This is a genomic window from Streptococcus sp. AM28-20, assembly GCF_003603595.1.
GTDB classification, from domain to species: Bacteria; Bacillota; Bacilli; order Lactobacillales; family Streptococcaceae; genus Streptococcus; species Streptococcus ilei.
On the sequence record NZ_QTNK01000001.1, the window covers coordinates 456,790 to 572,132 of the forward strand.

Genomic DNA, 115,343 nt, shown 5'->3' on the forward strand with positions numbered 1-115,343 from the left:
CCTGCTTCGACATGTAAAAATCCTGGTACAGTTGGAATGCCATAGGTTGAACGGAAGGCTTGTAAAGCCTCTAATTGGCTTGGTTCTTCACTATTGATGAAGTAGATATGAGCTTTTGTTTCAGCTACTACAGTTGCTAATTTAGCAGCGAACTTACGGCAATATGGGCAAGTCTTGCGTCCAATAAAGAAGGTTGCTGTTTCTTTTTTGTCGATGGCTTCTTGCGCACGCGCTACAGTGGTTACTTCGAGATCTTTAATATCTACTAAAAATTGTTCCATGAGATTACCTCGCTTTCTTATAAATCTAGTATGCCATAAAGAAAGAAAAAATGCTTAATTTTGATATGAAAAAAGATGAGATAGATTTATCTCATCTTTTCTCTTGCTTATTTTACAAATGCATTGATTTCAGCTTCGATGTTAGCAATCTTAGCTTGTGACTCTTCGTTGCTTTCACCAACAACTGCAATGTAGAACTTAATTTTTGGTTCAGTACCTGAAGGACGAACAGCAATCCATGAACCGTCAGCAAGTGTGTATTTCAATACATCACTTGGAGGAGTCGTCAAGGCTGTTACAGTACCATCAGCGGCAGTAGATGTTTGTGCTTTGAAGTCTTCAGTGATTGAAACGGCTGTTTCGTTAAACTCTTTTGGACCGTTTTCACGGAATTTAGCCATGATCGCTTTGATTTGCTCAGCACCATCGACACCTGAAAGGGTCACAGAAATAGTCTTCTCAGCATAGTAGCCATACTCTTTGTAGATTTCTTCGATACCGTCTGCAAGAGTCAAACCACGAGAGCGGTAGTAGGCTGCAAGCTCAGCAACAACAAGGACAGCTTGGATGGCATCTTTATCACGTACGAATGGTTTGATTAAGTAACCGAAGCTTTCTTCAAATCCCATCATGTATGTGTGATTGTGTTTTTCTTCGAATTCTTGAATCTTTTCAGCGATAAATTTGAAACCAGTCAAGACGTTAAACATGGTTGCGCCGTAGCTTTCAGCAATCTTAGTTACCAAGTCAGTTGATACGATTGATTTGCAGAGTGCTGCATTTTCAGGAAGGGTCCCAGCGTTTTTGTGGGCTTCCAAGATGTACTTAGCCATGATGGCACCGATTTGGTTACCTGAAAGGTTAAGGTAGCTTCCGTCTTTTTGAAGGACTTCAACACCGACACGGTCAGCATCAGGGTCCGTTGCAACAAGAACATCAGCTCCTACTTGGCGACCAAGTTCTTCAGCTAGAGCAAAGGCTGCTTGGCTTTCTGGGTTTGGAGATTTAACAGTAGAGAAGTCTGGATCTGGAGTTGCTTGAGCTTCAACAACTTGAACAGAATCAAATCCTGCTTGAGCAAGAGCACGACGAGCTAACATTTCACCAGTACCGTGAAGTGGAGTGTAGACAATCTTCATGTCTTTACCGAATTCTTCAATCAAGGCAGGATTGATGTTCACGTCTTTGACTTCTTTGAGGTATTCAGCATCAATCGCTTCACCAATAACTTCGATCAAACCAGAGGCTTTTTCTGCTTCAACATCAGCGACTTCCACAGCAAATGGATTTTCGATCGCACGAATATAGGTTGTCAAAGCATCTGCATCATGTGGAGGCATTTGGCCACCATCTTCACCGTAAACCTTGTATCCATTGAATGGAGCTGGGTTGTGGCTAGCAGTAATCATGATACCAGCAAAACAGTTGAGGTGACGAACCGCGAATGAAAGTTCTGGAGTTGGACGGAGACTTTCAAAAACATAAGATTTAATACCGTGTTTTGCAAGAACTGCTGCTGATTCAAAGGCAAATTCTGGAGAGAAGTGACGGCTATCGTAGGCGATGGCTACACCACGTTCTTTTTCATTTCCACCTTTAGATTCGATCAAACGAGCCAAACCTTCAGTTGCTTGACGAACAACGTAGATATTAATACGGTTAGTCCCAGCACCAATCAATCCGCGCATACCAGCAGTACCGAATTCAAGGTTTGTGTAGAAGGCATCTTCTTTTGTTTTTTCATCCATGTTTTCCAAATCACGACGAAGGTAATCTGGTAGGTCAGCAAAATCAGCCCATTTTTGGAAGTTTTCTTGATAAGTCATGCAAGCGTCTCCTTTTTAATATATAATTAATCGCTTACATTATAGCAAATTTTTTCAGAAAATTCTAGCGATAATTGTAAATCTTTTCAAAAATAAAGAGGGAATATTGGATAGAAAAAAGGCTGGGAAAAAAGTCCTAGCCTCTCAATTATCTTTGGATTGTCGAGCAAGACGCAGTGGTTGAGTGAGCTCTACTACGCTGATTTCATCAGCTTTTATAGCCCTACTCAACTTTGCGGAGGTGGGACGACGAAATCGAATTCTAACGAATGACCGATTTCTGTGCCACTCTCAACCTTTTATTTTAATTTTTCAAGGGCTGGGACAACGGCACTAGTGATCAGAACCGTTGCAATAACTTCGATGAGTGAGTTAGTAGACACAATCAAGGCGAGAAAATCGTTGATTCCACCTTTGAATTGACTACCAAAAAAGAGGTAAATCCCGCTTAAAACAAAAACGGTATTGGTCATAGATCCGACAATGCCGGCTGTTATTAACCCAGTACGATTGCGCATTAATTTATAGATATAGTAAGGTGTTATTCCGATCAAGATACGTGGAACTATTGCAATGAGGAGGGAATAGAAGTTTCCGTTTGGTACAAAGGGACTAAATAGATAGCTTGCTGGGGTTAAAACAAGAGTATTCATCGTTAAACTAAAGAGTCCCATAAGCAATCCTAAAGTAGCCCCGATTCGTGGTCCGTAAATGATAGACGCGATCACAACAGGAATATGAACCAAGGTTGGCTGAATACCTGATGGTACAAAATGTAAGATGAAGGAAGTGGTAAAATGGATGGTAATCATTACCGCGAAAAATATAGCAACGCGTGAAATGGATGAGGATTTTTTCATGAAAGCGACTCCTGTATAGTAGTTAGAATGGTTTCGATGGAAGCTAGAGCTCCAGCCCCTTGATCGCCACAAGCCAGAGTAGCATAGCGAGGTTGAATAATCTGATAGCCGTAGTCTTGTAAGAGTTTTAGATTTCGTTGGGTAGCTGGGTGTTCCAGCATTTTCGTATTCATAGCGGGGGCTAGGATTTTTTTAGTTACTTGAGGCAAGGCTAGAGCTGTGCTCGTCACTATATTATCTGCTAACCCCATGGCAAGTTTGGCAATCGTATTGGCACTAGCCGGTGCTACAAGAAAGAGGTCCGTTTCTTTCCCGATATCGATGTGTTCAATCCGCTGTGGATCCTCTTCAATCATGACATCTAGACCGACTGGATTTTTTGAAAGAACCTGAAGGGTTAGAGGAGTGATAAAAGCTGTAGCTGCAGGTGTCATGAGAACCTTCACCTGATGCCCGAGCTTGGTTAATTGACTGGTGATGTCAGCTGCCTTATATGCAGAAATACTTCCTGTAACAGCTAGTAGAATATTGGCCATAGGTTTATCCTTTGTTTGTAATGTGATGGAAAATTTTTTGAGCAATATCCAATTTCGTTTCGGCTATTTGAACAGCATCTTTAGTAACTAAGTATGCTCGATGCTTCCCGTCTTGAATTTCGCTCAAGTCATTGGCTACAATCATTTCTGCCTGATTTTTTTTGAGGCTAGCACGAGCAACTGATAGCAGTTGATCCTGGGATACATCAACCAGCAGTTTAAATCCAATTAAACGAATGTCTGGATTCCAGGCTTTCACCAAGGAAATCAACTTAGGATTTTTCTTCAAAAAGAGAACTTGGTAATCTTCCTCCGATGAAATCTTCGATTCCTGATTGGTTTGATGGAGAAATTGCTCTAAATTAGGAGCTTCTTTTACAGCCTGAAAACCTGTCATATAGACTGGACTGTAGTCGGAGACAGCCATGGAATGAATAAGGACCTGATGAGTTGGAGTTTCTTTCTCAAGAACTGTTTGAAGTTCAGCGACATCTTTGATGATCACTTTTGTTAAACGAGGGTGTGCATTCGGTTGAACCGCAGTTGAGGTGGTCACCAGAGTCACAGAAAATCCTGCCTCTAAAAATTTTTCGGAAATGATTTTTCCAAGTTGACCAGTGGAATGGTTGGTAATCGAACGAACCTGATCAATTTTTTCACTCGTTCCACCAGAAGTAATCAAAATATTCATAGGCTTATTTTACAAGAATTTTATATTTTAGTAAAGCCAAGAACATGGGTCTTGCGTCTGTTTTTTAGGCGAAACGGAAGTAATGGGAGAGGAATTGGGGACTCATAGTTATTTCGTATAGAGGGCTATAAGAAATTAGAATAAAGGCCGAAAAGGTTCATTTTAAAGGCAAATACCGAACGAACGGGGAAAGTTTGACATTTAAAATATATATCCTTGTGAAATTTCTGTATAATAGGATTATTAAATAGTGAGGAGATTAAGATGAAGACAGATATCGAGATTGCACAAAGTATTGAATTGAAACCAATCACAGATGTGGTAGAAAAATTGGGGATTCATTTCGATGACTTAGAACTCTATGGAAAGTACAAGGCAAAATTAACCTTTGATAAGATTCAAGCCGTTCAGAAGGAAGAACCAGGAAAACTCATCTTGGTGACAGCTATTAACCCAACTCCAGCTGGAGAAGGAAAATCTACTATCACTATTGGATTGGCAGATGCCTTAAATAAGATTGGTAAACAAACCATGATTGCCATCCGCGAACCATCTTTAGGTCCTGTTATGGGTATTAAAGGGGGAGCAGCTGGTGGAGGCTATGCCCAAGTTCTCCCTATGGAGGATATTAATCTTCATTTCACGGGTGACATGCATGCCATTACGACAGCAAACAATGCTCTTTCAGCTTTGATTGATAATCATTTGCATCAAGGAAATGAGCTAGGCATCGACCAACGCCGGATTATCTGGAAGCGGGTAGTGGACTTGAATGACCGTGCTTTGCGGAATGTTTCTATCGGTCTCGGAGGCCCTCTTAATGGGATTCCTCGTGAAGATGGGTTTGATATCACCGTTGCTTCTGAGATTATGGCCATTCTTTGTTTGGCGACAGATATTGAAGACTTGAAACGCCGTTTGGCTAATATTGTCATCGGCTACCGCTATGATCGTAGTCCAGTTTATGTCCGCGATTTAGAAGTAGAAGGGGCTCTTGCTTTAATCCTGAAAGATGCCATCAAGCCAAACTTGGTTCAAACCATCTATGGAACTCCAGCCTTCGTTCATGGTGGACCTTTTGCAAATATTGCCCATGGATGTAACTCTGTTTTGGCTACCTCAACCGCTCTTCGTTTAGCCGATTACGTGGTGACAGAGGCAGGCTTTGGGGCAGATTTAGGAGCTGAAAAGTTCTTAGATATCAAAACACCAAATCTCCCAGCCAGTCCATCTGCTGTAGTGATTGTCGCAACGATTCGAGCTTTGAAGATGAATGGTGGAGTTGCCAAAGATGCTCTTTCTGAGGAAAACGTTGAGGCTGTTCGTTCAGGTTTTTCTAACTTGGAACGCCATGTTGAAAATATGCGCAAATTTGGTGTTCCTGTAGCGGTTGCCATTAATGAATTTGTAACGGATACAGAAGCTGAAATTGCAACTCTTAAAGAACTTTGTGCTTCTATTCAAGTTCCTGTTGAATTGGCTAGCGTTTGGGCTGATGGAGCTGATGGAGGAGTAGCCCTAGCAGAAACCGTGGTGGCGACCCTTGAAACAAGTCCAGCTAGCTACACTCGTCTTTATGATAATGATCTTTCTATTGAAGAGAAAATTACCAAGATTGCTAAGGAAATTTACCGGGCAGACAATGTTGTCTTTGAGAAAAAAGCCAAAACTCAGATTGCTCAGATTGTAAAAAATGGCTGGGACAAGTTGCCCGTTTGTATGGCCAAGACACAATATAGTTTTTCAGATGATCCAAGTCTCCTTGGGGCACCTTCTGGATTTGACATTACTATTCGCGAATTGGTGCCTAAGACTGGTGCAGGCTTCGTCGTTGCTCTAACTGGTGAAGTGATGACCATGCCTGGACTACCAAAACGTCCTGCTGCTTTGAACATGGATGTGGCAGAAGATGGGACAGCCTTGGGCTTATTCTAATAAAAGTATATGAGAGTGGGACAAAAGTCCTAGCCTCTCAATTGTCTTTGGATTGTCGAGCAAGACGCAGTGGTTGAGTGGGCTCTACTACGCTGATTACATCAGCTATTACAGCCCTACTCAACTGTGCGGAGGTGGGACGACGAAATCGAATTCTAACGAATTACCGATTTCTGTCCCACTCTCATTTTTATATTTTCGAGGTATAATAGAGAGATAGAAAGCGAGAAGACTATGTTGAAGATACGACCAGTCACCTTAGCGGATGCTCCTGAACTTGTCAGAATTTATGCCCCTTATGTTAAGAAAATAGCCATCACTTTTGAATATGATGTTCCGACGACGGAGGAATTTGAAGGGCGTATCGAAAAGACCCTTCAACGTTTTCCCTACCTAGTAGCTGAAGAAAATGGTCAAGTACTTGCTTATGCCTATGCTTCAACCTATTATGATCGATCAGCCTATGACTGGGCTGTAGAAGTATCCGTCTACGTGGACGAACATTATCTTGGGCAAGGACTGGGTTCTCGTTTGTATGAGACCTTAGAGACGGAGCTGGAAGCGCGTGGCTATTTACGCTTCTTAGCTTGCATCGCCTTGCCAAATTCAGCTAGTATTGCCCTGCATGAAAAACGAGGCTATGTGAAAGTTGCTCATTTTCCTAAAATTGGCTATAAATTTGACAAGTGGCATGATATCATCTGGATGCAAAAGACAATCGAAGGGCCTGTGAAATCCCTAATGTAATAATGCAGATGAATCGTGGCTTTCCTCTATTTCTCTTAAGCTTTTTGAGAGGAATTCTAAAACGAGCCTCTTGACAGCTCATGCAATGTCGTGGTAGACTAGTTTCATGCGATGAGTCGATTGGCTCTTAGGAGCCTTTTGCGCTGAGGAGGTCTACATTCAATTGTAACGCAGGAGCGGACCTTGAACAGTTGTGTGAACCGACTGTTCTCATCGAAAGATGCCTCGAATCCCTTACCATTTGGTAGGGGATTTTTTTGTAGAAATTCACTGCTATCAAATACATATATTTGTTTGCCTCTTGTGGTTGCTGGTGGTATAATGATGGAAATAGATGTATTCATTTGTGTTTGAAAGGAGATGGTTATAGTGTATGATCAAAACAGTCCAAACAACAAGTGGTCACAAGAAACTTTCCAACGTATCAGTGAACTGGAGAGATTAGAACAATATCAGGCTAAGTTGTTCATCATGAAGGAACAAATGAAGAATAATCTTCATTGGAGAAACGCTACTATGCTTGGTATTATTTTAGCTATACTATCTTTCCCACTTTTTGGATTGCGAGCCTTTGTTATCATTCTTCTTGCAGGGGTGTTCTATTATTTACCAGCCTACCAAAAAAGAAAGTCTTTATTCAGAGGTCAGGTTCGATCCAATGACGAGATTTATATTACAGATTTTCTTTGTCCTATTTTGAAAGAAGTTTTTCCTAAAGCAGAGCTAACTTTGACAGCTAACTACCCTATAAATGTCTTGGATGTCTTTAGTCCGAGATCGACTAAGTTTAATCTCTTTAATCAACTGTCCTTTCATGATGAAAAGAATCTCGTAGTAGCCAATCTCTATGCTTACCACATTGAGACGCGAACCAAGAGAGACTCTAACGGGGAAACTCATACGGTCAACGAAGAAGTTGAAGATTTTTCTGGTCAGATTTTTTCTTTAAAAGCTCCAATCTCATTTCCAGGGCACTTGAGAGTTGTTCCAACCAAGAAATCTTTGTTTTTAAAAAGAGAACTAAAAGGAGACTATCCGGGTGCTGGACCTAATGAAGTCCAAATTGAAACAGAAGATATCCAAAACAATGAAAACTACAATATCTATTGTACTGATGAACTGGCTGCACGAAAATTCTTAAAACCTAAGATCCTAGAATGGTTTGATCAGCAAATTTCTCAGAATGCTATGTGTGTGTATTTAGTACAAGACACACTCTACATTTCCTTATATACTGATCGATACCTTTTCCCAACCCCAAATAGAAAAGACACAATCGAAAGTCTTTCGATTGCTGCAGAGTATCAAAAACTCTGTAGAGAGATTGATCTCATTGATGAATTAACTAATATATTTAAAGGAGAATAACTATGTCAGGTTTAATGATTGCCCTTGTTGTATTTGCTCTTGTCATTTTCTTGTGGTTTATCGGTGAAAGCAACCGTTTGAACCGTTATCAGGTCATGATTGAAGAATCAAAAAGAACGGTCGATATCACTCTGGTGAAACGCTACGAAACCATTTCGGAAATGTTGAATGCTGCTAAGGCTTATGCCAAACATGAGGAGAAAGTCTTTAGCGAATTGGTAGCACTTCGCCAAGGTGCTTCTATTCAAGAATCCAACCAAGTTATTGCCAATCAAAATGATGTTTTGGCACAAATCCGAGCAGTGGGTGAGAATTATCCGGAGCTCTTGTCTTCAAACCAATTCTTGGCCTTACAAAAAGAAATTGCCGACGAAAATGAAGATTTGGCAGCGTCTAAACGAATTGTCAATAGCAATATTAGTCAAATCAACCAAGCCATTGTAACCTTCCCAACATCTGTTGTTGCAGGGATCAAAGGCTTGTCACAAGTTCCATTTTTATTGGAAGACACGCAAGGGAAGAAGGACTTGAGTGATTTGGATTATGAGATCCATTAATTTTTATTAAAAGCTTTCATATCTTTAAAAACGATCCCGGTCTTAGATCGGGATTTTTTTTTAGAAATGAAAATACGCTTTTCATTTACTGGGAAAAATAGTATAATAGATGAAATTCACAAATTTTTAGAAAATTCCGAAAGAGGTTTTATTATGGGATATACAGTTGCTGTTGTCGGTGCGACAGGTGCCGTTGGTGCTCAAATGATCAAGATGTTGGAAGAATCGACACTTCCAATCGATAAAATTCGCTACTTGGCGTCTGCTCGTTCAGCTGGTAAGGTATTGAAATTTAAGGATCTAGACATTACGATTGAAGAAACAACGGAGAACGCTTTTGAAGGCGTAGATATCGCTCTCTTCTCTGCTGGTGGTTCAACTTCTGCAAAATACGCACCATATGCTGTGAAAGCAGGAGCTGTCGTGGTCGACAATACGTCTTACTTCCGTCAAAACCCAGATGTGCCATTGGTTGTTCCAGAGGTGAATGCTCATGCCCTTGATGCCCATAACGGAATCATTGCCTGCCCTAACTGTTCAACGATCCAAATGATGGTAGCTCTTGAGCCTGTTCGTCAGAAATGGGGCTTGGACCGTATCATCGTATCGACTTACCAAGCTGTCTCTGGTGCAGGTATGGGTGCTATTCTTGAAACACAACGTGAACTTCGAGAAGTTTTGAATGATGGAGTGGATCCGCGTGATTTGCATGCGGAAATCTTACCATCAGGTGGCGATAAGAAACATTATCCAATCGCATTTAATGCTCTTCCTCAAATTGACGTCTTCACTGATAATGACTACACATATGAAGAAATGAAGATGACAAACGAAACCAAGAAAATCATGGAAGATGATAGCATTGCAGTTTCGGCAACGTGTGTACGTATTCCGGTCTTGTCAGCTCACTCAGAGTCAGTTTACATTGAGACCAAAGAAGTAGCTCCAATTGAAGAAGTAAAAGCGGCCATTGCGGCCTTCCCAGGCGCAGTACTGGAAGATGATGTTGCTCATCAAGTATACCCACAAGCTATTAATGCTGTTGGTTCTCGTGATACCTTTGTTGGTCGTATCCGTAAGGACTTGGATGCTGAAAAAGGGATCCATATGTGGGTAGTTTCTGATAACCTTCTTAAAGGAGCAGCCTGGAACTCTGTTCAAATCGCAGAAACTCTTCATGAGCGTGGATTGGTGCGCCCAACAGCTGACTTGAAGTTTGAATTGAAATGATTCTATAACTGAATAAATCGTAATGGGGACAGTGACCAACTTTTGGTGCTGTCCCTCTTCCCTATGATTGAATCAAGAAGGAGGATCTATGTCTTATCAAGATTTAAAAGATTGTAAAATGATTACCGCCTTTATCACCCCTTTTCACGAAGATGGCTCGATCAACTTTGAAGCTATTCCTCCTTTGATTGAGCACCTCTTAGCTCACCATACGGACGGAATTCTTTTAGCTGGTACCACGGCCGAAAGTCCGACACTGACACACGATGAAGAATTAGAACTCTTTGCAGCGGTTCAAAAGGTGGTGAACGGACGGGTTCCTTTGATTGCTGGTGTCGGGACCAATGAAACCCGAGATTCTATTGAGTTTGTAAAGGAAGTAGATCAGTTTGGAGGTTTTGCTGCTGGGTTAGCTATCGTCCCTTACTACAACAAACCTTCTCAAGAAGGAATGTATCAGCATTTTAAAGCTATTGCAGACGCTTCTAACTTGCCAATTATTATCTATAACATCCCAGGGCGCGTGGTTGTAGAAATGACACCAGAAACCATGCTCCGTTTGGCCGAACATCCAAATATCATCGGGGTCAAAGAATGTACGACTCTTGCCAATATGGCTTATTTAATTGAGCATAAGCCAGAAGAGTTCCTCATTTATACGGGAGAGGATGGAGATGCTTTCCACGCCATGAACTTAGGGGCAGACGGTGTCATTTCAGTAGCTTCCCATACCAATGGGGATGAAATGCACGAAATGTTCCAAGCGATTGAGCACAATGATATTAAAAAGGCAGCGGCTATTCAGCGCCAATTTATCCCTAAAGTTAATGCTCTCTTTTCTTATCCAAGTCCAGCACCAGTTAAAGCAGTCTTGAACTATATGGGCTTTGAAGCAGGGCCTACTCGTTTACCATTAGTTCCAGCCCCTGCTGAGGAAGCGAAGCGCATCATCAAGGTTGTAGTGGATGGGGATTACCACGCATCGAAAGAAATCATCACGGGAGTTCTTCGTCCGGATTATTGATATTTTAGATTCTTGACAAATCTCCTATTTATTAAGATAATAGAAGTATATTGAAGACCAAGGAGAAAAAGATGGAAGTCATTAAACGTAGTGGTGAAGTAGTAGAATTTGATCCAGATAAAATCTACCAAGCTGTTTTAAAAGCGGCTCAAACAGTCTATGTCTTAACGGATGATCTTCGCCAAAACTTGGCGCAAGTGACCAAGAAAGTTGTGATGGATCTGGAAGAAGCTAAAGTGGAACGTGCGACGATCAGCATGATCCAGTCAATGGTTGAACACCGCTTACTTGGCGCTGGTTATATTACCATTGCTGAACACTATATTTCTTATCGCTTGCAACGTGATTTGGAACGGAGTGGTTATGGAGATCACATCGCTGTTCACTTGCATTTTGAGCAAATTCGCTAAAATAAGAAACGAAGTTACAGATGTAGCTTCGTTTTTGTTTGTAAAAATGGGAAGCAGTTTTATAAAAGAAATACCGTATTTCATGGTATAATAGATAGGATTGAATTTTGAAAGGATTTCATTTCATGGCGATTATTCAATGGTTTCCTGGACATATGTCCAAAGCTAGAAGACAAGTACAGGAAAATTTAAAATTCGTGGATTTTGTAACGGTTCTGGTGGACGCTCGTTTGCCATTATCCAGTCAAAATCCCATGTTAACAAAAATTGTTGGTGACAAGCCTAAGTTGATGATTCTGAATAAGGTAGACTTGGCAGATCCTGTCGCAACAAAAGAATGGCAGGAGTATTTCGAATCTCAAGGAATCAAAACATTGGCTATCAACTCCAAAGAGCAGTCGACAGTCAAAAAAGTAACAGATGCGGCTAAGTCTTTGATGGCAGATAAAATTGCTCGCCAAAAGGAACGAGGGATTCAGATTGAAACGCTTCGAACAATGATTATTGGGATTCCCAACGCTGGGAAATCAACGCTGATGAATCGTTTAGCAGGGAAAAAGATTGCCGTAGTTGGAAATAAACCAGGTGTAACCAAGGGACAACAGTGGTTGAAAACCAATAAGGACCTCGAAATCTTGGATACCCCAGGGATTCTTTGGCCAAAATTTGAAGATGAAGATGTAGCTCTAAAATTAGCTTTAACGGGTGCCATTAAGGACCAGTTATTGCCTATGGATGAGGTGACTATTTTTGGTCTGGAGTATTTTAAATCTCACTATCCAAAAGAGTTGCAAGAACGGTATAAGCAAATGAATTTGGAGCAGGAAGCACCGGAAATCATCATGGAGATGACCCAACGCTTAGGCTTCCGAGATGATTACGATCGCTTTTACAGCTTGTTTGTCAAGGATGTACGAGATGGTCGTTTGGGTCGCTATACCCTTGATCGTGTAGGTGAAGTGGATGCCAACGATTAAAGAAGTCAAAGAGAGTTTGGCAACGATTGATAGGCTGGATCATCCCTTGTTTGAAGAGTTAATTTATGATGCTCGAGCGGGCGTTCAGTCGGCCATCAACAAACGAAAACGCGAACTCCAAAAGCAAGTTGAGGAAGACCTGCGTTTAGAAAAAATGCTCACCTATGAAAAAGAATTATATGCCCAAGGGATTCAGCTCATTGCAGGAGTGGATGAAGTGGGACGAGGCCCTTTGGCTGGGCCTGTCGTCGCTGCAGCTGTTATTTTGCCTAAAAATTGTAAAATTCCAGGTTTAAACGATAGCAAGAAAATTCCTAAATCTAAGCACCAGGCTATTTACCAAGCGGTTTTGGATCAGGCTATTTCGGTTGGTATTGGGGTAAAAGACAATCACGTCATTGATCAGGTAAATATCTATGAAGCGACGAAATTAGCTATGCTAGAGGCTATTCACGAATTGGACCCACAGCCTCAACATCTCTTGATCGATGCCATGAAATTGGATCTTCCTATTTCTCAGACCTCCATCATAAAGGGAGATGCTAATTCCTTGTCTATCGCGGCAGCTTCTATAGTAGCTAAGGTAACACGGGATCGAATGATGGCGGCATATGACCAAGAGTATCCAGGTTATGATTTTGCTCAGAATGCGGGCTATGGGACCACCAAGCATCTTGAAGGATTGGAAAAACAAGGGGTTAGTCCAATCCATCGCCGAAGCTTCGAACCCATTAAGTCCATGACTGATGTTGATTAGGAGGAGAAGAAAATGCTCTTAGCCTTTGATATCGGGGGAACCTTTATTAAATATGCCTTAGTCGATGAAGCCTATCAAGTGAGCGATTCCTCTAAAGTCCCGACACCAGATACTATTGAGGACTTTTGGGAAGCCCTCGAGCGCGTGATTTGCTCGTTCCAGAATCAAATTACAGGGATTGCCATCTCATGTCCAGGTGAAATCAATAGTCGACTTGGTTTTGTCTTTAAAGGTGGCCTAATTCCTTATTTGAGGAATATTCCTTTAGCTTCTCGTTTAAATAAGATGTTTCAAGTTCCTGTGACCGTCCTCAACGACGGAGATGCTGCGGGTTTGGCAGAAGCTCGAATTGGAAACCTCCAAGATTGTTACTGTGGTGCAACCTTTGTATTGGGAACTGGCGTAGGATTAGCCTTGACTTCCAATGGTTCTTTAATTTCTACTTTGCATCTCAAGGATTATCTTCGTTGGCCGAATCCAGAGGAGCCACCAACAACTCCAGAACAAAAACAATTTCAGAGAGAGATTTTGAAGCATGGGATTTCCAGTTTGGTTCAAAATTTAGGCTCAGCTGTCAACTTTGTAGCCCAAGCCAGCCAGCTCTTGCAACTGCCGGAAGAGGATGGCATCCAGGTTTTTGAAGCCCTTCACGCTGGTTATCATGGGGAGTTACAAGACTTATTTATTTCTTATTGTCGGGAAATTGCAATCCTGATCTATAATCTTCAGTCACTTGTTCGGCTTGAAAAAGTGACGATTGGTGGAGGAATTAGTAGCCAAGACCTTCTTTTAGAAGAAATCAACCATCAGTATAAATTGTTGTTTGAGGAAAGTAGTGAGCAACGATTTTCTTTACTAGAGATTCAAGCAGCTCGTTACCACAACTCAAGTAACCTTTTGGGGGCCGTTTGTCATTTTAATATTGTAGAAAATCATTAAAAAGTTCTATTTTTAGAGCTTTTTTTGTTTTCTTTTACGAATATTATAAATAGATAGTAGAAAATGAGGTTTACGAATGAACAAATATGAACTTTATAAATTAAAGGTTTCTGGCCTGTCTAATCTACAGGTTTTTAGCATTGTCAATTACTGGGAAATGAATGGGGAATGGCCTTCTTTAGAATTAATGGCAGAAATTGCAGGATGTCGCAATCAAACACTTTTTATGGAACGATATATTCGGATTGATGACAAGGTCTTGAGGGAAGAGTTCAAGGAGTTTGATTCGATATCCATTATGGATCCAGAATATCCTGAAGAACTTCTTTGGATGCATAATCCACCTGTTTTGTTGTTTTACTTAGGTAACATTGACCTTCTTAAACATCCAAAAATAGCAGTCGTGGGGAGTCGATCCTGCAGCCGCACAGGGATTCAATCTGTCGAAAAAATTATTAACGAGTTAAACAACGAATTGATTGTGGTGAGTGGATTAGCCAAGGGGATAGATGCTGCGGCTCATTATGCGGCTATTCGAAATGGAGGAAAAACAATTGGTGTGATTGGTACTGGGTTAGATGTCTTCTATCCTAGATCCAATAAACAGTTGCAGAAGTACATGAGTGGGAGCCATTTGGTTTTAACAGAATACGGTCCTGGCCAAGGCCCTCAAAAACACCATTTTCCAGAGCGTAATCGGATTATTGCTGGCCTTTCCAGAGCGGTGATTGTGGCAGAAGCGCGGATGCGGTCTGGGAGTCTGATCACCTGTGAGCGTGCCATGGAAGAAGGTCGTGATGTTTTCGCTATTCCAGGTTCTATATTGGATGGTCGTTCTGACGGTTGTCATCACCTCATTCAAGAAGGAGCAAAGCTTGTGACCAGTGGAAGAGATGTCCTAGATGAGTTTGAATTTTAAAATGAGTTTTCCTATAGGAGAACTTCATGGTTGACATCCCGAAAAAAATAGTTTACACTCTATGAGGTTTATTACAAAATAGAGGTAAAAAAGTGGCTACTAAAACAAAAAAGAAAACCACAACAGCTAAAAAGAATTTAGTCATTGTGGAGTCTCCTGCGAAAGCGAAGACAATTGAAAAATATCTTGGTAGAAATTATAAGGTCATGGCCAGTGTGGGGCATATTCGTGACTTGAAAAAATCTACCATGTCCATTGATTTTGATAACAATTATGAACCTGAATACATTAATATTCGCGGAAAAGGTCCTTTGATTAATGAATTGAAAAAAGAGGCTAAAAAGGCCAAACAAGTCTTTCTCGCAAGTGACCCGGACCGTGAAGGAGAAGCTATTTCTTGGCACTTGGCCCATATTCTTCAGTTGGATAAGGAAGATAAGAACCGTGTCGTTTTCAATGAAATTACTAAGGATGCGGTAAAAAATGCCTTTCAAGAACCCCGTAAGATTGATATGGATCTGGTAGATGCTCAACAAGCACGCCGTGTCTTGGACCGGATTGTAGGGTACTCGATTTCACCAATTCTATGGAAAAAGGTGAAAAAGGGACTTTCTGCTGGTCGGGTGCAGTCAGTTGCTCTTAAATTGATCATTGACCGGGAAGAAGAAATCAATGCCTTCCAACCAGAAGAATACTGGACAATTGATGGAACCTTTAAAAAGGGAACCAAGCAGTTTCAAGCCAATTTCTATGGAATGAATGGCAAGAAGATGAAACTTCAAAACCAGGAGGATGTGAAAGCTGTTCTTTCGCATCTCGATGGGAAAGAGTATATCGTTGAAAAAGTTGAGAAAAAGGAACGCAAACGCAATGCGCCCCTTCCTTACACAACTTCTTCTATGCAGATGGATGCGGCCAATAAGATTAACTTCCGTACTCGTAAGACCATGATGGTGGCTCAGCAGTTGTATGAAGGAATCAATATTGGATCAGGTGTTCAAGGTTTGATCACTTATATGCGTACGGACTCGACTCGGATTAGTCCAGTCGCTCAAAATGAAGCAGCTAGCTTTATCGTTGATCGATTTGGAGAGAAGTATTCCAAGCATGGAAGCCGGGTCAAAAATGCTTCTGGTGCCCAAGATGCCCACGAAGCCATTCGTCCTTCTAGTGTTTACAATACGCCTGAGAAAATTGCTAAGTACCTAGACAAGGATCAGCTCAAGCTCTACACCTTGATCTGGAACCGTTTTGTGGCTAGCCAGATGACAGCAGCTGTCTTTGACACTATGAATGTCCGTTTGGGGCAAAATGGGGTCCAATATACAGCGAATGGTAGTCAGGTGAAATTTGACGGTTATTTAGCGATTTACAATGATTCGGATAAGAACAAGATGCTACCGGATATGGAAGAAGGGGATACCGTCACTCAGGTCAATAGCAAACCTGAACAGCACTTTACCCAACCACCAGCCCGTTATTCTGAAGCGACCTTGATTAAGACGTTGGAAGAAAATGGAGTGGGACGTCCTTCAACTTATGCACCAACGATTGAGACCATTCAAAAACGCTATTACGTGAAGCTTGTAGCCAAACGCTTCGAGCCAACCGAGTTAGGGGAAATCGTCAATAAACTGATCGTTGAATTCTTCCCAGATATCGTCAACGTAACCTTTACTGCTGAGATGGAAGGGAAACTAGATGATGTCGAACTTGGGAAAGAGCAGTGGCAAAAGGTTATCGATTCCTTCTACCAACCATTTAAAAAAGAAGTAGCCAAGGCTGAAGAAGAGATGGAGAAAATTCAAATCAAGGATGAGGCGGCTGGTTTTGACTGCGAGGTTTGTGGAAGTCCCATGGTCATCAAATTAGGACGTTATGGTAAGTTCTATGCTTGTAGCAACTTCCCAGATTGTCGCCATACCCAAGCGATTGTCAAAGAAATTGGGGTGGAATGTCCAAACTGTCATCAGGGCCAAATCATCGAGCGTAAAACCAAACGGAACCGTATCTTCTATGGATGCAATCGCTACCCAGAATGTGAATTCACTTCTTGGGACAAGCCAATTGGCCGTGACTGTCCAAAATGTGGTCAGTATTTGGTTGAAAAGAAAGTACGTGGTGGTGGCAAGCAAGTTGTATGTAGCAATGGTGACTACGAAGAAGAAAAAGTGAAATAAGTTTTTAGAATGATTCGATGTCTATTATAACGGCAATTTTATTAAATGTCTGTTATAATAGACATTTTTACTTTTTTTCGTTATAATAGACATAAGGAGGTGGGCTTATGTATCTTGCTTTGATTGCAGATGTCATTGATTCTAAAATGGTTCAAGAACGTTTCAACCTGCAAAAACAGTTAGAAAAAGCGCTTCGAAAGATGAATGAACTATTTGGAGATTATTTGGCATCCTGTTTTACCTTGACCCTGGGCGATGAGTTTCAGGCACTTTTAAAAGTGGATGCTCCAGTTTTTCAAATCATCGATACCCTGCGTTCAGAACTAACCCCGACTCAACTACGTTTTGGTATCGGACTTGGAGAGATTGTAACAGCTATTGATCCCTTGCAAAGTATTGGGGCAGATGGTCCAGCCTATTGGAACGCACGCGCGGCCATCAATCTGGTTCATCAGAAAAATGACTACGGCAATACCCAGATTTATTTTTCAAGCGGGAACGACAGCAAGGACTTATTGGTGAACGCCCTCATTGCTTCAGGAGAAGCCATTCGTTCGGGTTGGCGTGGCAGTCAGGAAGAAATCCTGCTAGATCTTCTTAAGAGATTTGTATACAGTGAGAATTTTAGTCAGCAAGACTTAGCTCAATCACTAGATATCAATCCAAGCGCACTGTCTAAACGCTTAAAGAGTAGTAGTATTCGTGTGTATTTACGGGGGAGAGCAGCTGCCCTTGCTAGTATACAAGCTCTAGCGAAAGGAGAGGCTTATGACCGGATTGTCTAGTATTGTAATGAGTCCATACTTGATTCTTTTGTTGATTTGTCATTTGTTATCGGATTATTATTTTCAAAGTCAAAAGATGGCGGATCGCAAGGATCGTGATAAGAAGGTTCTAGGCCTTCATATTCTCTATGTAGCTCTTCCCCTAATCGTCGTTTCCCTCTGTCACCTGGACCTATGGTGGATTTGCTTGATCATTTTGCTGACTCATGCAGGTATTGATTACAGCAAGCCTTGGGTGCAAAAACAATGGAAATTAACAAACTCATGGGCTTTTGCGCTGGATCAATTCTTGCATGTCGGTATCATCATTATTTTGGTCTTCTTGGGAGTAAAAAATAACACGACCTACCTGTCTGCTGATATCTTAAAGCTGATCTTTTATGTCCTCCTGGTGGGAAAACCGACCAATATAGTCTTTAAAATTCTCTTTGCCAAGTACCAGCCGACGATGGAGGATAAAATGGATACTATCACTGGGGCTGGTTCCATGATTGGTTTTTTAGAGCGGTTGATTATCGGCGCCTGTCTTGTGTATGGACAATTTGCTTCTATCGGCCTAGTCTTTACAGCCAAATCCATCGCTCGCTACAATAAAATTTCGGAGAACCCAGCCTTCGCGGAATATTACTTGATTGGGTCTTTATTCAGTATTCTATCTGCCCTCTTAGCAGCCTGGTTGTGTTTATAAGAAAACAACTAACAGTCGATAGACCAGACAGGAAGGATTAGCCTCCCTGTCTTTTTTATGCCCTTTTTGGTATAATGGACCAAGTATCAATTTAGAAAGATTTGTGGGTGTCAAACAGTCCAGATAGTTGTTTTGATGTGAACTTAGGTTCCACCCAAAGAGGTATTAGTGTCATGTCTCAATCTTATATCAATGTTATCGGTGCGGGCCTTGCTGGCTCGGAAGCAGCTTACCAGATTGCCCAACAGGGAATTCCTGTGAAGCTCTATGAAATGCGTGGAGTCAAATCCACTCCGCAACACAAAACAGACAACTTTGCTGAGCTAGTTTGTTCGAACTCTCTTCGTGGGGATTCGTTAACCAATGCTGTTGGTCTCCTCAAGGAAGAAATGCGTCGTCTTGGTTCTGTCATTCTGGAGGCAGCTGAAGCGACTCGAGTGCCGGCCGGTGGAGCACTCGCTGTGGATCGCGAAGGCTTTGCTAAGCGAGTAACAGAGAAGGTGTCCCAACACCCTCTGATTGAAGTGATTCGCGATGAAATCACGGAATTACCGACGGATGCTATCACAGTGGTCGCAACGGGTCCTCTAACTAGTGATGCTTTGGCTAAAAAGATTCATGAGCTTAACGGAGGGGATGGCTTCTACTTTTACGATGCAGCAGCTCCTATCATCGATGTCAATACAGTTGATATGAGTAAGATTTATCTCAAGTCACGTTATGACAAAGGAGAAGCAGCTTATCTCAACTGTCCAATGACCAAACAAGAGTTTATGGATTTCCATGAGGCTTTGGTCAATGCGGAAGAAGCCCCGCTTAACTCTTTTGAAAAAGAAAAGTATTTCGAAGGTTGTATGCCAATTGAAGTCATGGCTAAACGAGGTATTAAAACCATGCTCTATGGTCCGATGAAGCCAGTTGGACTCGAGTATCCGGATGACTACAAAGGGCCTCGGGATGGGGAGTTCAAGACACCATACGCAGTCGTTCAGTTACGCCAAGACAATGCGGCTGCTAGCCTTTACAATATCGTCGGTTTCCAAACGCATCTCAAATGGGGCGAACAAAAACGGGTCTTCCAAATGATCCCTGGTTTGGAAAATGCGGAATTTGTGAGATATGGAGTCATGCACCGCAATTCTTACATGGACTCTCCAAATCTCCTTGAGCAGACTTACCGTTCTAAGAAACAACCAAACCTCTTCTTTGCAGGTCAAATGACAGGAGTAGAGGGCTATGTTGAATCTGCAGCTTCAGGTTTAGTTGCCGGGATTAATGCGGCACGTCTCTTCAAAGGTGAGGAAGCAGCCGTTTTCCCAGAAACAACAGCCATCGGAAGTTTAGCTCACTATATTACCCATGCCGATAGCAAGCATTTCCAGCCAATGAATGTTAACTTTGGAATTATCAAAGAGCTAGATGGTCCACGCATTCGGGATAAAAAGGAACGTTACGAGAAAATTGCCGAACGTTCTTTACAAGATCTGGCAAGATTTATTGGAAAATAAAGTCAATCAATGAAAAAGTTTGGAGAAATCCATACTTTTTCTTATAAAAATGGTATAATAAATAAAAATTTAGAATATAGAGAGTTTTCTGACAATGAATAAATCCTATTTTTATTTAGAGATGAAGACACACGAGTTGAAAGTGCCTTATACCGGAAAACTCCGTCGTGTGCGAGTCTTATTACCTAAAAATTATGAAACAGATACTGATCGACGCTACCCTGTCGTTTATTTCCATGATGGACAGAATGTCTTCTATAGTAAGGAAGCCTATGTAGGTCACTCTTGGAAGGTCATTCCAGCCATCAAGCGAAATCCAGACATTAGTCGCATGATTGTTGTTGCCATTGATAATGATGGCTTGCAACGGATGAACGAATACTCTGCCTGGAAGTACAAGGAATCCAATATTCCTGGTATGCAATTTGGTGGCAAGGGCGTCGAGTATGGGGAGTTTGTCATGGATGTGGTCAAACCTTTTATCGATCAAGAATATCGCACTCTTGCTGATCGAGAACATACAGCTATGATTGGATCTTCGTTAGGAGGTAACATCACACAATTTTTGGGCCTAGAATACCAAGATCAAATCGGTTGTCTGGGAGTCTTCTCCTCTGCCAACTGGTTGCATCAAGAAGCCTTTGATCGCTATATCGAGCGTAAGAACTTGTATCCGGATCAACGTATATACATCTATGTAGGGACTGAAGAGGCAGATGATACTGATAAAACGTTAATGGCTGGGAATATCAAGCAAGCCTATATCGACTCATCCCTTCGGTACTATCATGATGTTATTCAACAAGGTGTTGCTTTAGAAAATATCGCCATTCGGATTCAATCTGGGGCGATCCACCATGAAGAAGCCTGGGCTGAACATCTACCAGAATGTCTTCGCTTTTTGGCAGAAAAATGGGATTAATAAACTTAAAATAAACATATAAAGAGAAAGAGGGAACTTATGAATATTGAACATTTAAGCCACTGGAGTGGCCAACTTAACCGTGAAATGTATCTGAATCGTTATGGACAAGCGGGGATTCCTATTGTGGTCTTCGCTTCATCTGGTGGAAGCCATAATGAGTACTATGACTTCGGTATGATTGATGCTTGTGCTCAGTTTATCGAAGAAGGGCGTGTTCAATTTTTCACCCTTTCAAGTGTCGATAGTGAGAGCTGGCTTTGTGATTGGAAAAACCCTCACGATCGTGCAGAGATGCATCGTGCCTATGAACGCTATGTTATTGAAGAGGCAATTCCTTTCATCAAGCACAAAACAGGTTGGTTTGACCCAATGATGACAACCGGCTGCTCAATGGGAGCTTACCACGCTCTCAATTTCTTCTTGCAACACCCAGATGTCTTCAACAAAGTCATTGCCTTGAGTGGTATCTATGATGCTCGTTTCTTTGTTGGTGAGTTTGGAGGAGATGAAGCAATTTACCAAAACTCTCCGTCTGACTATATTTGGCATCAAAATGACGGTTGGTTTATCGACCGTTACCGTCAGGCGGAAATTGTCATCTGTACCGGTCTTGGCGCTTGGGAACAGGATGGACTTCCATCCTTCTATAAATTGAAGGAAGCCTTTGATCACAAAAATATCCCTGCTTGGTTTGCAGAGTGGGGGCACGATGTAGCTCATGATTGGGACTGGTGGCGGAAACAAATGCCCTATTTCTTAGGTCAGATGTATTTATAAGTCAAAAGGGAGGAGACGTCTATGAATTATCTTGTTATTTCACCTTATTATCCACAAAATTTCCAGCAATTCACCATTGAGTTGGCCAACAAAGGAATCACTGTATTAGGAATTGGCCAAGAGCCTTACGAGCAGTTAGATGAACCATTGCGCAACAGTTTGACAGAGTATTTCCGTGTAGAAAATATGGAAGACTTGGATGAAGTGAAGCGTGCAGCTGCCTTTCTCTTCTATAAACATGGCCCAATCGATCGCATCGAATCTCACAATGAATACTGGTTGGAATTGGATGCGGCACTTCGTGAGCAATTCAATGTCTTTGGGGCCAAACCAAAAGATTTAAAGAAAACCAAGTTTAAATCAGAAATGAAGAAACTCTTCAAGAAAGCAGGAGTTCCTGTCGTTCCTGGTGCTGTGGTCAAAGCGGAAAAAGATATCGACAAGGCTGTGAAGAAGATTGGTTTGCCATTGATTGCCAAGCCTGATAACGGAGTAGGTGCGGCAGCAACCTTTAAAATTGAAACTCCAGAAGATGTAAATCGTTTCAAAGCTGAATGGGATGGACATACAGAGTATTTCTTTGAAAAATTCGTTACTTCTAGTGAAATCTGTACCTTTGATGGTTTAGTTGATCGAGATGGAAACATTGTCTTTTCAACTACTTTTGACTATGCCTATACACCACTTGACTTGATGCTCTACAAGATGGACAACTCTTATTATGTCCTCAAAGAGATGGATCCAAAATTGCGTCAGTACGGTGAAGCTATTGTCAAAGCTTTTGGTATGAAGGAGCGGTTCTTCCATATTGAGTTTTTCCGTGATGGGGATGACTATATTGCGATTGAGTACAATAACCGACCTGCAGGAGGCTTTACGATTGATGTTTACAATTACGCTCACTCTATCGACTTGTACCGTGGGTATGCAGCTATTGTAGCAGGAGAACCTTTCCCAGCTTCTGAATTTGAACCTCTTTATTGCTTGGCAACTTCACGCCGTGCTAATGCAGCCTATGTCCTTTCAGAGGAAGAAGTCTTGGCTAAATACCAGCACCAATTCCGAGTGAAGAAGATCATGCCTGCAGCTTTTGCGGAGCTTCAAGGGGACTATCTCTACATGTTAACAACTCCAAGTCGTGAGGAATTGGAACAAATGATTCGTGACTTTGGTCAACGAGCTGAATAAAAGCGAGCCGATAGGTCTTTTCCTATCGGTTTTTTTATTCCTAAGTATCAATATTTTCTCAATATATGACTTTGTGAATCTTTTATATAACAGTTGAAAAACTCTATTACACCAATGTTCTATAGAGTTTGATTTGTGAAGATAATTGAGCATTTTTTTTGACAGTGCTTTCAATTTTGGATAAAATGAAAGAGAATGAATAAATGCTAAGAAAGGCGAAATAATGGCAACATTAGATAAAAGTCTCTTATTGGAAATGTTCCGTAAAATGGAAGAAATCCGTCGCATGGACTTAAAAATTGCACAGTTAGTAAAAAAAGGAAAAGTGCCGGGAATGACGCACTTTTCTGTTGGTGAAGAAGCAGCCAACGTTGGAGCAATGCTAGCTTTGAACGAGGACGACCTGCTCACTTCAAACCACCGTGGTCACGGACAAGCGATCGCTAAAGGGATCGACCTGAATGGAATGATGGCTGAAATCCTTGGCAAGTATACTGGTACTTGTAAAGGGAAGGGTGGCTCTATGCATATTGCCGACCTTGATGCCGGTAACCTCGGTGCCAACGGTATCGTCGGTGGCGGTATGGGAATTGCAGTAGGGGCTGCCCTTACTCAACAAATGCATAAAACTGGAAAAATTGTTGTCTGCTTCTTTGGTGATGGCGCAACCAACGAAGGTGTCTTCCACGAAGCGGTCAATATGGCTTCAATCTGGAATCTTCCCGTGATCTTCTACTGTATTAATAATGGTTATGGGATCTCTGCTGACATCAAGAAAATGACCAATGTGGAGCACATCCATGAGCGTAGTGCTGCTTACGGCATTCCTGGAATGTTTATTCCTGATGGAAACAACGTTATTGATGTCTATGAAGGATTCCAAAAAGCTGTTGAACATGTCCGTTCTGGTAAAGGTCCTGTCTTGATCGAAAGTGTCACCTATCGTTGGCTTGGACACTCTTCATCTGACCCTGGTAAATACCGGACTCGTGAAGAAGTCGAAGAGTGGAAGAAGAAAGATCCGATTGAAAACCTTCGCAAGTATCTCCTTGAAAATGAAATTGCGAGCGCAGAAGAATTGGATCAGATTCAAGAAGAAGTGAAAGAAGCAGTTGAAGCTTCAGTGAAATTTGCGGAAGAAAGCCCATTCCCTCCACTTGAATCAGCTTTCGAAGATATTTACGCAGACTAAGGGGGAGTAGAGAATTATGGAAACAAAATTAATGTCTTTCCGCGATACCATTATCCTTGCTATGTCTGAGGAAATGCGTCGCGACGAAAATGTATTGTTGGTGGGGGAAGATGTCGGAGTTTTCGGTGGAGACTTCGGAACTTCCGTAGGAATGCTAGAGGAATTCGGTCCAGAACGTGTTCGTGATTGTCCGATTTCTGAGGCTGCTATCTCAGGTGCAGCAGCTGGAGCAGCCATGACCGGACTTCGTCCAATCGTTGATATGACCTTCATGGATTTCTCGGTGATTGCCATGGATGCTATCGTCAACCAAGCTGCTAAGACTCGCTACATGTTTGGTGGAAAAGGGCAAGTGCCGATGACTGTCCGTTGTGCAGCTGGTAACGGAGTTGGATCTGCAGCTCAACACTCCCAATCTTTGGAATCATGGTTTACCCATATTCCTGGTTTAAAAGTTGTTGCTCCAGGAACTCCAGCTGATATGAAAGGACTTCTCAAGTCTTCTATCCGTGACAACAACCCAGTGATCATTCTTGAATATAAATCAGAATTCAACCAAAAGGGTGAAGTGCCTGTAGATCCTGATTATACCATTCCACTTGGTGTCGGCGAAATCAAACGTGAAGGAACGGATGTCACTGTTGTAACCTACGGAAAAATGCTTCGTCGCGTGATGCAAGCAGCTGAAGAATTGGCTGAAGAAGGCATTTCAGTAGAAGTAGTAGACCCACGAACTTTGGTTCCGCTTGATAAAGAAATCATCATTAACTCTGTCAAGAAAACAGGAAAAGTAGTCCTTGTCAATGACGCCCACAAAACAAGTGGTTATATCGGTGAAATCTCAGCTATTATTTCTGAATCAGAAGCATTTGATTATTTGGATGCACCTATCCGTCGTTGTGCGGGGGAAGATGTACCAATGCCTTACGCGCAAAACCTTGAAAATGCAATGATTCCAACAGTTGAAAGCATCAAAGATGCCATCCGTAAAACCTACAACAAAGAATAATACATAAAATAAATTATGTAACTAGCAATAATTCAGACGAAGAAACTTTGTATCTAATGATGCAAAGTTCTCTGCGTCCTTAATATCTTATAATAGAATAGGAGAGGTCATGGCTGACGATAAGCTAAGAGCGACTCCTGCGGCTAGAAAATTAGCGGATGATCTAGGGATCAACCTCTATGATGTTTCTGGTTCAGGCGCAAACGGTCGTGTCCACAAAGAAGACGTGGAAACATATAAAGACACAAATGTGGTTCGCATTTCACCACTTGCAAAACGAATTGCTTTAGAACACAATATTGCTTGGCAAGAAATTCAAGGAACTGGTCATCGTGGTAAGATCATGAAGAAGGATGTTCTTGCTTTCCTTCCTGAGAATATTGAGAAGGATACCATTAAGTCGCCTGCTCAAATTGAGAAGGTGGAAGAAGTTCCTGATAATGTTACACCTTATGGTGAGATCGAGCGCATTCCGATGACACCAATGCGTAAGGTGATTGCGCAACGGATGGTGGAATCTTACTTGACAGCACCAACCTTTACATTGAACTATGACGTCGATATGTCTCAAATGTTGGCGCTTCGTAAGAAGGTATTGGATCCAATCATGGAAGCAACTGGTAAGAAAGTCACTGTAACAGATTTGCTTTCTCTTGCAGTTGTTAAGACCTTGATGAAACACCCATACATCAATGCGTCATTGACGGAGGATGGCAAAACCATCATCACTCACAACTATGTCAACTTGGCTATGGCGGTTGGGATGGACAATGGCTTGATGACACCGGTTGTCTATAACGCAGAAAAGATGACCTTGTCAGAATTGGTGGTAGCCTTTAAGGATGTTATCGGACGTACTTTGGACGGTAAGTTAGCTCCAAGTGAATTGCAAAATTCAACCTTTACCATCAGTAACTTGGGAATGTTTGGTGTTCAATCATTTGGACCGATTATCAACCAACCAAACTCAGCCATCCTTGGGGTTAGCGCAACTGTTGAAAAACCAGTTGTTGTGAATGGTGAAATCGTCATTCGTCCAATCATGAGCTTGGGATTGACCATTGACCACCGCGTTGTCGATGGTATGGCTGGTGCCAAATTCATGAAAGACTTGAAAGCCTTGATTGAAGACCCGATTTCAATGTTGGTCTAATCAACGAAAGATAATAGAAACAAGAAAAAGAGGGAAATAAAATGGCCTTAGAAGTAATTATGCCAAAAGCCGGCGTAGATATGACCGAAGGACAAATCGTTCAGTGGAATAAAAAAGTCGGCGAATTTGTAAAAGAAGGAGAAGTTCTCCTTGAAATCATGACAGATAAAGTCAGCATGGAATTGGAAGCTGAAGAAGATGGCTACTTGATTGCTATCTTGAAAGGTGACGGCGAGACTGTTCCTGTAACAGAAGTAATCGGATACCTTGGTGAAGAAGGAGAAAACATCCCAACAGCTGGAGCAGCACCAGAAGCGAGTCCAGCGCCAGCCGCAGCAAGTGCTTCAAACGATGACAATAAGAGCGATGATGCTTATGATATCGTAGTAATCGGTGGTGGTCCTGCTGGTTACGTATCAGCTATCAAGGCAGCTCAATTGGGTGGTAAGGTTGCCCTTGTTGAGAAATCTGAACTTGGTGGAACTTGCTTGAACCGCGGATGTATCCCAACTAAGACTTACCTTCACAACGCTGAAATTATCGAAAATATCGGCCATGCTGCAAATCGTGGTATCGTAATTGAAAACCCTAACTTCACTGTTGATATGGACAAGGTTCTTGAAACCAAGAACAAGGTCGTCAATACTTTAGTTGGCGGTGTTGCAGGACTTCTTCGTAGCTATGGTGTTGATGTTCATAAGGGTATCGGTACCATTACGAAAGATAAGAATGTCTTGGTAAATGGTTCTGAATTACTTGAAACTAAGAAAATCATCCTTGCTGGTGGTTCAAAAGTTAGCAAGATTAACGTTCCTGGTATGGAATCATCACTTGTAATGACCAGTGATGATATCTTGGATATGAACGAAGTCCCAGAAAGTCTCGTGATCATCGGTGGTGGGGTTGTCGGTATCGAACTTGGTCAAGCTTTCATGACCTTTGGTTCAAAAGTTACTGTTATTGAAATGATGGACCGCATTGTTCCAGCTATGGATGCGGAAGTATCTAAGAACCTTCGCTTGATCCTTGAACGCAAGGGGATGACCATCTTGACTGATACCAAACTGCAAGAAATCATTGAAGAAGATGGCAAACTCCGTATCAAGGTGGAAGGCAAAGACGATATCATCGCGAACAAGGCTCTTCTTTCAATCGGTCGTGTTCCAGATCTTGAAGGAATCGGTGACGTTGAGTTTGAATTAGACCGTGGTCGGATCAAGGTCAATGAATACATGGAAACATCTGTTCCAGGTATCTATGCGCCAGGTGATATCAATGGTACCAAGATGTTGGCCCACGCTGCTTTCCGTATGGGTGAAGTAGCAGCTGAAAATGCTCTTAAAGGGAACCACGCTGTTGCCAAATTGAACTTGACTCCTGCAGCCATCTACACACTTCCAGAAGTAGCAGCAGTTGGTTTGACAGAAGAACAAGCTCGTGAAAAATACGATGTTCAAATTGGTAAATTCAACTTTGCAGCTAACGGTCGTGCCATTGCGTCAGATGCAGCTCAAGGCTTTGTTAAGGTCATTGCAGACAAGAAATATGGTGAAGTTCTTGGGGTTCACATCATTGGTCCAGCAGCAGCTGAATTGATCAACGAAGCTTCAACCATCATTGAGATGGAAATCACTGTAGAAGAAATGCTCAAGACTATCCATGGTCACCCAACCTTCTCAGAAGTGATGTACGAAGCTTTTGCGGATGTACTTGGATTGGCAGTTCACTCACCTAAGAAGAAATAATATTATTCTTTCAACTAAATTTTCTTAAAGTAGTACGGACGGCAGCGACCTCTTAAGAGTTCCATGCCTAAAAATTGAGCCTTTTGTCTCAATTTTTCCGAGAAATGTAACGATAACTCGTTACATTTCTTTTTACTACTTCAGAAAATTCAAGTACAATTTAACTATTTCTGTCTGGCACTCATCATACTATGAGTAGGATTAATAAAAAGAATTTTTGGAATTACTATGAAATACATTATTAATTATTCAAATGATACTGCTTTTAATATTGCTTTAGAAGAGTATGCCTTTAAGCATCTATTGGATGAGGATCAAATCTTCCTTCTCTGGATTAACAAACCATCAATCATCGTTGGTCGTCACCAAAATACTATCGAAGAAATTAACCGTGACTACGTTCGGGAGCATGGTATTGAAGTCGTTCGCCGGATCAGTGGTGGTGGGGCTGTTTACCATGATTTGAACAACCTTAACTATACCATCATCTCTAAAGAAGATGAAAATAAGGCTTTTGACTTCAAGAGCTTTTCAACTCCGGTCATCAATACCTTGGCTCAGCTTGGAGTTAAGGCTGAATTCACGGGTCGTAACGATTTGGAAATTGACGGTAAGAAATTCTGTGGGAATGCTCAAGCCTACATCAATGGACGGATCATGCACCATGGTTGCCTTCTCTTTGACGTTGATTTGTCTGTCCTTGCCAATGCTCTCAAGGTATCTAAAGACAAGTTTGAGTCTAAAGGGGTTAAATCAGTTCGTGCTCGTGTCACCAATATTATCGACGAGTTGCCAGAAAAAATCACGGTTGAAGAGTTCCGTGACCTGCTTCTGGACTACATGAAGAAAGAATATCCTGAAATGACGGAGTATGTCTTCTCAGATGAAGAATTGGCTGAGATCAACCGTATTAAGGAAACCAAGTTCGGTACCTGGGATTGGAACTATGGGAAGTCCCCTGAATACAATATCCGTCGTGGCACTAAATTCCCTAGCGGTAAGGTTGAAATCTTCGCTAACGTTATTGAATCAAAAATCCAAGACATCAAGATCTATGGAGACTTCTTCGGTATCGAAGACGTAGCAGCAGTAGAAGATGTCCTTCGTGGTGTCAAATACGAACGCGAAGACGTTCTCAAAGCCCTTCAAACTATTAACCTAGGTCGCTACTTCGCAGGAATCACTGCAGAAGAAATTGCTGAGGCTGTGGTGGAATAAAGTAAAAGATATCCATGTTTAATGGATATCTTTTATCTTAAACTTGATATTCAAAAATAATGAGTGTAGAATATAGAGGAAATCTGAAACAAAAAGGGGATCAAATTCAATGATGAAAGTTCCAGTAGAAAATCTTGGTCTATTTGAACAGTTAGATCGTATCGTAGTGGCTTTTTTTAGGAAGGAACAACCTTCTAGACCATATAATTTGAATATCAGTATTACACAGGAACACCTTGACCAGAAAAAGCAAGAGCTAGAACCATTAGGCTATCAAGCTGTCCAACTACCATTAGGAATGGCTTTAGATAATATCATTCAGCAACCTCATTATCAAAACTTAATCATTGGTGGACTTGCTCCCGACGAAATTATAGTCAGCAAAGAAGAATTAATGCCTTTGAAAGATATCGTGGATAGTTTTTGTATTATGTACGCTGCAGCGAATAACAGACTGGAAAATAGTAAGGCTTATGAATTAATGAAAGATAAGACGGTTTATTTTATTGGTAAACTATTTACAGATATTCCAAAAGCTGGTGATGAAATTGCTTATTTAGGAATTGATCGAATAGCGAGCGATGGTACACCATATGAAGCAGTTAAATGCTTTTTAACGAAAGAGAGTGCAGAGAAGTTCAATAGTGAAAAAAGACCTGTCACTCCTGCAAACTTGGCCTATCTAAAATCATTCTGGGGTAAACCAGTTATTATTGAGCCCCATCGTAATTATTGGATCGAATTTTTATAGAAAGAACAAAAGAGCGTAAGATTCTATCAAAGATCTACGCTCTTTTTCTAACACTAAAGATATTACATAATTTATATTATGTATCTCATAAACTATCCAAGGCATTTTTCTGTTCGTCATTAACGATATGGGTATACAAGTCTGTTACTTGTGTGCTGGCATGTCCTAGCTGATGGCTGACCAAAACTTGGGATTTGGTGGCATCATAGAGACGGGTAGCAAGAGTATGTCTTAGTTTGTGGGGGGTCACGCGGACTTTGAAGTCTTCTGAATACTTGGCCACCATCTTTTCAACACTAGAAGCATCAATCCGGTTTGGAACACCTCGATACAAGGTTAAGAAGAGGGCAGTATCAGTCTTTTCTGTCTTATAACGTTTGTCTCGAATAGCGAGATATTGCTCTAAATAGGGTTTAGCAAAGGCAGCAACATTGACAGAGTCTCGTTTTCCACCTTTTCGAGTAACGTCAATCACCATCATCTTAAGGTTGAGATCTCGAAGATCTAGGTTAACTGCTTCAGAGAGACGGACACCAGAGGCAAGAAGAAGTGCGATAATGGCTAAATCTCGCTCTTTATTCTTATTAAAGGAGGATAAGGCGCGATTTGAAAGTGTTTGAGGGTATTCCTGGTCGATATAGTTCAGGAAACCTTCTGTCTCATCACCTAAAAAGAGCTTTTGCTTGATATTTTCAGCCCGAGCAGCTAAGGTTTCTTTCTTTTTCTTGGTTGCAACCTTCTTCATGACATTACGGTAGAAATAAGGTTCCCCTTGCTCGTTTTCAACTTCCTCAGTCAAATACTTATAAAGACTAGAAAGTGCAGAAAGGGTACGGTTAATGGTTGTTTGAGAAACCCCATTTTTCGTCGTATTGGCATTGAGCAGAGGACGTTCACGCAAATACAGAATAAAGGATTCCATGTCTTTCTTGGTCATGTGCTCTAGAACCTCTAAAGGGATATTGGCCATGGTGTCAGCATCTGATATACCAGATTCCAAGACCCAGGTGAAAAATCGATCGTATTCCTTTAGGTATTCGTACAAGGTCGTAAAACTGTACGGTACGGCCAGTTTCGATTGATAGTATTCCAATACATACCAAGGCATGACTTGTTTGAGTTTATCAATACGTTCTAATAAGATCTCACGTTTCATGTTTTTCTCCAAATCTTTCTATACTAGTAGTATAGCATAGCCAGATATATTTTTCAAGAAAATTATAGTTTTTCGGAAAGATGTTATAGGGGATCTAGGACGTAACCAAAAAATTTAGGACGTAACCAAAAAATTTTTTTGAGCTAATCATTGACAATTATGTACTTTATTTAAGTGAACACTGGAAATTTTTAAAGATGTTCATCTATCAATTTAATGATCTTTAGAGTTGTTTTTAGCTTGTTTGATTTTAATATTCTATTACATTTTTAACCTAACAAAATGCTACTGTTTTCTTCTTAAACCTTTGCAAATTGAGCAGCTTATTAATGAGCGCTTTTCATACTTAATTTTTTCATTAATTTTAAGTTTGTATCGATGATTTGAGTTTTCTTTACATATCCACCATACAGTTTGTTGATATTTTTCATTGATTTCAGTGGGATCTGCTAAAAGAATACTATTAAGATAGTCCCATTCGTTCATTAAATGTTTATGAGTTGTTTCTAAGTCGTTAAATCCTTTTAATACCTTATTATTTTGACAATATGGACAAGATTCTTTCATCAGAATTTTTTTCTTATCAGTTTGTTGATATTCTCCTTTACATACTGAGCATTTCCACTTATCTTACCTTATAATTAGCAAAATATCCAAGTGTCCAAGAAATATCCTACAAAATCCAATATAATAGAATGCACTAAAAGTGAACATTTGAGAATAAAAAAGTATCCTTGCCAATTTGGTCTTAAGCTCTCCCTAAAAAATGCAAAAAAACAAACTACTGAAAAAATGTCTTTTCTTTCGAGAAAATTTTAATAAAAAAAGTTAAAAAAGGAATTATTTATTTCGTTTTCCTTTTTTTAAACTCAAAAAAGTGATATAATGTCATAGAAAGATATAGGAGATACAAAATGGTAATTAAATTAAGGGAATTAACAATTGAACATATTAAAAATGTTGACTATGGTAATATAAAGTTCTATGACAAGAACGGTTATATCAATCTCTTGGGAATCTATGGACAGAATGGTTCAGGAAAAACAACAGTGGTTGATGCAATTGACATTGTAAAAACTATTATGGCAGGAGACTCAATCCCTGAAGATAGCTTCGGTATTTTTAACACCAGTGAAGATTATTTACCCAAAATTACAGTAGAAATTGAATCTGAAAATAATCTTCTACTGAAATACGAAGTGGAATTTATTTCAGATGAATCCACAGTGGAACAGAATGTTTATCTTGCAAGTGAAGCAATTTCTTATAAGGAACTTAAACCGAGAGTACAATTCAAAAATCTTTTTGCTTTTACGCCTTTAGATAGAGATGAGCAAGGTGAAATCGTTGGTAGTTTAAAATCACGTTCGAAATTTTTGAGTAAAGATGCTATAGAAGTATTAGCTGAAACTGCTATCAGAACTAAATCCTCTGTCCTTTTTTCTAAAGAATTTAAAAATCGCTTAGAAAAACAACCTGAGAAGGAATTAGAAAAAGAATGCTATAAAATATTAAATGATTTTTGTGATCATATAAGAGTTTATACTCAGCGTTATGCAAATTTAACTGGTATTGGTGCAATGCCAATTAATATCAATTACAAAAATGAAACACATGCTTTCCAAGGTGCTTTACCAGCACTTTTAAAAAAAGGGGGAATGCCAATTCCTCAAAAACACCTTTCAGTCTATAAAGACATAATACGCTACATGAACGAGATAATTCCAGTAATTATTCCAGATTTAGTTTTGGATATGACTGTAGGTGAATTACAAATTGATCAAAATGAAAACAATTATTATAATGTTAACTTTTTTGCCAAACGTAATGATAAAACTTTTTCTCTAATTCATGAATCTGAAGGTGTTAAAAAGATCATTAGTATGATTGGCTTTTTAGTAGAGGTATATAATCATCCTGGAATAATTGCTTTTATTGATGAAATTGACTCGGGAATTTTTGAGTATCTACTAGGAGAATTAATGGAAGTATTCTCGAGAGATGCTAAAGGCCAACTAATATTCACCTCTCACAACCTTAGAATATTGGAGATGCTGCCAACACGTAAAATCCGTTTTTCAACTACAAATAGAAAAAATCGTTATATTACTCTGAAGGGAGTAAAATCAACGAATAATCTCCGTGATCTATATTTGAGATCAATTCAAATCGGGGGGGCAGATGAAGAACTTTACCAAGGAAAAAGTCAATCTAAAATTCGTCGTGCTCTTAGAAAGGCGGGCAAGTATAGTGGCGAATAGTAATCAAGGAAAGGTATTCTTAATTTTTGTTGAAGGTAGTACGGATGCAGACTGTTTAGATATCATTGTTGAAGATTTCAAACAAAAATTAGTTCTATCTGATATTACAATACGTATTCAAAATGGAGATATATTTACTTCAACAGAAAATAAAACAAAAAATGGTCAGACTATTTTAGAAGATCAGATTCAGCTTTATCTAAACTACAGTAAATTATCTCCCGATCAAATCATACACGTTGCTTTTGTTACTGACACAGATGGGATTTACATTAACCAAATAAATTATCTTGTAACGCCTTCAATTGATTCTTGGTGTTATGATTTTTCGAACGGGAAAGTATTATTTAAAGACTCTGATAAGAAAAGAGATATTATTGCTTCTAGACAGACAAAAGCTAAAAAAGTATCTCAAGTCATTAAAAAGCAATCTGAAAGCACTTTGGAAATAAACGGAACACAATTATCTTATTCGGTTTACTTTAATTCGGTTAATCTTGAACATGTATTATTTGAAAAAGTCTTGCCCGACGAAGAAAAAACAGAAGCCATCGATAATTTGTTAGATGAGATTGATGATGATCCAAATAAAATGATTGCAATTTTCGAAAGTAAAGCATTAGGAACTTCTTATATGGATTCTTGGGATCAAATACAAAAACTAGAAGTTAAGATGAAATGTAGCTACACAAATTTACATATACTGTTTAAATTATTAGAGAGTTTCAAAAATATAGAACAAGTGTAAACATCTTGTATTTCAAGTCAAAAAAAGTTTCAGAGTCACTCAAGACTTTGAAACTTTTTAATATCTTTTGCTTATCGATAGAAAATTGATTTATCCATCAAAAGCAGATCAGCTAGTTCATCAACACTTATGTCAAGTACTTTAGCTAAACTTACCACATTCTTGAAGGAGACATACTCAATGTCTTTATTCCATCTTCGAATAGTTTGATGACTCACACCTATCGCTTCACCCAATTCTTTGATTTTGAAACCTTTAGCTTCGTATAAGTCATTTAAGGTGACTAGGTTATCAGTCTCTTTGAATTCTGCATCTAGACTTGTATTGTCTTATGTGCTCATAAAGTTACTCCGTCTATCTTTTTTGATTCATCAATTATAGCATAAACTCATGTGTAGTGCTTTTACAGTCTCGTTAAACTGAGGTCAGCTCTTCAAAATGGTATTTGCTAAAAGTTAGCAATTTTCATCAATAATTCCTGCCCAATAATCAAAATTCTCCTCAAGATAAAGTAACACATTAAATAGTTTTAAAAACTCTTCTTCTGAAATCTCGTCATCCCAACGTCCATGTCCAATCATGTGTCTATTTGGATAGTTAATAGTAAATCGTTGAGTATCTGCAAAAAAGTTATAACACCAATGCAAAAGGCCGTAGTCAAAAACTGTTTTTTCTCCTGGACTTATTTGCTCATCAATTTTTCTTATTGCCCTGTGTCCAACTGCTGTCCTTTTATCTGCATCACTAGATAATGGCTCTGCTAATCTATTAAGTGCACCATCAATAGCTAATGAAGCAAGGGTGTAGGCTGCGTAGTAGTTTTGTTCTGAATAACTCATTGCCATTGACTGGATTAGATGATAAGAAAAACATTGTGATTTCGCCAAATACTCTATGTTAGATGTATCTGCAATAATCTCTTTAAGATTATCTAACCACTCTACCTCAATTTCTTCAGTATCGTCTAACAAAAGCTGATTAACGACTGCTCTGTCTTGGAAGAAGATAACCCAGCCTTTATCAGCAAAACTTTCTACTTTAGCGATTATCCTCTTTCTCTCTTCTTCTGTGTATGGAGTAAGAGCATCTTTTACTACTTCAGATAAATTTGAAAGCTGTCTTCTTAATTCTAAGAGGGAGTCAGTGGCAATACTTTGGGTTAACGTGCTAATGATTTGTGACGTTTTATTTAAACTATTGAATAGTTCCTTATTCTGTTCTGAAAACCGTGTCAAACCTGATTGTTCTATCACACTATCTATTTTCATTGAAAGTTGTGCAATTTCTTTATTTTTCAACACGCTTGTAGCAGCTGCTATTCTTGATAGATTAGCTTGTTCTTCTACTTTAGGATATGTTGCAATAGTTGATAATGCATCCTTTATAATATGTTCAGGTAATTTTTTAATGGGGTCGGCAGGGCTTGCGTTTGCTTCAGTTAAAGATGAAGTGGCTTTTATTGAACCTGTTTTATAATTGATGTCTAAACCATTTTGAGCATTTGGGATAAAGACATTAAATTCATTCATGATAATATCATCATCTTCTACTTCAAACGATTCTTTATTTGGCGTTTTAGCTTCTAAAATAACACCTCTAGGAAGGTATTCAAATTCTTGCTCCGCCCCTTCTTCTGAATTCTTTTTAAAGATAGGCGTAACTCTATATTCAACATCAATTCCTTTTTGTAATGTATTAAGTATAACATTCTCAAAATAGAACATACCACAAGCTTTTTTAGTTTTTTGATTAGTATTAGCTCGATTACACCAATTAGTGATCATAACGAAGTCTTCTCGTTTATAGTAATCAAATTCGTCACAATAATCAATAATTGAATCTGCTATTAAATGTCCTCGATTAAAAATATCCTCACTGGAATACACTGAACAATCAATGTCTATTTGTTTTTTGCCATAGACATTATCAGGTTTAGTGCTCCAGTCTAAATACTTCCCTTTTTTTCCCTTATGAGTCTCGGAAGATTTAGAATTATCTTTGTTTTTATTAAACCGTTTAGACAACAATACCTTTATTGTTTTAATTTCAATATTTTGTTTTTCGTCCAAAATAATTTTATGCTGACAAATACTAGGCCATTTATCATCATCAAACATCTTATTGTTATTCAGAATGTAGAATCCACCATCATCATATAAAGAATTTTCTAGCAAATTCTTCAATTGTGGGTAGTCAAAGTAAGCTTGTTCAATATCTAATTCTGAAGGTTTTAACTCTACTGTGTATTTATCATGGCTGCTCATATGTTGTCCTCCTAAAAGTATAATTTTCCTTTCCTAAATTATAACACGGCTTTTACATGATTTAAGTAGATAAATATAGAACTAAAATGTACATTATTCCAACTTACCTTACCCACTCCATAACCACCAAAATGTACAATTGAACCTACTACCTAACCACCATAAATCACAACTCAAAATGTACATTATTCACCCCTAAAATAATGTACAAAATAAAAATAAAGTACACTTTTTAAATAATGTACTTTATGCTTCTAATTCAGTAGTATCAAGGGTTTAGCTCTAGTTAAGTCAATTGTACATAAACTTTTAGTTTTTATAGGACTGTTTTAGTTTTTTTCTTTCTATACTGTATACCTTTTTTAACAAAACAATCAGCAAATCTCACGGATCTACTGATTGTTTTTCTTCTGTATCTTATTTTTCTACATATCGAAAGGAAATCTTGCTACCACAGAGCCAATTGTATACACGATCATTAACTTGAACATTCATAGCTTCATGGGCATATTCTGGCATGATTAAATGCTCTTTTGGACCTTCTAATCGATTATATATGGCAAACTGTGTCACAGGATAACAGACATCATCATCTAATCCTGTAATCATGTGAACCTGTCCTTTAATGCGATGGGCAAAATTTTTCACATCAATATAGGCTAATGTCTCCATGATTTGGTCTTCCGTTTCATGGAATGGATCATGGAATTTGAAATAACGGAAAAGCTCGTCATAGGCTTCACTGGTGTTTCCAATCTCTAATACACGTCTGAAATCCGATAAGAATGGATAAATGGCTACCGTTTGTTGGATTCGGGGATTCAATCCGGCAGCTACCAGGGCCAAGGCACCACCTTGAGAGGCTCCATAGCTGGCGAGTTTGCTGTTGTCAACTTGAGGAAAGCTAGCTACAATTTCTATTAACTGGTAAAGATCTAAGTAGACATCCTTATAAAATAGCTCATCTGGACCTTCCACAGCTCCGCGGATAATCTGTCCTTTTACAGTATTTCCAAGTGGTGATCGATCTCCGTCTGTTGAATAACCTGATTGACCTCTTACGTCCATAGACACAACTCCATAGCCAGCTACTGTAAAAGCCAGCATGTCTGTCCAATCCCAACAACGGCCCATATAACCATGAAAATGGAAAATAACTGGAATCTTTTGATCTGTTTTTGGGAAAACAACTCGCGCATAAACAAGACCATCTCGTGTCCCTTTAAAGGTTAATTCATAACAAACAACACTTGGAATGCTGAAATCTCGTTCTTCAAGCTTGTATTTAGGCAGTTCAATAATCTTTGCTAGGGCTTGATCCCAAAAGGTATCAAAGTCTGCGGGCACTTCATCCCGTCCCCTGTAATCTTTCATTAATTCTAGTAATTCAGGATCTTTCATAAAACCCTCCTTAGGTATATGTAATCGCTACCAAAAATGTACCATATTTACTTAAGGATTGCAAGAGACAAATAAAAATTACATAACCGAAATTATGTAATTTACTTATAGATTCAAAAATAGACTTAATTGTTTCACTAGATCTGGATTAGTGGGTAAAGCTGAATGATGAGCCTTGCGTCCTTTTAAATTGACTTCTGCATAGGCTTGTTTCTCAAAAATAGATCGTGCTGCTTGTGCACTAGAAAGAGGGACGATACCGTCTGATTTCCCAGCAAAGCTACCGACAAAATTAAGGACCTCTACTTCTTTTTCTAAGCGATGCTTCCGTGTCTGAAAATCGTCATACATTTCTTGATTGAATTGGTATGGACTACCAATAATAACCAGCTTACTTACGGTCAGCTTTTTCTTTTCTAAAAAGCCACTTTCCAATAAACCAGTCAAAACCAGTCCCCCATTGGAGTGCCCGACTGCTTTGAACTCTGTAAAATAATAGTGATCAAGAAGATAGGTTAATGCTATCTTAAGGGATTCGATTTGCTGCTTGATATTGCTGTAGCCATCTCGATTGTTCTCAAAGCCAATCACAATCATTGGATTCGGCTCTTTTGTATTCAGTCTTCCTTCCATCTCTATAGAATCATCTTTATTGACTTTAATTTTTAAGAGACTCTGTTTTTTTCTAGAAAAACGATGGAGCATGCGGATGGTTCCATTGAAACGCTGGATACTAGCTGAACTTCCAGGTACAAAGATGATCGGATTGATTGGTGGTTTCTTCGACCCTTTTGGAAAATAAAAGGGCTTGCTATGCGAAGAGAACAATCTTACAAAGAAACAAATGAGTTGTTGAAATAGTTTTTTTAACATGTTTTCTCTAGTACTTTTTTCTAAAAGAACCCGGAACAATGTCCCAGGCTCTTATTAGAAACGATTATTTCCGTTTTTTCTTATTCTTGCGCATTTGTTTGGCCATCTTGTTCATAGCCCGTTTCATCATGAATTCGCCGGCTTTTCCTTTGAGACCACCACCGAACATTTGGCTCATGTCAGGCATTCCAGCGCCTCCGCCAAGAGCTGATAAGTCAGGCATCCCACCTTGACCCATCATCCCTTCGAGGGCAGACATATCAGGCATTCCACCAGGCATGTTCTTCGGCATGTTATTTGGATTCAGCCCCATTTGTTTCATCATCTTGTTCATATCGCCAGAGAGGACGCCTTGCATCATCTGTTTGGCTTGGTTAAAGTCTTTGATGAATTTGTTGACCTCGACAAAGCTGTTCCCTGAACCAGCAGCAATCCGACGGCGACGGCTAGGGTTCAAAAGATCTGGATTTTCGCGTTCAGCTGGGGTCATAGATGATACAATCGCGCGTTTACGAGCAATTTCTCGTTCGTCGACCTTGAGGTTCTTCATGGCTGGATTGTTGGCCATACCTGGAAGCATCTTGAGCAGATCTTCCATTGGACCCATGTTTTGAACTTGGTCTAACTGATCGATGAAATCATTGAAATCGAAGGTATTTTCCCGCATCTTCTCAGCGAGTTCAAGCGAGCGTTTCTCATCGTATTCTTGAGAAGCCTTCTCGATCAGCGTCAGCATATCCCCCATACCGAGGATCCGACCGGACATGCGGTCTGGGTGGAAGGTTTCGATATCCGTGATTTTTTCACCAGTACCAGTGAATTTGATTGGCTTACCAGTAATCTGACGGACAGAAAGGGCTGCACCACCACGGGTATCCCCATCAATCTTGGTCAAAATCACCCCGGTCACTTCGAGTTGTTCGTTAAACTCACGCGCTACATTGGCCGCTTCTTGACCGATCATGGCATCTACAACCAAGAGGATTTCATTTGGCTCAGCAAGGGCTTTGACATCGCGCAATTCGCCCATGAGTTTCTCATCGATTTGCAGACGACCAGCCGTATCGATCAAGACATAGTCATTGTGGTTAGCTCTTGCTTGCTCTAAACCTTGACGTACGATTTCTACTGCAGGGACTTCTGTTCCCAATGAGAATACAGGGACATTGATCTGTTGACCAAGAGTCTTCAACTGGTCAATGGCAGCTGGACGATAGATATCGGCCGCAATCATCAAAGGACGTGCATTTTCTTCCTTGACCAATTTGTTAGCCAATTTCCCAGCAAAGGTTGTTTTACCAGCCCCTTGAAGACCGACCATCATGATAATGGTTGGGATCTTTGGAGATTTGATAATGTCTGCTGTCTCAGAACCCAAAATGGCTGTCAATTCTTCATCGACAATCTTCACGATTTGTTGGGCAGGGTTCAGGGTTTCAATGACCTCATGCCCTACGGCCCGTTCGCGGACGCGTTTGATAAAGTCTTTTACAACAGGAAGGGCAACGTCGGCCTCTAAGAGGGCTAGACGAATTTCTTTGGTTGCCTCTTGGACATCCGCTTCAGAGATTTTCCCTTTCTTACGAAGATTTTTAAAGACGTTCTGTAAACGTTCGGTTAAACTTTCAAATGCCATATTTTTCTCCTATTTATTCAATTCAGTGGAAATCGTCCGAAATGTTGCAAACACTCTAGTTCTTCGGGTGTGACTTCTTTCATGATTTCATTTGGATATCCCCAACAGCTAAAACCTATTTGCATAGCTTTGGAGATATCATTGGGCGAGATAATCTGTAGTCGAGCAGGAAATACTTCCTCTGCGACTAATAGTTTGCAAGGTATTCCTTGATAAATGACGAGACTGCCCATAATCACTCCCGATTGTCAATGCTTGATAAAATTTCAACCTGCTCTTGTAGAAAAGTATCTTCCGGATAGCGTTCTAAAATCTGATCAAAAATCTGGCTACGTACAATGTAGTCCGAGTACATGTGCAACTTCATCTCGTAATCTTCTAGAATCTTCTCCGTCCGTTTGATATTATCATAAACAGCTTGACGACTGACACCGAACTCTTCCGCAATCTCAGCCAAGCTGTAGTCATCTGCATAATAGAGCTCGATATAATTCATTTGCTTGTCTGTCAAGAGCGCTGCGTAAAACTCAAAGAGCGCATTCATTCGGTTGGTTTTCTCAATTTCCATACCTTTCATTATATCAAAAAAGCCCGCCAAAGACTAGCGGGACTTACCTATTTTGCCTCACAAGAAACAAGGTGGGCAGATTCCAAATGGTTTAAAACAAAACGCTGTTTCCTAGCGAAAGACTCTTTTTTATCTTACGTAATATAAATTATGTAAATCTAATTATTTTCTAGATAAAATTCAAACCGCTCGCCGACATATTGACTTTTTACATACTCAAAAGCGACACCATTATCAAAATAAGAAATCTGAGTCAAACCAAGTATGGCCTGTCCTTTAGGAATTTCCAGATATTCAGCAATTTTTTCTTTGGCCAAGCGAGCGTAAATGGTTTGTTGAGATTTCCCGATGCGATAGCCGTGTTTTTCTAAGGTTTGGAAGAAATGGCTGGTCACTTCCTCTTTTTTAAAGTTCTTGATAAATTTCTCTGGGATGGAGGTAACTTCATAAACGACTGGTACACCATCCGCATAACGAACCCGTTCCATACGTACGATTGTTTCAGTCTTGTCGATACCAAGCTTATCTACTTCTTGAAGGCTTGGAATGGTGCGTTTGTATGATATAACCTGTGTCGAAGGAATCTTTCCTTGGGCCTTCATGATTTCAGTAAAACTGGTTGTCCCCCGCATCTTTTCCTGGACGCGCGTGCTAGCGACAAAGGTCCCACTGCCTACACGACGCTCCAGTACTCCTTCTTCTACCAAGAGAGTGATGGCTTGACGGAGGGTCATCCGACTCACCTGGAACTTTTCTGCCAGGTCTCGTTCGCTTGGTAAGCGTTGTCCAATTTTCCAGATTTTCTGGTCAATTTCGGCTTTAATTTGATCGTGGATTTGTATGTAAGCTGGAATCATATTGCTACTCTTTCTGTGTGTTATAACCTATTGTAGCGCAAATTTATCAAATCTTCAATCCTAGTCAGTCTTGATTGGTAATGAAGGGCCTTTTGTGTTAGAATAGAGGAAAAGAATTTTCTAGAAGAAGGGGAAAAGATGACAAACCTATCAACTGATTTGCATGATGTTGAAAAAATTATCGTGCTTGACTACGGTAGCCAGTACAATCAGCTTATTTCACGTCGTATTCGTGAGATTGGTGTCTTTTCAGAATTGAAGAGCCACAAAATTACGGCAGCTGAAGTGCGTGAAATCAATCCAGTTGGGATCGTTCTTTCAGGCGGACCAAACTCAGTGTATGAAGAGGGATCTTTTGACATTGATCCTGAAATTTTTGAACTTGGAATTCCAATTTTAGGAATCTGCTATGGCATGCAGCTCTTGACTCACAAACTTGGTGGGAAGGTTGTACCTGCAGGTGATGCTGGTAACCGTGAATATGGTCAATCTGAGCTAAACTTAGCTGAATCTTCTGCCCTCTTTGAGGGAACACCTGATAAACAGTTGGTCTTAATGAGCCACGGAGATGCTGTTACAGAAATTCCTGCTGACTTTGTCCGTACTGGTACTTCTGCTGACTGTCCGTATGCTTCGATTGAAAACCCAGACAAGAAAATCTACGGTATCCAATTCCACCCTGAGGTTCGTCACTCTGTTCATGGATATGATATCTTGCGTAACTTTGCCTTGAATATCTGTGGTGCTAAAGGTGACTGGTCGATGGATAACTTCATCGAGATGCAAATCAAACAAATCCGCGAAAAAGTTGGAGACAAACGTGTCCTCCTTGGTCTTTCTGGTGGTGTTGACTCTTCAGTTGTAGGGGTTCTTCTCCAAAAAGCTATCGGTGATCAATTGATCTGTATCTTTGTAGACCATGGTCTTCTTCGTAAAGGGGAAGCTGACCAAGTCATGGATATGCTTGGTGGTAAGTTTGGTTTGAACATTGTCAAAGCAGACGCTGCCAAACGTTTCTTGGACAAGTTGGCAGGTGTATCTGATCCTGAACAAAAACGGAAGATTATCGGTAACGAGTTTGTCTATGTCTTTGATGATGAAGCAAGCAAGCTGAAAGATGTGAAATTCTTAGCACAAGGAACACTCTATACAGACGTCATCGAGTCAGGTACGGATACTGCTCAAACTATCAAGTCTCACCACAACGTGGGTGGTCTTCCAGAAGATATGCAGTTTGAACTCATCGAGCCGCTCAACACTCTTTATAAGGATGAAGTTCGTGCCCTCGGAACAGAACTTGGCATGCCAGACCACATCGTATGGCGCCAACCATTCCCAGGCCCAGGACTTGCGATCCGTGTCATGGGTGAAATTACTGAAGAAAAACTTGAAACAGTCCGTGAATCAGATGCTATCCTTCGTGAAGAAATCGCTAAAGCTGGTCTTGACCGCGACATCTGGCAATACTTCACTGTTAACACTGGCGTTCGTTCAGTAGGTGTTATGGGCGACGGTCGTACTTACGACTACACCATTGCTATCCGTGCTATCACTTCTATCGATGGTATGACAGCTGACTTCGCTAAGATTCCTTGGGAAGTTCTCCAAAAAATCTCCGTTCGTATCGTAAACGAAGTTGACCACGTTAACCGCATCGTCTATGATATTACAAGTAAACCACCTGCAACTGTTGAGTGGGAATAGAATGACTTGACAACATAACGCTTGAAATCATTGATTTCAGCGTTTTTTTTATATAAGTAAGACAACATTTATAATCAAAATGCCCCAAATGAAAAAACCTCTTGTATGAATCTAGCGCTTATGTTATGATAGTTTAAAACTATTCCTTTTGAGTAAGGAATTCATAAAGTTAGGAGAATCAAATGTCTGAAATTACAGTTTCGCGTCAAACTGGCCTTGTAGGTGTATTAATGAAGGTAAATGTTTATATCAATGGAGAATGTGTTGCCAACTTAAGCAAAGACGAAACCGTTACACTACCGCTTCCTGAAGGGCTTGATATGGTTAAGGTCTACGTAGATCAAAGAGGAGCCTTCACACGTTCTAAGGAAGTGATCGTAAAAGCTGGTCAAACTGCTGTTATTAAAGCATCAGCTATGAAAACACTTCTAGGTATTTTCGGAAAAATCTTAGGTATTCCTTATCTCTCAATCGAAGTAACAGATTAAGAGAGTGGGATAGAAATCGGTAATTCGTTAGAATTCGATTTCGTCGTCCCACCTCCGCACAGTTGAGTAGGGCTGTAAAAGCTGATGAAATCAGCTTAGTAGAGCCCACTCAACCACTGCGTCTTGCTCGATAATCCAAAGACAATTGAGAGGCTAGGACTTTTGTCCCAGCCTCTTTTTTGTAATCTTTATTTCTTCTTGATTTGATGACGATGAACATGATAAACAATTAACCCGATTCCTAGGAGTACCAGAACTCCCAGTCCAATCATAGGATATAGAGGAATATTGTTGGTATCTTTCAATAGTGTCTCCGTATCAAGTTTAGTTTCAATCGTGTTAAAGCTATCTCCTGCCTTCTCAATAATATCCTGTTTTAGAGCTTTGAGTGACTTGACTAGTTTTTTATCAGAGCTTAGCTGACTATTCGAAAGCTTGCTAGCAAATTCAACTAATTGTTTGGCTTGTTTATTCGTTATAGCGTCCTCTAGTTGGTAGTTTTTTAGAATCTTTGTAACCAGCTTTTGAAAATCTTTTTTCTCGAGCTTTTTGTCTTGATTGCTTTCTGTTAGCGCTGCGATTTTAAGATCGATGACAGCTACATTGAGTTTATCTTCATGGAAGGCTTTTTTACGGGCACTCTCTTTATAGATCGTTGCAAGCAGGGATAATTCTTCTTGAGCGAGTGTTTTATTTTCATCAGAAATCGTGCTACCATTTTGCTCAAGGGAGTATGCGACTGCTGCAAGTGCGCTTAAACCTGAAGCTTCTGTTGGAGACGCAATCGTGACATCTGCACGTTCTATACCAAGAGTGGTTAGAGCATTTCGGTTCATATCTGCGGTTACTTCTGTTATATTTTGAGGAGTGACAATGTGCACGCTAACTGGTGCTTTTTTGGCTTGTTTCTGTAGTTTAACGGAGGAAGAATGATCTCCATTCTCATCGATCCTAAAACTTGTATAAGCAGAAGGGTTCATGGTTTTCCATTCCTTCTCTTGTTCCTCGTTATACATCAAGAGACTGAGGGTTTGCTCGACTTCGAATTCATTCAATGATGATCCGATGACATAGTCAGGTTGCTTGTATTTTTGATCAATAACTTTCTGAATGCTTGAGTTGGCAAATGCCGTCGAAGAGCTTGCAAGAAGTGCAAACCAGCTAGCGATAAAGATTCCAATAAATTTCCTGACTGGTTTCATACTTTTTCTTAACTCCTTCTAGGATATTAATACGCTATCGGACAATAAAAAGGAAGCAGATTTTATCTCTTTGCCTCCTTTTTAGTTTACCCTTTTTATCTTAAGACTGGCTTACAGCTTCTTTAAAAACAGATGACAGTTTGATCTATAAAAAGAGAGTGGGACATAAATCGGTCATTCGTTAGAATTCGATTTCGTCGTCCCACCTCCGCACAGTTGAGTAGGGCTGTAAAAGCTGATGAAATCAGCGTAGTAGAGCCCACTCAACCACTGCATCTTGCTCGATAATCCAAAGACAATTAAGAGGCTAGGACTTTTGTCCCAGCCTCTTAAAGTGCTGTTTATATTAAAACCAAGAAAATAATTTCATGATGAACTGATTCATTTCAACGAGACGTGAATAATAATAATTCCCCCCATTAACGTAGAGCTCTGAGCCGTGTAAAAATGAGATAGGATGGAGATAAAGATAGGTCTTACCTGTGACATTTCCAAGACTCGGTGCAACCACTTTTTTTGAATATTGACGGGCTAATTCTAGCGTATTTTTTCCGCCATTTTTAGCTACATATTCAATGTAATCCTGTCCGAAATTATAAGCTTGGACAGCGGTCCAGGGATCAACCCCCTTCTCTTTTGCTATTCGCAGATTCTCAGAGAGCGTTTGAATCCCCTGGCGAATACTTTCTTTGTTATTGGTGATAGAATTTGTCTGGCCTGTTGCACTTTCACTGGCCTGCATGACATCATCTTCCTTCCCCTTGGTCTCGGTATAAATCATGGCAAGGATCAGATCTTCATTGGTACCAGTGTCTTCCTCAGCCAGTACTTCACGCACTAAGGTGCGATAAGTCATGACCTGCTTGACATCCCGGTGTATCTGATAGCCCTTGTATATGAAAAAGACGAGCAAGAGGCAAAAGAAAATTTTTATTATTCGTTTCATCATTATTTATTCTGAATGTCCTCTATATTCTTGATGAGGATCGAGTAGGTCCCATTCTCATTTTGGATAAACTCTACCGATTCAGCATCTTCGTAAACATGGTTAGGAACTAAAAGCTCAATCCCGTTTGAAAGGGAGAGTTTTTGGTTCTCAAATTTTTTTAATTGGCGACTGGCATCTATTTCATCAAAGCGAACAGGATCTGGAATGGACTCTTTTACTTGATCGACAAAACTGAGTCGAGCTGTTAAATTGTTATCAAATAAATCATTAGCTAACTTCTCTGGAGATAGCTCATTCTCTTCTTCCAGTTGGTTGAAAATAGCTGATTTGACCTTGGATTGGAACTGAAAATCGTCTTGTTGGAAATTCTCAGCAATCCGTTGGGCCGTTTTTTCTATTTCTTTGATTGATTTTTTAGGTGAAATCTTTGGTTGTGCCTGGAGGAGATTCTCAGAGAAATAGTTCAAGAACGTTCCGTTGTACTTGATCCGTTTTTCAATCAAGTGGTACTTACGGCTTTGAAGATTAATAACCAAGGCTTCGTCGGCACCAGTACCAAAACCAGGCAGATTGTTTTGTGTCAGTTTGATTGGATTGTCCACTTCGCCACCTAAGTGTGTCAAGGTTTCCCGCAATGCAATTCGGAGGAAGGCAAAGTGGTCCACCCCTTCTTTTGAGAATTGAATAAACACCAAATCATTGGTTTTTTGATTCTCAGAGATAACAAATTCTTCCTTCCAGCGGTTCGCAACTACTACTGAAGTTTCTAGCAGATCATCCGAAATCATCTCAAGAAAAGGGTTGTCCTCTTCAAAAATACCGGTCTTGGCCTCATCGGAGTATACCCGTTCAATCTTTTTGCGCAAATATTCCTCAATTTTAGGTGTGATATTGAGGAATTTGTCCGCCAGGTAGAGATCGGTATCATCTGGGCTAAATTGATGAATGATGGCTTTTTTTACATAAATGTCCATAAAATGGTTTAGTCCTCGTAAAGTGGGAAGGCATCTGTCAAGGCTTTGACTTGAGCACGTACTTCTTCTAATGCAGCTGGGTTATCCGCATTTTTCAATGCTTTGATGATCAATTCAGCTACCGTACGGCTTTCTTCTTCTCCAAAACCACGGGCTGTGATAGCTGCTGTCCCAATCCGAATCCCACTGGTCTTAAATGGTGACAGGGTTTCATATGGGATGGAGTTCTTGTTGAGGGTAATGTTGACCTCATCTAGTATGTTTTGAGCCACTTTTCCATTTTCAACGACTTTCGTCACATCGACAAGGAAAAGGTGGTTCTCTGTTCCGCCTGAAATGACACGGAAATCTGGATCTTGCAAGAAGACATCAGCCATAGCCTGGCTGTTTTTAATCACGTTAGCTGCATACTCTTTAAAGGCAGGATCGAGGGCTTCTTTGAAAGCAACAGCTTTGGCTGCAACGACATGCTCTAAAGGTCCACCTTGAATACCAGGGAAGATGGCAGAATTAATCTTTTTAGCCAAGTCTTCATCATTGGTCAGGATCAAGCCACCACGAGGTCCACGAAGGGTCTTGTGAGTGGTCGTGGTCGTGATATGTGCATAAGGAACTGGGCTTGGGTGAAGGCCAGCGGCTACCAAACCAGCAATATGGGCCATATCGACCATGAGTTTGGCTCCTACTGCATCCGCAATCTCACGGAATTTTGAGAAATCAATGATGTGAGAGTAGGCTGAAGCACCTGCTACAATCAACTTTGGCTTCACTTCTTGAGCTTGTTTCAAGATAGCATCAAAATCCAAGAGTTCAGTTTCAGGATCTACACTGTAAGATACAAAGTTGTAGGTTTGACCTGAGAAGCTCACAGAAGCACCGTGAGTCAAATGTCCACCGGCAGCTAGATCCATCCCCATAACCGTATCTCCTGGCTCAATCAAGGCCATATAGGCAGCACAGTTAGCCTGACTACCTGAGTGGGGTTGAACATTGGCAAACTTAGCCCCAAAGATTTCCTTAGCGCGTTCGATGGCGAGGCTTTCGACGATGTCTACGACATCAGTCCCACCGTAGTAACGACGTCCCGGATATCCTTCTGCGTATTTATTGGTCAGGATAGACCCTTGGGCAGCCATAACCGCCTTAGAGACGACGTTTTCAGAAGCAATCAACTCAATGTTATTTTGCTGGCGCTCTTCTTCTTTCGCAATGGCATCCCATAGAGCTGCATCATATGCTTTGTAATCTTCTTTGTCAAAAATCATAGGTCTTCTCCTTAAATAAATTTTATAAAACGTTTTTGTAGCTTGTCACAGGTATAACCGACCTGTTCGTAGAAAGCGTGAGCTTCGGTGCGGTAATCTGCAGAATTCAAGCGAATAAAAGCGTACCCACGTTGATTGGCTTCTACTTCTAAACCTTGAAGCAAGGTTTTACCAATCCCTTTGCCTTGTTGATAGGGCAAAACGGCTAAGGCCAAAATATTAAAACCTGGATCCGAGTAAAGTGACTGGTAAATTTCTGCATGAACATAACCAAGCAGTTGTTGGGTCACGCTATCTTCAAACCCGATGAAAAAATGGTGAGCATCTTTAGTTAGTTTAGCTAGTTGCTGGGCTGTTTTCTCAGTAGAAAAAGAGTAGCCTAATGCTTGCTCGTTAATCTGACACAAAGCTTCCACATCTGTTAATAACAGGTTACGTAACATCTTCTTCCTCCTCGAAAGGAATCTCTGGTACACGCTGAAAAATCTCCGAACGTGTAATGGCCCCCTGACGCAAGATGCGAGCTTTAGGACCCGTGAGGTCAAGAATAGTTGAATCCTGCCCAGTTAGAAAGCTATCATCTTCAAGTCCTAAAACTCCATGGCCAAGTTCCTTAAGAATTTGCTGGCACTGGGTTCCACTAGCTTTCCCTGAGAGATTGGCAGAAGGTCCAATCAAGGGACCTGTTTTACGAATTAATTCCAACGTCTTTGGATGGGCTGGCATGCGAAAGCCAACCGTAGCCATTCCAGAATTGATCCAAGCTGGAACCTTTTCATTAGCCTCAAGGATGATGGTTAAAGGGCCTGGTAAAAAACTTGCGATTAGTTTTGATAGATAGGGTGGTTGATTCTTCGAATAAAATCGAATTCCCTCTTCACTGGAAATATTGAGGTTCATAGCCTTCTCGCGAGGGCGCTGCTTTAGAGCATAGACCTGATCAACCGCTGCTTCATCCAAGGCCTTGGCAAAGAGCCCATAGACAGTTTCAGTCGGTAAGACAACTGCATAACCAGCTTCTAATTCTTTCTCAAATAGATCCATTGTCCACCACCACCATTCTATCCTGTCCAAATTGGTCTTTCAAAACGCGAACTCGTTTGTTGGAAAAAGCCTCTTGAAAGAGTTCCTTTACTTTTTCTCCTTGCTTATAGCCGATTTCTAGATAGATTTTTCCATATGGTGTTAATACACTCGGTGCTTGCTGAGCAATCTTTTCGTAGATGGCATAGCCGTCTCTATCTGCAAAGAGAGCTAAGTGAGGTTCAGAGGCTAATACATTGACTCCGACTTCTTCTACATCATCATGAGAGATATAGGGAGGGTTGGACACAATCAGGTCATAGGGACCTGCTAGCTGATCTAGAACATCTGAAGTTTTGAAATCAAGGATTGCTTCTAACTGCTGGGCATTTTCTTGAGCAAGCTCCAAAGCCTCTTCTGATACATCACTAGCTTGAACCTGCCAGTTAGGTCTAGCGAGCGCTAAGCTGATAGCAATGGCACCACTTCCTGTTCCGATATCCAGAACTCGTAGGGATTCCCGGTCGTTTTCTTCAAGAATGAGTGCAACCAATTCTTCCGTTTCAGGTCTAGGAATCAGCACGCGCTCATCAACTGTAAAAACATGGCCACAAAATTCGGCGCTCCCAATAATATACTGGGCAGGGACGTGAAATTTCAACTGCTCAAAGATGGAATCAAGCAAGGCTTGGTCCTCTGCTTCCACCTCTTTTTGCAAGGCAAGGACAAAGTCTGTAAAGGTCCAGTTTTTTAAAGCACGATATGCGAAGGAGAGGCTTTCTGCTTCCTCTCCGACGGCTATTAATTCTTCTTCATACTGGGCTACTAATTGTCCCAACAACATTATTTGTTCAACTCTTCTAGTTTTTGTGTTTGATCATACAAGACCAAAGCATCGACCACTTCATCTAATTTACCAGATAAGATGGTATCCAATTTTTGAAGGGTCAAGCCAATCCGGTGATCAGTCACACGGTTTTGAGGGAAGTTATAAGTCCGGATCCGCTCTGAACGGTCACCTGTACCAATAGTTGACTTCCGCTCAGCATCCTGCTCATCTTGGGCAATCTGAGCGAAGTGGTCAGCCACACGCGCACGGATGATTTTCATGGCTTTTTCACGGTTCTTCTGTTGCGTCCGTTCTTCCTGCATCTCTACCTTGATGTTGGTAGGCAAGTGGACGATACGGACGGCTGTTGCGACCTTGTTGACATTCTGTCCACCCGCACCAGAGGCGTGATAGATGTCAATCCGAAGGTCTTTTGGATCAATGTCGTACTCAACTTCTTCAATTTCTGGCATGACCAGAACGGTTGCTGTAGAGGTATGGACACGACCTTGGCTTTCCGTCACAGGAACCCGTTGTACCCGGTGGGCACCAGATTCGTACTTGAGTTTTGAATAGACAGATTGACCAGATACCATGGCCACTACTTCTTTGATCCCACCAACGCCATTGTAGGAAGCTTCCATGACTTCAAAGCGCCAACCTTGGCTTTCCGCATATTTTTGGTACATCTGTAAGAGGTCGCCAGCAAACAACTGAGCTTCGTCCCCTCCTGCTGCTCCACGGATTTCCAAGATAATGTTCTTGTCATCGTTTGGATCTTTTGGAAGAAGTAAGATCTTTAGTTTTTCTTCGTACTCTTCCTTTTCAGCCTTGGCATCTTTGAGCTCTTGCTTGGCCATTTCTTCCAAATCTGCATCGCCGCCTGATTCCTTGATCATTTCTTCAGCATCGACGATATTTTGAAGGACTTGTTTGTATTCTCGGTATGCTGTCACCGTGTCACGAGTGGAAGCCTCTTCTTTTGAAAGCTCCATAAAGCGTTTGGTATCAGAGACCACATCTGGGTCACTCAATAACTCTCCTAACTCCTCGTATCGGTCTTCCACAGCTTGTAGTTGATCATAGATATTCATGTTTGCTCCTTAATTCTTGGTTGTTAGATCATAGATTGCTACAATTTCGTCTTCTATGACTTCACCAGTTTCTTTAAATCCATAATGGAGATAGCAAGATCTCGCATGTTCATTTTCTGGTTCATAAGATAACCAAAGACTTGTTGCTTTTCCAGCTGGCTCTGTTCGAACAAAGTCAATGACTGCATCCATAGTCTGTTTAAAATAGCCTAAACCTTGAAATCGTTTATCTATCATAAAACGAAATAACAAGTAGTTCCCCTTACTGATCCCAATTTTCCGGTCATAGGCAATCATAACAAAACCAACTAATACTTCCTTATCATAAACTGCTAAGGGAGCTATAAAATCACCATTTTTATCATATACATAGGCTTCAGCTAAACTAATGGAATTGGATGCAATAAAATTCCTTTGGTTTGGATGAACTTCTAGATTTAAAACGTCAAAATAATTTTCTATTGTAATATATTTTAAACAAATAGACATTTTTATCCTCTCTAAAACGTTCTAGACGCTTTCAGTTGGTATGTCTGGGTTAAAATAATGTTTACGGCAAACCGAGATATAGGTCTCGTGACCACCGATTTGGATCTGCTCTCCATCGTAGACAGGTTTCCCGGCTTGAGTGCGCAAAACCATGGTCGCTTTACGAGAACAGTATTGACAGATGGTCTTGATCTCCTCGATCTTGTCCGCTAGCAACAACAAATGTTCAGAACCCTCAAAGAGTTCATTGCGGAAATCATTTTTGAGGCCAAAAGCCATGACGGGCACATCTAGTTCATCGACGACTCTGGCAAGATCATAGACGTGGTGACGTTTCAAAAACTGAGCTTCATCGATTAAGACACAGTAGGGTTTCTCTTCCAAACTTTGGATATAACCGAAGATATCTGTCTCATCTTCAATTGCGATGGCTTCCCGTTTCATACCAATCCGGCTAGAAACAACTCCAAATCCATCGCGCGTATCGATCGCAGAGGTCATGATGACCACGCTTTTACCTTGCTCTTCATAATTATGGGCCACCTTCAAAATTTCGATGGTCTTACCTGAATTCATCGTCCCATATTTATAATATAATTGTGCCATTTTCCTTCTGATCTCTCTAAAATGTGTTTCATTATATTATAACACGGGCAGTAAATTAGGGCAACTTATAGGAAGACTCTCCATTGTATGGGAAGCTTTCTCAGGAAGATGATTCGGAATCCTATAGAGCCTCACTTCTCTTGTTCAATCACGCAAAAATTTAACTTGGTTGCCACATATTTTTCGTAATTTGAGAATAAAAAAAGCGTCTATCATTTCCCTGACAAAATGACAAACGCATGGTGAGAGACCACTTCTCACAAATTAATTATACCATAATTCCTGAAGCTATGGAAGTAGGTAGTACTAAATATTGGTAAAAAATTTTTATATGGTTATTGAATCCATACTAGTAGCATCTACATAGGCTCCTCCTTTTTATGTAAAATGTGATAAAATAAGGTTAAGATTTATGAAGGAGGTGGTGCAATGCCATTTGTACGTATTGATTTATTTGAAGGACGCACTTTGGAACAAAAGAAAGCTCTAGCCAAGGAAGTAACCGAGGCTGTCGTTCGGAATACAGGTGCTCCCCAATCTGCAGTTCATGTCATTATCAATGATATGCCTGAAGGAACCTATTTCCCTCAAGGTGAAATGCGCACTAAATAAACAAAACAACCAGAAGCGTATTCTGGTTGTTTTTAAGAAATTTGGTATTTCTTTTGAATCTGCCAGAGACGCAGCTGGTAACAAATACCACTAACGACAATGCTAGAAATTAAGCCAATCCAGTAAGCATACGGACCTAGGTTGGTGACATGGTCTAAAAAGATCCCCAATGGAATAGAGACACACCAGTAGCTAAAAACTCCGAGCAAGAAGGGAACGGTGGTGTCCTTGTAACCGCGTAGAATCCCTTGGATCGGTGCTGCGACCGTATCCGCTATTTGAAAAAGTAGGCTATAGGTCATGAAAATAGCTGTCTGGTGGATAAATTCCGGATCAGTGCCATAGAACCCTGCTACTTGATAGCGATAAAAATAGAGGAAGGTAAGGGTAAAGAAGGCAAACCCAAAGGCTGTCCATCGTCCAATCCGGCAATATTGACGAACAACATCGGGACGACCAGCCCCAATCTCGTAGGACACAATAATAGCCATGGTATTGGAGATGCTAGCTGGAAAAGCGTACATGAGAGTTGAAAAATTCATGGCCGACTGGTGACTGGCAATGGTCATAGATGGGAATTTAGCCATGAGCAAGCCCACTAAAGAGAAGATGATGACTTCTGCAAATACAATCCCCCCAATCGGTAAGCCCAGGCGAATCGTCTCTTTCATCTCCTTGAAATTGATAGGTTGAACCTTCCAAAGTTGGTAGATAGCTACTTTAGGGTGTTTAAAAAGGATCAAAAAAGCAATGATGAGGAGGACCCAGTAGGCCAAGGAAGTCCCTAGTCCCGCTCCTGCTCCTCCTAGCTCAGGAAGACCAAAAGCTCCATAAATCAATATGTAGTTAAAACTAGCATTTAAAGGTAATAAGAGCAACATAAGGTACATGGACAAACGAGTAAGGCCCAATGTATCTAGCAAGGAACGGACCACACTAAAGAGTAAGAGAGGCAAAATTCCTAGAGAGAGAAAGGCTAAGTAATGGGTTGCAATCCCCTCTACGACACTTTCTAAACCAATTTTACTTAAGACAATCGGTGCAATCAGCAAGACAAAAGCGATCAAGAGGACAGCCATCATGAAAGAGAGATAGATAAATTGATAAAAATCAGAAGCGATTCTTTTTTTATTCCCCTGCCCTAAATGATGACCAATAATGGGCGTTAAAGCAGATACAATCCCCGTTAAAAAAGTAAAAAAGGGATTCCAAAGACTAGTGGCAGTTGACACTCCGGCTAAGTCCAAGGTATTGTATTGTCCTGTCATGGCTGTATCCACAAAACTAGCAGAATAGTTAGCTAGTTGATAGACCAGTAGAGGAACAAATAGACTGATAAACAAGCGCAAGCGCTCTTTAAAATGATGGGTTAGATACATGGATAATACTCTCTTCTTGTCAAGTTGAAATTTTCTCTTACCACTCTACTATATGTCACCTTAAATGTCAAAATAATTAAAAGAGAGTGGGACAGAAATCGGTAATTCGTTAGAATTCGATTTCGTCGTCCCACCTTCGCACAGTTGAGTAGGGCTGTAAAAGCTGATGAAATCAGCGTAGTAGAGCCCACTCAACCACTGCGTCTTGCTCGACAATCCAAAGACAATTGAGAGGCTAGGACTTTTGTCCCAGCCTCTATTTAGATTATTTTTTGTTGCGGTTCAAGATGGCGTTGAGAATAATTGCCAAGACGCTGGCAACAACAATTCCATTTGCAAAGAACATTTTAAATGCACTTGGAAGGCCGTTAAAGAGGGTACTATTGTTTAACCCTACTCCTGCTGCGATTGATACAGCCGCGATGAGGAAATTGTGCTCATTGTGTTCAAAATCAACACGCGCAAGGATCTGCATCCCTTGAATAGACACAAAACCAAACATAACCAGCATAGCTCCCCCAAGTACTGGACTTGGGATGATTTGCGCCAAAGCTCCAAACTTAGGCAGGAGACCAAGAAGAACGAGGAAACCAGCTGCGTAGTAGATTGGAAGACGGGTCTTGATACCAGACAATTTCACCAAGCCGACGTTTTGTGAGAACCCTGTGTATGGGAAGGTATTGAAGATACCACCGAGAAGGACGGCTAATCCTTCGGCACGGTAGCCATTGCGAAGGCGCGTGCTATCAATTGGATCTTTTGTAATATCTGAAAGAGCAAGATAGACACCAGTCGATTCGACCATAGAAACTGTCGCGATGATACACATCATGACGATTGAAGTGATTTCAAACTTTGGAGCTCCAAAGAAGAAGGGCGTTGGAACGTGAAGGACTGGAGCTTGCTCTACAGGAGTGAAGTCTACCAAGCCCATAGAAGCCGCGATAGCTGTTCCTACAATCAACCCAATCAAAATAGAAATAGATTTGATAAAGCCTGTCGTATAGATATTAACGACGAGAATGATGAGAATGGTAATCACAGCCAAGATCAAACTTTGAACCGTTGGTTCTGCTGCATTGTTTCCCATGTTCCCAATCGCAACTGGAATCAAGGTCAAACCGATTGTGGTAATGACAGATCCTGTCACAATAGATGGGAAGAGGTTGGCGATTTTAGAGAAGAATCCTGAGACCAGAACGACGTAAATCCCTGAAACAATCAAGGCCCCAAACATAGCCCCACTACCATGGCTAGCCCCAATCATGCTAAGAGGTGCCACAGACTGGAAGGCCACCCCGAGGACGACCGGTAGACCAATCCCGAAATGTTTGTTTAACTGCAATTGCAGGAAGGTGGCTACCCCACACATAAAGATATCTGTAGAAATCAGATAGGTTAGTTGCTGGGCATTATAGCCCAAAGCGCCGGCAATCATAATCGGCACTAAAATAGAACCCGAATACATGGCCAATAGGTGCTGCAAGCCTAGAATGGCTGCCTGTGAATGGTTTTCTTGCTTTTGCATTAGATGTCTGCCTCCTTGAATACAACTTGACCATTTTCAAAACGGTCCAAACGAGCTAGGGATACAACTGGGTAGCCGAGTTTTTCTAGCAGTCCACGGCCATCCTGGAAAGATTTCTCGATGACGATACCGACGGCTTCTACACTGGCACCAGCTTGTTCGATGATCTGGATCAAGCCCTTAGCTGCTTGGCCATTTGCTAGAAAGTCATCGATGATCAAGACGCGATCATCTGGTGTTAAAAACTTGCTAGCAATGGAAACCGTACTGGTCACTTGCTTGGTAAAGGAATAGACTTCTGCTGTCAAAATCCCTTCATTCATGGTAATATTCTTGGCTTTTTTAGCAAAGATCATGGGAAGTTCCAAAGCTTCTGCCACATAGAGGGCAGGAGCAATTCCGGAAGCTTCAATGGTCACAACCTTGGTCAGACCAGCATCTTTAAACCGGTCCGCAAAAGCCTTCCCAATTTCTTTCATCAACTGGTAATCCACTTGGTGGGTCAAGAAGGAATCAACCTTGAGGATATTCTCTCCCAAGACATATCCGTCTTTCAATATACGTTCTTCTAATAATTTCATGTTTTCTCCTAAACAGTATGGAACAAAAAATAGAGACTTACCAAGTAAGCCTCTAAAGAATCCAAGTATCCCTGGATCAATCTAAGACTTACTTATTGTTAGGTGTTCCGGCACCTTGTAGAGACCTTGCGCCAATCCGCAAGATAAATAAGTAATTGTAGTTTTAATGAGAGTCACCATTCCAGATAGAATTCTTTACGATGACATAATCGACATGCTTGAGATCAGCAACCTTGCGACCTCCAGCATAGGAAATAGAACTTTGCAAGTCTTGCTCCATCTCTGTCAAGGTATCTTGCAGATGACCTTTGGCTGGTAGGAGGATTTTCTTACCTTCAACATTTTTATAGGCCCCTTTTTGGTACTCGGAAGCAGATCCATAATACTCTTTAAAGGATTCCCCGTCGACTTCAACGGTTTTACCTGGGCTTTCAATGTGTCCTGCAAAAAGCGAGCCAATCATGACCATGCTAGCACCAAAGCGAATGGATTTAGCAATATCTCCGTGCGTCCGAATCCCCCCGTCCGCAATAATCGGCTTGCGAGCTGCTTTTGAACACCAACGAAGGGCTGCTAACTGCCAACCGCCAGTACCAAAGCCAGTCTTCACTTTGGTGATGCAGACCTTACCAGGACCGATCCCGACCTTGGTAGCATCCGCTCCAGCATTTTCCAACTCACGAACGGCCTCTGGTGTTCCGACATTTCCTGCGATGACAAAGGTATCTGGCAACTCCTTCTTGATATGCTGGATCATTTGGATCACACTATCTGAGTGACCGTGAGCGATATCGATGGTGATGTATTCAGGCGCATCGTCCTTGAGTTGAGTCACAAAGTCGTACTCATAGTCTTTTACTCCAACTGAGATAGAAGCAATTAAACCTTGATCGTGCATGCGTTTGATAAAAGGGATTCGACCAGCTTCGTCAAAGCGGTGCATAATGTAAAAATATCCCCCTTTAGCCAGTTGCTCGGCCACATCCTCATCGAGGATAGTCTGCATGTTGGCAGGTACGACTGGCAACTTGAAAGTGTGATTACCAAACTGAACTGACGTGTCAGCTTCTGCACGACTTTTGATAATGCACTTGTTAGGGATTAATTGAATATCTTCGTAATCAAAGATTGGAAATTCGTTTAACATACGGATTGAAATCTCGTTTCTAAATTTTAAATCGTGATGGTTCATCACTACGCCTTCCGACGTTTCCATTCAAGATTATAACAAAGATACGGAGTCGATTCAATTAGAATGCTGATTATCTAAATAATGTTCGGAAATTACTAGACGATTGTTTAGAGGAGTTTCTATATATGAGTTATTTATGAACAAACGCCAATCCAATTGATGATTTCTTTACTGACAAGATTAGGGACTGCTGTATAAAAATCGTGACCGAGATCCTTTAAGAGTACCTTCTTGATAGAGGGATCTAATGTCTCAAGGGCTTGAGCTCTCCAATCGGGCTCATCTTCGTATTTAGGACCGATAAACAAGGCCTTGGTATCCGTTAGTGGAGTTTGAAAAGATCGAATCTCCCTTCTGACTCTCAGCAGGGAAAGAACAGCTTGTGGATCTAGATCCAGTTCATAATGATAGAGGTCAGAATTCCAACGATAACTGGCTTGGATGGCTTTTATAGTCGCTGGCAAAGGATTGTCCGTATCTCCAAGTTCACTTGCAACAGCTTCCTCTAGAGATGAAAATACATGGTGCTTCAGATAGGCGACTGTCTCTTCAAGTTCCTGCTCTAGTGGTAAGATCTGGTCCATGTCAAGATAGCCACCGTCAAGGAGAACCAGGTGGGTCATTTGTGGTATTTTCGATGCTAGGTAGCGAGCCAAATCTCCACCTAGTGAATGGGCTATGATACAAGTATTTTCATTAGTATCCGCATGGGCTTCAAACCAATCTTCTATATCTTTAGGAGATTCCAGGTTCACCTTATAGGGGTCTAGATACGTGATGGGAAATGGAAAACAGTGAGCAAATTCGGTCATATGATTCTCGTTACTACCGAGGCCTCCGATAAAGTAAAACCTCATTCTTTTACCTCGATTTCCTTGATGATTCTGGCCGGATTACCTGCTAAGACTACATTATCCCCAAAGGATTTTGTCACCACTGATCCAGCTCCAACGACGACATTATCGCCTAGGGTAACACCTGGAAGAATGATGGCTCCTCCACCTGCCCAAAAGTTATCTCCAATCGTTATCGGAGCTCCATATTCCTTTCCTGCATTACGTTCATGCGGATCTAGGGGATGGAGAGGCGTGAGAAATTGGCAATTGGGACCGATCATGGCGTTCTTCCCAATCCTGATCGGGCAGACATCCAGCATGGTTAGGTTCCAGTTGGCATAAAAGTTCTCTCCTAAGTGGATATTCACCCCATAATCGCAAGCCAAAAAAGGGTGCAGGGAAAGATTTTCCCCAGTGGACCCGAACCAACTTTTTATGATTTGGCTTCGCTTATCTCCGTCTGCTTCTTGGTTAAAGACAAATTGGTTGGTCCGAGCTTCTTGCGCCAACCTCCTCAATTCTGGATCCATGGGACTGTAGAACTCACCAGCAATCATCTTTTCATATTCAGTTTTCATAGTCATCTCCCGTCTAATAGTAAAAAACCACTCATAGTGAGTGGGCTTGTTTATCTCTTAATGGTACATCAGGTAACCATCGAAGAGCTCAAATATTTTTCCTATCGCTCGGAAAACAAGAGCCGCAACAAGGGCAACCAGCAAGAAGTAAGCTACAGCAAAAATCACACTAATGATCATCATGACACACTCCTTTTTAATGTACTTTTTCCACCCTCCATTATACTCCTGGCCTATTTAAGATTCAAGGAAAACGCTATCACTTTTTGATTTGTTTTCAATTTGTAATTTACAAAAATTTTCAGACTGTTCAAAAATAACAAAAAGCAGGATTCTTGCTCAGATATCGTTTTAACTCTATCCTCCTGCTTTTGCTATTATGGAAAATGAAAGAAGACATCATCGTTCTGTCAGAAAATATCATGAAAGGAAAGCTATTTTTCTTCTTTTTTATCGGTCCTGTCTTTATCCTCTTCTTTTTCAGCGGCACCATTGTTGACGGCCGACTTGAATTCAGATAACATTTTTCCAAGTGAGTGTCCTAACTCTGGCAAACGCTTTGGTCCAAAGATTAAGAGGGCTCCCAGGATAATAATAATCAGACCTGGTGCACCGATATCACGTAAAATTCCCATATTTATCTCCTTTTTTGTATACGGTTATAGATGATGCGACTGATGCCCAGGCTCACTTCATAGAGCAAGATAAGAGGCACAGTCATTGCTAGATCACTGATAAAATCAGCAGGGGTCAGGATGACGGCTAGTACCAGCAATAGAAAGTAGGCTATTCGGCGATAGCGCCTTAACCAGTCTGGTGTTAAGATATGAATCGAGGTCAAAAAGGCTACAAGGACCGGCAATTCAAATAAGACACCCAGAGGAACGGTTGTATGAAAGACGAAGGTCAAATAGTTCTGTGCCGTTAACTGGATAGTAAACTGGCCTTGTCCCAACTTCAAGAGGACCTCTAAGATAGCCGGACTTACCAGATAATAGCCGAAGAATAAGCCTAGTAAGAAACAAATCAAACTGGCTGGCACATAGAGCAGAATAGCTCCTGCTTCCCCCTTTCTCAAAGCTGGCTTTACAAATTGCCAGACTTGAAAGAGGGTGAAGGGCAGGGTGATGGTGAAAGCCATTAAACCTGCCAATTGCAAGTAGATGCTTAAAATATCATTAGGTCCAAGTACTAAGAGTTTTTCCCGAAAGCCAGCTGTCAAGTAGGAATAAAGCTGATCAGAAAACAAGAGGGCTCCACAAAAGACAAGGAAAAAACAAAGGATGCAAGCAATGAAGCGTCGTCTAAACTCGCTTAAATGCTCTACAATCGTGAGCCTTCTATCTTCATTTTTCATGCTGCTTCACCGTCACAATCCCGATAATCAGGACAAATAAAACTTGGCAACCAAGAACTTCCAAGCTCGGGTAGATCCCTGCCCAATCAATGGTTGGGAAATTACTCAAGACATGGTTGGGAAGCATATTGGTTAATTGGAGCGCGTGTAGGCTCACCCCTAGCATCTTAAAGGCCAGAGCATAGATCATCCAAGTCAAGAGGAAGAAAATTTTATGTGGCTTGACCAGATGACTTGCCTTTGTCATAAGAATAGCAAGAATGGCTAAAACTGCAAGAGCTAAGCCGATCCCTAGGAAGAAATCAAAGGAACGAATACGAGGGAGGATCCCTACATAGAAAAGAATGGTCTCAGCTCCCTCTCGGAAGACAGCTAAGAAACTGAGAGCAAACATCGAAATGAAACTTCCAGTTGTAGTCACTGCCTTCATCTGCGTCTCCATGAATTGGTTCCATTTTTGAACAGAGGACTTGCGATGCAGCCAAATCCCAATGACAATCATCATACCTACTGCGATGATCCCTACTGCTCCTTCGATCACTTCACGGTTGGAAGCTGAAGTAACAGCCGGGAATAAGAATTGAAGAGCAACTGCAATGGCGGCACTGGCCAGGATCCCCAGAAGGGCACCTGAATAGACACATTTCAAGCCTTTGATCATTTTAGCTGACTTGAGAACTGTCACCAAAGCCATGACAATCAAGAGCGCTTCGACTCCTTCACGCAAGAGGATCAACATGGCATCAACCGCCGAATAGGAGGCAGTGGTATCAATGGCAGACAAATCACTAATCAGGACTTCCAACTGCTTTTGATACTTGCTTTCATTCCCCTTGACCATAATGACTGGACTTTGGCTTTCCACTCGGGTATAGAGGGCTGGATTGGTCGTGCTGACGTCCCCTTCGATTGTTGGCCAAATGGTAATGAACTCTTTCATCACTTGACTAGCCTGGCTAGTGTCATTGGCTTGGAAGAGACCAAGAGCTTTCTTGAGGAGCTTAATCCCGTCTGAAAGGGTCAGATTGGTGGATGTTTCTTCGATCTTTTCCCCACTGATAAATTGATCCAGCACATTCTTTAGGTCATCGTAAGAAGATTGGATGGAGTCAAAGTTTGTAGGCTCTGTTTCGATCGCACTTCTCAAGAAGGAGATAGCTGTTTCTACCTTTCCGTAATAAGCGGTACTATGATCTCTGACAACTGCTTCATTCCGAGTCCAGGTATTGTTTAAATCAGCGTAGGCCTTACGTGTTGCTTGGAGATCCTTTGCAGAAATCGCCTCTTGAAGCTTCTCAAAGTAAGGTTGTAAGCGAGTTTCTAGCTTCTCTTTTTCAGCATCCAGGTCGACTGGATTTTGCTCTTTTTCAAAGGCTAGCAAGGAAGCGGAAACTGTCACCAATTGTTTTTCTGTGATTTCGCCCTCCAAGTCCAGACTTTTCTGAACTTCCTTTCCTGCCTTAGAATCATGATTGTCTTTCTTCAGAAACTCTTCTTTTATCTCTGCTACTAGCGTGTAAGCCTTCTCTTGATCCTTGTCCCGAACTGCTGTCGTCGCGTCGGTAATTTTGATAAAAAGATCGCTATAAGATTCTGCTTGGACAGGCGATACGATGAAAAAGAGACAGGCTACAAAGACAACTAGAAGTTTATTCAAATAAGTCTTGACCAATGTAGCCTCCTTTCTTCACACCTCCAAAGCAGGCAAAGAGGCCACTGCCAATATGGGTCACGTATTCATTCATCTTATCGACTGCCCCAAGATTGGTTTGGATTTTTACAAAGCTGTCTGGATCCTTTTGGAAGGCAATAAAGAGTAATCCAGCATCAAACTGCCCCGTTTTCGGATCAATCCCATCAGAGTAGGAATAAGAGCGGCGTAAAATGGGTAAATCCACTTCTTTGGCCAAACGGACATGAGAGTCAACTGGTAAGAGGGAGAGATCCACTTCGTCAAATTCGTTTTTCTTTCCAAATGGTGCACCACTTTCTTTATAACGCCCAAAAGTATTTTCTTGCTCCTGCAGGTTGGTGCGGTCCCAGGTCTCTAAGTGCATGATAATCCTGCGAACAGCCATATAAGAGCCGTTTTTCATCCAGTCTTGACTATCAGACCAGACTACCTTATCAAAATCTTTCTCTGTCGTGACATTGGCAGTTCCATCCTTAAAACCAAAGAGGTTTCTCGGTGTTTCCATGCGATCCCCAATAGCAGCAAAGCCTGATTGACTCCACTTCATAGTCACCTTATTGCGTCCTTTACGGATTAGGTTGCGTACGGCATGAAAGGCCACCTGCTCATCATCTGCACAAGCCTGGATAACGATATCACCACCCGTATACTGCTCTCTCAACTGTTCCTTAGGAAAAGCTGGCAAATCTCGGAAGAGTTTAGGACGTTTCTTCTCAAGTCCTAATTTTGTCAAAAAACTAGCCGAAACACCAAAGGTTAAGGTGAGGCGATAAGGATTTAGTCCAACTGTTTCACCTGTATCACTTGGTGGCAAGAGAGCGTTGGATCCATCTTTTTTGACTAAGTCTCCGTTGACCAACTTCTCACTATAGTCCGTCCAATCCTTAAATAATTGGATGATCTCTTCTTTATCTTTTGTATGGAGGTCTAGCACGACAAAATAAATGTTTTTTTGCATGGGGGTTGTAATCCCCGACTGGTGCTTGCCATAAAAACTAATCTCTTCTTGACCGTCCGCGATATTCTTGGAATCTTGCTCCTTATTAGCGAAAAAAGCAGAAGCACCGGATAGACCAAGTGCTAAGCCTGCTCCCCCAATACCTGCTTTTTTCAGAAATTCGCGACGATCCATTTTCTTTTCAAAAAATTTTTCGTCTTTTGTCATTGTTATTTACCGTTTAAAATGATTCCCATTTGAGAGAGAGGTTCCCCCAATTTCGTTACTGCTTCCGCTAGTTCTTTGGTATCCTCTTCTGTTAGATCTGTATATGATTTATAGTTGGATTCATCCGTCATATGTTTGTCTAACAAGTCATTCACAGCCTTGAATTCTGTCTCAAGAGTTTTCACTAGCTTGGCATCCTTCTTCTCAATGAGAGGTTTGAAGAGAGCAAAGATCTTCTCAGCTCCTTCAATATTGGCACGGAAATCGTAGAGATCTGTATGAGAGAAGATTTCTTCTTCACCAGTGATCTTTTGTGTAGCCACTTCATTCAAGAGGTCAACCGCCCCTGTCAACATCATATCTGGCGTTACTTCTACTGTCGCAATCTTAGCTTTCAGCTCTTTGATATCATTGACCAATTGCTCTGCATATTTTTCAGTGCCTTCGGTTGTATTTTGTTCCCAGAGGATGCGTTCGATACGGTGGAAGCCTGACCATCCTTCTTCTGATTTGTTTTCATCGACATAGTCAACCAAACGGAAGTCAATCTTGACATCAGACTCCCCAAAGCTTTCAGCGATTGGTTCAGAGCGTTCATAAGACATCCGAATCAAAGGATAGACCTTCTTAGCTTCTTCTAAATCACCACTTTTGAGGACTCTTTGAAATTCCTCTGTATCTTTTAACAATTGATCGATTTGTCCTTGCACAAACTCCTTATATTCACTTGTCGCCTGGTCCAAGGCTTTTTGGTCCTCTTTTAACAATCTCACTGTCGAAGATGAACTATTTGTAGTTGTGTTTTTTGAAGATGTATTGGCACAGCCTGCTAATAAAGCGACTGATAAGAGTGTTACTGCAAGTTTTTTCATGAGAATTTCTCCTGGATTCGTTTTTTACGTGGTCTATTATAGCAGAGATTTTCTCATTTTTCAACAATTGTCAGAAAACTTTAATAAAATGAATTAAAGAAGTATTTCTTTTACCCGACCGATATCTGTCTCTTTTACTACGAGGTAGATGCTATCTCCTAGATAGAGGCGGGTACTACCATGCACCGTACTGTTTTTTCCATTATGCTGATGAGTTGTGATCAGGAGGTCTCTCGGTAGATCTAAATCTCGAACCTGACGGCCTGCTATTTTCTCCGATACAGGAATTTCAATCAAGGTTAAGACATCTGAACCGCTGGTCACCTCAGGCATCAATTGCTCCAGCATAGCCTCGTAGACAGGGGCCCCTTTTAGCAGATCCATAGTAATGTAAGCTGTCAAAGTCACCAAGCCAATCGGCATCAAGGTTCGTATATCTCCTACCATTTCAGTCACTAAAATCATGGCTGTCAAGGGCGCTTTTGAAATGGCACTGAAATAACCACTCATTCCTAAAATAACAAACAAGGGGAGTTGATTCGAATGTATGAGACCAAACTTCAACAAAACAGCCGCAACCAAGGCTCCTAAAACAGAGCCTAGAGCTAGAATTGGAAGAAAGATGCCACCAGGAAGACCACTACCGTAACTGATCATACTCCAAATAAATCGTATCGCAAAATAGAAAATCAGAGTCTGGATACTAAGAGGGACATGGGCTAAGTTCAAAACCAACTGGTTACCACCGCCTAATAAGTGAGGGAAATAATAACCGATCGGTAGGATCAAAAGAAAGGCAAAGAGTGGATAATAAGGAGCGGTCACCTTGAAACAGCCACCAAGCTTTTGATAAACACGACCAATATTTAAAACAGCAACTTCATAGAAATAACCAGTTAGGCCCAGAAAAATTCCCATCACTAAGAAAATCCAATAACTGGATAAATCGATATGTGGGATGTGGTCTGGCATGTTTAAAACAGGTGTTTGACCGAAAATATTGAGGGAGACAAAGTTTGCGACCAAACTCGCAGCCAAAGTCGATACCCAGAAGACACGAGAAAAATGATGGTAGACTTCTTCTACTACAAAGAGTAGACCAGCGATCGGTGCATTGAAGGCTGCTGCCAAACCTGCTGCGGCACCGCTGGCAATCAAGGCTCTTTCTTCTACTGGACTAAGCGCAAGTTTCTTAGCCAGCCCCTTTCCTCCCATGGCGCCAAGTTGGATACTGGGGCCTTCACGACCCAACATCAAACCACTTGCAATTGCTAAAATCCCTAAAATGTACTTCTGCCAAAGGGTAGTCCACCAGTCTATCTGAAGTAGTCCTTTTAATTCTGCTTCTACTTGAGGAATACCAGATCCTTTAACGTTTTTGTTCTTTTTGATGAGCTGGCTAGCTAGCAAAATAATAAAAAGATACATCAAAAGGATGGTGACCCAATTGATCGGACTTCTTCCAAGATCCTTATACAATCCTTGCACAACATGAAAGAGATACTCAATAAAAAATCGAAAACTCGAGACAATCGCACCGACTACGAGCCCTACTAAAACACCTCTGCTAACCTGAGATAAAATAGATCTTGAGGTCGATTGAAATTCTCTTTGGATTTGCTGACTTTGTTTCATAAATTCACTTAAACTCCAAGATTAATTGCCTTTATTATACTATTTTTCACGGCTCTTGAGTATGAGATAATCAAAAAAACGCCCTAACGAGCGTTTTTTGACTTTATTATTCAGCAGTTAAAGCCGCCATTGTGATGTAGTTGTATGGTTTGTTGAAGTGTGGCAAGAAGAATAAGTCAGTCAGTGCCAACTTATCAATCGTCACGTGTTCTTGAATAGCAAGTGAGAACATATGAATTCCCATTGAGATTGCACTATCACGTGATACCATTTGAGCACCAAGGATTTGACGGTTGTCTTTATTGTAGACAATCTTGATTGCGACTTCATGGTTATCGTGTTTGATAAATTCAGGTTTTTGAAGATCGTTGAATCCTGTTTCGCCAGCATTGAAACCAGCAGCTTTTGCTTTTTCAAGTGTCAAACCAGTCGAAACCATGTGAAGACCGTAGATTGAGATACCATTAGAACCTTGAACACCGATTCCTTCCAATTCATGACCAGTCGCGTTGTAAGCTCCAACAATACCTGAACGAACAGCGTTAGATGCAAGAGCGATGTAACTCATTTCATCACGTGCGTTATCGTAGATAGTCGCACAGTCACCTACAGCGTATACACCAGGAAGTGACGTTTCTTGTTTCTTGTCTACAAGGAAGGCACCGTTGCGGAAGAGTTCGATCTTACCATCAGCAAGAGCTGTGTTAGGACGGAAACCAACAGCAAGAATAACCATATCCACGTCGAATGTTTCTTTGTCAGTTACCAAGCGTTCTACTTTACCATTTCCTTCAACTGCTTGAACAGTTTGTCCAAGAGCCAAACGGATGTTGTGGTCTTCCAAGTTTTTAGCCATAATGTCTGTGAAATCTTTATCGTAGTATCCGTTCAAGACAGTATCCACGATATCAACTAGGACAACGTCTTTTCCAAGACGCTCGAAAGCTTCAGCTAACTCAACACCGATGTACCCGCCACCAACTACGGCAATGCGGTTCAAGTGTTTGCTATTGTCTTTCAATTTTTCAATCACTTCTTCAGCGTTTTGGTACAATTTAACGAACTGAAGATTTTCAAGAGTCGCCTTGAACTCACGGTTACCAGGCACAATTTCAACTCCTTTGATTGGAGGAATGATTGGTGTTGAACCAGTCGCGAAGATTAATTTTTCATACGATTCTTTGTGCTCTTTTCCGTCAACTTCAGCAGTTACAACCTTGTTGTCGTAGTCGATCGAAAGAACTGGTGCGTTCATGTAAACTTTAGCGCCTTTAGCTTCTAATTTTTCTTTATCAGAATAGAACAAGCCTTCAGGACCGTCAATTTGTTCACCAATCCAAAGAGCCATTCCGCATCCAAGAAATGAGATGTTTGAGTTTTGGTCAAAAACAACGATTTCATTTTCGATTCCAAAATTATCCAACATTGTGTTGATACATGCAGTTCCAGCGTGGTTAGCACCCACAACTACGATTTTACTCATAGAAAAAATCCTACCTTTAATTTTATTTACCTTACAATTATAACATGAATATGATATCGTTTCCAATTATTTTGCTTACAATTTGTGATATTTTTTTCAAATCTTTAATCACAAGCCTTGAAAAATGTCAACAAATTTGCTTAAAGGGATTGTGAAAACGATCTCTTTTTGATATACTGTAAGTAAGTGAAAATAGGAAAGGATAGATTTTCAGTGGACCTAAGCAGTCAATCTGAACGCTTGATGGGAACAACGATTACTGTATCGATCCTGCACCCACAAGCAGATAAGCTTCTAACTCGATGCTTTGAGCTTCTCCGGTCTTATGAACACCGTTTCAGTGCCAATGATACAAGTTCTGAACTCATGGAGGTCAATCATCAAGCAGGTATTTCAGCCGTTCAAGTCCATCCAGATCTTTTTGAGCTCATCTCTTTAGGTACCCAGCACAGTCAGGCCCGAAATAGCCATTTAAATATTGCAATTGGTCCTCTTGTTCAGACCTGGCGAATTGGATTTGCAGACGCTAGGCGTCCAGACCAGAAGGAAATTGACCAAGCCTTGTTGAAAATCAACCCTCAAAAAATTCAACTAGATCATAAAAACCACGCTGTCTATCTGACACATCCTGGTATGAAAATTGATCTTGGGGCTTTGGCAAAAGGTTACAGTGCTGACCTCGTTGCTAGATTTTTAAAAAGTCAAGGAATCTCAGATGCTTTAATCGATCTTGGAGGCAATATTCTAACAGTCGGTCAGAATCCGATTAGAAAACAGCCGTGGCGAATTGGGATTCAAAATCCTGTTGAGCCAAGAGGGCACCACCTACTTGCTCTTTCAATCGAGAACAAGTCTATCGTAACCTCAGGAATTTACGAACGTCATCTAGAAGTCGATGGGCAGTCATTTCATCATATATTCGATAGCAAGACAGGCTATCCTGTTGAGACAGACTTAGCCAGCATTACTATAATATCTGACAAATCCGTAGATGGGGAGATTTGGACTACTCGACTGTTTGGGGAATCCCCTGCTTCTATTCTCAACATTGTTGAATCGCTCCCTGGTATCGATACCTTATTGGTTTCGCAATCAGGCAAGATCGCTTTTACAAGCGGGCTTCAATCCTATATATAATGTTACATCAGAAAGGAAATTTTTATGACAAAACTAATTGCGATTGTGGGGACCAACTCCAAACGTTCTACAAACCGTCAACTACTTCAATACATGCAAAAACATTTTGCAAACAAAGCTGATATTGAATTGGTCGAAATCAAAGACATCCCAGTTTTTAACAAACCGGCTGACAAGAATGTACCAGAAGCTATCTTAGAGATTGTTGATAAAATTGAGAAAGCTGATGGTGTCATCATCGGCACTCCTGAATATGATCACTCTATTCCAGCTGTCCTGATGAGCGCTTTAGCTTGGCTCTCTTACGGAGTCTTTCCTTTGTTGAACAAACCAGTTATGATTACTGGTGCTTCATACGGTACTTTAGGATCTTCACGTGCCCAACTGCAACTTCGCCAAATCTTAAACGCTCCAGAAATCAAAGCAACTGTTTTGCCAGATGAATTCTTGCTTTCTCATTCATTGCAAGCCTTCGACCAACATGGAGATTTGGTAGATTTAGAAGTCATTCAAAAATTGGATGCTATCTTCGATGACTTCCGTATTTTTGTAAAGATTACAGACAAATTACGTAATGCTCATGAGTTAATTCGCAAATCTGCTGAAAAATTTAACTGGGAAAACTTGTAGGATAGGAGACGATAAGAATGAAATTTGTTGGAATTTTAGGCTCAAACTATGATCAATCATATAACCGTAAACTCTTGGAGTTCATGCAACGCCAATTTAAGCTCAAATTTGAATTGGAAATTCTTGAAATTGATGAAGTCCCAATGTTTAACCAAGATGAAAAATGGGACGAAAGCTTCCAATTGCGTCTTTTGTATAATAAAATCACTCGTGCAGATGGGGTGATTATTGCAACCCCAGAACACAACCATACCATTTCGGCTGCTCTAAAATCAGTTCTTGAATGGCTTTCTTTCGAGGTTCATCCATTTGAAAATAAACCAGTTATGATCGTCGGTGCCTCTTATTATGATCAAGGAACATCACGTGCTCAGGTTCACCTACGCAAGATTCTTGATGCTCCTGGTGTCAATGCCTACACCCTTCCAGGAAATGAGTTCCTTCTTGGTAAAGCCAAGGAAGCTTTTGATGCAGATGGCAATATCAAGAACGAAGGAACCGTTAAATTCCTTGAAACTTGTTTAGATAACTTTGTTAAATACGTAGGAGTCGTTTCTAAATTGAAAAAACCAAAACCAATTGAACCAGAAGACTTGGATTGCGGAAAACCAATCGCTACTACCATCACTGAGGTTGATCCAGATGATCCAGAATGGGTAGAAAAAGTTGCAGAAATTACAGGAGCTGTATCAGGTGATACTTATGTCAAATTAGACCACGGGATCCTGACTGTTAATCAAATCGATATGTTCTTAAAAGCTATGCCATTTGAATTAACTTATGCAGATGACAACAACCAGTTCCTATACTACAACAATGCCCACCAAGATCCAGATACGATGTTTGCGAAACGCGTGCCACCTCAATCTGGTAGCCGGATGTCAACTGTTCACGGTTCACTTCCGCCAGCACGTATGAAAAACGTTGAATGGGTTATCGGTACTCTTCGTAATGGGAACCAAGAATATGTTCGTACCATTGTTCCAGGATCCCCTGAAGGCGTCATCAATACTCACAACTACCAAGCTATGTACTATCCAGATGGTTCCTATGCTGGTATCAACGAGATCGTCTTCAACTTCCAACCATGGTTGGACTGGTATCTTGAAACAACAGGTCAACGCCTTGTAGGTGGTAGCGGACCATTTGCTCCTGCTGCTGGTCATGGGGATGCAGATGCAACTTCAGGTGCTTCAGATGCTGGTGGACACGGTGACGGAGCTGCTGATGCTACATCTGGTGCAAGCAACTAATAATTGAGAGGCTAGGACAAAAGTCCTAGCCTCTCAATTATTTTTGGATTGTCAAGCAAGACGCAGTGGTTGAGTGGGCTCTACTACGCTGATTTCATCAGCTTTTACAGCCCTACTCAACCATGCGGAGGTGGGACGACGAAATCGAATTCTAATGAATTACCGATTTCTGTCCCACTCTCTCTTTTATTTCAACTCTTTGATAATCTTCTTGGCATCTTCATTTGAAATAGCCCCTAATTGAACATGACCAATCTTTCCTTGGCTATCGATAAAGACTTCAGTAGGGATCGAACGAACTTGGTAATTTATGAAGGCAGAGCCGTCAGGATTGTACAAAACGGGTACTGATTGATAGTCTTGTTGGGCAAACCATTCAACAAACTCTTCTTCTGTTTTTTCACCTTGCATTCCCGGTGCCATAACCGTGAGAATCTCAAAGTCCCGATCCTTTTCTTCAACTAATTTATTGAGTTCAGGCATACTTTGTCGGCAAGGACCACACCAAGTAGCCCAGAATTTTAAGTAAACCTTTTTTCCTTTATAGTCTGAAAGTTTGACCGTATTCCCCTTCATGTCTTTGAGTTCAAAGTCACTCGCTTCTGTTCCTACCAGAGGATGTTTACTAGTAGTCGTGTTTGACGTTGTTTGGTTATTCATATTGTTCATGTTGTTCATACTAGTCTCACTTGATTGCTTCATGGAACAAGCAGTCAGTAAAGCGAGTGAGAGGATTGAAAAACAGGTATATTTAATAAATTTCATGGTAATAAACCTCCATTTGATTTATGAAAAAATAGCAGACAAGCTATTCAATTGTCCCAAGAGCAATAAGATCCCCATAATGATGATGATCAAGCCACCAATCTTCTTTAGCAATAAGAGATGGGGTTTTAGACGATTAAAGTATGGGAGAACAATCCCAGACGCTAAGGCCAAAAGCAAAAACGGAATGGCCATCCCTAATGTATAAATGAAAAGGTAAAGAGCTCCCATCAAGGCATCTTGTCCATTTGATGCTGCTAAGGCAAGTACAGAGCCGAGAACAGGACCGATACATGGCGTCCAGCCAAAGCTAAAACCAAGCCCAAGGAGAAAAGCGGAGAACAACTCATTCTTCTGTTTGTTGGCCCCGAAATCCATTGTCTTCTGCTTCTCTAGGAAGTTGAAATGAAAGACTTCCATCTGATGAAGACCAAGAATAATGATGAGGGCTCCCATCAGGTAACGGAACCAATTGGTGTACATGATTTGACCAAGCAAACCTGCCCCGAAACCAATGAGGAGGAAAATAACAGAAATACCTGCGATAAAACACAAGGTCTTTACAATCCCATGCCAGCGAATCTTTTTCCCAAAAAGCTGGATAGATTTTTCCTGATTGCTTCCTAGCAAGACGCCGATGTATACCGGAAGTAAAGGAAAGACACAGGGAGAGAAAAAGGAGAGAATGCCTGCCAGAAAGACAGTAAAGGAGAAAACGATTTGATTCATAAAACACTCCGTATATTGATATGCTACACCTAGTATAGCATTCAAATCCCTAAATTAAAAATTTCTGCTACGCTTTGATTTCTAAAGGATCATTTAGAAACTAGTTTCAAAACCAAATAAAAACTCCAAAGCACATAACTTTGGAGTTTAATTTTCTACTTATTCTTCTGCTGCATTTTGTTTATTTGGCAAAAAGAGAGAGAGGACAATACCAACTACTGCTGGTAGTAACCATGGAAGGGATTGGGTAGCAAATGGCAAAGTTTTAATGATAGTAGCTAAGCCTGAAAGTTTGAAGGTACTTGCAAGAACATCTGCAATCGCCACCAAGCTAACTGCAAAAATGGTTAGTTGCATCCCTGGTTTTGAAAGGTCGATAAATTTATTTACAATCACAATCAACACAATGGTGATTGTAATTGGATAGAGAATCATCAAAACAGGCAATGAGAAGGTAATAATCGCGTTCAAACCAAGGTTGGCAATCGCAAACCCAATCAAAGTGAAAAGTGTCGCATAAACCTTATATGAAATCTTAGGGAAGGTCTTATGGAAGAATTCTCCTGTTGAAACGATCAAACCAGCTGTTGTTGTGAAACAAGTCACCGTCACCATCCCTGCAAGGAAGATTTGAGCAACTGGACCAAAGATAGCCTTGGTTGCTTCTGAGAGGACATAAACACCCTTATTGGCATCAGATGCCATCACTTCTGCTGGAATTGGGAAGTGATTTCCAAGGTATCCCAAGCCGATATACAAAATACTAAAGCCAATGGCTACAACGATTCCAACAATCCAGATCGTTTTAATGTATTCTTTTTTGCTGGAAAAACCCAGTTGATTGAGGGTAGTTACTGCAATCACACTAAAGGCTACTGAAGCAAGAGCATCCAAGGTGTTATACCCTTCAAGGAAACCTTGACCAAAGGCAGACGCTTGATAAGCTTCTGTTGCAGCTTGTGGCGCATGTCCGCTGTATTTGAGGGCACCAAGGACAACCAATACAACGATCAAGATAGCAAAGACTGGTGTCAAAATCCGACCAATACTATCTAGGATTTTAGAAGGATACAAGGCAATCAAATAAGCTAAAGAGAAATAAATCAAGGTGAAAATAAAGAGGCTCAGTTTACCACTTGATTGTCCCAACAAGGGAGCGATCCCAACCTCGTAGGAAACCGTAGCTGTTCTTGGAATGGCAAAGAATGGACCAATAGACAGATACAAGGCTACAAGATAAACGATGGCAAACCAAGGAGCGATTTTACGTGAAATCTCATGGATATATCCTTTGGGATTAAGTGTCCCAATGATCAAGGTAATAATCGCAATCCCTACTCCTGATAAGACAAATCCAGCAATAGCTGGCCCAAAATGGTTACCCGACTGGGCACCTAGCGCAGGTGGAAAGATCAAATTCCCTGCACCGAAGAAAATACCAAATAACAGCAAACCTGTTAAGGAACCTTTTCGTAACATATGTTCTCCTTTACATTTTTCAATCCTATCTAGTATAACAGCTTTCATGCTTCGGAGCAATCATTTTTACTGAATTTATCTTATTTAACAGAAAGCTTTTCGTATGAACAACAAATTCTTTCTCCTCCTATCAACATAGCCTCTTATTCTCAATTATGATACACGAGAAACAGTTGGTCTAGTGTCCTTGTACTGGAACTGGCATGCTACTTTCTTAGCACTTCTATTTCTGCCTCGGTTCTTTTCACAAGTCATGCGACTAATTGAGTTCATGTTCAACATCTAAACTAAAGAGAGTGGGACAGAAATCGGTTATTCGTTAGAATTCTATTTCGTCGTCCCACCTCCGCACAGTTGAGTAGGGCTGTAAAAGCTGATGAAATCAGCGTAGTAGAGCCCACTCAACCACTGCGTCTTGCTCGACAATCCAAAGACAATTGAGAGGCTGGGACTTTTGTCCCAGCCTCTTTTTTCTAATCTTCACTAAAACGTCTGTATTGAATGCGAAAATCAAAATAATTCTCTTCCTGAAGTTTACGGAAGATATCACGATAGGCTTCCTCATCAAAGCCTTCTCCTCGATAGAGGATTTCAAAACTAAGCCCTTCATATTCAAGAAAGGCATTGGCTGTTTTGAAGCCGTTCCGCAAATAGAAGTCCATTCGAGCCCGTCGTTGTTCTAGATTGTCACATTCTTCATCCAAGCGCTCAACTTCTAACAACATGGTCCGATGGTAAAATTCGATTAATTTTTCAATGATTTCTTGGCCATAGCCGTGACTTCGCAAGTGAGGCATAATGGCAAAGAAGCTGACATAAAAGGCCTTGGCATTTGAAATAGCAAAGGCAAATCCAACAAATTCTTCCTCATTGTAAAAAGCAAAAAAATGAGCATCATCATTGTCTGTATAGCGTAAAAACTCAGATATAGGAATCCGTTCCTCTTCAGGGAAAGCCTCGGTATTCAACCGCTCGACCTTATCCAGATCTGGGAATGTTTCAGTGATTAATTGGCTTGTTAAGCGCATAAAGCCTCCATTTCTGCTACGATTATAGCAAATAAAATAAACATCTTCAAGAAATCCGTCTTCTTTCAAAAGCAAGTATGTAGCTTAAAAAAGGCTGGGACAAAAGTCCTAGCCTCTCAATTATCTTTGGATTGTCGAGCAAGACGCAGTGGTTGTGTGGGCTCTACTACGCTGATTTCATCAGCTTTTACAGCCCTACTCAACTGTGCGGAGGTGGGACGACGAAATCGAATTCTAACGAATTACCGATTTCTGTCCAACTCTCTTTTACGCTATTATTCAGCTTCTTCTTTTTTGGAGAATTGGCTCATGTACAAGTCGTAATAAAATCCTTGTGCAGCCAAGAGGGACTCATGATTTCCTTGTTCGATGATTTGACCCTCTTTAAGAACTAAAATCTTATCTGCTTCTTGGATAGTAGACAAGCGGTGAGCAATGACAAAACTAGTTCGCCCTTTCATCAAGTTCTTCATAGCCTTTTGAATCAAGAGTTCCAGACGCGTATCCACTGAAGAAGTTGCCTCATCTAAAATCAATATCTTTGGATCAGCTAGAAGGGCACGCGCAATGGTCAACAACTGCTTCTGCCCCAAAGAGATATTACTAGACTCCTGGTTCATCTCCATGTTGTAGCCTCCCGGAAGGGTCCGGATAAAGTGGTCAACGTTGGCAGCCTTGGCAGCAGCGACAATCTCTTCATCTGTCGCATCCAAGTTTCCAAAGCGCAGATTCTCTTTAATGGTCCCTTCATAGAGCCAAGCATCCTGAAGAACCATCCCAAACTGCTTACGATAGTCTTGGCGAGATAGGTCACGGATATCATGACCATCCACTGTAATAGCCCCCTTAGTCACATCGTAGAAACGCATGAGGAGGTTGATGAGGGTCGTTTTCCCTGCTCCTGTCGGTCCGACAATAGCCACCATCTCACCAGGATTAACCTCTAGGTTAAAATCACGGATCAGCGGTTTATCTTCCACATATTGGAAGTCCACATGATTAAAGCTAACCTGCCCTGTCAGTTCTTTGTCCAGAGATTCATTTTTACCGAGCACTTCATCTGGTTCATCAAGGACTTGGAAGACCCGGTCTAGTGAAGATTTGGCACTTTGCAAGATGCCAGCTAACTGGCTCAAATTTTGAATAGGCTGATTGATCTGCCAGACATACTGAACAAAAGCCTGCATATTCCCAACTGTAAGACGACCGGCAAGAACTTGAATAGCTCCGATAACGGCCACCAAAAGATATGTCAAATCAGAGATCGCATTAAGAACTGGCATCATCAGTCCAGAAATAAAATTCGCTTTAAATCCAACTTGTTGGAGACGACGAGTAATGTCACGGAATTCTTCTTGCGATGATTCTTCACGTACATAGAGTTTTAAGACGTTAAAGCCACTCAAGTTTTCCTGAACAAAACCATTTAGAGCCCCAAGGACATCTGCCTGCTCTTTAAAATAAGGCTGGGATTTCTTCATAATAAACTGGGCACCGAAGAAGGTGATCGGAATAGAAGCAATCACGATTAACCCCAAAGTGAGGTTAAGATAAAGCACCATAGCAATAACCAAGCTTAAGGTGAAGATCGCATTAACAATTTGAAGGAAAGACTGTTGCAAGGCATTGGAAACCGTTTCGACATCACTAGTAAAGCGACCGAGAAGATCTCCAAATTGGTGCTGATCAAAGTAAGAAACGGGGATACGATTAATTTTTTCGGATAAGTCATTACGCATATCCTCAATCATGCTTTGAACAGCATTGGTCATGAAGTAATTCGAATAATATGAACCGAGTTCATACAAGACTCCACGGAAGAGATAGACAACCATGACCCAGCCGACATAGCCAGCATTAATCTGAGCTCCTGCAACTCCTCTAGCCATATCTGTCAGGTTAGCAGTTAATTCAGTAATGGCGAGTCCTAGAATATAGGGTTCGATGACACTCATGACCACACTCAGAATTTTTAGAAGAGTAGCGAGAATAACGGCAAAGCGATAAGCTTTTAAGTAGCCCCAAAGGCGTACAAAACTGGAACGTTTTTCTTTCATTTTCTCCTCCCTCCTATTCTTCTGTCAATGATTGATTATTCAACTGTGAGCGGGCAATCTCACTGTAGATTTCATTGGTTGCTAGGAGTTCTTCGTGGGTTCCACGACCAACGATTTCTCCATGATCCAAGACAATGATTTGATCCGCATCCATAATGGTCCCAACCCGCTGGGCTACGATTAAAACGGTCGCATCTCCAGTTACTTCTTTTAGACGTTTTCTCAGCGTGGCATCTGTCTTATAATCCAGAGCAGAGAAGGAATCATCAAAGATATAGATATCCGGCTCCTTAACAACTGCACGTGCAATCGATAAACGTTGCTTCTGACCTCCAGAAAGGTTGCTACCACCTTCTGCTAAATGAGTGTCAAACTGCTCCTCCTTACTCTCGATAAATTCCTTGGCTTGGGCTACATCTGCTGCCTTATCTAACTCCTCAATACTCGCATCTTCCTTACCATAACGGAGGTTTTCAGCAATGGTACCTGTAAAGAGCAAGGCCTTCTGTGGGATAAATCCAATCTTATGGCGCAAGGCTTTAACATTAAAATCACGCACATCCACGCCATCGACCAAGATTTTCCCTAAAGTAACATCATAGAATCGAGGAATGAGCTGAACGAGAGAGGATTTCCCAGAACCGGTCGATCCGATAAAGGCGATGGTTTCACCGGGTTTAGCCTTAAAGGAAATATTGTGAAGGACTGGATTCTCTGTTTCACCAGGATAGGCAAAAGTGACGTTATCAAACTCCAGATAACCCTTGGTTTCTGTCTCAGTTACCCCATTTTCATTTGGATCAATGGAAATGGGCATGTCCATAATCTCTTTCAAACGATGACTGGAGACAGCTGTCCGTGGGTACATGGTAAAGAGATTGGCTAGGAAAAGGAATGAAAGCAAGGCATGGAAACTGTATTCGATAAAGGCGACAAGATTCCCAATTTCTAAGCTCCCATCCCCTAGAGGATCCAAGGCAAACCACACAATAGCTACAATCATCGCAATGATGATTTGAACAAAGAGTGGCTCCGTCAAACCGGTCAGTTTAAAAAGTTTATTAGAGTTGTCCGCATAGACTGCATTGGCTTGGCCAAACTTTTCCTCTTGGAATTCCTCACGTGCAAAAGCACGAATGACACGAAGCCCTGTAAGATTCTCTCGTGCATATTGATTGAGCTTATCTAGGGTTTCCTGCTGCTTCTCTGACAAAGGCTTGGTCTTAACAGCTACATACCAAACCACCACGGCCAAAAGAGGCATCGAAATCGCCACAATCCAGGCAAGAGATGGACTCGTTTGTAAAATCAACAGAATACTCGACACCATCATGATGGGAGTAATGACCCCAAGTTTTAACATCTGGTCAGAAAACTGCATTAGGACAAAAGCATCAGACGTCATCCGTGTCACTAAAGAAGAAACGCCAATCTTTTCATACTCATGGTGAGAATATTCCTGAAGCTTCTCATAAAGATCATTCCGCATATCCATAACCATGGTTGTAGTAATCTTCCCAACCGCATAGGCCAGAACGATTCGACCAAGAATTCCGACGATGATCACACCAAACATAACCCAGGCCCAGAAATAAACACGCTCTATATCTCTCGGATTGATTCCCTCATCAATCATACGGGCCAAAACAGTTGGCAAACCGAGATTAACAATCACAAAAAAGATGGCTGCTGTAAAATTCAAGCACAACCATTTTGGATATTTTCTCAAATAAGACCAAATATATCCCATACCTTTCTCCTCCCTATACAATAAAAAAGCACCGTCAAGTACTTTTTAAATGATTCTAGAAAGCTCACACGCCTTCTTCACAGTAACCTCATTATATCAGAACCCTAGGTGGCTAGCAAGGAAAAGAGCTAATGAAAACCATGAAGAAAAAAGAGGATAGCCTCAGCAATCCCCTCTAGATACGATTATTTCTGACGTTTGAATTTTGCATCTTTGAAGAAAGCAAAAACTTCATAATCACTAGATTCTGCTTTTGATACATCCAAAGTTAAAACATCACCATCAATCTTATACTTGACTTTATCTTTACCACCTTCTGCTGATTCAAGAGTTTTAGCATTTTGATCAGCTTTCAGGTCAATTGTTTTCTTTTTGCTTTCACCAAGAGCTTTCATTTCGATAATCATCTTAGCTTTTGTATCTTTAATTTCAATTGTCATTGTCAAATCAAATTGATCAATCACCTGCTCAAGTTGTTCCTCACTAGCCCCTTGCTTTTTAAGGATGCTTTTAATTTGATCCTTCTCAGCTTTATAGACATATTTCCCATTATCGCTAGTTGTAGAACCACAAGCTACAAGGAAAATCGCACCAACTGCCAACAAAGCAGCAAAGACAAGACGTTTAAAGTATTTCATCAGAAATCTCCTTTTTTGTTGATAAGGACTATTCTATCAAAAAAATAGAAGTCTAACAATATAATAAATTAGTAAGAACTCGATAAGAATTGGGAGTAACCGTTGGGAATGCACTGTTCTACAGCGTTTAAGAGCGAAAGTACGCTGAATGATTTAAAGACTTTTTTTACAGTACCATACTTCTTTCGTGAAAAAATAAAGAAGATAGCAATACTATCCTCTTTTGAAACTATAGGCTACTCCTGCTCATTCCCAAACAAACTAACTGAGGCAGAACTGCGTTCCTGTCTTATCCTTAATTTCAAGTTCAACTTTTAACTTTATTCGATTAACGAAAAGACTAGATCCACTATTTGTCCCACCTTCTTTTTCATCCATTTCTAAGGTTTCTTCAGATATAGGATCAAATACAAAGAACTAAATTCGAAATTGTACACAAAAAAACCGAGGTCTAAACCTCGGTTTTCATTTTGATTGGAAACTCTATTATTTAAGAGTAACTGAAGCTCCAGCTTCTTCCAATTTAGCTTTGATTTCTTCAGCTTCAGCTGTAGCAACACCTTCTTTAACAAGTGCAGGTGCTCCATCAACAAGTTCTTTAGCTTCTTTAAGACCAAGACCAGTGATTTCACGCACAACTTTGATAACGCCGACTTTCTTGTCGCCTGCAGATGTCAATTCAACGTCGAATGAATCTTTAGCAGCACCAGCGTCAGCAGCACCAGCTGCAGCAACAGCTACAGGAGCAGCTGCAGTTACACCAAATTCTTCTTCGATAGCTTTTACAAGGTCGTTCAATTCAAGGATTGAAGCTTCTTTAATTTCAGCAATAATGTTTTCAATGTTCAATGCCATTGTTATTTCCTCCAAATAAGTTTTAAATTTTTTATTTATATTTTTTTGTAGCTAGGCTACGCTGCGTAGCTTAAGATTAAGCCGCGTCTTCTTTGTTGTCTGCAACCGCTTTGACTGCAAGAGCAACGTTGCGCACTGGCGCTTGAAGTACAGAAAGGAGCATAGAAAGAAGTCCTTCGCGGTTTGGAAGAGTTGCAAGAGCAAGGATCTCTTCTTTAGATGCGACAGCGCCTTCGATTGCACCACCCTTGATTTCAAGTGCGTCAGCAGTTTTAGAAAAGTCGTTCAAGATTTTCGCTGGTGCGATAACATCTTCATTAGAAAATGCTACAGCAGATGGTCCAACAAAAACTGATGCCAATTCTTCAAGACCAGCTTTTTCAGCTGCACGACGTAAGATTGAGTTTTTAATAACTTTGTACTCAACTTCGCTTCCACGAAGCTCACGACGAAGAACTGTATCTTGGTCAACTGTTAAACCACGAGCGTCTACAACGACGATTGATGCAGCAGCTTTCATTTTCTCAGCTACTACGTCAACTAGTTCCGCTTTTTTAGCAATAATTGCTTCACTCATTAGTGTGTTCACCTCCGTAATTATTTTGCTTGGGGAATTTTTCCAAAAGAAAAACGCGCCCAAACCTAGACACGAAAGTACAATACGCTTCTTTTTACATGATACGTTTTGTCCTCGGTAGGATATTTATGAGTCTAGCTCCCCTACTGTCTTAGGCAGTTTTTTCAAACCGTTATTTAGTGTATCACATAAAAAAAAAGAATGCAAGTGTTTTTGCAAACTTTTTTAAAAAAATATTTAATCTTTATAAATAGTCTTTGTACGATTGAGCCATGCATAGGCCAAGCCCATGAGTACTCCTCCTCCTACCCAGTTACCTACAAAAGTGACAGCGTAATGACGAAGGACATTGAAGAACTCTAAATGAGGCAAATCTTTAGAAATAGAATTAAAGGTAGCCAGTGAGAAAGAAGCAAAGTTTGCCGCAATGTGTTCATTTGTAAGAAATACAAACATATAAATAGCTGACAAAGCCAACAAAACTTTCGCTGTTTCATCTTTAAAGAAAAGGTAGGACAAGATTGCTATGTTAACGAAGATGTTGGCAATAACTCCTTCGAAGAAGACCAATTGATTCGAACGTTGGAGCTTCATCTCTACAACCGAGCCAAGGAAGCCTTTTGGATTTAGGTTTGCAAATGCACTAGTCTGTCCAAAGAGGAAAGCGAGGAACAAAGCACCGACTAGGTTAAAGAACGTACAATAAAGTAAAATTTCTAAAGCTTTTTTCCAATTAATCTTCTTTAAATAAACACCAGCTGTAAGGTACATCATATTGGAAGTCGTTAACTCACTATTTAAGAATAGTAAATAAACCAATCCCCACGCAAAAATAAACGGGAATAAGAAACGACCAGAACCTGGCAAGAAGGTGTTGAGAAGGTCTGCCCCCACAATCCCTACTGCAGTACTCATTGTCAAAAACGCACCCGCAAACATAGATCGAACCGCATAACGAGCTTTAGAAGCTGTATACAATTCTTCCTTCTTCTGACATGCTGCTTCTACCTTAAGAACAAAATTTGATTCTCCCATCTGAATCTCCTTATATATTGGATTTGTGAACTTCTTCATTATATCATAGAATGGAATTCCTGAAAAGGCTTTCAGAAAAATTTAAATAAAAATACTGGGTTCCACAACAAATATAAATAAAACGATTTAAAACGATGAAATAAAAAAACAGACTATGATAGTCTGTTTATAATTCAATTTAATTCATATATTATAAGAAACGATTCGCCCAAGCGATATCCAAGTTCAAGATTTCTTGGGTCGTATATTGTTGGCGATAAGGGTTGTAAACTGTCCCTTCATATCCACCATAAACACTTGGTGAATCATATTGAGTAAGATTGTAAGCTTCAATAATGTGGTTCAATTTTGCATAGTAACTAGTGTCAGTAGCATAAACACCCGTTAAAGCAGCTGTTGCATCCTGATAGCTTGTTGTATTGCTCTTCCAAGCTCCTGCAAAATGACCTTGTTTTAAAACTGCAACGTAGTCTTGTAATGATTCATAGTAGCTAGGGTATGAACGGAAAGCATCATTGATTGTATAGGCATTTCCATTACCATCATCTTCCCAAGTCTGCATCACTGCAGATTGACCTGCATAGCTCCCCTTAATACCAAAAAGGTTATAGTGTGGATACGATGACAAACCAGATTGACCTGATCCACTTTCTAAGATGGCTTGAGCAATCATAACAGATGCATAAAGATCATTTTCTTGACCAAGTTGACGAGCAGATTCACCGATTTGCGAGATGAAAGCTTCTGTTGGATCTGCGTATTGAGAATAAGCCTCATCGTTAGCACCAACATTCCCTACATGCTCACTCATGGCTGCCGCTACTGTTCCTACAGCAACCAGAGCCACTAATGATCCAATCAATTTCGATTTATTTAGTATTTTTTTCAATGTGATAATCTCCTAATGTTTTAATGAATAGTCTTTAAGATGATTATAGCACAGAAAAACCCTAAAATGTTGAGTTAAATATTACATTTTAATTACAATATCGAGATAAATCAAACAAATTAATAACAGTCAAGTAATAATACGATTTATTACGAAAAACTAAAATCAAAAATTGATTCCCAAGCTTCTTCTACTCCAGTTTTATTAACCGATGAAAAGATGATAAAGGTATCTGATTTATCAAAATCCAACTTCTTCTTAATCATGGATTCGTGCTTGTTCCATTTCCCTCTTGGAATTTTATCAGCTTTGGTCGCAACTAAGATAACAGGAATCTCGTAATATTTTAAAAATTCATACATTTGAACATCATCTGCTGAGGGTTCATGACGAAGATCGACCAGGCTGACAACAGCTCTTAAATTCTCTCTAGTTGTCAGATATTCTTCGATCATCTTGCCCCATTTTTCGCGTTCTTTTTTGGAGACACGTGCATAACCATAGCCAGGTACATCGACAAAACGAAGTTTGTCATCGATATTGAAAAAGTTCAACAATTGTGTTTTTCCTGGTTTGCCAGATGTACGGGCCAAATTTTTGCGATTCAGCATGGTATTAATAAAAGAAGACTTGCCGACATTTGATCGACCGGCAAGTGCGACTTCTGGGATATCATCTTGAGGATAATGACTTTTATTAGTAGCGCTCAACAAGATATCTGCATTATGAGTATTTACTTTCATAGAATTTCTTTCTAGGCAGTTTCTAAAATTGGTTTTTCAGTTCCCTTAACAGCTTCTTTAGTGATGCGAACCAGTTTGACGTCTTCTTGACTTGGAACTTCAAACATGACATCCAACATGGTTTCTTCGATGATAGAGCGTAATCCACGAGCACCTGTCTTGCGTTCAATAGCCTTACTTGCAATTTCTTCAAGCGCTTCGTCATCAAATTCTAATTCAACATCATCAAAGGATAAGAGAGCTTGGTATTGTTTCACCAAGGCATTTCTTGGTTCTTTCAAAATACGGACCAGATCTTCAACTGTCAGTTGCTCCAAAGCAGCAAGAACTGGAAGACGACCAATTAACTCAGGAATAATACCGAATTTTTGGATATCTTCTGCAATGATTTCTTGCATATAAGAGCTGGATTCATCAATGGCTTTGTTGTTTTGGCCAAATCCGATAATTTTTTCACCTAGACGTTGCTTAACAATTTCTTCAATCCCATCAAAGGCTCCACCTACGATGAAAAGAATGTTTTTGGTGTCGACTTGGATCATCTCTTGTTGTGGATGCTTGCGTCCTCCTTGAGGTGGCACGCTGGCAACAGTTCCCTCGATGATCTTCAAGAGGGCTTGCTGTACCCCTTCACCAGACACATCACGGGTGATAGAGACATTCTCGCTCTTCTTGGCAATCTTATCGATTTCATCAACATAGATGATGCCTCGCTCTGCACGTTCAATATTGAAGTCAGCTGCTTGCAACAGCTTAAGAAGGATGTTCTCAACGTCTTCTCCGACGTAACCAGCTTCTGTCAAGGCTGTTGCATCGGCGATAGCAAATGGTACGTTTAAGCTCTTAGCAAGCGTTTGAGCCAAGAAAGTTTTTCCGGAGCCTGTAGGACCGACCATCAAAATGTTTGATTTTTGTAGATCTACATCGTTGTCTTCTTCACGATTTTCGTGGAAGTTAATCCGTTTGTAGTGATTGTAGACAGCTACTGCTAGCGCTCGTTTAGCACGATCCTGACCGATGACATAGTGGTTAAGGATATTGAGGAGTTCGATTGGTTTTGGAACTTCTGAAAGGTCTGACAAGACTTCCTCAGCAAGTTCTTCTCGAATGATTTCTTGAGCTAACTCAACACATTCATTACAGATAAAGGCATTGTTCCCAGCGATAATCTTCTGTACTTCGTCTTGGTTTTTCCCGCAGAAGGAACAATAAACCATCATATCGTTTGATTGATTTGTAGGCATTTTCTTCTCCCGATTCTAAAGTCTGTTTGTAATTTATCTAAATAAAGTCATATAAAAGGCGTGAATAGAATTCACAAGATTAGTAAAGGCATTTAACAAGAAGAGCGTAGCTAAGCCATAGCGCTTTTTCCGAAAGGTCTGGGAAGCACATACTAGGCAAATCACGCATAAAACAGCTGTAAAAAAGCCAAAAATACTACGTTCCATGAACTAGTCTTCCTTTCTTTCAAAATGTCTAATGGTAAAGTCGTAAGGGTTTTTTTCATCTTTTTCGATTGTCCGCTCGTCTAGTAAGCGAAACTGATCCCACTGGAAGTCTTCTGGGAAGTAAGTATCACCTTCCAATTCGGCATCGATGACAGTCTGATAGAGCTCCTCTAGATAAGGCTCGAAAAGACGAATGACCTTCTCACCACCGATAATAAAGAGCGACAAATCCTGATCCTTATACCAGTTGAAAACGTCCTCAACTGAGGTTTTTAACAAAACTTTTTCATTCTCTACATCATATTTGTCATCTCTAGAGAGAATGATATTGGTCCGATTTGGGAGGACGCGTTTGTTTAAACCTTCGTAGGTAACTCTTCCCATGAGAATCGCATGGCCTGTAGTCGTTTGTTTAAAGTGCTGCAATTCAGCTGGCAAATGCCAAGGCATCACCTGGTCCTTGCCGATTACCCCATTCTTTGTCTGAGCCCAAATACCAATTACTTTCTTACTCATTTTTACATCCTTTACACTGATACTTCTATTTTATCAAATTTTTCAAGAAAAGACTGTTTCCAACTATTGCTTCCTTGAGCAAAACTTCTTATTTTTTCCGTCAAAAAAACCGCGATTTCTCGCGGTTTTAATGAGGCAAATCCTAGATCTTAGTCTTCTTTTTTGCGTTTAGCAAGTCCAAATAATGAGAGACCTGTCAAAGCGCTAAGAATAGCAAGACCAGTTTTTGAACTTTCCTCTGTACCAGTTTCAGGAAGAACTGCTGTTTCATCAGATGGATTGATGAATTTAGTTTCCTTAGTTTCTGGAACTGGTTTTGGATCTGGTGTTGGAACTGGATCCGGAGTTGGTGCCGGTGTTGGAACCGGTGTTGGAGTTGGTGTAGGAACCGGAGTAGGTGTTGGGGTTGGAGTTGGTGTAGGAACTGGTGTTGGTGTCACCGTCTTCTTGTAGATGTGTTGAGTATTACCGTTCTCATCTACAATTGTCTTCACAAACTCGTAACCTGGAATATCTTTCTTCGGTTGCTCACCATCTTCTGTTGGATAACCAGGAATTGGATTTCCATTTTCATCTACGTGTGAAGTTGTAACTTTCTCGTAGACGTGCTCTGTATCACCGTTTGGTAATTTCTTCGTTTCAACGAAGCGGTAACCTGGAATTTCAGCTTTTGGTTGTTCACCATCAACTGTAGGATATCCTGGGATTTCTTTGCCTTCTTTGTCAACAAACTTAGTCACAGGAAGAACAGTTGGAGTGTAAGTTGCAGAAGCTTTCGTTCCGTTTACGTCTTCACGAACAACTGTCACTGATGGTGCTTCACCAACAAATTCTGGTTCTGGTGTGAAAGTTACTGTACCATCTGGTGCCACAGTGTAAGTACCAACACCTTTAATTGTCTTAGTTGTTGAACCATCTTCAAATGTTGCTGGAACTTCATCATTCATTGGAACATTTGGATTACCAGGAGTAAAGGTTGGTTTTCCTGTTTGGGTTTGTCCCTTGTTACCAATTGAAGTTACTGATTCTGCAGTTGGAGTCACAGGAGTTACTGTTGGTGTGTAGGTTGCAGATGCTTTTGTTCCGTTCTTATCTTCACGAACTACTGTTACTGCTGGTGCAGTTCCGACGAATGATTTCTCAGGTACGAATGTAACTGTTCCGTCTGGAGCTACTGTGTAAGTACCAACACCTTCAACTGTCTTAGTTGTAGAACCATCATCAAATGTTGCTGGAACTTCATCGTTCATAGGCACACGGCTGTCACCTTCTGTGAAGCTTGGTTTACCTGTTTGAGTAGCACCTTGTACATCAGTAGATGTAGCTGGTTCAGCTGTTGGAGTCACAGGAGTTACTGTTGGTGTGTACTTAGCTGTAACTGGAGTACCGTTCTTATCAACACGTTTAACTGTTACGCCTGTACCTGTTCCTGTGAATGATTTTTCTGGCACGAAGGTTACAGTTCCATCTGGAGCTACCGTGTAAGTTCCTTCTCCTGGAATTGTCTTCGTAGTTGAGCCATCTTCAAAGGTTGCTGGCACATCATCATCCATTGGCACACTTGGGTTACCAGGTGTGAAGCTTGGTGTACCTGTTTGGGTTTGACCTTGGATGTCTGTAGATGTTGCAGGTTCAGCTGTTGGAGTCACAGGAGTTACTGTTGGTGTGTAGGTTGCAGTAACTGGAGTACCGTTCTTATCAACACGTTTAACTGTTACACCTGTACCTGTTCCTGTGAATGATTTTTCTGGTACGAAAGTAACTGTTCCATCTGGTGCTACTGTGTAAGTTCCTTCTCCTGGAATTGTCTTCGTAGTTGAACCATCTTCAAAGGTTGCTGGAACTTCATCATCCATTGGGATTGCAGGGTTACCAGGTGTGAAGCTTGGTGTACCTGTTTGTGTTTTACCTTGGATATCTGTAGATGTTGCAGGATCAGCAGTTGGAACAACTGGAGTAATCTTAGGAGTGTAGGTTGTTTCAGCTGGAGTGCCGTTTGCATCCTTGGCTTGAACCTTAACTGGAACGACTTCACCTGAGTATGATTTATCAGTTGGTGTGAAGGTTACAACACCTGTTTCCTTATCAACTGTGAAAGTACCGATTTCTTTACCTTCTGGAGATTTAGCAACGACTGATTCAGCTGGTTGACCATTTTCATCAAGAAGAGTAATAGTATCCTTGTCGATTGGTGCTACTGGATCACCTTCTGTGAAGGTTACAGTTCCTGTTTGTACCACACCTTGAGGAGCTTCTGATTCAGCTGGTGTTGCTTCTGGTGTTACCGGAGTTACAGTTGGTGTGTATTTAGCTGTAACTGGAGTACCGTTCTTATCAACACGTTTAACTGTTACGCCTGTACCTGTTCCTGTGAATGATTTTTCCGGTACGAAAGTTACAGTTCCATCTGGAGCAACAGTGTAAGTTCCTTCTCCTTCAACTGTCTTAGTTGTTGAGCCATCTTCAAAGGTTGCAGGTGTATCATCGTCCATTGGGACGTTTTCATTACCTGGTGTGAAGGTTGGTTTACCAGTTTGGGTTTGACCTTGTTTGTCAGTTGAAGTTGCATCTTCTGCTGTTGGTGTTACAGGAGTTACAGTTGGTGTGTAGGTTGCAGATGCTTTTGTTCCGTTCTTATCTTCGCGGACGACTGTCACGGCTGGTGCAGTTCCTACGAATGATTTTTCTGGTACGAAAGTAACTGTTCCATCTGCTGCTACTGTGTAAGTACCAACGCCTTCAACAGTCTTAGTTGTAGAACCGTCGTCGAATGTTGCTGGAACATCTTCGTTGATTGGTACACGACTGTCACCTGCAGTAAATTCAGGTTTACCTGTTTGTGTAGCACCTTGAATGTCTGTTGTTTCTGCTGGTGTAGCAGTTGGTGTAACAGGAGTTACAGTTGGTGTGTATGTTGCAGAAGCTTTTGTTCCATTCTTATCTTCGCGGACAACTGTCACGGCTGGTGCAGTTCCTACGAAAGATTTTTCTGGAACAAATGTTACTGTTCCGTCTGCGGCTACTGTGAAAGTACCAACGCCTTCAACAGTCTTAGTTGTAGAACCGTCGTCGAATTTTGCTGGAACATCTTCGTTGATTGGTACACGGCTGTCACCTGCAGTAAATTCAGGTTTACCTGTTTGTGTAGCACCTTGAATATCTGTTGTTTCAGCTGGTGTTGCAGTTGGTTTAACCGGAGTTACTGTTGGTGTGTAGGTTGCAGAAGCTTTTGTTCCATTCTTATCTTCGCGGACAACTGTCACGGCTGGTGCAGTTCCTACGAAAGATTTCTCTGGAACAAATGTTACTGTTCCATCTGGGGCTACTGTGTAAGTACCAACTCCTTCAACTGTCTTAGTTGTTGAACCATCATCAAACGTTGCTGGAACATCTTCTTTGATTGGAACGGTCTTTTCAACACCATTAACTTCAACTGTTCCACCCTTGAATTCAGGTTTACCTGTTTGTGTTGCACCTTGAATATCTGTTGTTTCAGCTGGTGTTGCTGTTGGTGTTACTCCTACAACTGTTGGTGTGTATGTCGCAGAAGCTTTTGTTCCGTTCTTATCTTCGCGGACAACTGTCACTGCTGGTGCAGTTCCTACAAAGTTTGGTTCTGGAACGAATGTTACTGTACCATCTGCTGCAACTGTAAATTTACCAACTCCCTCAACTGTCTTAGTTGTTGAGCCGTCGTCAAACGTTGCTGGAACATCTTCGTTGATTGGAACGGTCTTTTCAACACCATTAACTTCAACTGTTCCACCCTTGAATTCAGGTTTACCTGTTTGAGTAGCACCTTGGATGTCTTTTGTTTCTGCTGGTGTTGCTGTTGGTGTTACTCCTACAACAGTTGGTGTGTATGTCGCAGAAGCTTTTGTTCCATTCTTATCTTCACGAACAACTGTAACTGCTGGTGCAGTTCCTACAAAGTTTGGTTCTGGAACGAATGTTACTGTACCGTCTGCTGCTACTGTGAAAGTACCAACGCCTTCAACAGTCTTAGTTGTAGAACCGTCGTCGAATGTTGCTGGAACATCTTCGTTGATTGGAACGGTCTTTTCAACACCATTAACTTCAACTGTACCACCCTTGAATTCAGGTTTACCTGTTTGAGTAGCACCTTGGATGTCTTTTGTTTCTGCTGGTGTTGCTGTTGGTGTTACTCCTACAACTGTTGGTGTGTATGTCGCAGAAGCTTTTGTTCCGTTCTTATCTTCGCGGACAACTGTCACGGCTGGTGCAGTTCCTACGAATGATTTTTCTGGAACAAATGTTACTGTTCCATCTGGGGCTACTGTGAAAGTACCAACGCCTTCAACTGTCTTAGTTGTTGATCCATCGTCAAATGTTGCTGGAACATCTTCGTTGATTGGAACGGTCTTTTCAACACCATTAACTTCAACTGTACCACCCTTGAATTCAGGTTTACCTGTTTGAGTAGCACCTTGGATGTCTTTTGTTTCTGCTGGTGTTGCTGTTGGTGTTACTCCTACAACTGTTGGAGTGTACTTAGCTGTAGCAGTCTTAATGTACTCTTTTTGAACCTTACCATCTTTATTGCGACCAACTGGCGCTGACAAGGTAACTTCCACACCTTTGGCTGTACCAGTAAAGCTTGGTTCTGGAGTGAAGGTTACTTCACCTGTTGTAGGATTAATGGTGTATGTTCCTTCCCCTTCAACTGTTACAGATGGCGCATCAGTAGTAAGACCTGTAGCTGGGTCAACCAACTTAGCAGGGTATTCTGCACTTGGAGTAATCGCAATCTTATCGCCATTTAAGTTAGTAGCAGTTGTGTTAAAGGTTGGTGTTTCTTTTTGAGTTGCACCTTGAATATCAGTCGATGTCTTGTCAACCCCTTCGATTTCAATCGGAGTAACTGTTGGGATGTAAAGACCATCCATGGTATTCAACTGACCATTAATGTTTGGTTCTTTGTCTGGGAATTTTGATGACCAACCCGTATCGTAACCATTGTTATCTACACGACGGATAGAGATACCATCTGCAGTTCCTAGGAAGTTATCTTCTGGGATAAACTCAACATCTACATCTTTACCTTTAGCAGTAATCTTGTACTTACCTTGTCCTTGAACGACGTAGTAACCGTCTGCGTCAAGGGTTGCTCGGTTGCCATCTTTGTCAACGATGTATGGTTCTACTGTCTCGTCGATGACTGCATGAGAGTTAGGTTCATACTTGTGCTCTCCACGCGCTGTAAAGGTTACAGTTGCTGTTTGTTTAGTAGCTTGAGGACCAGAAGTTTCCTTGAATTCCCCTTTAGGTGGGTGGGTGATTTGAGTCTTGAAGTCTTCTACTTCCCCTGAAAAGGCCATACCCGTTGGACTTTCAATCTCAGTAGCTTTCTTAGCAATACGGACACGAGCACCAAGTTCGTTGACGCTAGGATCGACGTAAGTCTTGCTGTTTGCAAAGGTCAACTCAACAGTGCCATCTTGTGTGATTGTAGCGAGATTTGAGCGTTCATCCTCATCGAATTTACCATTTTGGTTAAAGTCTACCCAACCATAGATATGTGCTTCTGAAGCTCCATCCAAATGGGCTTGAACTGACATCTTGTAGTTCCCTGGACGTGTACGGTCCATCTTGATCATCTCATTGGTTGTCCCTTTGAGTTCATCTGGAAGCAATTGGTTAATTCCTTCATCGGCCGTAGTTGCCTTATCATCACCGAACCAGTCAAGAGTCGTATTCTCATCCATATCAGGACTCACGTTACCAAGATACGGTTGATTTACTTTAGCTCCAGTAACACCGTCTACAGTCGCAATGGTATGAACTGCCTTACCATATGACTCAGGAGCATCCCCTTCATCAAGTGGGAAAAATCCCAGCATAGCAGACTGCTTACCACCAGAAGCGATATAAAGACCGATTTCAGAGGCACCACGCGTCATTACAAGTGGGACTCCAACAAGACCTTGAGAAATATTTGGTCCAAATACTCCAGTTCCTAGTCCACCAGTTACTTGATCAGGATTTCCAAAGTACTTCCATGCAATTGGTTTTTTGTCTGGACCAGTTTGAGTAGAATTACGAAGTTGATTCAGGTTGGTTGTGTAGAATGAAATTCCATCAATAGTAGTTTTAGGGGTTTTTCCAAAGAGATTATCTGTATCTTGTGGAATATAAGTTACAGTATTTGGTTTCCCATTTTTCTTCCATTCTCCAAGGTGTTGCCAACCTTCTCCATTGGTCGTGAACATAACAAATTCACCTGGGTTAGCAGACTCCCCATCTGCCATAACGATAGCGGGTTTGACTGTTTTTCCACGGAAGGTTGCAGAGATTTCAAACTGAACCCCGATATTTCCACCATTCAGTGATGAACCCATGGTTGTTTTCTTAGATTTGGTATCGATGTTTTCCTGTTTAATTTCAGTCCAACCATTTTGAGCATCGGCGATAACTTTTGCTTCTTCTCCATTGTTAAAAGCCAACTTAGAAGCATTTGAACTAGATCCACTTACATAACCGTTTTTCGCATCTGGATCATAGGTTGCTTTCTCTTCTGCTGTAGCACCTTGATCTTCCATCCGTTTCTTATAGATCTCAGTCGCTTGGAATGGTTTCAAAGATTTGACTTTGATAGTTACCACATATCCAGGCATAATTTCCTTGGTGTAGGTAGCCCCAACTTGAAGTGCTAATTTCTCTTCTAAGTTCTTAGTTGGTTCAACTTCACTTTTAGGAACTAATGTTGTAGTAGCTCCTGTCCAGTTAGCTACGTCTCCAAAGTCCAACCATGAGATTTGGCTAGTCAAAGATTTTGCATCAAGATCTGTTGTAAAGCCTGGTTTTTCAACTTTTGGAGTTGAAGTTGCGTCTTCAACGTCATCCCCGATCAAGCTTTCGTCATTTGCGTCACCAAGAGCACGACGAGTACGGCCACTTCGCTTACCACCAGATGTTTCTGCAGTCACAGCAGGTTTTTCTGTAGTTGGTGCTTCGACACCTGCAGCCACTTCTTTTTTCTTATCTGTTGCAGTTGCTTCTGTACCCTTGTTGTTAGGGTTTGTTGAAGCTTCTGTTGCTGCAGGAGTTGCTGCTGGTTTTTCTTCAGTCGTAGCTGCAGTTGTTGGTTCAGTAGTTGTTGTTGGTGTTGCACCTGCTGGAGTTACTGGTGCTTCAGCATTGTAAGTAGTAGCTGAAGTTGAAGCTTCACTTGTTGTAGTGGGTGCTTCAGTTGTCGTAGAAGCAGCAGCTTCTGTTGTTGTAGCAGGTTGAGCCCCTTCTTCTGTTGCCTTTGCAACAGTTGCTGGGTTCTCTACGTTTTCTTCGGCTGCTACGCTAGATGCTGTACCAACCATAACGAGTGTTCCTAAAAGGACAGAGCAAACTCCGACATTCAATTTACGAATCGAAAATCTGCTAATGCGATCATTAAATAAATCTTTGCCCATATTTTCCTCCATAATTTTTTACAATTAATAAGCTAATTTATTGGCCTATATTTTAAACCCTATATATTCTATCAGATTAGTTAAAAATATCAAAGTGAAATGACTCAAAAAACTAATCATTTTTAAAATTTTTGATGATATTACTAATCATTAAATTTAAATAATAGGAAGTATGGTTCATTTTTATGAAAAAATTAAACCTTCTTCCTATCTATATAGTGATTTTTTGTTTAAAGCCTAAATAGCCAAATCAAACTTCAATTGAGGTTTGACTGGATCATAATCTTCCAAAACAAAGTCCTCGTCTTTAATCTCAAAGAAATTGGTGCCATCTGGTACATTCAATACCAAACGAGGCTGGCAATCAGATGGCTCGCGCCGAAGTAATTCTTCTGCCTGTTCGAATTGGTTATCATAGATGTGAAGGTTGTTGATAAAGTAAAAGAACTTGCCAACCTTCCAGCCAAAGTGCTTGGCAATCATCATCTGAAGAGCCACATATTGCATGGCATTGATATGGTGCGCTACCAACATGTCATTCGAACGTTGGGTCAAGGTCGCATCCAGATAGATTTCCCCATCGACACGACGAACATCAAACATGGTTTGAAAAGCACAAGGTAAGAGTCCTTCACTCTCCTCAAAGGCTTGGTAGTCCCAGAGAGAAATGATATTGCGACGATTCCAGGGATTGGCTTCTAGCTGTTTGAGAATTTTGTTGATGATGTCGTGCTTTTTAACGACCGCACCATAGCGCTCACCAATTGTTCCCGTATCTCCTACTTCCCAGTCATTCCAGTAATGAACTTGGTACTTGTCGTTTAGGAGTTCCAGACTGTTGGACTGGTCCTGATAAATCCAGAGCATCTCCTTGATAGCCGACTTAATGGCGATAGGACGAAGCGTCGTAATAGGAAACTCGCCTTTGGCTAGATCAAATTCCATAAAAGCCCCAGTAATGTACTTGGAATTGGCAGTTGTACCATCCTTGTACCTAGGCCGAGCCTGCTCAGACCAGACGCCTTCTTCCATAATTCTTCGAATATTTTCTTTAAAAAGGATATCTGCTTTTGTCATTCATTCTCCTTAAATACTTTAATACTTTCATTATAACATAGGATAAATAAAAAGAGTTCTAAATGATTCAATTTAGAACTCTTTTTGTATGATTCTATTGTAGGACAAGTGACGCAGCTCCAATAACTCCTGCATCATTTCCAAGATTAGCAAGCACCAGTTGGGTTGAAGTACGAACTTGTGGGAAAGTATTTTCATCAAAGACTTTTTGAACCCCATCCAAGAGGAATTGACCTGCTGCTGATACACCACCACCGATGACGATGTTTGCTGGGTTCAAAACACTTGCGATGTTGGCACAAGCAATACCCAAGTATTGAGAGAAATGACGGTAGACAATCAAGGCCAAATCATCCCCATCTTTAGCCAAATCAAAGACAGTCTTAGCTGTGACTTCTTCTCCATCGTCAATCAAGCGTTTCAACTCCGCATCTCCTGCATATTCATCTGCATAGCGACGAGTCAAATTGACAATACCAGTTGCTGAAGCTACTGTTTCCAAGCAACCTTTCTTACCACAGGTACAATCAAATGGACGATCGAAGTCTACTGTGATATGGCCAAGTTCACCAGCTACACCACCAGCACCGTGCAAAAGTTTTCCTTCCGCCACGATACCGCCACCAACACCTGTACCAAGTGTCATGAAGACGACGTCTGGTTGATTTTCGCCAGCACCTTTCCAACGTTCACCAAGGGCAGCAACGTTAGCGTCATTGTCGATGAAGAAAGGAATTCCCAAGGCAGACTCAATATCTTTCTTGATTGGCTGAAGAGTCTTCCAGTTAAGGTTGTAGGCCCCGATAACCGTTCCTTCGAAGCGATCAACTGCACCAGGTGACCCCATTCCGATTCCTATGAAATCTTCTGCTGAAAGGTTTAATAGTTCCAAGCGATGTTGAATGGAAGCGATGATATCAGGAACGATGTGGCTTCCTTCGTCGAGGATGTTGGTCTTGATAGACCACTTTTCTTGAATTTCACCTTCTTGCGTCAAAATGGCAAATTTGACAGATGTTCCACCTAAGTCAATACCAATAATTTTTTTGGACATTATACACTCCTTTGTTCCTATTCTCTTGACACTAGTATACCAAAATGTGAAAAGGGTTTCAATCATTTTTCAAGAATTCTCTCAATTTCATTTGCAAAAAATATCCTGTCTGCAAAAACACAGACAGGATTTCTTTACTCTTCGTTATGAAGTTTTAAAAAGAGTCTCAGAGATTGTACGCCAATGACAAAGAAGAATAATCCTAAAATATGTAATAAGAAGATACTAATAGATAAAGGACTGACGATGAGAAACAATCCTGTAAACAGTTGAATAAGCCCCCAAAAAGTAAACTTCTTAGATAATTCTTCAGATCGTTTGGAAAGATAGTGAGCCTTCCGCAAACTTAAGGCAGACTTATATAAGAGCCAAATTCCAAGTGTCATCGGAAAGACAATCGGCAAGGTCTTGTAGCCATAGAGCAAAAGATAGACTGCAAAGACCAGTGAAACCGCACTTTGGAACAAATAGGGATCTGACAAGGTCGCTTGGGTCCGTAGACGGTAGTAACGTGACAAACGCGAAACTGAAATCAAGAAAAAGCCCAGTGAAATCAACCAGCTAAAGGTGGCAATCTTTTCGATTGGATTTACAAAGAGAATAAATCCAATGCCACAAAATAAAAATGATGACAATAATAGACTGTATTTACTAATATGCTGCATTCTGCCTCCTTTAGTTTTCTGCCAACTCACTCAAGTACTCATAACGTTCATACTTGGCTAAGAGTTGCTCATTTTCTTCATCCATCTGACGTTGAAGACTGGCCAACTTCCCGAAGTCAGAACCATTCTCATTCATCTCAGCTTCGATAGTTGCAATCTTGTTTTCAATCGCTTCGATCTCACTCTCAATGGTCGCCCACTCCTGCTTTTCCTGGTAGCTCATCCGTTTCTTTTCTTCCCGGATCTTGATTACCTTTTCTTTTTCTGGCTTACTGCTTTCTGCAACCATTTCTAGCTCAAACTTTTTCTCATCTAGGTAATCCGTATAATTTCCAAAAAATTCGCGGATACCACCATTTTCAAAAGCTAGAATCTTAGATGCAACCTTGTCTAGAAAATAGCGATCATGGCTAACCGTGATGACTGGTCCACCAAAGCCTTGTAGAAAGTTCTCTAACACCGTCAAAGTCGCGATATCCAAATCATTGGTCGGCTCGTCCAAGAGCAAGACATTTGGTTTTTCGATGAGAAGTTTCAAGAGATAGAGGCGTTTTTTCTCACCACCAGAAAGTTTCTCTATCAAGGTACCGTGAGTGGAACGTGGAAAGAGAAATTGCTCCAGCAACTCAGCAATCGACGTAGAGCCTGCGCTAGTCTTGACCTCTTCCGCTACTTCTTGCAGGAAGTTGATCATCCGCTTGCTTTCATCCAAACCTTCGATCTGCTGCGAGAAGTAAGCAATTCTCACCGTTTCTCCAATAACAACCTTCCCAGCAGTCGGTTGGAGTTTCCCAGCAATGAGATTGAGCAGGGTCGATTTCCCAACACCATTATCTCCCACAATTCCAATCCGATCCTTGTTTTGAACCAATAGGTTAAACTGCTGCAGAATAGGGCCCTGGTCATAGGCGAAATCGACATCTTGAAATTCGATGACTTTCTTACCGATCCGACTGGTTTCAAAGGACATTTCCAGATCTGTTTCTGTAGTCTGGTGAGATAGGTCCTTCTTGAGGTCGTGGAAACGATTGATCCGCGCCTGTTGCTTAGTAGCACGCGCCTGCGGTTGCCGACGCATCCAAGTCAATTCCTGCTTATACAGTTGCTGCTTCTTATGAAGAAGAGCCGCATCTCGCTCGTCCTGCTCAGCTTTCAAGCGGACATAATCTTGGTAGTTCCCTTGATATTCAACTAGACCAGCACGGTCCAGTTCAAAAATTCGAGTTGAAATATTGTCCAAGAAATAACGGTCATGGGTGATGAAAAGAACGGTTTTCTTAGAGTTTTTAAGAAAATTGGTCAACCATTCGATGGTATCAATATCCAAATGGTTGGTCGGTTCATCTAACAGGAGCAAATCATGGTCTCCTAGGAGAACCTGAGCTAGCTGGACACGGCGACGTAACCCTCCAGACAAACTACCAACCTTAGCAGATAGATCTTGAATCCCCAGTTTAGTTAAAACTGTTTTGACCTGGCTTTCGATTTCCCATGCATTGAGAGAATCCATCTCTGCCATCACTTTTTCCAGTTTAGCTTGCTGACTCTCATCGTACTGGCTCGTCAACAGTTCATACTGACGAATCAATTGGAGTTCTTTCACATCTTCTGACAGCACTGTATCGAGGACAGTTTTGTTATCATCAAACTGAGGTTCTTGAGTGAGATAGCCAATCTTATAATCATTCTTTGCAGAAAAAGGAGAACGATCTCCGTCATAGCCTGAACGACCCGATAAAACATCTAAGAGAGTTGTTTTCCCTGTCCCATTAACCCCGATTAGTCCAATCCGATCCAGCTCATGAATGATGAAAGAAATATCTTTAAAGACCGTTTTGTCCCCAACGGACTTGGTTAGTTTTTCAACGATAAAATCGCTCATGCTTCCCCCTTCTTAGCTTCAAGATAGTCGCTCAAAAAATCTCCAATCGCTTCTTTGTCATTCTCTAATTCTCCATCTACAATGGCCCATTCAATGGCAGAAATCACTTGTCCTAGAGCTGGACCTGGTTTTAAGCCGTATTCCTTGATCAACATCCCACCATTGACTACAATTTCATGCTTATCATGAATAGCTAGAGCATCATACAATTCCTCAATAACTTGGAAATCTACGGGCAATCCATGAGCCTGACGTAGTTCTTCCGCTGATAAGAGCAGAGACTTATCATAGCGGTAGACGTCCCGACGATTTAAACGAGCCTTTTCTCGTAAGCGGTAAATTTCAACCAACTGCTCCACCTTCTTAGCGAAGTCACGAGATGTTTTCCATTTCTTGAAAAAAGCAGAAACCTTATTCTCATCTAAGGTCAAGAGTAAGGCAGCCCATGCTTGCTCCGAACTCGTAAAGTTATAGTCCATCTTCAGTTGGAAAAGTTTCTCTAGTGACGAACGACTATTCTGTAAGAGAGGAAGATACTGATAGCTATGACTAGCAATCAGACCTTCTAAGCCCTTTCGCCAATAAGGAGCTAAGAGGAGCTTATCTAACTCAATAAAGACACGCTCGACAGAGATCTTTTCTAGCAAGGGGGCGCAATCTGTCATAGCTTTAAAGGTCTCTTCTTCTAGATCAAAGCCAAGACTGGCTTGAAAACGAAATCCACGCATAATCCGAAGAGCATCCTCATTAAAGCGTTCTGTTGCCACTCCAACAGCTCTTAAAATTCGATTGTCCAAATCTTCCATACCATTGAAAAGATCAATGATTTCCCCTTCTTCACTCAAAGCAAAGGCGTTGACAGTAAAATCTCGGCGCTTGAGATCTTCTTCTAGCGAGCGCACAAAACTTACCGAGCTGGGTCTCCGATAATCCACATAGACATCCTCTGTCCGAAAGGTGGTAATTTCATATTCCTGATGGTTCTCTAAAACCAAGACCGTCCCGTGTTCAATCCCGACATCAATGGTCCGCTCGAAAATAGCCTTGGTCTCTTCTGGGTAAGAGGAGGAAGCGATGTCTACATCGTGAATGGGACGACCTAAAATAGCATCTCGCACAGAGCCTCCGACGAAATAAGCTTCATACCCAGCTTTTCGAATCTTTTCTAATATTGGCAAAGCCTCCTGAAATTCAGAAGGCAGTTTTTTTAATCTCATAATAGATGTTCTAAACCATAGACAAGCTCATGACGCTTGACTACTTCTTTTACTCCTAGATTAACCCCTGTCATGAAGGACACCCGATCATAGGAATCGTGGCGTAAGGTCAATCCTTCTCCTTGACTACCGAAAATCACTTCTTGGTGGGCTACCAGACCAGGCAAGCGAACCGAATGGATATGCATCCCTTGGTAGTTGGCACCACGAGCTCCTGGCAGACTTTCTTCTTCGTCCGGCGCACCCTGCCCTTGCGGTTGACGAACCTGACTGATAAGCTCAGCCGTCTTCACAGCAGTCCCGCTCGGAGCGTCCTTCTTTTTATCGTGGTGCAACTCAATGATTTCTACATTTGGAAAGTACTTAGCTGCCTGCGCTGCAAATTGCATGAGCAAGACCGCCCCAATGGCAAAGTTTGGCGCGATGAGCCCTCCAATATTCTTCTCACGAGATAAATCAATCAAGTCAGTGATTTCTTCTGTTGTAAATCCTGTCGTTCCGACAACAGGCGCTAGTCCATGCTCCAAAGCAAAGCGGGTATGCTCATAGGCAACTTTAGGGATGGTGAAGTCAATCCACACATCTGCATCCAGCATCAAAACGCCTTCCTTGTCATGGAAGACTGGAACACCCGCCAACTCATTCTCAGACGCATGGGGATCAATCAAGCCAACTAGTTCAAGCTCAGGATCTTCTAGCACCATGTGATAAGCCGCTTGGCCCATTCTACCTTTAAAACCTGCAATCACTACTTTAATTGGCATGTTTTCTCCTTATATTTTCGGTACAAAACTAATAGCAACGCTATGATTTCCTAAGTGCGTACCAATGACACTGCCAAAGGTTGCAAATGGAATCTCACCAGCAAAACCATCTTGATGAAGAATATCGCGAAGCGTTTCCGCTTTATCCAGTGCATTCCCGTGAATGATAATGATTTGATAGTCTTTATCCGCTGTTCCTTCTTTGACAATCTCAGCTAAACGTTTGATTGCTTTTTTCTCGGTACGAACTTTCTCATACACTTCAATCACACCTTCCTCGTTAAAATAGAGGATCGGCTTAATGCTGAGAAGATTCCCAAGGATCGCAGCTCCATTAGAAAGACGGCCCCCTTTGACCAAATGGTTGAGATCATCTACCATGATGTAGGCAGAAGTCCCATCGATTTGCATCTGGATATTGGCTAGAATTTCATCAAATGACCGACCCTCGCCTGACCATTTGACTGCTTCTTCAGCCATCCACCCAAGTGGGGCACTGGTAATCTTAGAATCTGGGAAAGCGATGGTCATGTTCGGGAACTCATCCTTCAAATACTGGATATTCTGATAGAAACCAGAAATACCTGAAGATAGGAAAATTCCTAAAACATGGGTATAGCCTTTTGATTCTAGTTGCGCCAAGAGTTCTTCTAATTCCGCGATACTAGGTTGACTAGTTTTTGGAAGTTCAGACGAAGATTCCATCTTTTGATAGAACTCTTCTGCTGTCAGGTTTTTACCTTCTACATAAGATACTCCATCAATGACAACTGGAATATCTAGGACAAATAAATTATCGTGTCCTCTTGATTCATCTGAAAGATAGGCAGAAGAATCTGTGATGACTGCTAATTTCATGCATTAAAACTCCAAATTGATTCCTGGTAAATCAAGGGCGATTTCAGTAACTTCATAGGTCAAACGATTCAGCATATTTAAGCAAGGACGAGCTAGTTCTTCCACTTCTTCTTTGCTGAATTCGCTTGGCTCGTTGACTAAACGATTGTGAATGTGGTTGATTTGGGTAATGGTCCCGCTGATGACAAAGCCATCAAAGACAATCATATAGGTCAAAATAACGATTAAAGAGGTTGTCTTTAACTCTGTATCGCGTTGAATCAATTGAAAGTTGACGTCTACTTTTGTCTCGGGAGTACCATTTTCTTTTTCCCATTCAAAGTTACGAGCATCATAATGATACTGGCTGACAAATTCTTTTTCACGTTGAATATCCATACTTGTTCTCCTAAAAATAAGCGTTATGAAAATTATACCATAAATTAAATCAAGATTCTATTGCAGAACCATGACTTTTCACTCTGTTATCTATCAAAAAAACAAGAAAGTAGAGCCCACTCAAGCACTGCGTCTTGCTCGACAATCCAAAGACAATTTAGAGGCTAGAACTTTTGTCCCAGCCTCTTTTATGTATGATTAGTTTTTAGGTTTGCGAAGCAAGCCGAACAAGATACCACTTACGACTGCACCAATCAATACAAACAAGATGTAAAGAAGTGGATTTGAAGTAAGTGCGATAACGAAGATTCCTCCGTGAGGAGCCATCAGTTTCAAACCTGCAAGACCAACAAGGGCACCTGTCAAGGCTGAACCTGCAATGAAACTTGGGATAGCACGAGCTGGGTCAGCTGCACCAAATGGAATGGCACCTTCTGTGATGAAGGAAAGACCCATAACAATGTTTGTCAAACCAGAATCGCGTTCTTCTTGTGTGAATTTATCTTTGAACAAGACGGTTGCCACAAATACTGCCAATGGAGGAACCATACCAGCTGCCATAACGGCTGCCATCACAATAGAACCACCTGAAGCAACAGATTCAGCGAGTGTACCTGTAGCGAAGACATAAGCAGCTTTGTTAACTGGTCCACCCATATCGACAGCCATCATACCGCCAACGAGAAGTCCAAGAAGGACAGCTGAGCTACCTGACAAGCTTGAAAGGAAGTTGTTAAGACCAGTATTGATAGCAGCCATTGGAATATTGATGAGGAACATCAAGAATCCTGTCAAACCAACACCAAGTAATGGCAAGAGAAGGATAGAGCGGATCCCATCGAGTGAGCGTGGAAGACCTGCAAGTGCTTTACGAAGGAAGAGAACGACTCCACCTGCAAGGAAACCACCAACCAAAGCACCAAGGAAGCCAGATGATACGGCTGCTGGTAATTCACCTTTAGCAGCACCGAAAGCGATGTTACCAAAGGCTGACCCTGAGCTAGCAATAGATCCTGCAATAAACCCTGCTACAAAACCAGGTTTTTCAGCGATGGAGAATCCGATGTAACCTGCGAGTACAGGAAGCATAAAGCCAAAGGCTGCACCACCGATTGTTTTAAATTGAGCTGCTAATTCATGGTATGAACCAAGTTGAGACAATTGATCTTGAGGAACTCCAAGAATTTGGTCAATCAAGAAGGCAAGGGCGATCAAGATACCACCACCGATTACGAATGGAAGCATTTGAGAAACCCCACTCATCAAGTGTTTGTAGAAGGCTCCACCCAAGCTCAATTTTTCTTGGCTAGCGCTAGCTTCTGCTGCATTTTCAGCGTGGAAGACATCTGCTTTGCCGTCTAAGATGGTTTGGATCAATTCTTCTGTCTGGCGGATACCGGCTGCGACTGGTTTAGAGATCAATTTTTTGCCATTGAAACGAGCCGTTTCAACTGCTTTATCTGCTGCAATGATCACTCCTTCAGCTTTGGCGATTTCTTCTGCTGTCAAGCGGTTGCCGACACCGGATGCCCCGTTGGTTTCAACACGGACTGTAACACCCATTTCTTCACCTTTTTTGATGAGGGCTTCTTCTGCCATGTAAGTGTGGGCGATACCTGTTGTACATGCTGTAACAGCAACAATCAGTGGTTTGTCAGATGAGGCTGCTTCTTTGCCAGCTTCTGCTTTTTTAGCTTCTTCAGCTGCAGCTTCTTGCTCTTCTGCGTCGAAAACTGCGATCACTTGATCAGGAGTGCTTACTTGGCGAAGTTTGTCTGCAAATCCTGGCTTCATCAAGTACTTAGACAATTCAGCAAGAGCTGCCAAGTGAGTGTCGTTTGCCCCTTCTGGAGCTGCGATCATGAAGAACAAGTCCGTTGGTTGACCATCCAGCGATGCATAGTCAACACCCTTATTTGATTTTGCAAACAAGACCGTTGCTTCTTTTACAGCTTCGTTTTTGCTGTGAGGCATAGCGATCCCTTCACCCAAACCAGTGGAAGTTTGTGCTTCACGGTTCATAATGCCAGCTTTGAAAGTTTCAAAATCTGTCACCACACCATTGTCAACGAGCGATTGGACCATCTCATTGATTACGCCCTCTTTATCTGTTGCCTGAAGATCAAACAACATCACGTTTTTATTTAAAACGTCTTGAATTTTCATAGTTTTTCTACCTCTACTTTTTCATAAGTTTCTTTAATATAGTCCGCTGTCGCCAAATCATCTGAGAAGGTGGTCGCTGTTCCACAAGCCACTCCCCATTTGAAGGCTTCGATGACATCTCCTGTCGTTGCGAGCTTCCCAGTGAAGCCTGCTACCATAGAATCGCCAGCTCCGACTGAATTCTTCACTTGTCCTTTGATTGGTTTTGCGAAGTAAGTGCCGCTAGGACTGACAAGAAGAGCTCCATCACCAGCCATGGAAATAATGACGTTTTGTGCTCCTTTGGCCAAGATTTCTTTGGCGTAGCGTTCAATTTCTGGCAATTCCGTCAAGGTCACGCCAAAAATATCTCCCAACTCATGGTTGTTTGGTTTGACCAATTGGGGATTGAACTCCAAGGAGTCAATCAAGGTCTGCCCTTCAAAGTCACAAACGATTTGCGCGCCTGTTGCACGAGTTGCTGCAATCAATTGTTTGTAAACAGCATTTCCAAGTGAAGATGGGGCAGAGCCTGCAAAGACCACTACATCATCTGCTGATAAGCTCGATAGGATGCTGAGCAGTTCTTGCAACTGACCTTCTGTCACTTCTGGACCATTGCCATTGATCTCTGTCTCCTCATCGGCTTTGATCTTGACATTAATCCGGGTGTCTTGGTCCACGGTCACAAAGTTAGTTGAAATAGCTTCGCTTGTTAGCACGTCTTCGATAAAGCGTCCTGTGAAACCACCGATAAACCCAGTTGCTGTGTTCTCGATATCGAGTCGCTTCAAGACACGACTGACATTGATTCCCTTACCACCGGCGAATTTATCTTCCGAAGCCATCCGATTGACCGCCCCTGTCTCTACATGATCGAGACGGACAATATAGTCAATGGCAGGATTCAGTGTTACTGTATAAATCAAACCTCTATAACCTCCGTTTTCTCTTTTAATTTAGAAAGGATTTCCGTATCCGAAGTATTAGTAATAATGGTTGCTCTCTTAACCGGAGCTACCTTGGCAAAAGACGTCCTCCCAAGTTTCGACGAGTCTAGGAGAATATAAGTATTCTTAGCATTCTCTATAATGGCGCGTTTGACGGCCCCCTCTTCAAGATCCGGTGTGCTGTATGACTCTAGGTCGACGCCATTCATTCCAATAAAAGCTCGATCAAAGCTCAACTGGCCGATTTGATTCAAAGCCATTCCTCCGATGCTAGCGTCAGTCGAAGTCTTGACCATCCCGCCGATGATGACCGTTGGAATGTCTCTCTCTACTAAACTAGCTGCATGGTGGATGGAATTAGTCACAACTGTTACGGTTGGGTTGGCCAATTCATGAACCAGTAATTCATTGGTGGTTCCTGCATCGATAAAGACAACTTCAAAATCTTTGATCAATTCTGCTGCTTTTTTTGCAATGGCAGATTTTTCTTGCACGTTTTTGATTGCTTTATCTTTATTGCTTTCTTCTTCCTGCAAGGAATGAAGACTTTCAGCCCCACCGTGAATTCGTCTCAGTTTATTCTCAGCTTCTAATTCATCCAAATCACGTCGAATCGTTGATTCTGAAGAGTTTAGCTCTTGAACCAAATCTTCAATAGAAACGATTCGCTCTTTGATAACCTTTTCTAAAATGATGTGTTTTCGTTCAGATTTTAACATACAAGCTCCTTTCGGAAACGATTACAAGGACTATTATACTATCTTATCTTTCAAAGTCAAGCATTAAATATCATTTTCTTTCATTTTTTGTCGTTTTTTCTATCAATTTCTTTCACTCTCTCTTTTAATCTCAGTATTTGACCATCCATCATAGCCCTGTGAATCCTTTTAAAAATCTTCAATTTCAACTTTCTTCACGTGAAAAAGAGAGTGGGACAGAAATCGGTCATTCGTTAGAATTCGATTTCGTCGTCCCACCTCCGCACAGTTGAGTAGGGCTGTAAAAGCTGATGAAATCAGCGTCATAGAGCCCACTCAATCACTGCGTCTTGCTCGATAATCCAAAGACAATTAAGAGGCTAGGACTTTTGTCCCAGCCTCTTTTTGTCATCAGAATAATCCTTCTTCCATTGGAAGTAATGATCCATCATGACTATTATTTATAATTGTAAGCCCAATAATAGTATCCATCTCCATTTACAACTGCTGCTACAGCTCCTTCAGTTGCGTTTGGATCTAGTAACAATTCACGCAAGCCACTGTTGAACCATTTTGTTGCCACAGTTGCTGAATCTTCTTCACGGCGAGCTACAAATCCAGTACTATCGTACTGTCTTGAGATTTGATTTGCTTTTGGAAGAGCAAGATTGTTGTAGACATCATCAGACCAAGTCAACTCTTTCAAGCCTTGAGCTTTTCTTAGTTCATTAATTTTGGTAAATGCTTCTTTAGCCTTATCTAAAGAGATATAATTGGTGTCGTCTGTTGCTTCTACACGGAATACGAATTTCACATAACCAAATTCAACATCTTTGTATTCTTTTTCATCTACACCACTCTTCAAATTGGCAATCAAGACATAGTCTTTTGCCCATGGGTTTTCTTTTGATTGTTCAAAGAGTTCAGGGTCTTCGATTTCCCACTCTACTTTGCAATCCCAGCCAGCATTATCAATGAACTTAGGATTCATTTTCTTAATGACATAGTCCTTAAACTCTTCGACGTTTTTAAACGGTAAAGGTTGGCCGGCTTTGACTGTTTCCACCACGTTGGTAGAGTATAGTTTCACGCTTGAGTCGCGATCGCTATAAGCATACTCGTCATCTTTTGCATCTTCGTGGAATTTTGGATCGATGGCAGGGTCAGTTGGATCAGTCATACCTTGAAGTTTCCATTTTCCATCAATCCACTTCCAGTATGCAGAATATCCTGTAGCTTCAGTATCAGATGGTACATAGTAGTAATGAGTTGTCCCATCAAAGTAATAGTTCTTATCACTACGCAAAGCAGCTGATCCTGGCTTACCAGGTGGGTAGACCAACTTAGGAACACGTCCGTTTGGTGCCCAAGGAAGGTGTTCTAATCCTTCTGCTGGTGTTTCAACATATGGTGGAATTTGGTTTTCACTTGGCTGGTCTGTTGTTACTAAACCATCATTACCAGGTACTTCAGGTTGAACCGGCACTTCTGGCTTCGGCTCCGCTGGATTCTCAGGAGTTGGAGTGAATGGATCAAACTCGCCATCCGCCCCTACAAATGGTGGGTTCTCAGGGAAGACCAAGTTCCCTGTATCTTCTGGTGTAGCTGGTTCTGATGGCTCCACAGGTTGATCCGGCTTATCAGTTGGGTTTGGTTCCTCTGGTGTTGGGGTAGGATTTGGAGTAGGTGTTGGAGTATCCGGCGTTACAGGGTTTTCTGTTTCACTAGAATTTTTTACAAATACCCATTTACCATTCTCATAGTAATAGTAATCCCCATTCTCTAATAAATAATAATGGTAACCATTCTCATAAAGGTAATGCGGGTCGTTGGCTAGATTATTTCTAGAGTTATTACGATTGGTCAACGGTTGCCACTGGCCATTACGGTAGATCCGGTAAGTGCCATCATTCATGCGATAGTAGTGATTACCATTCCAGTAGATGTAGTTTTCATCACGTGTGAGATTGTTGTAGCCATAGTAGTTATTCCAATTGTTATAACCATAGTTATAGCCGTAATTTCCATAGTTATAGCCGTAATTTCCATAGTTATAATTGTTGTAACCATAGTAATAATCATAATTATTATACCCATAGTTATAGTTGTAATTATTATATCCATAGTTACTGTAGCTTGGGGTATAGTAGCTATAGGCATAACGACTTGTATTCCAGCTATAGCTTTCAGCTTGAACGTTTGACGCAGCAAAAACTGGAACTGCTACAGCAGAGGCCAAGATAGCCCGAGTTACATATCTATATTTTTTATCCATATCAATAATCTCCATTAGGATAGTATTATAAATAAAAAGGATGAAAATACCTATGCATAAGTTTAATTTGGCTGTTTTTCCAGTTTATATAGGGTTTGAGAGCTCCTGAATGAGATATTCATTTATTTCTAAGGCCTATTTTTAAAATGAACACTTCAGTCAGATTCCCACATATTTTTGCCTAAAAAACTGATAACAACAGCATATTTAGTATCGACACTTTTTCTTCCTTTGTGAGAATTATAACACAGAAAGTTTTGAATAGCAAATAATTTGAGAACCTTCTTATTTTACTCATAGAACTATACTCATTCTTTATACAGCTATTATTTACTTCATTTTTAGCCTTTCAAATGGTATGGTTATAAAGGATAAAATAATAGGATAGTATTATACTATTGTTTTAGAAGAGCAGATTAGGCTTCACGCCTATGTAATTTTTTGCTGTTTCTACAATCATCTAGAATATACAAAAAGAGAGAACGAATTCGCTCTCTCTTTTAAGCAGTTGCTAGATGACATTTTTACAGCTATTGGTCTTTTTTAAACCCAAGTCCTCGGAACCATTTGGATAAGCCTTTTTTACTCTTGTGTTCTGCTCTTCCTGCAACTTCTGGTAAGTCATCTTCGACTTGTAACGGATACTCTGTTTGACTAGAATCAGCTAGAGAAAGTTGAGCCGGATCAATTGCTTCCTCCTCTTCTCCTACTGCAGTTTTTTCTCCATCCTCAATTGACTGAATCTTCTCTATCCGACTCCTGAAATCTCTAGCCTCTTTTTGATAAGCCATAAAGGTTTCAAACTCTGCCTCAAATTGTACTTTTTTCTCCTCGACTTCAGTTTTAGCAGAGGCAACCAAGGCTTGCGCATCTACTAGCAATTCAGATGCATCGGTGAACAGTTTCAGATGCCCTTTGACTTGTGCTAATTGATTTTTTGCAAGTTGAAGTTGTGCCTGTGCTCCTTCAAGCTTAGATGCAGTCTCTCTCGCCGCATTTTGTAAAACTTCTAATTGCTTTTTATCTTCTTCTAATGCTAGAGTGGCATTTTTTAAGGCCTCTTCTTTTGGGATAATCGCTCCTTGTATCCGAGCTCGTGAAACCGCCAGTGAGCTTGCTGCTTCCTTGGCCTCTGTCGACGCAGCCTGCCATTTCTTCATCGCTAAAGCTAGGTTACTTTGAGCACGCGCTAATAGTTGCTCATGACTTGCAAGAGAAGTCTTGACATCGAATAAATGACCAGAAAGGATATTGATGCGGGATTCTTGATTTGTTCTTTCAACTTTTAGACTCTCCAAAGCATTTTTGACAGTCTTTACATCCGCTTTTGTCGTCCTTGCATTGGCAACGTTTCTCACCCACTTTGTCAGTTCTTCACTGGTATAAAGGGGGGATGACTCTTCAAAGAAAGCTACTTGAGATACCTCTAAATCTGGATCATAGGCAACTGAAATGGCCTTATATTGATTCCCCATCATTTGGACATAGTGTCCAATCTTAGCAAATAACTCCGCTCCCACTTTCTTAGAGATTTGGCTAGGATCTAGTTGACTTTCATCTATTGGTAAACCGTATTGATGAGCAATTTGATGATACAGTTCCTTTTCACTATACCAGAAGGCAACAGCCTCCCTAGGCCGATAGCCCCAAGCAATCAATTCATTCTCTTGCCAGTTGGACAGGGCTTGTCCATGGTTTTGATGATAGTGCGTTTGAAGTTGACTAACCGGTAATTGATAAGGAGCGACCAAGAGCTCACCTAAACCTGCCTGGCGACGGTACTGATTAATGGTATCTACAATTTCTAACGCTTTTAGGACGTTATCTAATCTAGTGGCCTTTCCACCTGTCAGCTGGTCCTCTACACGCCCACGATGATAAAGCGACATAACTTCAACAGCACCTTGGTCACCAGCCTTGGCCCACTCCTCTAACAAAGTCTCATAGCTTGTCTCTTGAAGATTGATTGGACTAGCCATGGCCGCTTCACGGACTTTTTCTAACTCTACTAATTTTTGGGAGATTTGATAAGTTAATTTTTCAACTTTTTTCTGTACTCCCGCAATTTCGCTGGAAACTTGCTTTAAGACATAGGGCGCTTTGGATTGAGTTTCTGTCAGATTTAGCACTAAGGTTTGAGCTATTTTTAATTCGTTTTGCGCCTGCTCCTCTTTTAGCTGTGCCTGTGCTAATACTGCCTCATCATTCTGGATGGGTTGTTTGGCTTTTCTTAATTCATTTCCTGCGATATCAACAAGTAACTGCTGGGCAGCAATTTTATTCTCTTGACTCTTTATGGCAGAACGAACTTGACTATCAGCCTCACTTGCTTGGCGTACCTTTTCTTGTTCTAGAGTAACAACTGCCTCAGCAACCGCAATTTCATTTTCAGTTTTGCCAAGGGATGTTTGATTGGATTCTTCAATCATCGTTTCAGTTGTCTCTAGGTTTGCTTCAGCAGCTTCCAGACCTGATTTGGCGACATTGTATTCAGATTGAGCCTGGTTCAGCCGTAACCGTTGGTCTTCGACTCTTTTTTCAGCTTTTTGCAATTGGTCATGTAAGATATTTTTATCCATAAAACTTGAATCCATTTCAGTCACATCCGTCGATTGCTGATCGGCAGGATCGTTCTGGACAATCTCTTCAGCCTGTGCCTTATGGCCGGACAAACCTGAAAAGAGGGTTGTCGCTGCGACACCCGTTGTAAAGACTGATTTTCCTATTTTTTTGCCCATTGCAAACACCACCAACACTTTTTCATATCTGTTATCTCTCCATAAGGATACCACATTTTGTTACCAATAACTAGTAGGATGAGGAAGATTTTTTCTATTAATTTTAGGGCAAAAGAAAAACAGCAAATGCTGTTATTCTTCTTGTTTAATTTGCTCCAACATCTTCTCTTCTTCTGGAGTCAAGTCATAGTTTTCAAGCAGGTCTGGACGACGCTCTAGTGTCTTTTTCAAACTCTGATAGAGACGCCATTGACGGATATTTTCATGATGCCCACTCATGAGGACATCTGGAACTGTCATCCCTCGATATTCATAGGGCCGTGTGTATTGAGGGTATTCTAGAAGGCCGGACGAGAAACTATCATCCTGGTGGCTGGACTCTTTTCCGATCACTTCTGGAATCAAGCGTACTGTCGCATCAATCATGGTCATAGCAGCTAGCTCACCACCGGTTAAGACATAGTCTCCAAGAGAAATCTCATCTGTCACCAGGGACTTGATCCGCTCATCGTAGCCTTCATAGTGGCCACAGATAAAGATCAATTCTTCTTCTTGAGCTAACTCTTCTGCATAACCTTGATCAAAAGTCCGCCCAGCTGGATCTAGTAAGATCACGCGCGGATTCTTTTTCTCAATGGCATCAAAGGCATCGAAGATCGGCTGCGCACGTAAGAGCATGCCTTGCCCGCCACCATAGGGTTCATCATCCACGTGTCGTGCCTTCTCTGCATTTTCGCGGAAATTATGGTAGTTAATCTCAAGGAGTCCCTTTTCACGCGCCTTTCCGACGATGGAGTGCTCCAGGGGTGAAAACATCTCTGGAAAGAGGGTTAAAATATCAATCTTCATCGTCTAACCCTTCCAAGATATCCACATCCACCCGATTTCCTGGGATATCAATATTGAGGACTACTGGTGGGATATAAGGCAAGAGAAGGTCGCGTTTTCCTTTGCGCTTCACCACCCAGACATCATTGGCACCCGGTTGAAGGATCTCCTTAATTTGACCGATGAGTTGGTCATTTTCATAAACATCAAGGCCGATGATCTCGTGGTAATAAAACTCGCCCTCGTCCAAATCGGTCAAGTCTTCTTCGGCAACCTTGAGGCTAAAACCCTTGAACTTTTCGATGGCATTGATATGGTACATATCCTTAAACTTGATGATATCGAAGTTCTTGTGCTTGCGGTGACTGGCAATAGTCACCGTTTGGACAAACTGATCCTTCTCATCAAAGAGAGCCAACTCTGCTCCTTTTTTAAAGCGCTCTTCCGCAAAGTCTGTCACAGACAAGACCCGCATCTCACCCTGCAAACCCTGCGTATTGACGATTTTCCCAACATTAAAATAATTCATTTTATTCTTTACATTCCTCTTTTGATTAATTTATCTCTAAAGTTCTCTAATAAGAGTTGCAATTTTTTCCGATTCTGACCAGTGTAGATAGTGGTGGTTTCCACCTAGAATGAGTTTTGTATTAGAATTCCAATATTCTGAATCTCTGTACTCTTTTTCTCTGTACGCCTGACAAAATATGAAAACAGGAATATTATCTGCTAATGACAAACTATCAAAATCTTCAGCAGTAATATTTACAGATATCTGAAATCCAGGAACTTGCTTTTCCAATTCCAAGCCCTTTTCTTCCATCAATCCCCAAATCAGTCTATCAGTTTCAGGTTCAAATGTTGCTTGAGTTAGTCCCTTAAAATATTTTTCCTGACCACATTCTTCAATCATCCTGATTTGCTCTTCCATTTCTGGATAAGGATTTATTGAAAAATCAGCAAACATTATATTTTTTGTTGTTGGTTCAATTGCTATCAAGGCTTGACACTTAATTGGTTGACTCATTAACTTTAAAGCCAAAATACCACTTAAACTATGAACACAAAGTATATAATCGGAAATTTCCAATCCTTTCAAGATTTCGTATATCGCTTCAACAAGATTATCCAAATTAATTCCTGTTTGACTATGAATCGGACTCCTACCTGTATTCGGAAAATCAATCGCTAGGTAACCTATTGAAGAAGGAAGTTTTTCAAGAATTGGTAGAAAATTTTCATAACTCGGTATCAAACCAGCACCATTTAAACAAACTAGAACTTTATTTCTCTTTTTATAAGTAACAGAGAAACAACCAATCTTTGTAGTTACTTCAAATCGGTTCATATCAAAACAACTCTTTCTAAACAACAATTCACTTAACAACCTTACGTTTTATTTTATCACGTTCATAGGATTTTCTCAAATGGACTTCCCACCCAGAAACTTCTCCAAAACCTTTCCTTGCAACAAAAAAACGGGACAGAGTCCCGCCTTTTATTTTTCGTCAATAACGATTCTTACTTTTTTATCTTCAGTTGGGACAGAGTAGACAATCGTTCTTATCGCAGAAATGGTGCGACCTTTCCGACCGATCACTCGACCAACATCGCTAGGATCAAGGTCAAGGTGGTACTCCAAGAATTCAGGAGTATCTTCGATCTTGATGGTTAAGGCATCCGGTTGTGAAATCAAAGGTTTCACAATTGCAATAATAAGATTTTCAATCGTATCCATACATCAACCTACTTTATGATTATTTTGAGAATTTAGAATCGTGGAATTTCTTCAATACACCTTCTTTTGAAAGGATGTTACGAACTGTATCTGAAGGTTGAGCTCCGTTAGCCAACCATGCAAGAACGCGGTCTTCTTTCAAAGTTACTTGGTTTTCTTCAACAAGTGGATTGTAAGTTCCAACTGTTTCGATGAAGCGTCCATCACGTGGTGAACGTGAATCTGCTACGTTGATACGGTAGTAAGGTTTTTTCTTAGAACCCATACGAGTCAAACGAATTTTAACTGCCATTTTTATAAGTCTCTTTTCTATATTTTAATTTTCGGTGAAATAGACTAGCTATTTAGCACATAATCTATTATAACACATTTTAAGGACCTGTCAAGAAAAAAACTTGACACTATTAAAATTTTTTTTATTCGATCTCAAAGCTATAAGATTCAGCCTTTGGGGAATTAGATTCAATCACATAGTTTCCAGAAGGAAGTCCGGTTACATCCAAGCGCTTCCCTTCAAATTCTTTAGAGAGAGACGTCACTGTGATGGTAAAGGAGAAGCCCTTTATATGGCGGTAGTTAGCATAATCCAAGGTCAGAATCCCTCTAAGATCTGTTTCTCCAGCTTTTTCAGCAGCTAGTAAATCTGTTGCCAATTGATTTTCGAAATCGGGATTTTCGATTGGGAACTGGAGACGAACCTCGCTTACCTCTAAGCCCTGTTTACGAAGCTCTTCTTTTATTTCCTGAGTCAGTTTTTGAAAACCTTGAGATTCTGTAAAGGCTCTTTCAAAAAATGGTGCCACAAGCCAGCTTTTGGAACGGTGGGCTAGTTCTTCTGCCGTGTCATAGTTTTCCCCACTTTCTTCTTTGGATAGGAGACTTGCATAGGGAAAGTCAAACTGAACCGTTTTTCCCTCAACCCTTTCTTGATAGCTATAGGCATATTTAGTCGACATCCCATGGAGTTCAGCTGCTTTAAACCTTATGTCTCCTTTAAATCCCGCTTCCTGATAAAAGCCAGAAATTTGCTCTTGGATTTCTTTTTCTTCTTGATTAGTAAAATAAAAGAGAAAACAAATTAAGAGAGCGACCACTGTGGCGAATGCAAGAAGCAGATAGCGAAGCCATCTTTTGATGGTAACCCTTATTGATTTAAATTTATTCATTCCACCATGATACCAAAAAACTAGCTTAACAGCTAGTTTGAAATAAGTTTTTACTTAAGGATATCCAGTAACGCTTGATAGTCAGCAACGACATATGTCGGTACTGCTGGACTGGTATTTTCTTTGTGATCCGGATTATACCAGACGGTATCAATCCCCGCAGCATTGCCCCCAGCGATATCCGCTGTCAAAGAATCTCCGATCATGAGGGCTTGCTCCTTGGTAAAACCAGGTATCAAGTTACCGATCTTTTCATAAAAGGCTACTTCCGGTTTTTGAGTTCCTAATTGTTCAGAAATAAAGATCTCCTTGAAATAAGGGGTAATGGCTGACTGCTTCAAGCGTCCTTGCTGAATAGCGGTAACGCCGTTGGTAGCACCATAGAGCTGGCAACCCCTTTCTACTAGCTTGGCTAACATGTCTTCCGCTCCAGGGAAGCTCTGTCCCTGTTGGCTAATATAATCCTGGTAGCGCAAAGCCATCTCTTCACCATCTACCTGTCTTCCAAAATGAGCAAAGGCAATCGCGAACCGGCTGTTAATCAAGTCTTTCTTGCTAATTTTCTTTTGTTCCAAATCTTTCCAGAGCCCTTGGTTCATAGGTTTGTAGTAATCCTTAAAGGCTTGAATATCTTGAACCCCCTGATCTTGGAGGAATTGCGTTAAGGCCACTTCCTCCGCTGTATCAAAGTCCAACAAGGTGTGGTCTAGGTCAAATAGTAAAAATGAATATGTCATTACAAACGATCCTTTAATTTTTCTACAAATAAATAGGCTGCTGGGCAAGTGAGAGTATTCTTGATGGTCAAATGATTGATCTGGTAGATCTTCTTGCGGTCTGTATGAGGAAACTCTCGACAAGCTTTAGGCCGAACATCGTAGATCGAACAGAGATTGTCGCCACCCAAGAAAGGGCAAGGCATGGATTTAAAAACCTTATCTCCATCTTCATCGACTTCTAAAAACTCTGCTTCAAAGGCAGGCAACTTCATCTTGAAATACTTGGCAATGCGCGTGATATCCGCTTCTTTAAAATCGGGTCCTAGGGTCTTACAGCAGTTGGCGCAGGCGGTACAATCAATTTCTTGAAAGACTTCATCGTGAATCTCTTGGGCTATTTTATCTAGATTTTTAGGGGGTTTCTTTTTCAGATTCGCCAATACCTTGCGGTGCTCCTTTTGTTTTTGGAGCGCTAACTGATGGTATTTTTCTAAGTCAATTTCTTGAGACATAAACTACTTTCTAATTGCTAAATGGATAAGAGCATTATACCATAGGGGTCGTAAAAAAGGGAATAGGACAGAACTCCGACTAATTAAGAAGAGTTCGTTTTCCCACCCCCGCACAGTTGATTAGGTTATCTTTGGAGCTAAAAAGCGAACAAAGATACCAATCAACCACTGCGTCATGTAGTTATTTCTATTAAACATTAATTACTGAATAGTTTAAGCCAAACTCTCACTTGATTAATCCGTCACGGCACCTGTTCCATCAAGGCTCCAAGTGTTTTCTACATAGGAGGTTAATTGAGCTAATGTTTTTTCATCTCCAAGACAGGCAATGTAATACAACTTCCCATCTATTTGAAAAAACCAGCAAGTAACATATCGACCCGACTCAAGAATCATGTTTAATTGGATGGCTACATTTCCTCCAACTTTGCTAGTAGATCTCCACGATTTTACTACTTTATTTATTTTGTTCAAGTCATTCTCAAATCTTTGAGCCATCACTTCATTAAAATCTTCTTCTTCGGCGACACCCACTCTTTCTCTAGTAGTAGCGTTCAAAATAATCGCATTATCCACGCTTTTATCTGAGTATTGGATATTATTTCCACCTTCTTCATTTGTATATTTTACCCAGTCACTTGGAATATTGACATACCCTTGATCTGCTGATCCAATTCGTTTCGTTTCTGCGAAACTCTTATCATTATCTGATATTTCTTCCCTTACCTTGCTACCTGATTTTGTTGTTTCTTTTGCCACATTCGTGGAACTAGATGGTGCTGATGATTTATTAGACTCTTTCTTTGGACTAGTACAAGCAAAGAGACTGACAACAGACAAAAACGTAACTGACGCCAGTAAGAACTTATTTTTCATCTTTCTCTCCTCTATGATAGATTATATACACTAGTCTAACATCTTATACTCTATTTTAAAAGGACCAGTTTAATTTCTTACCAAAAAAGAACTAATTCAAACTGACGAACTGTTTGAATTAGTCCCTGCTTTCTTAAGGATATACAACCTGAGAGATTCTTTGCTAACCAGGTTGTAAGAAGTTAATTGTTCCAAGAAATAGAGCTTAATGACACGTCCAAATCTTATTCTATCATGTATTGAAAATTGGTGATAATGAAACCAACTTCCTCACGAATGCATTAGGCTTTTGGACCTTTCTCATCCAAACTCCAAGTTTCCTCAATGTAAGGAATGAATTGTGCCAAAGTCTCTTTATCCCCTTCAAAAG

Annotated in this window: 108 protein-coding genes, 1 riboswitch and 1 other annotated feature (2 of these 110 only partly in view); of the genes, 32 read left to right on the plus strand and 76 right to left on the minus strand. The window is 41.0% G+C overall.

Features of this window, described 5'->3' with window-relative positions; translation table 11 throughout:
• The 5 genes from DW738_RS02390 to DW738_RS02415 form a co-directional block, all read right to left on the minus strand.
• On the minus strand, positions 1–281 hold the 5' portion of the coding sequence (locus DW738_RS02390) for a thiol reductase thioredoxin (RefSeq protein WP_023026789.1). The gene continues 67 nt to the left of window position 1, outside the view; 281 of the gene's 348 nt are visible here — the first part of the coding sequence; its start codon is at positions 279–281; the stop codon falls past the left edge of the window.
• A gap of 107 nt (positions 282–388) precedes the next feature.
• The gene (locus DW738_RS02395) at positions 389–2,107 is read right to left on the minus strand and encodes a phospho-sugar mutase (RefSeq protein WP_117744224.1); all 1,719 of its coding nucleotides are present in this window, start codon (positions 2,105–2,107) and stop codon (positions 389–391) included.
• Positions 2,108–2,406: 299 nt separating this feature from the next.
• Positions 2,407–2,967, minus strand: a complete 561-nt coding sequence (locus DW738_RS02405; protein ID WP_123160217.1) for an ECF transporter S component — start codon at positions 2,965–2,967, stop codon at positions 2,407–2,409.
• On the minus strand, positions 2,964–3,503 hold the full coding sequence (gene coaC / locus DW738_RS02410; RefSeq protein ID WP_123160218.1) for a phosphopantothenoylcysteine decarboxylase: 540 nt from the start codon (positions 3,501–3,503) through the stop codon (positions 2,964–2,966). The genes DW738_RS02405 and coaC overlap by 4 nt, the downstream gene beginning before the upstream one ends.
• Before the next feature lie 4 nt (positions 3,504–3,507).
• On the minus strand, positions 3,508–4,194 hold the full coding sequence (locus tag DW738_RS02415; RefSeq protein ID WP_123160219.1) for a phosphopantothenate--cysteine ligase: 687 nt from the start codon (positions 4,192–4,194) through the stop codon (positions 3,508–3,510).
• Between the two features lie 264 nt (positions 4,195–4,458).
• Here DW738_RS02415 and DW738_RS02420 point away from each other — a divergent pair, with 264 nt between their 5' ends.
• From DW738_RS02420 to DW738_RS02540, 24 genes are all read left to right on the plus strand, one after another.
• Positions 4,459–6,129, plus strand: coding sequence for a formate--tetrahydrofolate ligase (locus tag DW738_RS02420; RefSeq protein WP_123160220.1), 1,671 nt, complete (start codon positions 4,459–4,461; stop codon positions 6,127–6,129).
• A gap of 234 nt (positions 6,130–6,363) precedes the next feature.
• Positions 6,364–6,876 carry a GNAT family N-acetyltransferase gene (locus DW738_RS02430; RefSeq protein WP_123160221.1) on the plus strand — a complete coding sequence of 171 codons (513 nt, stop codon included), beginning with the start codon at positions 6,364–6,366 and terminating at the stop codon, positions 6,874–6,876.
• A 360-nt stretch (positions 6,877–7,236) separates the two neighbouring features.
• Entirely contained in the window at positions 7,237–8,244 is a 1,008-nt protein-coding gene (locus DW738_RS02435) for a DUF3137 domain-containing protein (RefSeq protein WP_123160222.1), read from the plus strand.
• Between the two features lie 2 nt (positions 8,245–8,246).
• A complete protein-coding gene (locus DW738_RS02440) occupies positions 8,247–8,801 on the plus strand; it encodes a LemA family protein (protein WP_123160223.1) in 555 nt (184 codons plus the stop codon).
• A 153-nt stretch (positions 8,802–8,954) separates the two neighbouring features.
• Positions 8,955–10,031, plus strand: coding sequence for an aspartate-semialdehyde dehydrogenase (locus tag DW738_RS02445; RefSeq protein ID WP_023026798.1), 1,077 nt, complete (start codon positions 8,955–8,957; stop codon positions 10,029–10,031).
• Positions 10,032–10,119: 88 nt separating this feature from the next.
• Positions 10,120–11,055, plus strand: coding sequence for a 4-hydroxy-tetrahydrodipicolinate synthase (gene dapA / locus DW738_RS02450; protein ID WP_123160224.1), 936 nt, complete (start codon positions 10,120–10,122; stop codon positions 11,053–11,055).
• A gap of 71 nt (positions 11,056–11,126) precedes the next feature.
• Entirely contained in the window at positions 11,127–11,465 is a 339-nt protein-coding gene (locus DW738_RS02455) for an ATP cone domain-containing protein (RefSeq protein ID WP_006597242.1), read from the plus strand.
• A 125-nt stretch (positions 11,466–11,590) separates the two neighbouring features.
• Entirely contained in the window at positions 11,591–12,442 is an 852-nt protein-coding gene (ylqF, locus tag DW738_RS02460) for a ribosome biogenesis GTPase YlqF (RefSeq protein WP_006597240.1), read from the plus strand.
• Positions 12,429–13,199, plus strand: a complete 771-nt coding sequence (locus DW738_RS02465) for a ribonuclease HII (protein ID WP_123160225.1) — start codon at positions 12,429–12,431, stop codon at positions 13,197–13,199. The genes ylqF and DW738_RS02465 overlap by 14 nt, the downstream gene beginning before the upstream one ends.
• 12 nt (positions 13,200–13,211) lie before the next feature.
• Positions 13,212–14,138, plus strand: a complete 927-nt coding sequence (locus DW738_RS02470) for an ROK family protein (RefSeq protein WP_123160226.1) — start codon at positions 13,212–13,214, stop codon at positions 14,136–14,138.
• A gap of 76 nt (positions 14,139–14,214) precedes the next feature.
• A complete protein-coding gene (dprA, locus tag DW738_RS02475) occupies positions 14,215–15,057 on the plus strand; it encodes a DNA-processing protein DprA (RefSeq protein WP_123160227.1) in 843 nt (280 codons plus the stop codon).
• A 92-nt stretch (positions 15,058–15,149) separates the two neighbouring features.
• Entirely contained in the window at positions 15,150–17,237 is a 2,088-nt protein-coding gene (gene topA / locus DW738_RS02480; protein WP_023026804.1) for a type I DNA topoisomerase, read from the plus strand.
• A gap of 107 nt (positions 17,238–17,344) precedes the next feature.
• On the plus strand, positions 17,345–18,022 hold the full coding sequence (locus tag DW738_RS02485) for a SatD family protein (protein WP_123160228.1): 678 nt from the start codon (positions 17,345–17,347) through the stop codon (positions 18,020–18,022).
• Positions 18,006–18,710, plus strand: a complete 705-nt coding sequence (locus tag DW738_RS02490) for a DUF3307 domain-containing protein (RefSeq protein WP_123160229.1) — start codon at positions 18,006–18,008, stop codon at positions 18,708–18,710. The genes DW738_RS02485 and DW738_RS02490 overlap by 17 nt, the downstream gene beginning before the upstream one ends.
• A gap of 173 nt (positions 18,711–18,883) precedes the next feature.
• Positions 18,884–20,218 (plus strand): methylenetetrahydrofolate--tRNA-(uracil(54)-C(5))-methyltransferase (FADH(2)-oxidizing) TrmFO, encoded by a 1,335-nt coding sequence (trmFO, locus tag DW738_RS02495; protein WP_165852119.1) that lies wholly within the window; start codon positions 18,884–18,886, stop codon positions 20,216–20,218.
• A gap of 94 nt (positions 20,219–20,312) precedes the next feature.
• Entirely contained in the window at positions 20,313–21,140 is an 828-nt protein-coding gene (locus DW738_RS02500; RefSeq protein ID WP_023023215.1) for an alpha/beta hydrolase, read from the plus strand.
• Between the two features lie 39 nt (positions 21,141–21,179).
• On the plus strand, positions 21,180–21,920 hold the full coding sequence (locus tag DW738_RS02505; RefSeq protein ID WP_123160230.1) for an alpha/beta hydrolase-fold protein: 741 nt from the start codon (positions 21,180–21,182) through the stop codon (positions 21,918–21,920).
• Between the two features lie 21 nt (positions 21,921–21,941).
• Positions 21,942–23,108 (plus strand): ATP-grasp domain-containing protein, encoded by a 1,167-nt coding sequence (locus tag DW738_RS02510; RefSeq protein ID WP_123160231.1) that lies wholly within the window; start codon positions 21,942–21,944, stop codon positions 23,106–23,108.
• 223 nt (positions 23,109–23,331) lie between these two features.
• The gene (locus DW738_RS02515) at positions 23,332–24,300 is read left to right on the plus strand and encodes a thiamine pyrophosphate-dependent dehydrogenase E1 component subunit alpha (protein ID WP_023026809.1); all 969 of its coding nucleotides are present in this window, start codon (positions 23,332–23,334) and stop codon (positions 24,298–24,300) included.
• Positions 24,301–24,316: 16 nt separating this feature from the next.
• Positions 24,317–25,309, plus strand: a complete 993-nt coding sequence (locus tag DW738_RS02520) for an alpha-ketoacid dehydrogenase subunit beta (protein WP_123160232.1) — start codon at positions 24,317–24,319, stop codon at positions 25,307–25,309.
• 109 nt (positions 25,310–25,418) lie between these two features.
• Complete coding sequence (locus tag DW738_RS02525; RefSeq protein ID WP_023026811.1) at positions 25,419–26,462, plus strand: dihydrolipoamide acetyltransferase; 1,044 nt, start codon at positions 25,419–25,421, stop codon at positions 26,460–26,462.
• A 41-nt stretch (positions 26,463–26,503) separates the two neighbouring features.
• The gene (gene lpdA, locus DW738_RS02530; protein WP_123160233.1) at positions 26,504–28,207 is read left to right on the plus strand and encodes a dihydrolipoyl dehydrogenase; all 1,704 of its coding nucleotides are present in this window, start codon (positions 26,504–26,506) and stop codon (positions 28,205–28,207) included.
• 228 nt (positions 28,208–28,435) lie between these two features.
• A complete protein-coding gene (locus DW738_RS02535) occupies positions 28,436–29,425 on the plus strand; it encodes a lipoate--protein ligase (protein ID WP_070465922.1) in 990 nt (329 codons plus the stop codon).
• A gap of 109 nt (positions 29,426–29,534) precedes the next feature.
• Positions 29,535–30,176 (plus strand): hypothetical protein, encoded by a 642-nt coding sequence (locus DW738_RS02540; RefSeq protein ID WP_123160234.1) that lies wholly within the window; start codon positions 29,535–29,537, stop codon positions 30,174–30,176.
• 85 nt (positions 30,177–30,261) lie between these two features.
• On the opposite strand, the gene xerS is transcribed toward DW738_RS02540, so the two are convergent.
• Entirely contained in the window at positions 30,262–31,332 is a 1,071-nt protein-coding gene (gene xerS, locus DW738_RS02545) for a tyrosine recombinase XerS (protein ID WP_006596365.1), read from the minus strand.
• A gap of 285 nt (positions 31,333–31,617) precedes the next feature.
• Complete coding sequence (locus tag DW738_RS02550) at positions 31,618–31,899, minus strand: zinc-ribbon domain-containing protein (RefSeq protein ID WP_123160235.1); 282 nt, start codon at positions 31,897–31,899, stop codon at positions 31,618–31,620.
• A gap of 347 nt (positions 31,900–32,246) precedes the next feature.
• On the opposite strand from DW738_RS02550, the gene DW738_RS02555 reads away from it, so the two are divergent.
• Both DW738_RS02555 and DW738_RS02560 read left to right on the plus strand, forming a co-directional pair.
• On the plus strand, positions 32,247–33,593 hold the full coding sequence (locus tag DW738_RS02555; protein WP_123160236.1) for an ATP-binding protein: 1,347 nt from the start codon (positions 32,247–32,249) through the stop codon (positions 33,591–33,593).
• Positions 33,583–34,341 (plus strand): hypothetical protein, encoded by a 759-nt coding sequence (locus DW738_RS02560; RefSeq protein WP_123160237.1) that lies wholly within the window; start codon positions 33,583–33,585, stop codon positions 34,339–34,341. The genes DW738_RS02555 and DW738_RS02560 overlap by 11 nt, the downstream gene beginning before the upstream one ends.
• Before the next feature lie 455 nt (positions 34,342–34,796).
• Here DW738_RS02560 and DW738_RS02570 read toward each other — a convergent pair whose 3' ends face one another.
• From DW738_RS02570 to DW738_RS02600, 7 genes are all read right to left on the minus strand, one after another.
• Positions 34,797–36,605, minus strand: a complete 1,809-nt coding sequence (locus tag DW738_RS02570) for a DNA/RNA non-specific endonuclease (protein ID WP_123160239.1) — start codon at positions 36,603–36,605, stop codon at positions 34,797–34,799.
• A 417-nt stretch (positions 36,606–37,022) separates the two neighbouring features.
• Positions 37,023–38,006 (minus strand): acetylxylan esterase, encoded by a 984-nt coding sequence (locus tag DW738_RS02575; RefSeq protein WP_123160240.1) that lies wholly within the window; start codon positions 38,004–38,006, stop codon positions 37,023–37,025.
• 105 nt (positions 38,007–38,111) lie between these two features.
• The gene (locus DW738_RS02580) at positions 38,112–38,879 is read right to left on the minus strand and encodes an alpha/beta hydrolase (RefSeq protein ID WP_123160241.1); all 768 of its coding nucleotides are present in this window, start codon (positions 38,877–38,879) and stop codon (positions 38,112–38,114) included.
• 64 nt (positions 38,880–38,943) lie between these two features.
• Positions 38,944–40,515, minus strand: coding sequence for a signal recognition particle protein (gene ffh, locus DW738_RS02585; protein WP_009731038.1), 1,572 nt, complete (start codon positions 40,513–40,515; stop codon positions 38,944–38,946).
• Positions 40,516–40,532: 17 nt separating this feature from the next.
• Positions 40,533–40,748 carry a hypothetical protein gene (locus tag DW738_RS10375; protein ID WP_023023241.1) on the minus strand — a complete coding sequence of 72 codons (216 nt, stop codon included), beginning with the start codon at positions 40,746–40,748 and terminating at the stop codon, positions 40,533–40,535.
• Positions 40,749–40,750: 2 nt separating this feature from the next.
• Positions 40,751–41,083, minus strand: coding sequence for a putative DNA-binding protein (locus tag DW738_RS02595; protein ID WP_003001435.1), 333 nt, complete (start codon positions 41,081–41,083; stop codon positions 40,751–40,753).
• A gap of 158 nt (positions 41,084–41,241) precedes the next feature.
• Positions 41,242–41,940 (minus strand): GntR family transcriptional regulator, encoded by a 699-nt coding sequence (locus DW738_RS02600; RefSeq protein ID WP_023023243.1) that lies wholly within the window; start codon positions 41,938–41,940, stop codon positions 41,242–41,244.
• Positions 41,941–42,078: 138 nt separating this feature from the next.
• Here DW738_RS02600 and guaA point away from each other — a divergent pair, with 138 nt between their 5' ends.
• Both guaA and DW738_RS02610 read left to right on the plus strand, forming a co-directional pair.
• Positions 42,079–43,644, plus strand: a complete 1,566-nt coding sequence (gene guaA, locus DW738_RS02605; RefSeq protein WP_023023244.1) for a glutamine-hydrolyzing GMP synthase — start codon at positions 42,079–42,081, stop codon at positions 43,642–43,644.
• 182 nt (positions 43,645–43,826) lie between these two features.
• The gene (locus DW738_RS02610; protein ID WP_023026818.1) at positions 43,827–44,132 is read left to right on the plus strand and encodes a hypothetical protein; all 306 of its coding nucleotides are present in this window, start codon (positions 43,827–43,829) and stop codon (positions 44,130–44,132) included.
• Positions 44,133–44,320: 188 nt separating this feature from the next.
• On the opposite strand, the gene DW738_RS02615 is transcribed toward DW738_RS02610, so the two are convergent.
• The 10 genes from DW738_RS02615 to DW738_RS02660 form a co-directional block, all read right to left on the minus strand.
• Complete coding sequence (locus tag DW738_RS02615) at positions 44,321–45,334, minus strand: DUF1002 domain-containing protein (RefSeq protein ID WP_123160242.1); 1,014 nt, start codon at positions 45,332–45,334, stop codon at positions 44,321–44,323.
• A 346-nt stretch (positions 45,335–45,680) separates the two neighbouring features.
• Positions 45,681–46,283, minus strand: a complete 603-nt coding sequence (locus DW738_RS02620; RefSeq protein ID WP_042507458.1) for a lysozyme family protein — start codon at positions 46,281–46,283, stop codon at positions 45,681–45,683.
• Positions 46,283–47,257 carry a nucleoid-associated protein gene (locus DW738_RS02625; protein ID WP_023023264.1) on the minus strand — a complete coding sequence of 325 codons (975 nt, stop codon included), beginning with the start codon at positions 47,255–47,257 and terminating at the stop codon, positions 46,283–46,285. Before DW738_RS02625 ends, DW738_RS02620 begins: the two co-directional genes overlap by 1 nt.
• 8 nt (positions 47,258–47,265) lie before the next feature.
• The gene (gene glyA / locus DW738_RS02630) at positions 47,266–48,522 is read right to left on the minus strand and encodes a serine hydroxymethyltransferase (protein WP_123160243.1); all 1,257 of its coding nucleotides are present in this window, start codon (positions 48,520–48,522) and stop codon (positions 47,266–47,268) included.
• An 11-nt stretch (positions 48,523–48,533) separates the two neighbouring features.
• A complete protein-coding gene (locus DW738_RS02635; protein WP_123160244.1) occupies positions 48,534–48,965 on the minus strand; it encodes a GNAT family N-acetyltransferase in 432 nt (143 codons plus the stop codon).
• Positions 48,955–49,566, minus strand: coding sequence for an L-threonylcarbamoyladenylate synthase (locus DW738_RS02640; RefSeq protein WP_123160245.1), 612 nt, complete (start codon positions 49,564–49,566; stop codon positions 48,955–48,957). Before DW738_RS02640 ends, DW738_RS02635 begins: the two co-directional genes overlap by 11 nt.
• Positions 49,553–50,389 carry a peptide chain release factor N(5)-glutamine methyltransferase gene (gene prmC / locus DW738_RS02645; protein WP_123160246.1) on the minus strand — a complete coding sequence of 279 codons (837 nt, stop codon included), beginning with the start codon at positions 50,387–50,389 and terminating at the stop codon, positions 49,553–49,555. Before prmC ends, DW738_RS02640 begins: the two co-directional genes overlap by 14 nt.
• A complete protein-coding gene (gene prfA, locus DW738_RS02650) occupies positions 50,389–51,468 on the minus strand; it encodes a peptide chain release factor 1 (protein WP_023026823.1) in 1,080 nt (359 codons plus the stop codon). The genes prmC and prfA overlap by 1 nt, the downstream gene beginning before the upstream one ends.
• A gap of 9 nt (positions 51,469–51,477) precedes the next feature.
• Positions 51,478–51,957: a GNAT family N-acetyltransferase gene (locus tag DW738_RS02655; RefSeq protein WP_123160247.1), complete on the minus strand. Its 480-nt coding sequence runs from the start codon at positions 51,955–51,957 to the stop codon at positions 51,478–51,480.
• A gap of 21 nt (positions 51,958–51,978) precedes the next feature.
• On the minus strand, positions 51,979–52,563 hold the full coding sequence (locus DW738_RS02660) for a thymidine kinase (RefSeq protein ID WP_123160248.1): 585 nt from the start codon (positions 52,561–52,563) through the stop codon (positions 51,979–51,981).
• 429 nt (positions 52,564–52,992) lie between these two features.
• Between DW738_RS02660 and DW738_RS02665 the strand changes: the two genes are divergently transcribed.
• Complete coding sequence (locus DW738_RS02665) at positions 52,993–53,175, plus strand: 4-oxalocrotonate tautomerase (RefSeq protein WP_001117401.1); 183 nt, start codon at positions 52,993–52,995, stop codon at positions 53,173–53,175.
• Between the two features lie 32 nt (positions 53,176–53,207).
• On the opposite strand, the gene DW738_RS02670 is transcribed toward DW738_RS02665, so the two are convergent.
• From DW738_RS02670 to DW738_RS02730, 14 genes are all read right to left on the minus strand, one after another.
• Positions 53,208–54,554 (minus strand): MATE family efflux transporter, encoded by a 1,347-nt coding sequence (locus DW738_RS02670; protein WP_123160249.1) that lies wholly within the window; start codon positions 54,552–54,554, stop codon positions 53,208–53,210.
• A gap of 265 nt (positions 54,555–54,819) precedes the next feature.
• Complete coding sequence (locus DW738_RS02675) at positions 54,820–56,082, minus strand: nucleobase:cation symporter-2 family protein (RefSeq protein WP_123160250.1); 1,263 nt, start codon at positions 56,080–56,082, stop codon at positions 54,820–54,822.
• Positions 56,082–56,663: a xanthine phosphoribosyltransferase gene (locus tag DW738_RS02680; protein WP_123160251.1), complete on the minus strand. Its 582-nt coding sequence runs from the start codon at positions 56,661–56,663 to the stop codon at positions 56,082–56,084. The genes DW738_RS02675 and DW738_RS02680 overlap by 1 nt, the downstream gene beginning before the upstream one ends.
• A 75-nt stretch (positions 56,664–56,738) precedes the next feature.
• Positions 56,739–56,834: riboswitch (purine riboswitch) on the minus strand.
• Positions 56,827–57,810, minus strand: coding sequence for a GMP reductase (gene guaC, locus DW738_RS02685; protein ID WP_023023279.1), 984 nt, complete (start codon positions 57,808–57,810; stop codon positions 56,827–56,829). (Overlaps the previous riboswitch by 8 nt.)
• A 179-nt stretch (positions 57,811–57,989) precedes the next feature.
• Positions 57,990–58,667, minus strand: a complete 678-nt coding sequence (locus tag DW738_RS02690) for an alpha/beta hydrolase (RefSeq protein ID WP_243634242.1) — start codon at positions 58,665–58,667, stop codon at positions 57,990–57,992.
• 41 nt (positions 58,668–58,708) lie between these two features.
• Positions 58,709–59,269 (minus strand): sugar O-acetyltransferase, encoded by a 561-nt coding sequence (locus DW738_RS02695; protein WP_123160253.1) that lies wholly within the window; start codon positions 59,267–59,269, stop codon positions 58,709–58,711.
• A gap of 57 nt (positions 59,270–59,326) precedes the next feature.
• Positions 59,327–59,452: a hypothetical protein gene (locus DW738_RS10445; protein ID WP_023023285.1), complete on the minus strand. Its 126-nt coding sequence runs from the start codon at positions 59,450–59,452 to the stop codon at positions 59,327–59,329.
• Positions 59,453–59,703: 251 nt separating this feature from the next.
• The gene (locus tag DW738_RS02700) at positions 59,704–59,904 is read right to left on the minus strand and encodes a twin-arginine translocase TatA/TatE family subunit (RefSeq protein ID WP_123160254.1); all 201 of its coding nucleotides are present in this window, start codon (positions 59,902–59,904) and stop codon (positions 59,704–59,706) included.
• 2 nt (positions 59,905–59,906) lie between these two features.
• Positions 59,907–60,626, minus strand: coding sequence for a twin-arginine translocase subunit TatC (gene tatC / locus DW738_RS02705; RefSeq protein WP_123159178.1), 720 nt, complete (start codon positions 60,624–60,626; stop codon positions 59,907–59,909).
• Positions 60,616–62,298 carry an FTR1 family protein gene (locus DW738_RS02710; protein ID WP_123160255.1) on the minus strand — a complete coding sequence of 561 codons (1,683 nt, stop codon included), beginning with the start codon at positions 62,296–62,298 and terminating at the stop codon, positions 60,616–60,618. Before DW738_RS02710 ends, tatC begins: the two co-directional genes overlap by 11 nt.
• Complete coding sequence (efeB, locus tag DW738_RS02715; RefSeq protein ID WP_123160256.1) at positions 62,276–63,484, minus strand: iron uptake transporter deferrochelatase/peroxidase subunit; 1,209 nt, start codon at positions 63,482–63,484, stop codon at positions 62,276–62,278. The genes DW738_RS02710 and efeB overlap by 23 nt, the downstream gene beginning before the upstream one ends.
• A 2-nt stretch (positions 63,485–63,486) precedes the next feature.
• Entirely contained in the window at positions 63,487–64,356 is an 870-nt protein-coding gene (gene efeO, locus DW738_RS02720; protein ID WP_123160257.1) for an iron uptake system protein EfeO, read from the minus strand.
• Between the two features lie 93 nt (positions 64,357–64,449).
• Positions 64,450–65,991, minus strand: coding sequence for a ClC family H(+)/Cl(-) exchange transporter (locus DW738_RS02725; RefSeq protein WP_123160258.1), 1,542 nt, complete (start codon positions 65,989–65,991; stop codon positions 64,450–64,452).
• Positions 65,992–66,097: 106 nt separating this feature from the next.
• On the minus strand, positions 66,098–67,474 hold the full coding sequence (locus tag DW738_RS02730) for an FAD-dependent oxidoreductase (RefSeq protein ID WP_123160259.1): 1,377 nt from the start codon (positions 67,472–67,474) through the stop codon (positions 66,098–66,100).
• A gap of 213 nt (positions 67,475–67,687) precedes the next feature.
• On the opposite strand from DW738_RS02730, the gene DW738_RS02735 reads away from it, so the two are divergent.
• From DW738_RS02735 to DW738_RS02745, 3 genes are read left to right on the plus strand one after another with little or no spacing between them, the layout of a single operon-like run.
• Complete coding sequence (locus DW738_RS02735; protein ID WP_195213900.1) at positions 67,688–68,611, plus strand: FAD:protein FMN transferase; 924 nt, start codon at positions 67,688–67,690, stop codon at positions 68,609–68,611.
• A gap of 24 nt (positions 68,612–68,635) precedes the next feature.
• Complete coding sequence (locus tag DW738_RS02740) at positions 68,636–69,241, plus strand: NADPH-dependent FMN reductase (RefSeq protein WP_123160261.1); 606 nt, start codon at positions 68,636–68,638, stop codon at positions 69,239–69,241.
• A 17-nt stretch (positions 69,242–69,258) separates the two neighbouring features.
• Entirely contained in the window at positions 69,259–70,494 is a 1,236-nt protein-coding gene (locus DW738_RS02745) for an NAD(P)H-dependent oxidoreductase (protein ID WP_123160262.1), read from the plus strand.
• A 186-nt stretch (positions 70,495–70,680) separates the two neighbouring features.
• Here the strand turns inward: DW738_RS02745 and DW738_RS02755 are convergent, their stop codons facing one another.
• From DW738_RS02755 to DW738_RS02965, 38 genes are all read right to left on the minus strand, one after another.
• Positions 70,681–71,259, minus strand: a complete 579-nt coding sequence (locus DW738_RS02755; RefSeq protein WP_123160263.1) for a TlpA disulfide reductase family protein — start codon at positions 71,257–71,259, stop codon at positions 70,681–70,683.
• A gap of 21 nt (positions 71,260–71,280) precedes the next feature.
• The gene (ccdA2, locus tag DW738_RS02760) at positions 71,281–71,988 is read right to left on the minus strand and encodes a thiol-disulfide oxidoreductase-associated membrane protein CcdA2 (RefSeq protein ID WP_123160264.1); all 708 of its coding nucleotides are present in this window, start codon (positions 71,986–71,988) and stop codon (positions 71,281–71,283) included.
• Positions 71,989–72,147: 159 nt separating this feature from the next.
• On the minus strand, positions 72,148–73,467 hold the full coding sequence (gene brnQ / locus DW738_RS02765) for a branched-chain amino acid transport system II carrier protein (protein ID WP_123160265.1): 1,320 nt from the start codon (positions 73,465–73,467) through the stop codon (positions 72,148–72,150).
• Between the two features lie 473 nt (positions 73,468–73,940).
• Positions 73,941–74,495 (minus strand): GNAT family N-acetyltransferase, encoded by a 555-nt coding sequence (locus DW738_RS02775; RefSeq protein WP_123160266.1) that lies wholly within the window; start codon positions 74,493–74,495, stop codon positions 73,941–73,943.
• A 275-nt stretch (positions 74,496–74,770) separates the two neighbouring features.
• The gene (locus DW738_RS02785; protein WP_123160267.1) at positions 74,771–76,552 is read right to left on the minus strand and encodes an ABC transporter ATP-binding protein; all 1,782 of its coding nucleotides are present in this window, start codon (positions 76,550–76,552) and stop codon (positions 74,771–74,773) included.
• 13 nt (positions 76,553–76,565) lie between these two features.
• On the minus strand, positions 76,566–78,302 hold the full coding sequence (locus DW738_RS02790) for an ABC transporter ATP-binding protein (protein WP_123160268.1): 1,737 nt from the start codon (positions 78,300–78,302) through the stop codon (positions 76,566–76,568).
• A gap of 185 nt (positions 78,303–78,487) precedes the next feature.
• Positions 78,488–78,940 carry a hypothetical protein gene (locus DW738_RS02795; protein WP_023023308.1) on the minus strand — a complete coding sequence of 151 codons (453 nt, stop codon included), beginning with the start codon at positions 78,938–78,940 and terminating at the stop codon, positions 78,488–78,490.
• Positions 78,941–79,426: 486 nt separating this feature from the next.
• Positions 79,427–79,795: a 50S ribosomal protein L7/L12 gene (gene rplL, locus DW738_RS02800; protein WP_001196965.1), complete on the minus strand. Its 369-nt coding sequence runs from the start codon at positions 79,793–79,795 to the stop codon at positions 79,427–79,429.
• Positions 79,796–79,871: 76 nt separating this feature from the next.
• Entirely contained in the window at positions 79,872–80,372 is a 501-nt protein-coding gene (gene rplJ / locus DW738_RS02805) for a 50S ribosomal protein L10 (protein WP_006596316.1), read from the minus strand.
• Positions 80,373–80,410: 38 nt separating this feature from the next.
• Positions 80,411–80,546, minus strand: a sequence feature (ribosomal protein L10 leader region).
• Positions 80,547–80,609: 63 nt separating this feature from the next.
• Positions 80,610–81,407, minus strand: coding sequence for a formate/nitrite transporter family protein (locus tag DW738_RS02815; RefSeq protein ID WP_023023311.1), 798 nt, complete (start codon positions 81,405–81,407; stop codon positions 80,610–80,612).
• Positions 81,408–81,597: 190 nt separating this feature from the next.
• The gene (locus tag DW738_RS02820; RefSeq protein ID WP_243634249.1) at positions 81,598–82,269 is read right to left on the minus strand and encodes a glucosaminidase domain-containing protein; all 672 of its coding nucleotides are present in this window, start codon (positions 82,267–82,269) and stop codon (positions 81,598–81,600) included.
• 176 nt (positions 82,270–82,445) lie between these two features.
• Positions 82,446–83,039 carry a ribosome biogenesis GTP-binding protein YihA/YsxC gene (yihA, locus tag DW738_RS02825; protein WP_123160269.1) on the minus strand — a complete coding sequence of 198 codons (594 nt, stop codon included), beginning with the start codon at positions 83,037–83,039 and terminating at the stop codon, positions 82,446–82,448.
• Positions 83,040–83,050: 11 nt separating this feature from the next.
• Complete coding sequence (gene clpX, locus DW738_RS02830) at positions 83,051–84,283, minus strand: ATP-dependent Clp protease ATP-binding subunit ClpX (protein ID WP_123160270.1); 1,233 nt, start codon at positions 84,281–84,283, stop codon at positions 83,051–83,053.
• A 210-nt stretch (positions 84,284–84,493) separates the two neighbouring features.
• A complete protein-coding gene (locus DW738_RS02840; RefSeq protein ID WP_123159160.1) occupies positions 84,494–85,006 on the minus strand; it encodes a dihydrofolate reductase in 513 nt (170 codons plus the stop codon).
• 149 nt (positions 85,007–85,155) lie between these two features.
• Positions 85,156–92,433, minus strand: coding sequence for a CshA/CshB family fibrillar adhesin-related protein (locus tag DW738_RS02845; RefSeq protein ID WP_123160271.1), 7,278 nt, complete (start codon positions 92,431–92,433; stop codon positions 85,156–85,158).
• Positions 92,434–92,670: 237 nt separating this feature from the next.
• The gene (locus tag DW738_RS02850) at positions 92,671–93,510 is read right to left on the minus strand and encodes a thymidylate synthase (RefSeq protein WP_123160272.1); all 840 of its coding nucleotides are present in this window, start codon (positions 93,508–93,510) and stop codon (positions 92,671–92,673) included.
• Positions 93,511–93,604: 94 nt separating this feature from the next.
• On the minus strand, positions 93,605–94,564 hold the full coding sequence (locus DW738_RS02855; RefSeq protein WP_117744290.1) for an ROK family glucokinase: 960 nt from the start codon (positions 94,562–94,564) through the stop codon (positions 93,605–93,607).
• Positions 94,565–94,698: 134 nt separating this feature from the next.
• On the minus strand, positions 94,699–95,229 hold the full coding sequence (locus DW738_RS02860; protein ID WP_123160273.1) for a DUF308 domain-containing protein: 531 nt from the start codon (positions 95,227–95,229) through the stop codon (positions 94,699–94,701).
• Positions 95,230–95,239: 10 nt separating this feature from the next.
• A complete protein-coding gene (locus tag DW738_RS02865) occupies positions 95,240–97,111 on the minus strand; it encodes an ABC-F family ATP-binding cassette domain-containing protein (RefSeq protein ID WP_123160274.1) in 1,872 nt (623 codons plus the stop codon).
• Complete coding sequence (locus tag DW738_RS02870) at positions 97,108–98,328, minus strand: CCA tRNA nucleotidyltransferase (RefSeq protein ID WP_123160275.1); 1,221 nt, start codon at positions 98,326–98,328, stop codon at positions 97,108–97,110. The genes DW738_RS02865 and DW738_RS02870 overlap by 4 nt, the downstream gene beginning before the upstream one ends.
• On the minus strand, positions 98,325–99,092 hold the full coding sequence (gene dapB / locus DW738_RS02875) for a 4-hydroxy-tetrahydrodipicolinate reductase (RefSeq protein ID WP_023026855.1): 768 nt from the start codon (positions 99,090–99,092) through the stop codon (positions 98,325–98,327). The genes DW738_RS02870 and dapB overlap by 4 nt, the downstream gene beginning before the upstream one ends.
• Positions 99,093–99,101: 9 nt before the next feature.
• Positions 99,102–99,950, minus strand: a complete 849-nt coding sequence (locus DW738_RS02880) for a DegV family protein (RefSeq protein ID WP_123160276.1) — start codon at positions 99,948–99,950, stop codon at positions 99,102–99,104.
• 3 nt (positions 99,951–99,953) lie between these two features.
• Positions 99,954–100,328, minus strand: a complete 375-nt coding sequence (locus tag DW738_RS02885; RefSeq protein ID WP_048788860.1) for a DUF1149 family protein — start codon at positions 100,326–100,328, stop codon at positions 99,954–99,956.
• Between the two features lie 198 nt (positions 100,329–100,526).
• A complete protein-coding gene (locus tag DW738_RS02890; RefSeq protein WP_123160277.1) occupies positions 100,527–102,494 on the minus strand; it encodes a fructose-specific PTS transporter subunit EIIC in 1,968 nt (655 codons plus the stop codon).
• Positions 102,491–103,402, minus strand: coding sequence for a 1-phosphofructokinase (gene pfkB / locus DW738_RS02895; protein WP_123160278.1), 912 nt, complete (start codon positions 103,400–103,402; stop codon positions 102,491–102,493). The genes DW738_RS02890 and pfkB overlap by 4 nt, the downstream gene beginning before the upstream one ends.
• Positions 103,399–104,142, minus strand: coding sequence for a DeoR/GlpR family DNA-binding transcription regulator (locus DW738_RS02900; protein WP_123160279.1), 744 nt, complete (start codon positions 104,140–104,142; stop codon positions 103,399–103,401). Before DW738_RS02900 ends, pfkB begins: the two co-directional genes overlap by 4 nt.
• 436 nt (positions 104,143–104,578) lie before the next feature.
• Complete coding sequence (locus DW738_RS02910; RefSeq protein ID WP_123160280.1) at positions 104,579–106,396, minus strand: CAP domain-containing protein; 1,818 nt, start codon at positions 106,394–106,396, stop codon at positions 104,579–104,581.
• Positions 106,397–106,926: 530 nt separating this feature from the next.
• Positions 106,927–109,134, minus strand: a complete 2,208-nt coding sequence (locus DW738_RS02915) for a CAP domain-containing protein (protein WP_123159455.1) — start codon at positions 109,132–109,134, stop codon at positions 106,927–106,929.
• A 132-nt stretch (positions 109,135–109,266) separates the two neighbouring features.
• On the minus strand, positions 109,267–109,983 hold the full coding sequence (gene trmD / locus DW738_RS02920; protein WP_023026860.1) for a tRNA (guanosine(37)-N1)-methyltransferase TrmD: 717 nt from the start codon (positions 109,981–109,983) through the stop codon (positions 109,267–109,269).
• Positions 109,973–110,491 (minus strand): ribosome maturation factor RimM, encoded by a 519-nt coding sequence (rimM, locus tag DW738_RS02925; protein ID WP_023023341.1) that lies wholly within the window; start codon positions 110,489–110,491, stop codon positions 109,973–109,975. The genes trmD and rimM overlap by 11 nt, the downstream gene beginning before the upstream one ends.
• Before the next feature lie 36 nt (positions 110,492–110,527).
• Positions 110,528–111,310 carry an alpha/beta hydrolase gene (locus DW738_RS02930; protein ID WP_123160281.1) on the minus strand — a complete coding sequence of 261 codons (783 nt, stop codon included), beginning with the start codon at positions 111,308–111,310 and terminating at the stop codon, positions 110,528–110,530.
• A 150-nt stretch (positions 111,311–111,460) separates the two neighbouring features.
• Positions 111,461–111,700 carry an RNA-binding protein KphA gene (gene kphA / locus DW738_RS02935; RefSeq protein WP_003001620.1) on the minus strand — a complete coding sequence of 80 codons (240 nt, stop codon included), beginning with the start codon at positions 111,698–111,700 and terminating at the stop codon, positions 111,461–111,463.
• A 19-nt stretch (positions 111,701–111,719) separates the two neighbouring features.
• Positions 111,720–111,992, minus strand: a complete 273-nt coding sequence (rpsP, locus tag DW738_RS02940; protein WP_123159150.1) for a 30S ribosomal protein S16 — start codon at positions 111,990–111,992, stop codon at positions 111,720–111,722.
• A 124-nt stretch (positions 111,993–112,116) separates the two neighbouring features.
• Entirely contained in the window at positions 112,117–112,866 is a 750-nt protein-coding gene (locus tag DW738_RS02945; RefSeq protein WP_123159149.1) for a hypothetical protein, read from the minus strand.
• Between the two features lie 50 nt (positions 112,867–112,916).
• Positions 112,917–113,603 carry a YjjG family noncanonical pyrimidine nucleotidase gene (locus DW738_RS02950; protein ID WP_123160282.1) on the minus strand — a complete coding sequence of 229 codons (687 nt, stop codon included), beginning with the start codon at positions 113,601–113,603 and terminating at the stop codon, positions 112,917–112,919.
• On the minus strand, positions 113,603–114,097 hold the full coding sequence (locus tag DW738_RS02955) for a YkgJ family cysteine cluster protein (RefSeq protein ID WP_023023349.1): 495 nt from the start codon (positions 114,095–114,097) through the stop codon (positions 113,603–113,605). Before DW738_RS02955 ends, DW738_RS02950 begins: the two co-directional genes overlap by 1 nt.
• Before the next feature lie 234 nt (positions 114,098–114,331).
• Complete coding sequence (locus DW738_RS02960; RefSeq protein ID WP_023023351.1) at positions 114,332–114,973, minus strand: hypothetical protein; 642 nt, start codon at positions 114,971–114,973, stop codon at positions 114,332–114,334.
• 281 nt (positions 114,974–115,254) lie between these two features.
• Positions 115,255–115,343, minus strand: the 3' portion of a protein-coding gene (locus DW738_RS02965; protein WP_123160283.1) for a hypothetical protein. The gene runs 571 nt beyond the window's last position; only the last 89 of its 660 coding nucleotides appear in the window; its start codon lies off the right edge, out of view — the gene reads right to left on this strand; the stop codon is at positions 115,255–115,257.

Coding starts and splice junctions, on each gene's coding strand:
- DW738_RS02395 (WP_117744224.1), bottom strand. CDS start 2,107: ATGACTTATCAAGAAAACTTCCAAAAATGGGCTGATTTTGCTGACCTA.
- DW738_RS02405 (WP_123160217.1), bottom strand. CDS start 2,967: ATGAAAAAATCCTCATCCATTTCACGCGTTGCTATATTTTTCGCGGTA.
- coaC (WP_123160218.1), bottom strand. CDS start 3,503: ATGGCCAATATTCTACTAGCTGTTACAGGAAGTATTTCTGCATATAAG.
- DW738_RS02415 (WP_123160219.1), bottom strand. CDS start 4,194: ATGAATATTTTGATTACTTCTGGTGGAACGAGTGAAAAAATTGATCAG.
- DW738_RS02420 (WP_123160220.1), top strand. CDS start 4,459: ATGAAGACAGATATCGAGATTGCACAAAGTATTGAATTGAAACCAATC.
- DW738_RS02430 (WP_123160221.1), top strand. CDS start 6,364: ATGTTGAAGATACGACCAGTCACCTTAGCGGATGCTCCTGAACTTGTC.
- DW738_RS02435 (WP_123160222.1), top strand. CDS start 7,237: ATGGTTATAGTGTATGATCAAAACAGTCCAAACAACAAGTGGTCACAA.
- DW738_RS02440 (WP_123160223.1), top strand. CDS start 8,247: ATGTCAGGTTTAATGATTGCCCTTGTTGTATTTGCTCTTGTCATTTTC.
- DW738_RS02445 (WP_023026798.1), top strand. CDS start 8,955: ATGGGATATACAGTTGCTGTTGTCGGTGCGACAGGTGCCGTTGGTGCT.
- dapA (WP_123160224.1), top strand. CDS start 10,120: ATGTCTTATCAAGATTTAAAAGATTGTAAAATGATTACCGCCTTTATC.
- DW738_RS02455 (WP_006597242.1), top strand. CDS start 11,127: ATGGAAGTCATTAAACGTAGTGGTGAAGTAGTAGAATTTGATCCAGAT.
- ylqF (WP_006597240.1), top strand. CDS start 11,591: ATGGCGATTATTCAATGGTTTCCTGGACATATGTCCAAAGCTAGAAGA.
- DW738_RS02465 (WP_123160225.1), top strand. CDS start 12,429: ATGCCAACGATTAAAGAAGTCAAAGAGAGTTTGGCAACGATTGATAGG.
- DW738_RS02470 (WP_123160226.1), top strand. CDS start 13,212: ATGCTCTTAGCCTTTGATATCGGGGGAACCTTTATTAAATATGCCTTA.
- dprA (WP_123160227.1), top strand. CDS start 14,215: ATGAACAAATATGAACTTTATAAATTAAAGGTTTCTGGCCTGTCTAAT.
- DW738_RS02485 (WP_123160228.1), top strand. CDS start 17,345: ATGTATCTTGCTTTGATTGCAGATGTCATTGATTCTAAAATGGTTCAA.
- DW738_RS02490 (WP_123160229.1), top strand. CDS start 18,006: ATGACCGGATTGTCTAGTATTGTAATGAGTCCATACTTGATTCTTTTG.
- trmFO (WP_165852119.1), top strand. CDS start 18,884: ATGTCTCAATCTTATATCAATGTTATCGGTGCGGGCCTTGCTGGCTCG.
- DW738_RS02500 (WP_023023215.1), top strand. CDS start 20,313: ATGAATAAATCCTATTTTTATTTAGAGATGAAGACACACGAGTTGAAA.
- DW738_RS02505 (WP_123160230.1), top strand. CDS start 21,180: ATGAATATTGAACATTTAAGCCACTGGAGTGGCCAACTTAACCGTGAA.
- DW738_RS02510 (WP_123160231.1), top strand. CDS start 21,942: ATGAATTATCTTGTTATTTCACCTTATTATCCACAAAATTTCCAGCAA.
- DW738_RS02515 (WP_023026809.1), top strand. CDS start 23,332: ATGGCAACATTAGATAAAAGTCTCTTATTGGAAATGTTCCGTAAAATG.
- DW738_RS02520 (WP_123160232.1), top strand. CDS start 24,317: ATGGAAACAAAATTAATGTCTTTCCGCGATACCATTATCCTTGCTATG.
- DW738_RS02525 (WP_023026811.1), top strand. CDS start 25,419: ATGGCTGACGATAAGCTAAGAGCGACTCCTGCGGCTAGAAAATTAGCG.
- lpdA (WP_123160233.1), top strand. CDS start 26,504: ATGGCCTTAGAAGTAATTATGCCAAAAGCCGGCGTAGATATGACCGAA.
- DW738_RS02535 (WP_070465922.1), top strand. CDS start 28,436: ATGAAATACATTATTAATTATTCAAATGATACTGCTTTTAATATTGCT.
- DW738_RS02540 (WP_123160234.1), top strand. CDS start 29,535: ATGATGAAAGTTCCAGTAGAAAATCTTGGTCTATTTGAACAGTTAGAT.
- xerS (WP_006596365.1), bottom strand. CDS start 31,332: ATGAAACGTGAGATCTTATTAGAACGTATTGATAAACTCAAACAAGTC.
- DW738_RS02550 (WP_123160235.1), bottom strand. CDS start 31,899: ATGAAAGAATCTTGTCCATATTGTCAAAATAATAAGGTATTAAAAGGA.
- DW738_RS02555 (WP_123160236.1), top strand. CDS start 32,247: ATGGTAATTAAATTAAGGGAATTAACAATTGAACATATTAAAAATGTT.
- DW738_RS02570 (WP_123160239.1), bottom strand. CDS start 36,605: ATGAGCAGCCATGATAAATACACAGTAGAGTTAAAACCTTCAGAATTA.
- DW738_RS02575 (WP_123160240.1), bottom strand. CDS start 38,006: ATGAAAGATCCTGAATTACTAGAATTAATGAAAGATTACAGGGGACGG.
- DW738_RS02580 (WP_123160241.1), bottom strand. CDS start 38,879: ATGTTAAAAAAACTATTTCAACAACTCATTTGTTTCTTTGTAAGATTG.
- ffh (WP_009731038.1), bottom strand. CDS start 40,515: ATGGCATTTGAAAGTTTAACCGAACGTTTACAGAACGTCTTTAAAAAT.
- DW738_RS10375 (WP_023023241.1), bottom strand. CDS start 40,748: ATGGGCAGTCTCGTCATTTATCAAGGAATACCTTGCAAACTATTAGTC.
- DW738_RS02595 (WP_003001435.1), bottom strand. CDS start 41,083: ATGGAAATTGAGAAAACCAACCGAATGAATGCGCTCTTTGAGTTTTAC.
- DW738_RS02600 (WP_023023243.1), bottom strand. CDS start 41,940: ATGATTCCAGCTTACATACAAATCCACGATCAAATTAAAGCCGAAATT.
- guaA (WP_023023244.1), top strand. CDS start 42,079: ATGACAAACCTATCAACTGATTTGCATGATGTTGAAAAAATTATCGTG.
- DW738_RS02610 (WP_023026818.1), top strand. CDS start 43,827: ATGTCTGAAATTACAGTTTCGCGTCAAACTGGCCTTGTAGGTGTATTA.
- DW738_RS02615 (WP_123160242.1), bottom strand. CDS start 45,334: ATGAAACCAGTCAGGAAATTTATTGGAATCTTTATCGCTAGCTGGTTT.
- DW738_RS02620 (WP_042507458.1), bottom strand. CDS start 46,283: ATGATGAAACGAATAATAAAAATTTTCTTTTGCCTCTTGCTCGTCTTT.
- DW738_RS02625 (WP_023023264.1), bottom strand. CDS start 47,257: ATGGACATTTATGTAAAAAAAGCCATCATTCATCAATTTAGCCCAGAT.
- glyA (WP_123160243.1), bottom strand. CDS start 48,522: ATGATTTTTGACAAAGAAGATTACAAAGCATATGATGCAGCTCTATGG.
- DW738_RS02635 (WP_123160244.1), bottom strand. CDS start 48,965: ATGTTACGTAACCTGTTATTAACAGATGTGGAAGCTTTGTGTCAGATT.
- DW738_RS02640 (WP_123160245.1), bottom strand. CDS start 49,566: ATGGATCTATTTGAGAAAGAATTAGAAGCTGGTTATGCAGTTGTCTTA.
- prmC (WP_123160246.1), bottom strand. CDS start 50,389: ATGTTGTTGGGACAATTAGTAGCCCAGTATGAAGAAGAATTAATAGCC.
- prfA (WP_023026823.1), bottom strand. CDS start 51,468: ATGAATATCTATGATCAACTACAAGCTGTGGAAGACCGATACGAGGAG.
- DW738_RS02655 (WP_123160247.1), bottom strand. CDS start 51,957: ATGTCTATTTGTTTAAAATATATTACAATAGAAAATTATTTTGACGTT.
- DW738_RS02660 (WP_123160248.1), bottom strand. CDS start 52,563: ATGGCACAATTATATTATAAATATGGGACGATGAATTCAGGTAAGACC.
- DW738_RS02665 (WP_001117401.1), top strand. CDS start 52,993: ATGCCATTTGTACGTATTGATTTATTTGAAGGACGCACTTTGGAACAA.
- DW738_RS02670 (WP_123160249.1), bottom strand. CDS start 54,554: ATGTATCTAACCCATCATTTTAAAGAGCGCTTGCGCTTGTTTATCAGT.
- DW738_RS02675 (WP_123160250.1), bottom strand. CDS start 56,082: ATGCAAAAGCAAGAAAACCATTCACAGGCAGCCATTCTAGGCTTGCAG.
- DW738_RS02680 (WP_123160251.1), bottom strand. CDS start 56,663: ATGAAATTATTAGAAGAACGTATATTGAAAGACGGATATGTCTTGGGA.
- guaC (WP_023023279.1), bottom strand. CDS start 57,810: ATGTTAAACGAATTTCCAATCTTTGATTACGAAGATATTCAATTAATC.
- DW738_RS02690 (WP_243634242.1), bottom strand. CDS start 58,667: ATGACCGAATTTGCTCACTGTTTTCCATTTCCCATCACGTATCTAGAC.
- DW738_RS02695 (WP_123160253.1), bottom strand. CDS start 59,269: ATGAAAACTGAATATGAAAAGATGATTGCTGGTGAGTTCTACAGTCCC.
- DW738_RS10445 (WP_023023285.1), bottom strand. CDS start 59,452: ATGATGATCATTAGTGTGATTTTTGCTGTAGCTTACTTCTTGCTGGTT.
- DW738_RS02700 (WP_123160254.1), bottom strand. CDS start 59,904: ATGGGAATTTTACGTGATATCGGTGCACCAGGTCTGATTATTATTATC.
- tatC (WP_123159178.1), bottom strand. CDS start 60,626: ATGAAAAATGAAGATAGAAGGCTCACGATTGTAGAGCATTTAAGCGAG.
- efeB (WP_123160256.1), bottom strand. CDS start 63,484: ATGACAAAAGACGAAAAATTTTTTGAAAAGAAAATGGATCGTCGCGAA.
- efeO (WP_123160257.1), bottom strand. CDS start 64,356: ATGAAAAAACTTGCAGTAACACTCTTATCAGTCGCTTTATTAGCAGGC.
- DW738_RS02725 (WP_123160258.1), bottom strand. CDS start 65,991: ATGAAACAAAGTCAGCAAATCCAAAGAGAATTTCAATCGACCTCAAGA.
- DW738_RS02730 (WP_123160259.1), bottom strand. CDS start 67,474: ATGAGTAAAATCGTAGTTGTGGGTGCTAACCACGCTGGAACTGCATGT.
- DW738_RS02740 (WP_123160261.1), top strand. CDS start 68,636: ATGACAAAACTAATTGCGATTGTGGGGACCAACTCCAAACGTTCTACA.
- DW738_RS02745 (WP_123160262.1), top strand. CDS start 69,259: ATGAAATTTGTTGGAATTTTAGGCTCAAACTATGATCAATCATATAAC.
- DW738_RS02755 (WP_123160263.1), bottom strand. CDS start 71,259: ATGAAATTTATTAAATATACCTGTTTTTCAATCCTCTCACTCGCTTTA.
- ccdA2 (WP_123160264.1), bottom strand. CDS start 71,988: ATGAATCAAATCGTTTTCTCCTTTACTGTCTTTCTGGCAGGCATTCTC.
- brnQ (WP_123160265.1), bottom strand. CDS start 73,467: ATGTTACGAAAAGGTTCCTTAACAGGTTTGCTGTTATTTGGTATTTTC.
- DW738_RS02775 (WP_123160266.1), bottom strand. CDS start 74,495: ATGCGCTTAACAAGCCAATTAATCACTGAAACATTCCCAGATCTGGAT.
- DW738_RS02785 (WP_123160267.1), bottom strand. CDS start 76,552: ATGAAAGAAAAACGTTCCAGTTTTGTACGCCTTTGGGGCTACTTAAAA.
- DW738_RS02790 (WP_123160268.1), bottom strand. CDS start 78,302: ATGGGATATATTTGGTCTTATTTGAGAAAATATCCAAAATGGTTGTGC.
- DW738_RS02795 (WP_023023308.1), bottom strand. CDS start 78,940: ATGAAATACTTTAAACGTCTTGTCTTTGCTGCTTTGTTGGCAGTTGGT.
- rplL (WP_001196965.1), bottom strand. CDS start 79,795: ATGGCATTGAACATTGAAAACATTATTGCTGAAATTAAAGAAGCTTCA.
- rplJ (WP_006596316.1), bottom strand. CDS start 80,372: ATGAGTGAAGCAATTATTGCTAAAAAAGCGGAACTAGTTGACGTAGTA.
- DW738_RS02815 (WP_023023311.1), bottom strand. CDS start 81,407: ATGGGAGAATCAAATTTTGTTCTTAAGGTAGAAGCAGCATGTCAGAAG.
- yihA (WP_123160269.1), bottom strand. CDS start 83,039: ATGAAAGTAAATACTCATAATGCAGATATCTTGTTGAGCGCTACTAAT.
- clpX (WP_123160270.1), bottom strand. CDS start 84,283: ATGCCTACAAATCAATCAAACGATATGATGGTTTATTGTTCCTTCTGC.
- DW738_RS02840 (WP_123159160.1), bottom strand. CDS start 85,006: ATGAGTAAGAAAGTAATTGGTATTTGGGCTCAGACAAAGAATGGGGTA.
- DW738_RS02845 (WP_123160271.1), bottom strand. CDS start 92,433: ATGGGCAAAGATTTATTTAATGATCGCATTAGCAGATTTTCGATTCGT.
- DW738_RS02850 (WP_123160272.1), bottom strand. CDS start 93,510: ATGACAAAAGCAGATATCCTTTTTAAAGAAAATATTCGAAGAATTATG.
- DW738_RS02855 (WP_117744290.1), bottom strand. CDS start 94,564: ATGTCCAAAAAAATTATTGGTATTGACTTAGGTGGAACATCTGTCAAA.
- DW738_RS02860 (WP_123160273.1), bottom strand. CDS start 95,229: ATGCAGCATATTAGTAAATACAGTCTATTATTGTCATCATTTTTATTT.
- DW738_RS02865 (WP_123160274.1), bottom strand. CDS start 97,111: ATGAGCGATTTTATCGTTGAAAAACTAACCAAGTCCGTTGGGGACAAA.
- DW738_RS02870 (WP_123160275.1), bottom strand. CDS start 98,328: ATGAGATTAAAAAAACTGCCTTCTGAATTTCAGGAGGCTTTGCCAATA.
- dapB (WP_023026855.1), bottom strand. CDS start 99,092: ATGCCAATTAAAGTAGTGATTGCAGGTTTTAAAGGTAGAATGGGCCAA.
- DW738_RS02880 (WP_123160276.1), bottom strand. CDS start 99,950: ATGAAATTAGCAGTCATCACAGATTCTTCTGCCTATCTTTCAGATGAA.
- DW738_RS02885 (WP_048788860.1), bottom strand. CDS start 100,328: ATGGATATTCAACGTGAAAAAGAATTTGTCAGCCAGTATCATTATGAT.
- DW738_RS02890 (WP_123160277.1), bottom strand. CDS start 102,494: ATGAAAATTCAAGACGTTTTAAATAAAAACGTGATGTTGTTTGATCTT.
- DW738_RS02900 (WP_123160279.1), bottom strand. CDS start 104,142: ATGTTAAAATCTGAACGAAAACACATCATTTTAGAAAAGGTTATCAAA.
- DW738_RS02910 (WP_123160280.1), bottom strand. CDS start 106,396: ATGGATAAAAAATATAGATATGTAACTCGGGCTATCTTGGCCTCTGCT.
- DW738_RS02915 (WP_123159455.1), bottom strand. CDS start 109,134: ATGGGCAAAAAAATAGGAAAATCAGTCTTTACAACGGGTGTCGCAGCG.
- trmD (WP_023026860.1), bottom strand. CDS start 109,983: ATGAAGATTGATATTTTAACCCTCTTTCCAGAGATGTTTTCACCCCTG.
- rimM (WP_023023341.1), bottom strand. CDS start 110,491: ATGAATTATTTTAATGTTGGGAAAATCGTCAATACGCAGGGTTTGCAG.
- DW738_RS02930 (WP_123160281.1), bottom strand. CDS start 111,310: ATGAACCGATTTGAAGTAACTACAAAGATTGGTTGTTTCTCTGTTACT.
- kphA (WP_003001620.1), bottom strand. CDS start 111,700: ATGGATACGATTGAAAATCTTATTATTGCAATTGTGAAACCTTTGATT.
- rpsP (WP_123159150.1), bottom strand. CDS start 111,992: ATGGCAGTTAAAATTCGTTTGACTCGTATGGGTTCTAAGAAAAAACCT.
- DW738_RS02945 (WP_123159149.1), bottom strand. CDS start 112,866: ATGAATAAATTTAAATCAATAAGGGTTACCATCAAAAGATGGCTTCGC.
- DW738_RS02950 (WP_123160282.1), bottom strand. CDS start 113,603: ATGACATATTCATTTTTACTATTTGACCTAGACCACACCTTGTTGGAC.
- DW738_RS02955 (WP_023023349.1), bottom strand. CDS start 114,097: ATGTCTCAAGAAATTGACTTAGAAAAATACCATCAGTTAGCGCTCCAA.
- DW738_RS02960 (WP_023023351.1), bottom strand. CDS start 114,973: ATGAAAAATAAGTTCTTACTGGCGTCAGTTACGTTTTTGTCTGTTGTC.